117 protein-coding genes, 1 tRNA gene, 4 pseudogenes, 2 CRISPR repeat arrays and 3 riboswitches (1 of these 127 only partly in view) are annotated in these 112,926 nt (G+C 43.1%); of the genes and pseudogenes, 77 read left to right on the forward strand and 45 right to left on the reverse strand.

Going from position 1 to position 112,926, the window contains the following annotated elements:
* Window positions 1-153 precede the first annotated feature (153 nt).
* From HNQ82_RS10190 to HNQ82_RS10205, 4 genes are read left to right on the forward strand one after another with little or no spacing between them, the layout of a single operon-like run.
* Complete coding sequence (locus HNQ82_RS10190; RefSeq protein WP_183249336.1) at window positions 154-528, forward strand: UPF0738 family protein; 375 nt, start codon at window positions 154-156, stop codon at window positions 526-528.
* Between the two features lie 12 nt (window positions 529-540).
* Window positions 541-1,179, forward strand: coding sequence for a GTP diphosphokinase (gene yjbM, locus HNQ82_RS10195; RefSeq protein ID WP_183249338.1), 639 nt, complete (start codon window positions 541-543; stop codon window positions 1,177-1,179).
* Window positions 1,180-1,184: 5 nt separating this feature from the next.
* Window positions 1,185-1,976, forward strand: a complete 792-nt coding sequence (locus HNQ82_RS10200; protein ID WP_183249340.1) for an NAD kinase — start codon at window positions 1,185-1,187, stop codon at window positions 1,974-1,976.
* Between the two features lie 12 nt (window positions 1,977-1,988).
* On the forward strand, window positions 1,989-2,867 hold the full coding sequence (locus HNQ82_RS10205) for an RluA family pseudouridine synthase (protein WP_183249342.1): 879 nt from the start codon (window positions 1,989-1,991) through the stop codon (window positions 2,865-2,867).
* On the opposite strand, the gene prpE is transcribed toward HNQ82_RS10205, so the two are convergent.
* Window positions 2,864-3,598, reverse strand: coding sequence for a bis(5'-nucleosyl)-tetraphosphatase PrpE (gene prpE / locus HNQ82_RS10210; RefSeq protein WP_183249344.1), 735 nt, complete (start codon window positions 3,596-3,598; stop codon window positions 2,864-2,866). The genes HNQ82_RS10205 and prpE overlap by 4 nt on opposite strands.
* A gap of 42 nt (window positions 3,599-3,640) precedes the next feature.
* Window positions 3,641-4,804 (reverse strand): FtsW/RodA/SpoVE family cell cycle protein, encoded by a 1,164-nt coding sequence (locus HNQ82_RS10215; protein ID WP_183249346.1) that lies wholly within the window; start codon window positions 4,802-4,804, stop codon window positions 3,641-3,643.
* Between the two features lie 113 nt (window positions 4,805-4,917).
* On the opposite strand from HNQ82_RS10215, the gene mgtE reads away from it, so the two are divergent.
* The 4 genes from mgtE (at window position 4,918) to HNQ82_RS10235 (ending at window position 8,498) form a co-directional block, all read left to right on the forward strand.
* Window positions 4,918-6,240: a magnesium transporter gene (mgtE, locus tag HNQ82_RS10220; RefSeq protein WP_183249347.1), complete on the forward strand. Its 1,323-nt coding sequence runs from the start codon at window positions 4,918-4,920 to the stop codon at window positions 6,238-6,240.
* 91 nt (window positions 6,241-6,331) lie between these two features.
* On the forward strand, window positions 6,332-7,108 hold the full coding sequence (fabI, locus tag HNQ82_RS10225) for an enoyl-ACP reductase FabI (protein ID WP_032100729.1): 777 nt from the start codon (window positions 6,332-6,334) through the stop codon (window positions 7,106-7,108).
* A gap of 136 nt (window positions 7,109-7,244) precedes the next feature.
* Window positions 7,245-7,814 carry a DUF5626 family protein gene (locus tag HNQ82_RS10230; RefSeq protein WP_183249349.1) on the forward strand — a complete coding sequence of 190 codons (570 nt, stop codon included), beginning with the start codon at window positions 7,245-7,247 and terminating at the stop codon, window positions 7,812-7,814.
* Window positions 7,815-8,141: 327 nt separating this feature from the next.
* A complete protein-coding gene (locus tag HNQ82_RS10235) occupies window positions 8,142-8,498 on the forward strand; it encodes a CotO family spore coat protein (RefSeq protein WP_183249351.1) in 357 nt (118 codons plus the stop codon).
* Here HNQ82_RS10235 and HNQ82_RS10240 read toward each other — a convergent pair.
* The 4 genes from HNQ82_RS10240 to HNQ82_RS10255 are packed head-to-tail and all read right to left on the reverse strand — an operon-like array spanning window position 8,482 to window position 12,173.
* Window positions 8,482-9,618 carry a glycosyltransferase family 4 protein gene (locus HNQ82_RS10240; RefSeq protein WP_183249353.1) on the reverse strand — a complete coding sequence of 379 codons (1,137 nt, stop codon included), beginning with the start codon at window positions 9,616-9,618 and terminating at the stop codon, window positions 8,482-8,484. The two genes, HNQ82_RS10235 and HNQ82_RS10240, sit on opposite strands and share 17 nt — an antisense overlap.
* A 2-nt stretch (window positions 9,619-9,620) precedes the next feature.
* Window positions 9,621-10,562, reverse strand: a complete 942-nt coding sequence (locus tag HNQ82_RS10245) for an NAD-dependent epimerase/dehydratase family protein (protein ID WP_183249356.1) — start codon at window positions 10,560-10,562, stop codon at window positions 9,621-9,623.
* Window positions 10,559-11,878, reverse strand: coding sequence for a UDP-glucose dehydrogenase family protein (locus HNQ82_RS10250; RefSeq protein WP_343053487.1), 1,320 nt, complete (start codon window positions 11,876-11,878; stop codon window positions 10,559-10,561). The genes HNQ82_RS10245 and HNQ82_RS10250 overlap by 4 nt, the downstream gene beginning before the upstream one ends.
* Window positions 11,844-12,173 (reverse strand): hypothetical protein, encoded by a 330-nt coding sequence (locus HNQ82_RS10255; protein ID WP_032100724.1) that lies wholly within the window; start codon window positions 12,171-12,173, stop codon window positions 11,844-11,846. The genes HNQ82_RS10250 and HNQ82_RS10255 overlap by 35 nt, the downstream gene beginning before the upstream one ends.
* A 125-nt stretch (window positions 12,174-12,298) precedes the next feature.
* Between HNQ82_RS10255 and HNQ82_RS10260 the strand changes: the two genes are divergently transcribed.
* Entirely contained in the window at window positions 12,299-12,631 is a 333-nt protein-coding gene (locus HNQ82_RS10260; protein ID WP_055440572.1) for a DUF1360 domain-containing protein, read from the forward strand.
* Between the two features lie 21 nt (window positions 12,632-12,652).
* Here HNQ82_RS10260 and HNQ82_RS10265 read toward each other — a convergent pair whose 3' ends face one another.
* A complete protein-coding gene (locus tag HNQ82_RS10265; protein ID WP_032100722.1) occupies window positions 12,653-13,330 on the reverse strand; it encodes a hypothetical protein in 678 nt (225 codons plus the stop codon).
* A gap of 199 nt (window positions 13,331-13,529) precedes the next feature.
* On the opposite strand from HNQ82_RS10265, the gene HNQ82_RS10270 reads away from it, so the two are divergent.
* Window positions 13,530-13,790 (forward strand): hypothetical protein, encoded by a 261-nt coding sequence (locus HNQ82_RS10270; protein WP_032100721.1) that lies wholly within the window; start codon window positions 13,530-13,532, stop codon window positions 13,788-13,790.
* Between the two features lie 34 nt (window positions 13,791-13,824).
* On the opposite strand, the gene HNQ82_RS10275 is transcribed toward HNQ82_RS10270, so the two are convergent.
* Window positions 13,825-14,544 carry a BMQ_0737 family morphogenetic spore coat protein gene (locus HNQ82_RS10275; RefSeq protein ID WP_032100720.1) on the reverse strand — a complete coding sequence of 240 codons (720 nt, stop codon included), beginning with the start codon at window positions 14,542-14,544 and terminating at the stop codon, window positions 13,825-13,827.
* A gap of 155 nt (window positions 14,545-14,699) precedes the next feature.
* Between HNQ82_RS10275 and HNQ82_RS10280 the strand changes: the two genes are divergently transcribed.
* From HNQ82_RS10280 to HNQ82_RS10320, 10 genes are all read left to right on the forward strand, one after another.
* Window positions 14,700-14,966, forward strand: coding sequence for a hypothetical protein (locus tag HNQ82_RS10280; RefSeq protein ID WP_055440388.1), 267 nt, complete (start codon window positions 14,700-14,702; stop codon window positions 14,964-14,966).
* Between the two features lie 71 nt (window positions 14,967-15,037).
* A complete protein-coding gene (locus HNQ82_RS14695; protein ID WP_281380819.1) occupies window positions 15,038-15,160 on the forward strand; it encodes a hypothetical protein in 123 nt (40 codons plus the stop codon).
* Window positions 15,161-15,176: 16 nt separating this feature from the next.
* Window positions 15,177-15,368, forward strand: a complete 192-nt coding sequence (locus HNQ82_RS10285) for a phage holin family protein (RefSeq protein ID WP_085789384.1) — start codon at window positions 15,177-15,179, stop codon at window positions 15,366-15,368.
* An 84-nt stretch (window positions 15,369-15,452) separates the two neighbouring features.
* Entirely contained in the window at window positions 15,453-15,656 is a 204-nt protein-coding gene (locus tag HNQ82_RS10290; RefSeq protein WP_003395336.1) for a DUF1657 domain-containing protein, read from the forward strand.
* Between the two features lie 58 nt (window positions 15,657-15,714).
* Window positions 15,715-16,170: a YhcN/YlaJ family sporulation lipoprotein gene (locus tag HNQ82_RS10295; protein WP_183249360.1), complete on the forward strand. Its 456-nt coding sequence runs from the start codon at window positions 15,715-15,717 to the stop codon at window positions 16,168-16,170.
* Between the two features lie 12 nt (window positions 16,171-16,182).
* Window positions 16,183-16,665 (forward strand): stage V sporulation protein AC, encoded by a 483-nt coding sequence (gene spoVAC, locus HNQ82_RS10300; protein ID WP_183249363.1) that lies wholly within the window; start codon window positions 16,183-16,185, stop codon window positions 16,663-16,665.
* Window positions 16,662-17,678, forward strand: a complete 1,017-nt coding sequence (gene spoVAD / locus HNQ82_RS10305; protein ID WP_183249366.1) for a stage V sporulation protein AD — start codon at window positions 16,662-16,664, stop codon at window positions 17,676-17,678. The genes spoVAC and spoVAD overlap by 4 nt, the downstream gene beginning before the upstream one ends.
* Entirely contained in the window at window positions 17,675-18,031 is a 357-nt protein-coding gene (gene spoVAE / locus HNQ82_RS10310) for a stage V sporulation protein AE (protein WP_012575626.1), read from the forward strand. Before spoVAD ends, spoVAE begins: the two co-directional genes overlap by 4 nt.
* A 6-nt stretch (window positions 18,032-18,037) precedes the next feature.
* On the forward strand, window positions 18,038-18,244 hold the full coding sequence (locus tag HNQ82_RS10315; protein ID WP_183249368.1) for a DUF1657 domain-containing protein: 207 nt from the start codon (window positions 18,038-18,040) through the stop codon (window positions 18,242-18,244).
* 2 nt (window positions 18,245-18,246) lie between these two features.
* Window positions 18,247-19,104 carry a DUF421 domain-containing protein gene (locus tag HNQ82_RS10320; protein ID WP_183249370.1) on the forward strand — a complete coding sequence of 286 codons (858 nt, stop codon included), beginning with the start codon at window positions 18,247-18,249 and terminating at the stop codon, window positions 19,102-19,104.
* 130 nt (window positions 19,105-19,234) lie between these two features.
* Here the strand turns inward: HNQ82_RS10320 and HNQ82_RS10325 are convergent, their stop codons facing one another.
* Window positions 19,235-19,555, reverse strand: a complete 321-nt coding sequence (locus HNQ82_RS10325) for a thioredoxin family protein (protein ID WP_183249372.1) — start codon at window positions 19,553-19,555, stop codon at window positions 19,235-19,237.
* 88 nt (window positions 19,556-19,643) lie between these two features.
* Here HNQ82_RS10325 and HNQ82_RS10330 point away from each other — a divergent pair, with 88 nt between their 5' ends.
* The 3 genes from HNQ82_RS10330 (at window position 19,644) to spoVIF (ending at window position 20,414) form a co-directional block, all read left to right on the forward strand.
* Window positions 19,644-19,877 (forward strand): hypothetical protein, encoded by a 234-nt coding sequence (locus HNQ82_RS10330; protein WP_183249374.1) that lies wholly within the window; start codon window positions 19,644-19,646, stop codon window positions 19,875-19,877.
* A 66-nt stretch (window positions 19,878-19,943) separates the two neighbouring features.
* Complete coding sequence (locus HNQ82_RS10335; protein ID WP_009362140.1) at window positions 19,944-20,072, forward strand: YjcZ family sporulation protein; 129 nt, start codon at window positions 19,944-19,946, stop codon at window positions 20,070-20,072.
* A gap of 87 nt (window positions 20,073-20,159) precedes the next feature.
* On the forward strand, window positions 20,160-20,414 hold the full coding sequence (gene spoVIF / locus HNQ82_RS10340; RefSeq protein WP_032100708.1) for a sporulation-specific transcription regulator SpoVIF: 255 nt from the start codon (window positions 20,160-20,162) through the stop codon (window positions 20,412-20,414).
* 17 nt (window positions 20,415-20,431) lie between these two features.
* On the opposite strand, the gene HNQ82_RS10345 is transcribed toward spoVIF, so the two are convergent.
* Window positions 20,432-22,555 (reverse strand): ATP-dependent helicase, encoded by a 2,124-nt coding sequence (locus HNQ82_RS10345; protein ID WP_183249376.1) that lies wholly within the window; start codon window positions 22,553-22,555, stop codon window positions 20,432-20,434.
* 108 nt (window positions 22,556-22,663) lie between these two features.
* Here HNQ82_RS10345 and HNQ82_RS10350 point away from each other — a divergent pair, with 108 nt between their 5' ends.
* Complete coding sequence (locus HNQ82_RS10350) at window positions 22,664-22,801, forward strand: hypothetical protein (RefSeq protein WP_183249378.1); 138 nt, start codon at window positions 22,664-22,666, stop codon at window positions 22,799-22,801.
* On the opposite strand, the gene HNQ82_RS10355 is transcribed toward HNQ82_RS10350, so the two are convergent.
* The 4 genes from HNQ82_RS10355 to HNQ82_RS10370 all read right to left on the reverse strand — a co-directional run bounded on the left by HNQ82_RS10355 (window position 22,798) and on the right by HNQ82_RS10370 (window position 25,241).
* Window positions 22,798-23,475: a DUF421 domain-containing protein gene (locus HNQ82_RS10355; protein ID WP_183249380.1), complete on the reverse strand. Its 678-nt coding sequence runs from the start codon at window positions 23,473-23,475 to the stop codon at window positions 22,798-22,800. The two genes, HNQ82_RS10350 and HNQ82_RS10355, sit on opposite strands and share 4 nt — an antisense overlap.
* A gap of 66 nt (window positions 23,476-23,541) precedes the next feature.
* Complete coding sequence (locus HNQ82_RS10360; RefSeq protein WP_183249382.1) at window positions 23,542-23,973, reverse strand: GNAT family N-acetyltransferase; 432 nt, start codon at window positions 23,971-23,973, stop codon at window positions 23,542-23,544.
* A 4-nt stretch (window positions 23,974-23,977) separates the two neighbouring features.
* Complete coding sequence (locus tag HNQ82_RS10365; RefSeq protein ID WP_183249384.1) at window positions 23,978-24,490, reverse strand: YjcG family protein; 513 nt, start codon at window positions 24,488-24,490, stop codon at window positions 23,978-23,980.
* Window positions 24,491-24,548: 58 nt separating this feature from the next.
* Window positions 24,549-25,241, reverse strand: a complete 693-nt coding sequence (locus HNQ82_RS10370) for an alpha/beta hydrolase (RefSeq protein ID WP_183249387.1) — start codon at window positions 25,239-25,241, stop codon at window positions 24,549-24,551.
* 150 nt (window positions 25,242-25,391) lie between these two features.
* On the opposite strand from HNQ82_RS10370, the gene HNQ82_RS10375 reads away from it, so the two are divergent.
* Window positions 25,392-25,907 carry a phosphatidylglycerophosphatase A family protein gene (locus HNQ82_RS10375; RefSeq protein ID WP_032100702.1) on the forward strand — a complete coding sequence of 172 codons (516 nt, stop codon included), beginning with the start codon at window positions 25,392-25,394 and terminating at the stop codon, window positions 25,905-25,907.
* Window positions 25,908-25,933: 26 nt separating this feature from the next.
* Here the strand turns inward: HNQ82_RS10375 and HNQ82_RS10380 are convergent, their stop codons facing one another.
* The 3 genes from HNQ82_RS10380 to mscL form a co-directional block, all read right to left on the reverse strand.
* Complete coding sequence (locus tag HNQ82_RS10380; RefSeq protein WP_183249389.1) at window positions 25,934-26,455, reverse strand: toxin-antitoxin system TumE family protein; 522 nt, start codon at window positions 26,453-26,455, stop codon at window positions 25,934-25,936.
* Window positions 26,448-27,089 carry a helix-turn-helix domain-containing protein gene (locus HNQ82_RS10385; RefSeq protein WP_183249392.1) on the reverse strand — a complete coding sequence of 214 codons (642 nt, stop codon included), beginning with the start codon at window positions 27,087-27,089 and terminating at the stop codon, window positions 26,448-26,450. Before HNQ82_RS10385 ends, HNQ82_RS10380 begins: the two co-directional genes overlap by 8 nt.
* A gap of 158 nt (window positions 27,090-27,247) precedes the next feature.
* Window positions 27,248-27,643 carry a large conductance mechanosensitive channel protein MscL gene (mscL, locus tag HNQ82_RS10390; RefSeq protein ID WP_183249394.1) on the reverse strand — a complete coding sequence of 132 codons (396 nt, stop codon included), beginning with the start codon at window positions 27,641-27,643 and terminating at the stop codon, window positions 27,248-27,250.
* A 155-nt stretch (window positions 27,644-27,798) separates the two neighbouring features.
* On the opposite strand from mscL, the gene HNQ82_RS10395 reads away from it, so the two are divergent.
* The 4 genes and pseudogenes from HNQ82_RS10395 (at window position 27,799) to metC (ending at window position 31,113) form a co-directional block, all read left to right on the forward strand.
* Window positions 27,799-28,278 carry a cupin domain-containing protein gene (locus HNQ82_RS10395; protein WP_183249397.1) on the forward strand — a complete coding sequence of 160 codons (480 nt, stop codon included), beginning with the start codon at window positions 27,799-27,801 and terminating at the stop codon, window positions 28,276-28,278.
* Between the two features lie 24 nt (window positions 28,279-28,302).
* Window positions 28,303-28,566 (forward strand): annotated as a pseudogene (locus HNQ82_RS10400) (DUF4351 domain-containing protein); the annotation flags it as partial.
* 120 nt (window positions 28,567-28,686) lie between these two features.
* Window positions 28,687-28,794, forward strand: a riboswitch (SAM riboswitch).
* A gap of 72 nt (window positions 28,795-28,866) precedes the next feature.
* Window positions 28,867-29,970, forward strand: a complete 1,104-nt coding sequence (locus HNQ82_RS10405) for a methionine biosynthesis PLP-dependent protein (protein WP_183249399.1) — start codon at window positions 28,867-28,869, stop codon at window positions 29,968-29,970.
* Between the two features lie 3 nt (window positions 29,971-29,973).
* Window positions 29,974-31,113, forward strand: coding sequence for a cystathionine beta-lyase (metC, locus tag HNQ82_RS10410; RefSeq protein WP_183249401.1), 1,140 nt, complete (start codon window positions 29,974-29,976; stop codon window positions 31,111-31,113).
* Between the two features lie 19 nt (window positions 31,114-31,132).
* Here the strand turns inward: metC and HNQ82_RS10415 are convergent, their stop codons facing one another.
* Window positions 31,133-31,669, reverse strand: coding sequence for an HD domain-containing protein (locus HNQ82_RS10415; protein ID WP_055440368.1), 537 nt, complete (start codon window positions 31,667-31,669; stop codon window positions 31,133-31,135).
* 119 nt (window positions 31,670-31,788) lie between these two features.
* Between HNQ82_RS10415 and HNQ82_RS10420 the strand changes: the two genes are divergently transcribed.
* The 4 genes and pseudogenes from HNQ82_RS10420 (at window position 31,789) to HNQ82_RS10435 (ending at window position 35,082) form a co-directional block, all read left to right on the forward strand.
* Window positions 31,789-32,421 (forward strand): hypothetical protein, encoded by a 633-nt coding sequence (locus tag HNQ82_RS10420; protein WP_183249403.1) that lies wholly within the window; start codon window positions 31,789-31,791, stop codon window positions 32,419-32,421.
* A 102-nt stretch (window positions 32,422-32,523) separates the two neighbouring features.
* A tRNA-Val gene (locus HNQ82_RS10425) sits at window positions 32,524-32,596 on the forward strand.
* Window positions 32,597-32,729: 133 nt separating this feature from the next.
* Window positions 32,730-33,173: pseudogene (locus HNQ82_RS10430) on the forward strand (RpnC/YadD family protein); the annotation flags it as partial.
* 192 nt (window positions 33,174-33,365) lie between these two features.
* Window positions 33,366-33,859: a CRISPR direct-repeat array (repeat unit 30 nt; unit sequence GTTTGTATCGTACCTATAAGGAATTGAAAC).
* Between the two features lie 338 nt (window positions 33,860-34,197).
* A complete protein-coding gene (locus HNQ82_RS10435; RefSeq protein ID WP_183249405.1) occupies window positions 34,198-35,082 on the forward strand; it encodes a DMT family transporter in 885 nt (294 codons plus the stop codon).
* 30 nt (window positions 35,083-35,112) lie between these two features.
* Here the strand turns inward: HNQ82_RS10435 and HNQ82_RS10440 are convergent, their stop codons facing one another.
* Window positions 35,113-35,415, reverse strand: a complete 303-nt coding sequence (locus tag HNQ82_RS10440) for an AzlD domain-containing protein (RefSeq protein WP_183249407.1) — start codon at window positions 35,413-35,415, stop codon at window positions 35,113-35,115.
* Entirely contained in the window at window positions 35,405-36,094 is a 690-nt protein-coding gene (locus HNQ82_RS10445; protein ID WP_183249409.1) for an AzlC family ABC transporter permease, read from the reverse strand. Before HNQ82_RS10445 ends, HNQ82_RS10440 begins: the two co-directional genes overlap by 11 nt.
* 119 nt (window positions 36,095-36,213) lie before the next feature.
* Between HNQ82_RS10445 and HNQ82_RS10450 the strand changes: the two genes are divergently transcribed.
* The gene (locus HNQ82_RS10450) at window positions 36,214-36,387 is read left to right on the forward strand and encodes a hypothetical protein (protein ID WP_183249412.1); all 174 of its coding nucleotides are present in this window, start codon (window positions 36,214-36,216) and stop codon (window positions 36,385-36,387) included.
* Window positions 36,387-37,148 (forward strand): serine/threonine protein kinase, encoded by a 762-nt coding sequence (locus HNQ82_RS10455; RefSeq protein WP_183249415.1) that lies wholly within the window; start codon window positions 36,387-36,389, stop codon window positions 37,146-37,148. The genes HNQ82_RS10450 and HNQ82_RS10455 overlap by 1 nt, the downstream gene beginning before the upstream one ends.
* 14 nt (window positions 37,149-37,162) lie before the next feature.
* On the opposite strand, the gene HNQ82_RS10460 is transcribed toward HNQ82_RS10455, so the two are convergent.
* Window positions 37,163-37,495, reverse strand: coding sequence for a helix-turn-helix domain-containing protein (locus HNQ82_RS10460; RefSeq protein WP_183249417.1), 333 nt, complete (start codon window positions 37,493-37,495; stop codon window positions 37,163-37,165).
* 191 nt (window positions 37,496-37,686) lie between these two features.
* Here HNQ82_RS10460 and HNQ82_RS10465 point away from each other — a divergent pair, with 191 nt between their 5' ends.
* From HNQ82_RS10465 to HNQ82_RS10495, 7 genes are all read left to right on the forward strand, one after another.
* A complete protein-coding gene (locus HNQ82_RS10465; protein ID WP_183249560.1) occupies window positions 37,687-38,697 on the forward strand; it encodes an asparaginase in 1,011 nt (336 codons plus the stop codon).
* Window positions 38,698-40,110 carry an aspartate ammonia-lyase gene (aspA, locus tag HNQ82_RS10470; RefSeq protein WP_183249419.1) on the forward strand — a complete coding sequence of 471 codons (1,413 nt, stop codon included), beginning with the start codon at window positions 38,698-38,700 and terminating at the stop codon, window positions 40,108-40,110.
* Window positions 40,111-40,129: 19 nt separating this feature from the next.
* Window positions 40,130-41,545, forward strand: a complete 1,416-nt coding sequence (locus HNQ82_RS10475) for an NAD-dependent malic enzyme (RefSeq protein ID WP_183249421.1) — start codon at window positions 40,130-40,132, stop codon at window positions 41,543-41,545.
* Window positions 41,546-41,722: 177 nt separating this feature from the next.
* A complete protein-coding gene (locus tag HNQ82_RS10480) occupies window positions 41,723-43,426 on the forward strand; it encodes a two-component system sensor histidine kinase NtrB (RefSeq protein WP_183249423.1) in 1,704 nt (567 codons plus the stop codon).
* A gap of 101 nt (window positions 43,427-43,527) precedes the next feature.
* Complete coding sequence (locus HNQ82_RS10485) at window positions 43,528-44,379, forward strand: Rpn family recombination-promoting nuclease/putative transposase (RefSeq protein ID WP_183249425.1); 852 nt, start codon at window positions 43,528-43,530, stop codon at window positions 44,377-44,379.
* Window positions 44,380-44,774: 395 nt separating this feature from the next.
* Complete coding sequence (locus tag HNQ82_RS10490; protein WP_183249427.1) at window positions 44,775-45,857, forward strand: N-acetyltransferase DgcN family protein; 1,083 nt, start codon at window positions 44,775-44,777, stop codon at window positions 45,855-45,857.
* Window positions 45,854-46,954 (forward strand): alanine/ornithine racemase family PLP-dependent enzyme, encoded by a 1,101-nt coding sequence (locus tag HNQ82_RS10495; protein ID WP_183249428.1) that lies wholly within the window; start codon window positions 45,854-45,856, stop codon window positions 46,952-46,954. Before HNQ82_RS10490 ends, HNQ82_RS10495 begins: the two co-directional genes overlap by 4 nt.
* A 278-nt stretch (window positions 46,955-47,232) precedes the next feature.
* Here HNQ82_RS10495 and HNQ82_RS10500 read toward each other — a convergent pair whose 3' ends face one another.
* Entirely contained in the window at window positions 47,233-47,595 is a 363-nt protein-coding gene (locus HNQ82_RS10500) for a hypothetical protein (RefSeq protein WP_183249430.1), read from the reverse strand.
* 192 nt (window positions 47,596-47,787) lie between these two features.
* Window positions 47,788-47,982: a hypothetical protein gene (locus HNQ82_RS14460; RefSeq protein WP_221261125.1), complete on the reverse strand. Its 195-nt coding sequence runs from the start codon at window positions 47,980-47,982 to the stop codon at window positions 47,788-47,790.
* 403 nt (window positions 47,983-48,385) lie between these two features.
* Between HNQ82_RS14460 and HNQ82_RS10505 the strand changes: the two genes are divergently transcribed.
* The 4 genes from HNQ82_RS10505 (at window position 48,386) to HNQ82_RS10520 (ending at window position 51,134) form a co-directional block, all read left to right on the forward strand.
* Window positions 48,386-48,763 carry a hypothetical protein gene (locus HNQ82_RS10505; RefSeq protein ID WP_183249432.1) on the forward strand — a complete coding sequence of 126 codons (378 nt, stop codon included), beginning with the start codon at window positions 48,386-48,388 and terminating at the stop codon, window positions 48,761-48,763.
* 68 nt (window positions 48,764-48,831) lie between these two features.
* Window positions 48,832-49,665: a hypothetical protein gene (locus HNQ82_RS10510; RefSeq protein ID WP_183249434.1), complete on the forward strand. Its 834-nt coding sequence runs from the start codon at window positions 48,832-48,834 to the stop codon at window positions 49,663-49,665.
* Between the two features lie 199 nt (window positions 49,666-49,864).
* Window positions 49,865-50,794 carry a biotin/lipoyl-containing protein gene (locus HNQ82_RS14785; protein ID WP_183249436.1) on the forward strand — a complete coding sequence of 310 codons (930 nt, stop codon included), beginning with the start codon at window positions 49,865-49,867 and terminating at the stop codon, window positions 50,792-50,794.
* Window positions 50,781-51,134 carry a hypothetical protein gene (locus tag HNQ82_RS10520; RefSeq protein WP_183249437.1) on the forward strand — a complete coding sequence of 118 codons (354 nt, stop codon included), beginning with the start codon at window positions 50,781-50,783 and terminating at the stop codon, window positions 51,132-51,134. The genes HNQ82_RS14785 and HNQ82_RS10520 overlap by 14 nt, the downstream gene beginning before the upstream one ends.
* A 62-nt stretch (window positions 51,135-51,196) precedes the next feature.
* Here HNQ82_RS10520 and HNQ82_RS10525 read toward each other — a convergent pair whose 3' ends face one another.
* The 4 genes from HNQ82_RS10525 to HNQ82_RS10540 form a co-directional block, all read right to left on the reverse strand.
* Window positions 51,197-51,610 (reverse strand): hypothetical protein, encoded by a 414-nt coding sequence (locus HNQ82_RS10525; protein ID WP_183249440.1) that lies wholly within the window; start codon window positions 51,608-51,610, stop codon window positions 51,197-51,199.
* A gap of 14 nt (window positions 51,611-51,624) precedes the next feature.
* Entirely contained in the window at window positions 51,625-53,409 is a 1,785-nt protein-coding gene (locus HNQ82_RS10530; protein ID WP_183249442.1) for a dynamin family protein, read from the reverse strand.
* Window positions 53,406-55,334 carry a dynamin family protein gene (locus HNQ82_RS10535; protein WP_183249443.1) on the reverse strand — a complete coding sequence of 643 codons (1,929 nt, stop codon included), beginning with the start codon at window positions 55,332-55,334 and terminating at the stop codon, window positions 53,406-53,408. The genes HNQ82_RS10530 and HNQ82_RS10535 overlap by 4 nt, the downstream gene beginning before the upstream one ends.
* 79 nt (window positions 55,335-55,413) lie before the next feature.
* Window positions 55,414-58,338 (reverse strand): dynamin family protein, encoded by a 2,925-nt coding sequence (locus tag HNQ82_RS10540; RefSeq protein WP_183249445.1) that lies wholly within the window; start codon window positions 58,336-58,338, stop codon window positions 55,414-55,416.
* Between the two features lie 371 nt (window positions 58,339-58,709).
* Between HNQ82_RS10540 and HNQ82_RS10545 the strand changes: the two are divergent.
* A pseudogene (locus HNQ82_RS10545) lies at window positions 58,710-59,252 on the forward strand (RpnC/YadD family protein); the annotation flags it as partial.
* Window positions 59,253-59,444: 192 nt separating this feature from the next.
* Window positions 59,445-60,489: a CRISPR direct-repeat array (repeat unit 30 nt; unit sequence GTTTGTATCGTACCTATGAGGAATTGAAAC).
* Between the two features lie 111 nt (window positions 60,490-60,600).
* Here the strand turns inward: HNQ82_RS10545 and HNQ82_RS10550 are convergent.
* Window positions 60,601-61,236 carry an FMN-dependent NADH-azoreductase gene (locus tag HNQ82_RS10550; protein WP_183249447.1) on the reverse strand — a complete coding sequence of 212 codons (636 nt, stop codon included), beginning with the start codon at window positions 61,234-61,236 and terminating at the stop codon, window positions 60,601-60,603.
* Between the two features lie 169 nt (window positions 61,237-61,405).
* Here HNQ82_RS10550 and HNQ82_RS10555 point away from each other — a divergent pair, with 169 nt between their 5' ends.
* The 5 genes from HNQ82_RS10555 (at window position 61,406) to HNQ82_RS10575 (ending at window position 66,874) form a co-directional block, all read left to right on the forward strand.
* The gene (locus HNQ82_RS10555) at window positions 61,406-61,975 is read left to right on the forward strand and encodes a class I SAM-dependent methyltransferase (RefSeq protein ID WP_183249449.1); all 570 of its coding nucleotides are present in this window, start codon (window positions 61,406-61,408) and stop codon (window positions 61,973-61,975) included.
* Between the two features lie 382 nt (window positions 61,976-62,357).
* Entirely contained in the window at window positions 62,358-63,419 is a 1,062-nt protein-coding gene (locus HNQ82_RS10560) for a glycosyltransferase (protein WP_183249451.1), read from the forward strand.
* Window positions 63,416-64,156, forward strand: coding sequence for a HipA family kinase (locus tag HNQ82_RS10565; RefSeq protein ID WP_183249453.1), 741 nt, complete (start codon window positions 63,416-63,418; stop codon window positions 64,154-64,156). Before HNQ82_RS10560 ends, HNQ82_RS10565 begins: the two co-directional genes overlap by 4 nt.
* A gap of 64 nt (window positions 64,157-64,220) precedes the next feature.
* A complete protein-coding gene (locus HNQ82_RS10570; protein ID WP_246348998.1) occupies window positions 64,221-65,876 on the forward strand; it encodes a DUF6044 family protein in 1,656 nt (551 codons plus the stop codon).
* Window positions 65,873-66,874 (forward strand): glycosyltransferase family 2 protein, encoded by a 1,002-nt coding sequence (locus HNQ82_RS10575; RefSeq protein WP_032100658.1) that lies wholly within the window; start codon window positions 65,873-65,875, stop codon window positions 66,872-66,874. The genes HNQ82_RS10570 and HNQ82_RS10575 overlap by 4 nt, the downstream gene beginning before the upstream one ends.
* Window positions 66,875-66,883: 9 nt before the next feature.
* Here HNQ82_RS10575 and HNQ82_RS10580 read toward each other — a convergent pair whose 3' ends face one another.
* Window positions 66,884-68,050 carry an MFS transporter gene (locus HNQ82_RS10580; RefSeq protein WP_183249457.1) on the reverse strand — a complete coding sequence of 389 codons (1,167 nt, stop codon included), beginning with the start codon at window positions 68,048-68,050 and terminating at the stop codon, window positions 66,884-66,886.
* A gap of 135 nt (window positions 68,051-68,185) precedes the next feature.
* Here HNQ82_RS10580 and HNQ82_RS10585 point away from each other — a divergent pair, with 135 nt between their 5' ends.
* The 5 genes and pseudogenes from HNQ82_RS10585 (at window position 68,186) to HNQ82_RS10605 (ending at window position 73,448) form a co-directional block, all read left to right on the forward strand.
* Window positions 68,186-69,442 carry a sensor histidine kinase gene (locus tag HNQ82_RS10585; RefSeq protein WP_183249459.1) on the forward strand — a complete coding sequence of 419 codons (1,257 nt, stop codon included), beginning with the start codon at window positions 68,186-68,188 and terminating at the stop codon, window positions 69,440-69,442.
* 92 nt (window positions 69,443-69,534) lie between these two features.
* Window positions 69,535-70,947, forward strand: a complete 1,413-nt coding sequence (gene bcaP / locus HNQ82_RS10590) for a branched-chain amino acid transporter BcaP (protein WP_183249462.1) — start codon at window positions 69,535-69,537, stop codon at window positions 70,945-70,947.
* A gap of 84 nt (window positions 70,948-71,031) precedes the next feature.
* A pseudogene (locus tag HNQ82_RS10595) lies at window positions 71,032-71,981 on the forward strand (TerC family protein).
* A gap of 57 nt (window positions 71,982-72,038) precedes the next feature.
* On the forward strand, window positions 72,039-72,542 hold the full coding sequence (locus HNQ82_RS10600; RefSeq protein WP_055440342.1) for a ferritin: 504 nt from the start codon (window positions 72,039-72,041) through the stop codon (window positions 72,540-72,542).
* Between the two features lie 87 nt (window positions 72,543-72,629).
* The gene (locus tag HNQ82_RS10605) at window positions 72,630-73,448 is read left to right on the forward strand and encodes a DnaD domain-containing protein (RefSeq protein WP_246349000.1); all 819 of its coding nucleotides are present in this window, start codon (window positions 72,630-72,632) and stop codon (window positions 73,446-73,448) included.
* Between the two features lie 11 nt (window positions 73,449-73,459).
* On the opposite strand, the gene HNQ82_RS10610 is transcribed toward HNQ82_RS10605, so the two are convergent.
* The 4 genes from HNQ82_RS10610 to HNQ82_RS10625 all read right to left on the reverse strand — a co-directional run bounded on the left by HNQ82_RS10610 (window position 73,460) and on the right by HNQ82_RS10625 (window position 79,256).
* The gene (locus HNQ82_RS10610) at window positions 73,460-74,806 is read right to left on the reverse strand and encodes a (Fe-S)-binding protein (protein ID WP_183249468.1); all 1,347 of its coding nucleotides are present in this window, start codon (window positions 74,804-74,806) and stop codon (window positions 73,460-73,462) included.
* Window positions 74,803-76,215: a glycolate oxidase subunit GlcD gene (gene glcD / locus HNQ82_RS10615; protein ID WP_183249471.1), complete on the reverse strand. Its 1,413-nt coding sequence runs from the start codon at window positions 76,213-76,215 to the stop codon at window positions 74,803-74,805. Before glcD ends, HNQ82_RS10610 begins: the two co-directional genes overlap by 4 nt.
* Before the next feature lie 95 nt (window positions 76,216-76,310).
* The gene (locus HNQ82_RS10620; RefSeq protein ID WP_183249473.1) at window positions 76,311-77,414 is read right to left on the reverse strand and encodes a CdaR family transcriptional regulator; all 1,104 of its coding nucleotides are present in this window, start codon (window positions 77,412-77,414) and stop codon (window positions 76,311-76,313) included.
* Between the two features lie 75 nt (window positions 77,415-77,489).
* Window positions 77,490-79,256 carry a methyl-accepting chemotaxis protein gene (locus HNQ82_RS10625; RefSeq protein ID WP_183249475.1) on the reverse strand — a complete coding sequence of 589 codons (1,767 nt, stop codon included), beginning with the start codon at window positions 79,254-79,256 and terminating at the stop codon, window positions 77,490-77,492.
* A 173-nt stretch (window positions 79,257-79,429) separates the two neighbouring features.
* On the opposite strand from HNQ82_RS10625, the gene HNQ82_RS10630 reads away from it, so the two are divergent.
* The 6 genes from HNQ82_RS10630 to HNQ82_RS10655 all read left to right on the forward strand — a co-directional run bounded on the left by HNQ82_RS10630 (window position 79,430) and on the right by HNQ82_RS10655 (window position 86,688).
* Window positions 79,430-80,446 (forward strand): substrate-binding domain-containing protein, encoded by a 1,017-nt coding sequence (locus tag HNQ82_RS10630; RefSeq protein ID WP_183249476.1) that lies wholly within the window; start codon window positions 79,430-79,432, stop codon window positions 80,444-80,446.
* 70 nt (window positions 80,447-80,516) lie between these two features.
* The gene (locus tag HNQ82_RS10635) at window positions 80,517-82,859 is read left to right on the forward strand and encodes a glycoside hydrolase family 65 protein (RefSeq protein ID WP_183249478.1); all 2,343 of its coding nucleotides are present in this window, start codon (window positions 80,517-80,519) and stop codon (window positions 82,857-82,859) included.
* Window positions 82,856-83,545 (forward strand): beta-phosphoglucomutase, encoded by a 690-nt coding sequence (gene pgmB, locus HNQ82_RS10640; protein WP_183249480.1) that lies wholly within the window; start codon window positions 82,856-82,858, stop codon window positions 83,543-83,545. Before HNQ82_RS10635 ends, pgmB begins: the two co-directional genes overlap by 4 nt.
* A 52-nt stretch (window positions 83,546-83,597) precedes the next feature.
* On the forward strand, window positions 83,598-84,866 hold the full coding sequence (locus HNQ82_RS10645; RefSeq protein WP_183249482.1) for an ABC transporter substrate-binding protein: 1,269 nt from the start codon (window positions 83,598-83,600) through the stop codon (window positions 84,864-84,866).
* 103 nt (window positions 84,867-84,969) lie between these two features.
* A complete protein-coding gene (locus tag HNQ82_RS10650; protein ID WP_183249485.1) occupies window positions 84,970-85,860 on the forward strand; it encodes a carbohydrate ABC transporter permease in 891 nt (296 codons plus the stop codon).
* A 12-nt stretch (window positions 85,861-85,872) separates the two neighbouring features.
* Entirely contained in the window at window positions 85,873-86,688 is an 816-nt protein-coding gene (locus HNQ82_RS10655; protein ID WP_032100648.1) for a carbohydrate ABC transporter permease, read from the forward strand.
* A 175-nt stretch (window positions 86,689-86,863) separates the two neighbouring features.
* Here the strand turns inward: HNQ82_RS10655 and HNQ82_RS10660 are convergent, their stop codons facing one another.
* Window positions 86,864-87,199: a DUF3905 domain-containing protein gene (locus HNQ82_RS10660; RefSeq protein WP_183249487.1), complete on the reverse strand. Its 336-nt coding sequence runs from the start codon at window positions 87,197-87,199 to the stop codon at window positions 86,864-86,866.
* 83 nt (window positions 87,200-87,282) lie between these two features.
* Between HNQ82_RS10660 and HNQ82_RS10665 the strand changes: the two genes are divergently transcribed.
* From HNQ82_RS10665 to HNQ82_RS10675, 3 genes are read left to right on the forward strand one after another with little or no spacing between them, the layout of a single operon-like run.
* On the forward strand, window positions 87,283-87,429 hold the full coding sequence (locus HNQ82_RS10665) for a hypothetical protein (protein WP_167338085.1): 147 nt from the start codon (window positions 87,283-87,285) through the stop codon (window positions 87,427-87,429).
* Complete coding sequence (locus HNQ82_RS10670) at window positions 87,426-87,581, forward strand: hypothetical protein (RefSeq protein ID WP_032100646.1); 156 nt, start codon at window positions 87,426-87,428, stop codon at window positions 87,579-87,581. The genes HNQ82_RS10665 and HNQ82_RS10670 overlap by 4 nt, the downstream gene beginning before the upstream one ends.
* On the forward strand, window positions 87,578-87,721 hold the full coding sequence (locus HNQ82_RS10675) for a hypothetical protein (RefSeq protein ID WP_183249489.1): 144 nt from the start codon (window positions 87,578-87,580) through the stop codon (window positions 87,719-87,721). The genes HNQ82_RS10670 and HNQ82_RS10675 overlap by 4 nt, the downstream gene beginning before the upstream one ends.
* A 105-nt stretch (window positions 87,722-87,826) precedes the next feature.
* On the opposite strand, the gene HNQ82_RS10680 is transcribed toward HNQ82_RS10675, so the two are convergent.
* The 3 genes from HNQ82_RS10680 to HNQ82_RS10690 all read right to left on the reverse strand — a co-directional run bounded on the left by HNQ82_RS10680 (window position 87,827) and on the right by HNQ82_RS10690 (window position 92,160).
* Window positions 87,827-88,369 carry a LabA-like NYN domain-containing protein gene (locus HNQ82_RS10680; RefSeq protein ID WP_009362505.1) on the reverse strand — a complete coding sequence of 181 codons (543 nt, stop codon included), beginning with the start codon at window positions 88,367-88,369 and terminating at the stop codon, window positions 87,827-87,829.
* Window positions 88,370-88,560: 191 nt separating this feature from the next.
* The gene (locus tag HNQ82_RS10685; protein WP_183249491.1) at window positions 88,561-90,291 is read right to left on the reverse strand and encodes a DUF4080 domain-containing protein; all 1,731 of its coding nucleotides are present in this window, start codon (window positions 90,289-90,291) and stop codon (window positions 88,561-88,563) included.
* Between the two features lie 93 nt (window positions 90,292-90,384).
* Complete coding sequence (locus HNQ82_RS10690; RefSeq protein ID WP_055440330.1) at window positions 90,385-92,160, reverse strand: L-lactate permease; 1,776 nt, start codon at window positions 92,158-92,160, stop codon at window positions 90,385-90,387.
* A 167-nt stretch (window positions 92,161-92,327) separates the two neighbouring features.
* Between HNQ82_RS10690 and HNQ82_RS10695 the strand changes: the two genes are divergently transcribed.
* The 6 genes from HNQ82_RS10695 to HNQ82_RS10720 all read left to right on the forward strand — a co-directional run bounded on the left by HNQ82_RS10695 (window position 92,328) and on the right by HNQ82_RS10720 (window position 100,330).
* A complete protein-coding gene (locus HNQ82_RS10695; RefSeq protein ID WP_055440329.1) occupies window positions 92,328-93,074 on the forward strand; it encodes a FadR/GntR family transcriptional regulator in 747 nt (248 codons plus the stop codon).
* A 106-nt stretch (window positions 93,075-93,180) separates the two neighbouring features.
* Window positions 93,181-93,897: a (Fe-S)-binding protein gene (locus tag HNQ82_RS10700; RefSeq protein WP_183249493.1), complete on the forward strand. Its 717-nt coding sequence runs from the start codon at window positions 93,181-93,183 to the stop codon at window positions 93,895-93,897.
* Between the two features lie 12 nt (window positions 93,898-93,909).
* Entirely contained in the window at window positions 93,910-95,328 is a 1,419-nt protein-coding gene (locus tag HNQ82_RS10705) for a LutB/LldF family L-lactate oxidation iron-sulfur protein (RefSeq protein ID WP_183249495.1), read from the forward strand.
* Window positions 95,328-96,005: a LutC/YkgG family protein gene (locus HNQ82_RS10710; RefSeq protein WP_183249497.1), complete on the forward strand. Its 678-nt coding sequence runs from the start codon at window positions 95,328-95,330 to the stop codon at window positions 96,003-96,005. Before HNQ82_RS10705 ends, HNQ82_RS10710 begins: the two co-directional genes overlap by 1 nt.
* A gap of 366 nt (window positions 96,006-96,371) precedes the next feature.
* Window positions 96,372-98,540 (forward strand): PAS domain-containing sensor histidine kinase, encoded by a 2,169-nt coding sequence (locus tag HNQ82_RS10715; RefSeq protein ID WP_183249562.1) that lies wholly within the window; start codon window positions 96,372-96,374, stop codon window positions 98,538-98,540.
* 53 nt (window positions 98,541-98,593) lie between these two features.
* Window positions 98,594-100,330 (forward strand): methyl-accepting chemotaxis protein, encoded by a 1,737-nt coding sequence (locus HNQ82_RS10720; RefSeq protein ID WP_183249499.1) that lies wholly within the window; start codon window positions 98,594-98,596, stop codon window positions 100,328-100,330.
* Window positions 100,331-100,336: 6 nt separating this feature from the next.
* On the opposite strand, the gene HNQ82_RS10725 is transcribed toward HNQ82_RS10720, so the two are convergent.
* From HNQ82_RS10725 to HNQ82_RS10750, 6 genes are all read right to left on the reverse strand, one after another.
* The gene (locus tag HNQ82_RS10725; RefSeq protein WP_183249501.1) at window positions 100,337-101,296 is read right to left on the reverse strand and encodes an ABC transporter permease; all 960 of its coding nucleotides are present in this window, start codon (window positions 101,294-101,296) and stop codon (window positions 100,337-100,339) included.
* Window positions 101,293-102,786, reverse strand: a complete 1,494-nt coding sequence (locus HNQ82_RS10730; protein ID WP_183249504.1) for a sugar ABC transporter ATP-binding protein — start codon at window positions 102,784-102,786, stop codon at window positions 101,293-101,295. The genes HNQ82_RS10725 and HNQ82_RS10730 overlap by 4 nt, the downstream gene beginning before the upstream one ends.
* Window positions 102,783-103,901 (reverse strand): sugar ABC transporter substrate-binding protein, encoded by a 1,119-nt coding sequence (locus tag HNQ82_RS10735; RefSeq protein ID WP_183249506.1) that lies wholly within the window; start codon window positions 103,899-103,901, stop codon window positions 102,783-102,785. Before HNQ82_RS10735 ends, HNQ82_RS10730 begins: the two co-directional genes overlap by 4 nt.
* A complete protein-coding gene (gene mtnA / locus HNQ82_RS10740; RefSeq protein ID WP_183249508.1) occupies window positions 103,898-104,932 on the reverse strand; it encodes an S-methyl-5-thioribose-1-phosphate isomerase in 1,035 nt (344 codons plus the stop codon). The genes HNQ82_RS10735 and mtnA overlap by 4 nt, the downstream gene beginning before the upstream one ends.
* Window positions 104,933-104,942: 10 nt before the next feature.
* On the reverse strand, window positions 104,943-106,112 hold the full coding sequence (gene mtnK, locus HNQ82_RS10745) for an S-methyl-5-thioribose kinase (protein WP_183249510.1): 1,170 nt from the start codon (window positions 106,110-106,112) through the stop codon (window positions 104,943-104,945).
* A gap of 69 nt (window positions 106,113-106,181) precedes the next feature.
* Window positions 106,182-106,281, reverse strand: a riboswitch (SAM riboswitch).
* An 87-nt stretch (window positions 106,282-106,368) separates the two neighbouring features.
* Window positions 106,369-107,163: a carbon-nitrogen family hydrolase gene (locus HNQ82_RS10750; protein WP_183249513.1), complete on the reverse strand. Its 795-nt coding sequence runs from the start codon at window positions 107,161-107,163 to the stop codon at window positions 106,369-106,371.
* Window positions 107,164-107,263: 100 nt separating this feature from the next.
* Here HNQ82_RS10750 and HNQ82_RS10755 point away from each other — a divergent pair, with 100 nt between their 5' ends.
* The 5 genes from HNQ82_RS10755 to HNQ82_RS10775 all read left to right on the forward strand — a co-directional run bounded on the left by HNQ82_RS10755 (window position 107,264) and on the right by HNQ82_RS10775 (window position 111,726).
* A complete protein-coding gene (locus HNQ82_RS10755) occupies window positions 107,264-108,436 on the forward strand; it encodes a pyridoxal phosphate-dependent aminotransferase (protein WP_183249515.1) in 1,173 nt (390 codons plus the stop codon).
* Window positions 108,437-108,525: 89 nt separating this feature from the next.
* A riboswitch (SAM riboswitch) is annotated at window positions 108,526-108,635 on the forward strand.
* Between the two features lie 59 nt (window positions 108,636-108,694).
* The gene (mtnW, locus tag HNQ82_RS10760) at window positions 108,695-109,918 is read left to right on the forward strand and encodes a 2,3-diketo-5-methylthiopentyl-1-phosphate enolase (RefSeq protein ID WP_183249517.1); all 1,224 of its coding nucleotides are present in this window, start codon (window positions 108,695-108,697) and stop codon (window positions 109,916-109,918) included.
* Window positions 109,915-110,571 carry a 2-hydroxy-3-keto-5-methylthiopentenyl-1-phosphate phosphatase gene (locus tag HNQ82_RS10765; RefSeq protein ID WP_183249519.1) on the forward strand — a complete coding sequence of 219 codons (657 nt, stop codon included), beginning with the start codon at window positions 109,915-109,917 and terminating at the stop codon, window positions 110,569-110,571. The genes mtnW and HNQ82_RS10765 overlap by 4 nt, the downstream gene beginning before the upstream one ends.
* Complete coding sequence (locus HNQ82_RS10770; protein ID WP_183249521.1) at window positions 110,568-111,176, forward strand: methylthioribulose 1-phosphate dehydratase; 609 nt, start codon at window positions 110,568-110,570, stop codon at window positions 111,174-111,176. Before HNQ82_RS10765 ends, HNQ82_RS10770 begins: the two co-directional genes overlap by 4 nt.
* A 13-nt stretch (window positions 111,177-111,189) precedes the next feature.
* Window positions 111,190-111,726: a 1,2-dihydroxy-3-keto-5-methylthiopentene dioxygenase gene (locus HNQ82_RS10775; RefSeq protein WP_183249523.1), complete on the forward strand. Its 537-nt coding sequence runs from the start codon at window positions 111,190-111,192 to the stop codon at window positions 111,724-111,726.
* Between the two features lie 8 nt (window positions 111,727-111,734).
* Here HNQ82_RS10775 and HNQ82_RS10780 read toward each other — a convergent pair whose 3' ends face one another.
* A complete protein-coding gene (locus HNQ82_RS10780) occupies window positions 111,735-112,586 on the reverse strand; it encodes a DMT family transporter (RefSeq protein ID WP_183249526.1) in 852 nt (283 codons plus the stop codon).
* Between the two features lie 12 nt (window positions 112,587-112,598).
* Window positions 112,599-112,926: the 3' end of a ZIP family metal transporter gene (locus tag HNQ82_RS10785; RefSeq protein WP_183249527.1), read on the reverse strand. The gene runs 407 nt beyond the window's last position; only the last 328 of its 735 coding nucleotides appear in the window; its start codon lies off the right edge, out of view — the gene reads right to left on this strand; its stop codon occupies window positions 112,599-112,601.

Below are 112,926 nucleotides of genomic sequence, written 5' to 3' on the forward strand. Positions count from 1 at the left end.
AAAAGCGCTTACATGAAACAAGTCCATAAAACCATATATAACCAATAAAATCGGTCGAGAAAAAAATCTCCCACAAAGTCTTGACTCAAACAAAAAGTGCAACTAGTGAACAACGATAGGCGAAATGTGGTAAAATAAAGGCGGACATCATAGATGGACGGAGGACAGAAAATGAAAATATATGTGCATACAGCAGAAAAAAAAGAACATGGATGGTACTTCACATGTGAGGCGTCGCTTCAAGGTTTACAGCCAAAACGACATATGCTTGTTGATTCTGATGCGTGTGCGTTTGTATACATATTAGAAGCGAGTGATGCGTTCGTTTATGTCGTCATGCCTAAAGACGTATGGGGGGCGATGAAAGAAGCGCTTCGTACAAACGAGCCGATGTTTCTTGTCGGAAGTGATGCAACGATCGAGCTAGAAGGCATTCATGAAGAAGTGACGTACTTAATTGAAAATATTGAAGGAAATGCAAATTACGGTGAAGAAATGGAACAGGCGGTAACGGCATTTTTTGCATAAGTAGGTGGTTGAATGGAGAGACATTGGGAGTTTTTTTTAGCACCGTACAAACAAGCGGTTGAAGAGTTGAAAGTAAAGCTCAAGGGGATGCGTGCTCAATTTGAAATGCAAGGCATTCATTCACCGATTGAATTTGTGACAGGAAGAGTGAAGCCGATTGCGAGCATTTTAGATAAGGCACAAAAGAAAAATATTCCGCTCGATCAACTCGAACAACAAATGCAAGATATTGCAGGGTTGCGTATGATGTGTCAATTTGTCGACGACATTCAAACGGTTGTCGAACTGTTGCGCAAGCGAAACGATTTTACAATTGTCGAAGAACGAGATTATATTACGCAAAAAAAAGAGAGCGGTTATCGTTCGTATCATGTCGTCATTCGTTACCCGGTACAAATGATTTATGGCGAAAAAAACATTTTAGTCGAAATTCAAATTCGAACGCTAGCGATGAACTTTTGGGCGACGATTGAACATTCGCTAAACTATAAGTATAGCGGCAAGTTTCCTGAAGATATTCGACAGCGATTGCAACGGGCAGCGGAAGCCGCATATTTATTGGATGAAGAAATGTCGAAAATTCGTTTTGAAATTCAAGAGGCACAAGCGGCGTTTTCGCGTAAGCAAGAGGTAAAAGATAACGAGGGGTGAGGCGCGTGAAATTTGCGGTCATATCAAAAGGGGATACGATATCAAACGAATGTATGTATAAAATTCGTACATATTTAATCGATTTTTCCTTAACGTATGATGAAGATGAACCGGATATTGTCATTTCGGTCGGAGGGGATGGGACGTTATTGTATGCGTTTCATCGTTATCGAAGTCGGTTGGAGCAAACAGCGTTTGTCGGAGTACATACGGGGCATTTAGGTTTTTATGCGGATTGGGTGCCTGATGAAATTGAAAAGCTCGTCATCGCCATTGCGAAAACGCCGTATCAAGTCGTCGAATACCCGCTCCTTGAGGTAACGATTCGATATGTGAGTGGCGGGCGCGAGGCAAAATATTTAGCGCTCAATGAATGTACAGTAAAAAGCGTGGGCGGCACGCTTGTCATGGATGTTGAAATTCGCGGAGAATTGTTTGAAACGTTTCGCGGGGATGGGTTATGCATTTCGACGCCATCGGGAAGCACAGCATACAATAAAGCGCTTGGCGGCGCGATTTTACATCCGTCGCTGGAAGCGATTCAAGTGGCGGAAATGGCGTCCATTAACAACCGCATTTTCCGAACGATCGGCTCACCGCTTATTTTGCCAGCGCATCATACGTGTATGTTAAAGCCGGTCAATGACGTCGATTTTCAAATTACGATTGACCATTTATCGCTATTGCATAAAGATGTGAAGTCGATTCAATGCCGCGTCGCCGATGAAAAAATTCGCTTTGCCCGTTTTCGTCCGTTCCCGTTTTGGAAGCGTGTACGCGAATCATTCATTCAATAGAAAGGGATTTGTATGTTTCAACTTCGTTGGATCGTTACACAACAACAAGACGGCATGCTCGTTCGTGAATTTTTGAAACAACAACATATTTCAAAAACAGCGCTCACCGATATTAAATTTCAAGGGGGAAGAATAGAAGTGAACGATATGCCTGTAACGGTTCGTTACGTGCTAAAAGCAGGCGATGAAGTGCGCGTTTCGTTTCCTCCTGAACAAAAAAGTGTACATATGGTCGCTCAGCCGATTCCGCTTTCGATTGTGTACGAGGACGATTATGTTATCGTCGTCGATAAGCCGCCGCATATGGCAACGATTCCGTCGCGTGAACATCCGCAAGGGACGCTTGCGAATGCGCTATTGTATCATTATGAACGACAACATTTGCAAGCGACGGTGCATGTCGTCACAAGGCTTGACCGCGACACATCTGGGCTTGTGCTTGTCGCAAAACATCGCCATGTGCATCATATATTAAGCGAACAACAAAAACAAGGTCGGGTAAAGCGTCGATACGAAGCGCTTTGTCATGGATATGTGACCCCGCTTGTCGGGACGATTGATGCGCCGATTGGGCGAAAAGGAGAAAGCATTATTGAGCGGGAAGTGCGACCAGACGGTCAGCGCGCCGTGACACACTACGCCGTATTACAATATAAAAACGAGATGTCGCACGTGTCGATTCAATTAGAAACGGGGCGCACGCATCAAATTCGCGTCCATTTTTCTTATCTCGGTCATCCGCTCGTTGGCGATGATTTGTATGGCGGTTTTCGGGAGCAAATCGACCGCCAAGCGTTGCATAGTTGTGAGCTGACGTTTTTTCATCCGTTTTTCGAAAAAACGATGACGTTTCATGCGCCGCTCCCTCATGACATGGCCCGTTTGCTTTAGGCAAACGGGCGAAATTTTTCTGCGACATATGGCATCGTTGATGGAACAGAAACGGTCTCCATTTCTGGATAGCGAAGCGCCGTTAATTGTCCGCCGAATACGCAGCCGGTGTCGATGTTGACCGTGTTGTTTAGCCAGCGCGGTTCTTTAACGGGCGTATGCCCATATACGATGAGCGCATCTCCTCGGTAATGTTTTGCCCAATCGCGACGAACGGGGGAGCCGTCTGGATGTTTTTCTCCTGTAATATCGCCGTATAAGACGAACGTTTTTACTTTTTGATTCGATTTGCCAATATAGTCTTCCCGAATGCCCGCATGAGCGATGACGAGTTTGCGATCGTCTAATACGGCGTAAAGTGGTGCGTTTTCGTATAAGTTCATAAACTGTGTGCGAATGCGTGCTTTCGTTTTGTCATCAGCTCGTTCCCATTCAGCAACTGTCGTTTCAAGCCCATGTGTCACTTGCACATTTCGTCCAAGAAAAAAACGATACAATTTGTCGCAATGATTGCCCGGGACGTACACCGCCCCGTGCTGTTTAACGAGTGAAACGACTGTATCGATGACTCGTAACGACTGCGGACCGCGATCAGCTAAATCGCCGACGAAGGCGAGCTTTCGCCCATTCGGATGAATCGGCACATCGTTTTCCCAGACGTAGCCAAGCTTTTTTGTTAATAACATGAATTCATGAAAACAACCGTGAATATCGCCAATCATATCGTACATTTTTTGCTCCTTTCTACAAAAATAGCCGCATACAAGCGGCTATCATTGTTCTGCAGAAAACATAAATTTTTGTGTGCGCGAACGGACGTTTAAGACAAGCCCGATCGCAAGCATATATGTGGCAAGCGAGCTTCCGCCGTAGCTGACGAACGGAAGCGGAAGACCGGTAATCGGTAGTAACCCGATCGTCATGCCGACGTTTTGGAACACTTGGAACGTAATCATGCCGATAACACCTGCGCATAAATAACTGCCGAACGGATCGTGGCATTCTAATGCAATTTGAATCATGCGGTAAATTAATAAGAAAAAGAGCGACACGACGACGCTTGCGCCAATAAAGCCGAATTGCTCCCCGATAATGCTAAAAATGAAGTCGGTATGCGATTCTGGTAAATATACGTCTAAATTTTTATATCCTTTTCCATATAACTCTCCTGAGCCGATTGCAAGCAACGATTTCACAAGCTGAAATCCTTGTTCGCTCGCATATTCATATGGATTTAGCCAGCCGTAAAAGCGGTTTAGCTGGTATTGCTTAATTTTTAACACATCTGGAAAATATAAAAACGCTACGATAAACGCTGTCGCTCCGAGTACAGCGAGACCGACGATGGCGGCGATAATGCGCAAACGAATGCCGGACACGAGAATGAGCGAACCAGCAATCGCCATAAACACCATCGACATCCCCATGTCTGGTTGACGCGCAAGTAAAAAAAGTGGCGGCACGAGCGATAATACGATTTTACCAAGCAATTTTAAATCGTCTTGTAACGTCGGATCATGGTACTTCTCGCGATGGTTGACGATCATACGGCTAATGACGATAATCATAAAAATTTTCATCAGCTCGGACGGCTGAAAGTTTCCGCCCGGCAGGCTGTACCAACTCGTTGCCCCTTTAATCGTTACTGTACCCGGGACGTTTAATTCTAATCCAAGTAAAAGAATGATTCCGAAGCCATATAAATACCAAGCGATTTTAAATAGTCGATCGTAATCGAAAAGCATCGTTACAGCAATGACGACGGCACCAATGACGTACCACATGAGCTGCTTTTGCGCAAAGTTAATATGTTGCAGTTTAGCAGGAAGCGTCTCGCGCGCACTTTCGATGGCGATGGCGCTCACGACTGCGATTAAAAATAAAATAAACAATAAATGATAATCTATTTTCGTTTGAGCCGTTTTTTCGTTTTCCATTGTTGTTCCCCCTGCATTTCATCGTGCATTATCATTTTACATTGTCGGTTGCAAGTTGGCAAAGATTCGCGCATAATAAAAAAAGCGATTTTTGTCGAGAGGAGGGAAACATCATGTTACAAGCTTTATATGATGAAAAGATGGAGGAGTTTCGCCGACAGTTTTTAAAATTGCATCCGTATGATCGGGCGAAGTTTTACGTCGAACAAAGCCCAGAAGTAAGAAAGCGGATGTATGAATATTTATCACCAGCGGAAATGGCGGAAATTTTTGACCATCTCGACATTGAAGAAGATGAATATAAAATTTATTTGTCGGAAATGGATCCGCTATTTGTCGCGCAAATGCTCGCGCACATGTATGCGGATAATGCCGCGGACGTATTAAATGAGCTCGATAAAAAAGAAGTGGCGAATTATTTAACAATTATGGATGATGAAGCGGCGAAAGATATTCAAGGGTTGCTTCATTATAAAGAATATACGGCCGGAAGCATTATGACAACGGAATATATCGCCATTCATGCCAACCAAACGGTGCGTTCGGCGATGCAAATTTTAAAAAAAGAAGCGGCGCAAGCGGAGACGATTTATTATTTGTACGTCGTGAATGAACAGCGTCAGCTCGTCGGCGTATTGTCGCTTCGTGAACTATTGACATCGGATGATGATGAAATGATTGTCGACATTATGAACGACCGTGTCGTGTCCGTATTTGTTGATGAAGATCAAGAAGATGTGGCCCGCAAAATGCAAAATTACAACTTTTTAGCCCTCCCTGTCGTCGATGCGAACAATCATTTACTCGGTATTATTACCGTTGATGACATCGTTGACGTTATTTCGGAAGAAGCGACAGATGACTATTCGAAGCTTGCGGGGGTTCCTGATGTCGACATTCAGCACAATCCGTTGGAAGCGGCGAAAAAACGGTTGCCATGGCTTATTATTTTATTGTTTTTAGGCATGATGACCGCGAATTTAATTAGCCGCTTTGAAGATACACTACAAAAAGTAGCGATTTTAGCCGTGTTTATTCCGCTCATTGCCGGCATGTCAGGAAATACAGGTACGCAGTCGTTAGCGGTCGCTGTACGCCGTCTTGCGATGGGCGATTTAGAAAAAGAAGGAAAGTGGAGTATGATTGCGCGCGAGGCGTTGACAGGATTGCTTATTGGGCTATCGTGTGGCGTCGTCATTACGATTGTCGTGTATGTATGGAAACAACAGTTTTTCTTAGGTGTGCTCGTCGGATTAGCGTTATTTGCAACGTTGACGGTTGCGACAGTTGCGGGGGCGCTCATTCCGCTTTTTATGCATAAACTGCGCATCGACCCTGCTGTTGCCTCTGGCCCGTTTATTACGACGATTAACGACTTAATTAGCATTCTCATTTATTTCGGTTTAGCGACGATGTTTATGGACTATTTATTATAAATTCCCTATTTGAAAGTAGGGAATTTTTTGTTATAATCATATTAATACTAGGTTCTAATAACAAATCATAAAATTAAGGGGATGAACGAATATGCAATTATCATTACAAGGGAAAACGTACGTCGTGATGGGTGTGGCGAATAAACGAAGCATCGCTTGGGGCATTGCACGCGCGCTTCATGCGGCAGGGGCGCGGTTAATTTTTACATATGCAGGTGAGCGTTTTGAAAATGAGGTAAAAAAATTAGTTGCGACGTTAGAAGATGACAGAGCGCTTGTGTTACCTTGCGATGTGACGAAAGATGACGAAATTGAGGCATGCTTTGCGCAAATCAAAGAGCAAGTTGGCGTCATTCACGGTCTTGCCCATTGTATCGCATTTGCGAATAAAGAACATTTAGAAGGCGAGTACATGAACGTCGATCGCGAAGGATTTTTACTTGCGCACAATATTAGCGCGTATTCGTTAACAGCTGTGGCGAAAGCGGCGAAAGAGTTAATGACAGAAGGTGGAAGCATCGTCACATTAACGTATTTAGGCGGCGAGCGCGTCGTGCAAAACTATAACGTCATGGGTGTGGCGAAAGCGTCGTTAGAAGCGAGCGTGAAATATTTAGCGAACGACTTAGGAAAATACGGCATTCGCGTCAACGCCATTTCCGCCGGTCCAATTCGCACGTTATCTGCGAAAGGCGTGGGCGACTTTAATTCGATTTTAAAAGAAATTGAAGAGCGCGCACCACTGCGTCGCACAACGACGCAAGAAGAAGTAGGCGATACGGCACTATTTTTATTTAGCGACTTATCGCGCGGTGTCACAGGCGAAATTATTCACGTCGACTCTGGCTACCACATTTTAGCGCGATAATTTAAAAGCTGTTTGGCATTTGCCAAACAGCTTTTAATTTTTTTACAATTATATGAAATTTATAGAATTATACACTGTTATTTATTATAATACGATTAGTATTTATTAGAAATGGAGGAGAAGGCAGGAATGTTAATTGAGAAAAATTTGGATTCTCACAGTATTACTCACTAACATTTTTGTATTTGGATTTTATGAATCTTTCTCACATGCTTCAGAACTGCCTGTCCAAAAAAACGCAACAGAAGATGCTAAAGAAATTACAGTTCAGTTTGATTTGAAGGATCAAGAAAAACACGAAATCATAGTTGTCGATGAATCTGGAAAAGAAATGACTATTACTATTGAACCGATTATGTTATCCGAAAGAGAGGATTATGGAAGAATAAATCGACCGTCATATCAGCATCTTTTTCCGTACGGGAAATCAACTTATCAAGTAAAAGCAGCGACTCCATATATGGGAATTAGTTATTTTATTGATGTAAATGTTCCTAACAATATTGAAGAATCTAGAATTATTAAAGCGTATTCTTATGATTACTGGATTATCGGTGGAACTCTCAATAATATTTCTTTAAGCTATACAGAAAAAACAGCTAAGTTTTCTGCTGATGTATCATGGTTGGGTGGACTTGGTGGTGCAAATGTTTATGTCAAGGCAACTTTGTCTGGGAACTTGCTTACTATAAGCACAAGAATGTGAAATTTACTACTTAAAACGAATAGATTGAGGATGATTTCTAATGGGTTACTTTTCTCTTGTAGTTATTATCATTATTGTATTTTCATTATTTTTTATTTTGAAATGTTTGTACCATCTAAAGAAAAATAGCGATATACGCATTAAACAAAATGAACAGATTATTCACTTATTAACAGAACAGAGGAAGAAAGATTAATCACAGCTCGTTGTGCTTCTGTAGCGACAACTTGAATGGTTAATTTCATTTTTTCGACTGGCGGAATCAAGCTTTTAGCATGCCCGTTTCTTTTTGCGCATATAGTAGTCGTAAAAAGGAGGGGTGTGGGAATGAAAAAACGTGTGGAAAATGCACCGTTGTTGTATATCGTTCAGCCAAATTTAGGTCCGAAAACGTGTTATATGCAACAAACGTTTCGGACGAAAAGAGAAAAGCCGTCGTATCCGCCACCGTCATTTGCGAATTTTCGCGAGATGGATACGAGCGAGCGCATTGAATTTTTAGCGACGTTGCCAAACGAGCTTCGGCCAGTGACGTGTGAGTTGAAAACGAAAAACAAGACGTATGAAGGCGTTATTCAAACATACGATAAGAAAAAAGTCGTCCTTACGTTAAGTGAGGAAGAAAAAACAATCACGATACCGATCGAACATATCGTATCGGTATCGCTTATTGGCAAATCGTAATATATAAACGTTCAAGCTGCTCGGCTGTGTTTGCGAAGGAAAACGTCGTTTCTGCCCGTTTTCGTCCTTCGTAAGCAAGGGCGAGCGCTTTTTCTTTGTTGTGCAACAGTTCGTTTATGGCGCGGGCGAACGCTTTTGGCGACGCATAGTCGTCAATGACGAGCCCGTTTTTGTGATGTTCGATCACTTCGCTATTTCCGCCGCGGTTTGTCGTAATGATCGGTATGCCTGCGGCCATTGCTTCATAATGCACGCGGGCGAGCGGCTCGTGCCATTGCGAACTGCAAACGAACACATCGCCGATTGTGAATACGTGTGGAATATGTTCAGACGGAATATAGTTCGTAAATTGAATGCGGTCTTTGTAAGGTTTGGCGAGCCGATGAAGAAAGCGAACGTATTCGTTCGGGCGGTTGTCGCTAAACCATTTCCCGCCGACGATGATGAGTTTTGCTTTTGGATGGTGGATTAATACGTGATTCATGCTTTCAATGAGTACATGTACCCCTTTTGTTTCACTTAATCGTCCGATAAATAAAATGACGTCATCGTCTTCGGCAATAAAGCGTTGTCGCATAGTGGTGCGCATTTGTTTTCCTTCGTCTGTCCATGGCGGCGTGTAGCGCGTCACATCAACGCCGGAGTAGACGACTTGAATTTTATCGTCTGGCACATCGTATCGTTTTGTGACGGTGCGTTTCATATACGCGCTGACGGTTGTGATGAGATCCACTTCCGCAATGACTCGTTCGGCAACGTCACGTTTCATTTTCATCGGTGAAAACATATCGTTATGCAAACTTGTGACAAAGCGGCTGTTTGGTGCCGCTTGTTTGTAAAATAACACGTTTGCGGGACGGTTAAACACGTGAATGACGTCAAACGTGCGCTTTTTTAGTTCGTTTACGATATGTTGTTCGTACTGTTCTTTTGGTACACGTACGTATTCGATGCCATCACGTATTTCGTATATCGGAAGCGAAGGGTCGGTAATGGAAAAAATGGTGAGCGAACGTTTTTCGGCAAAAAACGGGGCGATGCCATCAATCAAGAGTTGAATGGCGCCCCCTTTCACTGCAGGCGACGGCAATTTTTCTGTACAAATGAAGGCGATGCGCATAACTACCTCCCGTAAAGCGAGCGAATATATTCGACTTCGCGGCGTAATCCTTCTTGCAATGATACGTTTGGAGCGTACGAAAGGATGCGTTCCGCTTTCGAAATGTCTGCCCACGTATGTTTCGGTTCACCGATCGCTTGATTCATATATTGTTTGTTTGCTCGTTTACCGATCATTTCTTCAAGGGTGGCGATGACGTCGTTAATAGATGCGCGCTCTTTTCCGCCAATATTGAACGTTTCGCCAATCGCTTTGTCGTTGCCAAGCACAGCGAGCGTGCCATCAACGCAATCGGAAATGTACGTAAAGTCACGCGTTTGTGTGCCGTCGCCAAAAATGGTGATCGGCTCATCAAACAGCATTTGGCGAATAAAGCGGTGAAACGCCATATCAGGTCGCTGGCGTGGACCGTACACGGTAAAGTAACGCAAAATCGTTATCGGTACGCCAAACTCCGAGCCGTATACGTGGCATAAATGTTCACTAGCAAGCTTCGTTATGCCGTACGGTGAAAGCGGAGTCGGGGTCGTCTGTTCATGCACGCGTCCATGTTTTTCGCCATAAACGGATGACGTTGACGTATAAATGAACTGTTTTGGGCGGTGTTGTTTACACGCTTCAAGCAATCGTTGTGTCGCTAATATGTTATGTGTCGTATATAAATCAAATGATGTTCCCCAGCTCGTGCGCACGCCCGGCATGCCAGCCAAATGATAAATGACGTCGACTCGTTTGACGATGTTGTCAAGCGGCAGCGACAAAAGATCGCCTTCGATCCATGTGAAACGGTCATGTTTTTTTAACGTGTCTATCGTTTTTTCTTTCCATTTTTTTGGCGTAGGCCCGATGAAACAATCGATGCCGATGACATGATGGTGCTGTAACAATGCCTCGCATACGTGCGAGCCGATAAAGCCAGCCGCTCCGGTAACAAGTATATTCATCCGCGTCCCACCCCGACATAGTTTAATCCTGCTTGTATGACATCGTCCCGTTGCAAGCAATTTCGCCCGTCGATCACGACGTTTCCGTTCATCGTTTGTTTTACTTCTTCCCAGTTTAACTGTTTATACGCATCCCAATCGGTCGCAACAATGAGCGCATCCGCTTTTTGAAGCGCTTCATGTATTGTTTTCGCTTGCTTTACATTGACGTCGTTTGGAACAACAGCTTTCGGATCATGGGCGATGACATCGGCACCGAGGGCGTGCAATTTTTTTATAAACGACAAAGCAGGCGATTCACGAATATCGTCTGTGTTCGGTTTAAAGGCGATGCCAAGGACGGCAATCCGTTTGCCAGCAAGTGCTCCTAACGTTCGTTTCATTTTTTGAATGTACCAATGGATTTGCGTATCGTTAATCGTTTTCGTCGCTTCTAACATATACGGGCGCACCATTTGTTCATATGCCATTTGTATGAGCGCTGTCACATCTTTCGGAAAACAAGAGCCACCGTACCCAATACCCGCTTGTAAAAAATGTCGCCCGATGCGTTCGTCAAGCCCGATGCCTTTGGCGACATCGACAACGTCGACGCCGTACGCTTCACAAAGACGTGCCATTTCGTTAATAAAGGAAATTTTCGTTGCTAGAAAGGCGTTGGCAGCATATTTAATCATTTCCGCGCCGTTTAAACTAGTAACGACATATGGCGCATGAATGCCAGCATATAATGTTTGCATAACGGAAAGGGAACGATCATCATCGTCACGTAAGCCGATGACGATACGGTCGGGATGTAACGAATCGTAAATGGCAGAGCCTTCGCGTAAAAATTCAGGGTTCGAGACGATGCGCACATGTTTTCCTTCATTTTTTAAGCGTTTATATATGCGTTCGTTCGTTCCGATCGGGACGGTACTTTTCATGACAAGTGTTTGATGATCGCCTATATATGGAATAAGCGTATCCATGGCGCGATGGACGTACGAGACGTCTGGTTTTCCTTTTAAATCTGGCGGTGTGCCGACGCAAATAAAAATGACGTCTGCTTCTTGTATATGTTGTTCGTTGTGATGAAAAAAAAGCCGACTTTTATAGTCGGTTAACAACTCAGCTAAACCCGGCTCGTAAATCGGAACATTCCCGCGCTGTAAGGCGGCAATTTTTTGTTCATTTTCATCGATGCAATGAACGGTATGCCCAAGTTTAGCAAGAACAGCTGCTGTTGTTAATCCGACATAACCGGCACCAATTATACAAACGTTCATAAGTTCACTTCCTTTATTCGTCTTCGTCTTCTGTTTTTTTCGTTCCAACTGTTGTTGTTTGTTCAGTTGCCGCAACGAGCGCTTCGGTTGGAAACTCCACTGCGACGATGTCACGGCAGTTGATGATCATTGATTTTCCGCCGTGTTCATAAAATGGGTCGACGATGATGGTTAATGTTTTCGATGTTGTGTCTAGTTGAACGAATTGAGCGTTATAGTATGTTTCTTTGTTCGTATGCACGTGCAACTCTGTTCCTTCACTTAATGTCGTAAACGTAGCGCATATATGTTGTACGTGACGTTGGCGAGCTAAAAAATCTTTGCTGAAAAAAATGTTATACACAGTTTCACATCCTTTTTTGTGAAATGACTCATTGCATTATATGTGAAACAATAAAAAACGGAATAGGCGAACGTACTGCATGTTTTTTACATAAGCAACATAAAGTGAAGCGAGGAGGCGAGAGAATGGATGCTTTTCACTTTTTTCTTTTATGTATCGCTTCATTTCGTTTGACGCGCTTACTCGTATATGACCGCATTACATCGTTTTTGCGTGCGCCGTTTCATGATGAGTTCGAGCAAGATGGAGAGACGTATATTGTCGTGAAAGGAACGGGGCTAAAAAAGTGGATCGGGGAGTTGTTAAGCTGTCATTGGTGCACAGGCATATGGTGTGCAACAGCACTGTATGTCGGAGCGATATATATGAAGCCGATCGTCATGCCGATTGTTTCCGTGTTAGCCATTGCAGGATGTGCGGCGTTTATTGAAGTTATGATTCAAAAATGGAGCCAATAAAAAAAGCGGGCGAATGCCTGCTTATTTATTCATAACGATATGATTCACAGATGATACCCCTTGTTTCAGTTGGCGGAAATAAACGAACCCTTCGACGACAACCGTTTGTATGACGCGCAATTCAAATGACGGAAAGCGCAGTTGTTCATTTGGTAAAAGCGTCGTTTCATCGATCGGTTTTAGCCAATATTCCCCGTCTTTTATTTTTTGACGCCAATCTTCGACTGCAAACGTCCAGCCATCTTCCTCTTGCAGTTGGCGAAATGAAAATTTTCCGCTGAATTGAGCGTGATCGGCAGGGCGGAGACGAAGGCAAATGATCGGGTCATGGAGCGGCGTATTGCCGATATTTTCAATGACGAAATCGCCAATAATCGTCACATGTTCTTCTTTTTCTTCTGGGATCATGACCGCATATGCAAAATAGGCGTTGGCGCGCACGATGTCTTCTTTTTTTATTTCTTTTTTTCGTTTTTTTTCTTCCTCAAGCGCCACCTCGTAAAAAAGAAGTTGTTGTTTCAGATGCTCAATCGTTCGTTCGTATTCGTCCATTCGTTCAAGCTGTTTTTGTACGTATTCGTTGCGCAGTTGCTCGCGTTTCAGTTCTGTTTCCATCAGTTGTAATAGTTGTTTATATTTTGCCACTTCCGAGCGATAATGAATAATTTTTTGTTGCAGTTGAATATGTTGGTTGTTCATCTCCTCCCCCCTATAAGCATTCTGGACATCCTTGCCAACCATTTGGAGTCATATGACTTGGTGGAACGATAAACATCGAACAAATGAAAAATACGACCCATATTTTTTTCGTCATTTCATGTCATCCCCTCCTTTTGTTGTTTCAATATTCATTTTATTTTATCATATGTCATATATACCAAAATAAAGGTGTGATTGAATGAGAACATCGTTTTCTATTTTGACTACAATCGTATTTTTATTTTTTGTTCCATATGCAGCAAGTGAAAAAACAGGCGTGCCATATATGGAATGGACGTTTCTCGTCGGTGTGATGGCCACAAGTTTTCTTTTTTATATACATGGAAGTGGATATATGTGGAATAGGTCTTCAGAAGAAGTGAAAAATACGTGCTATCGTTCTTATTCCTTTTGGATGGCTTGCACATATACGGTAATCAGCTACATGTTGAACATATAAAAGAAGCAGGCTGTATGTGAGCCTGCTTCATTCATTAATGTGCTGGGAATACTTCTGGGCATTGTGGTGGGAATTTGTCTGTTGGGCAAAGTGTTGCTTCTAAAATTTCTTCGCGCGGTTGGCAGTAGCGTGCTTCGACTTCAAGTTTCACGTCTGCTTCCATTTGCACTTCTAAGCATAATGTAATGGATACATCAAGCTGTGAGAAGTTGTCAGTGCAAATTAAACTTGCGTCACATTCGAAAAACGAAATGTGGCAATCGAGCATTGTGCCTTCTGGTGCGCATAAGATAAATGTTTGTGCCGTGGCAAATGGGATTGGAGAAGATTCGCAAACAACGTGACCGTTCGCATTGACAACTTGCACGACAACGTGACCTTTCACAAGCACTTTCACTTTTTGTAATGTCACTGTATCGCCTGATGGAAGTGTGACGTGAACAGGTTGGCGTCCATTTGGTTGTAAAATTTCTTGGCAAATGAGTGCATTGTTGTCAACTGTTTGGTCGATGCGGTTTCCTTCATCGTCTGTTAAGAAGCAGCGAATCGAGAAATCGCCAGCACTTAAGCCGTTTGATGCGAAAAAGTCGCAAACCGATTGCCCGTGGCGTGGACATTTGCTTTCAGGAAAAATATTTTCCAAATCCCCATTTGAAAAACTACGCAACGGCACATCGACTTGACGAGTAACCCAGTCATACACTTTGCGTGTTTTAATACACACTTTTTCTTTACGCTCTTTATGATGCGTCATGCCTCGTTCCTCCTATTTCAGTTTTTCCCGTCGCATGTATCGGGACTACTGTATAGTATGAGAAAGGTAGGTAAGTGTGCAGGGATATGTGCGGAATTTTTTTGTCATAAATGAGCGCCATGTTGAATTGTTATGTAGTAGAAAGGGGTGGGCATATGCAAAATGAGCTAGACGTGTTGCGGGCGGAAAATGTGTTGTTAAAAGAATTAGCAGCGTTAAGTGAGCAACGTTATCAAGAAATTAAACGGTTAAAAAAAGAAAACGAAGAGCTAAAAAAGCAGCTCGAACAAATAACAAAACAAGTATTTGCACAAGGAACAGATTCATGGTTTATGCACAATATTAAGCGACAACAAACGTTGAAGCATAGCGGACAATTGCCGATGGCGACTCCATTTTCATTTGCGGAAAAAAAGAAATAGGGAAAACGCATAGTCGCTTGCTCCATTTTTTTCATATGCTATTGTATCTTACACATGTGGAGGGGTTGCAAATGGAAAAGAAAAAACCGATTGTCCTCGGTGGATCGCAAACAGCGAAAGTATATACGTCCTCACCAGCACCTGTGAAAAAAACAGGTGGTTGCGGATGTGGGAAAAAGATGAAAAAACAATAGCATAGGGGAGAGAAACATGGAGCGCTTTAAAAATTATGGGTTATGGCTCGCGATCGGTTCATTTATTCCACTTTTGCTTCAAACGTTTGGGGTCGATTTAGATTTAGGAAAATATGAGCAATTATGGAATGCGTTTTTAAGTATTTTAGTGATGGCTGGGATTTTGAATAACCCATCGCTCGGTAAAGGATATCGCGATAAATGTTAGCTCCTTTCAGGGGCTATTTTTTTTTGTATAACTTTTTCGCATAGGTGCATGCTATGGTGTGAAAAAACAAAGGAGGTTGTCATTATGACTGTCGCCAGTTCTGTGAAACAAACGTTAGCGGGATTAAAATCGGCGCAAGCAAGCTTTGAAACGTTTGCGTTGCAAACAGAAAATGAAAAAGCGAAGCAATTGTATCAACAAGCAGCACAACAAACGCAAGCTATCGTTGATTTATTATCGCCACGCCTGCAAGAAATTGAACAAGAAGAGCCACAATATAAACAATAAGTGAATCGGGTGTCCCATGCGGACGCCCTTTCGTTACATGAATAGAAAGGTGAACGCCATGAAAAAATGGTTTGTACTCATTTCCGTTTTTTTACTCATGAGTTGTGCGCATGAACAAAAAGAACAACAACAATCGCTTCAACAAGAAAACATCACAAACGTCAGCCATGATGGAAGCGCGAAACGAAGCGACCAACAACATGCCGAAAAAGCAGTACAGATGTTAAAGGCACGCGAAGATGTGAAAGATGCGGTTGCCGTTCAAGCAAACGGTCGATTGTTAGTTGCGTATCAAGTGAAACATTTGCATCGCTTTCGCATGAAACAAATTGAAAAAGAGGTAGGCAAAGCGCTGAATGAACAATTTCGCGAAAAAGTGATCGCATCGCACGATTTAAAAATTTTTTGGAAAACGAAAGCGTTAAAACAAAAAATCGAAACGAAAAACATAAGTGAACAAGCGATCGAAAAAGAAGTGACGGTCATTCAAAAATTAAGTGAAGAACAAACGTAGTGAGGTGAGAGGATGGCAAACGAAAAACGAAAAAATTTAACACCCGTTCAACAAGAGTATCATCAGTTTGAACAAGCGCGGGAAACGAAGCGCCCGGTGTTGAAAAACTGTGTGCGTGCCTTTTTTGTTGGTGGATTCATTTGCGCGATTGGTCAAGCCATTTCCTATTTTTATATGTACTTTTTCGACTTTACGGAAAAAACAGTCGGCAATCCAACGGTGGCTACCATGGTGTTTCTTGCAATGTTGTTAACTGGTTTTGGTGTGTACGACCGATTGGCACAATTTGCTGGGGCAGGGAGCGCGGTGCCTGTCACCGGGTTTGGCAACGCCGTCATTTCGGCTGCGATTGAACACCGAACGGAAGGGTTTGTGCTTGGCGTTGGTGGAAATATGTTTAAACTAGCAGGTTCGGTTATTTTATTCGGTACGTTTTCTGCCTTTGTCGTGGCGCTCATTAAAACGATTGCGATCAAATGGGGTGGACTCGGATGATGAAAGGACATCGTACGTGGGTATTTGAAAACCGTCCAGTCATCGTCGCCACTGCGACAGTCGGCGGACCGTTTGAGGCGAACGGAAACATTGCTGATGATTTTGACTTATTGCATGAAGACCTTTGGCTCGGGGAAGATTCGTACGAAAAAGCGCATAAAGTGCTATTTGAAGAAGCGTTTTTTCAGGCGATGAAAAAAGCGCGCATTGAAAAAGAACACGTGCAATTTATTATTGCTGGCGATTTAATTAATCAAATGACGCCGTCAAGTTTTGCGGCGCGCACGCTTAGCACTCCGTATCTCGGCGTATTTGGCGCTTGTTCGACGTCGATGGAAGCACTTGCGTTAAGTGCATTTATCGTCAACTATGGTGGGGCGAAGTACATATTAACAGGTGCTGCGAGCCATAACGCTGCGGTTGAAAAGCAGTTTCGCTACCCGACCGAATACGGAGGGCAAAAGCCGCCAACCGCGCAATGGACGGTGACCGGAGCAGGCGTGGCGCTCGTCGGGAGTGAAGGGGACGGCCCGCGCATTACAGCTGCAACGATCGGTCGCGTCGTTGATATGGGGTTGACCGATCCGTTTAATATGGGCGGAGCGATGGCGCCAGCGGCAGTCGATACGATTGAAGCCCATTTACGCGATATGCAAATGGATGCGTCGTATTACGATGTAATTGTGACAGGCGATTTAGGAAAAATCGGACGCACCGTCTCGCTTGATTTACTACGAAAAAACGGGATGGAGCTAGAAGAGGAGAGGTATCAAGATTGCGGATTAATTATTTACCGCGAGGGGCAGCCGGTGTTGTCGGGAGGAAGCGGGGCAGGATGTTCGGCGACCGTTGTATACGGACATTTGTTGAATCGGATGAAGCGTGGGGAAATCAAACGCATGCTCGTCGTCGCGACAGGGGCGCTTTTATCGCCGCTGACGTTTCAACAAGGCGAAACGATTCCGTGCATCGCGCATGCGGTAGCGATTGAGTATGGAGGCGATCATTTATGATGGCGATGTTTTTTTGGGCGTTTGTCGTTGGAGGGCTTATTTGTGTCATCGGACAAGTGATGTTTGATGTATTTAAACTTACACCTGCGCATACGTTAAGCGCGCTCGTCGTTGCTGGTGCGATTTTAGACGGGTTTGGGTTGTACGAACCGCTTATCGATTTTGCCGGTGCTGGTGCAACGATTCCGATTACAAGTTTCGGCAACGCACTCGTGCATGGGGCGATGCAAGAAGCAGAAAAACACGGCATCGTCGGGGTGTTAACGGGCATGTTTGAAGTGACAAGCGCCGGCATTTCGGCAGCAATTGTGTTCGGTTTTATCGGAGCATTATTATTCAAACCGAAAGGATAGAGGAACATGACGATCGGTTCACAAGTAAAACAAAGTTTAGCGAACATGAAAGCGATTCATGCGACGTTACAGCAATTAGCGCTTACTTCGACAAACGATGAGGCGCAACGTGCGTTTCATGAAGCGATGCTTGAAACGGAACAAATGATTGCGGCGCTCAAAGGGCGCATTTCGACGCTTGAGCGCGAAGAGCCGCAATATAAGGGGATGTAGGTATGCCAGCATGGTTAGAAGTTGCGATTCGCTCGATTTGTATTTTAATTGGACTGTTTGTTATTACAAAATTATTAGGGAAAAAACAGTTGTCGAAGCTATCATTTTTTGAATATATCGTCGGCATTACGATCGGGGATATTGCCGGCTCGATGTCGATGGATTTAGATATTCGGTTAACGGAAGGGATAACGAGCATTTTAATTTGGTCGCTTTTCCCTGTCGCCATTTCAATCATTTCGTTGCGAAGTAAAAAATTTCGCGATTTCGTTGAAGGCAATTCCACCGTTTTTATTAAAAACGGAAAAATTTTAGAAGACAATTTGAAAAAAGAAAAATATACTATAGATGAATTGCTTGAACAGTTGCGGAAAAAAGATGTCTTTCGCGTCGCGGATGTCGAATTTGCGACGCTCGAAGCAAACGGCGACTTAAGCATTTTATTAAAACGTGCCAAACAGCCGCTGACGATTGGGGACATTCAACCTTACGTCCCTGAAGAAAAAGAACCGCAAACGGTCATTATGGACGGCGAAATTTTAGACGAACCGCTTGCCACAGCCCGTTTAAACCGCGGCTGGTTAAAACAGCAACTCGATCAAATGGGCGTTGCTGTCGAAAACGTCTTTTTAGCGCAAGTCGATTCGTACGGCCAACTGACCGTCGATTTATACGACGATCGCATTCAAGTACCAGAGCCGCAACAAAAGCAACTATTGCTCGCATCGATGAAAAAAGCAGAAGCGGACTTCGAACTATTCGCCTTGCAAACAAATGACAAAGAGGCAAAACAAATGTACGAACAACAAGCGAAACAAATGCAGCAACTTATTCAAAACTTACAGCCATTTCTTCTGTGAAAGATGAATACAACAACATGAAACATAAAAAGACGATCCCAGACTGTTATTCACGGTTGTTTGTTATATTAGACGGTGTGAAGCGTACAGGAAAAGTCGAGATGCCATAAAAAGAGGCTGACATCCTTTGTCAGCCTTTTATCGTTTGCAGAAACTCCTCCACTTGTTCGCGTGTTTTGGCGTTGGCGCTATGTAAGTGGGCGATTTTTTCACCGTTTTGGAACACAAGCAAACTCGGAATGCCCATGACGTTGTATGTTTCTGCGATGTCTGGCACGTCATCGCGATTGATGTCATACCATGTAAATTGTGGATAAGCGGCGATCACTTCGCCGATAAATTGATCCATGCGCACGCAATCGGGACACCATGTTGTAAAAAATTTCACGACAACGGGTGTGCTTGCTGCGATCGCTTGTTCAAATTGTTGTGCGTCTTGTAGTCGTTTCATGTTGACACGTCCTTTCTTTTTATTTCGCCTTTTATTTTAGCACATATTGACGTTTGTTACGTATGAAAAAGCAAAGGGGGGGGAGATGATGAATCGGTTGGAAAAAGAACTGCAATCGTATACGCGCAACAAACACGCAAAGCACGATGCGCTCATGAACGCGTTTGACACGTGGGGAAAAGAAGTAGAAGCGACGTTAAAAAATCTCGAAAACATAAACGGTAAGCTATTTCAACAATTTGAAGCAAACATGAGCGATGCTGAAGCGTTTTTTGCGAAAAAAGAAAAGCAGTTCGCGCGGATGTTTCAGCATTTTTTATAAGTGCCCATACCAAATTCATTTCGATGCATATGATGTAAGCGACAACGTTCAAGGAGGTGGAGTCTCATGGGCTTCGGATATTGCGGATATGGTTACGGTGGCTACGGCTACGGCGGCGGATACGGTTCAACATTCGTGTTGATCGTCGTATTGTTCATCTTATTAATTATCGTTGGTGCAGCGTTCGTTCACTAAGAAGAGGCGTTCCAAAGGGCATACCTTTGGAACGTTTTTTTTTGTTTTTCATATGCTGAAAAAGAAAAGCGAAGGAGGCGGAGAAAGATGGATCAACATTTTTTTAAAAACATCGAAAAGAAAACGGGCGTCAATATGCAAGATATTTTTGCTCTTGCGAATTCTTTACAACATGCGAACTTTAAAGACGAAAAAACGGTGCGTGGCATCGTTAAACGCGTCGCTCAAATTGCGAATCGCAACGTGCCGAAAGAGTTAGAAGATAAAATTGTGCAGTCGATCGTCAATAACGGAAAACAAATTGATTTCAATACGATTGCGAATATGATGAATAAAAAATAATGAAAAAGCGAAAAGTCTTAGACGAGGCTTTTCGCTTTTGTTTCAAGGAGAGGGAGCAAGCGCGAGGCGTTTGCTTTTTTTAATCGGCGCATGGACGGAACGGAAATAAAAAGCCGTTCTTTTGCGCGAGTGATTGCGACGTAAAGAAGGCGGCGTTCCTCTTCAAGCGGGTCGACATCACCGTTTCGGTACGCCTCAAGCGCATAGTCGTGCGGCAATAGTCCGTCGACTGCCCCAATAATATAGACGATCGGAAACTCTAACCCTTTGGAACGGTGAATGGTCATGAGTTGAATGCCGTCATCGCACGTTGTGTTGGCGTACGCTTTGACGCGCTCAACGTGAGAAAGAAACGCCTGGATCGTTTTGAATTTTCGGGCAACGACTTTGACATCGCGCACATCATCGGATCCTTTTTCCATCGCATTTCCTTCGTTGCCGCGCTTTTTTAAAAAGTCACCAAAGCCCATGTCTTTTTCAATGAAGTCAATGGCGTCGATTGGTTTCATGTTTTTCACTTTCGCAAAAAGCGGAACGATCGTGCGTAATTTTTGTTGTTGAAACGGTTGAATGCCGTCGAGTTTAGCGAGCGCTTCAACGAGCGAACAATCTTGTAAAATCGAGATCGCTTTTAAGTCGTTTATGACCGTCTGCTTCAAAAACAATACGGCTGCGACATCCGCAAGTGCTTGTTCATCGTTTGGATCGATCGCAAGTTGAAAAAAGCTTAATATATAGCGTACGATGCGCCGGTTGTAAAACGAGTCGCCGTCTGTTGTGACAGGAAAGCGAAGTTGCGAAAGCCGTTCAAACATCGCGCGCGCGGATGCGTTCGTTCGGCATAAAATGGCGATATCGCTCGGTTTGACGCCTTGTTTCAATCGCTCTTCAATGTCGCAGGCAATCATCGTTGCTTCTTCTTCTTCATCGTACGGAAAGAAAAACGTCGGACAATGCATGCTGTCGGTTTGAGCGTTCATTTGTTTTGGAATGCGCGTGCGACTTTTCGAAATGATGCGGTTGGCGAGCGAGACGATCGGATGCGATGAGCGATAATTTTCCGTCAGCTTGACGATTTTCGTATTCGGAAAATCTTTTTGAAATTGGTCAATGAATGATGGATCGGAGCCGCGAAACGCATAAATGGCTTGGTCGTCATCGCCAACGGCGCAAATGTGATGCGTATGGGATGCAAGCAGTTTCATCGTTTCGTATTGTACATGATTAATGTCTTGAAATTCGTCGATAAGAAAATAGTGAAACCGTTCGTGATATTGTCGTAATCGTTTTTCATCCGTCCGCAACATGTCATAGCACGCATATAACATATCATCAAAATCAAATACATCGAGTTGCCGTTTTCGCTCTTCATATTGCACATACAATTGCACAACACGCTCGTCCCATTCATTTTCGATCACGATGTCATGAAGGGGGGTGAGCGTATTTTTCCAATATGAAATGCGTTGCATCGCTTCATCGTACGGAAAATCGCGTTCATCAATGCCGATGTCGCGCCCGATTTCTTTCATCATCTTCTCTTTTTGCCAGTCGCGAATGAGCCGCTCATGACGCCAACGGAACGGATCGGCATGTTGTAACATGCGATAAAATAAGCTATGAAACGTGCCGATTGTCGGTAGTCCCGCAAGGTTGTACGACTGAAGTCTTTCGGCTAACTCTTTCGCCGCTTTTGTCGTAAAGGTGACGATCATGATGTTTGTCGCTTTAATATGATGAGTGGTGATCATGGCTGCGGCGCGCGCCGTTAACGTGCGCGTTTTCCCGCTTCCAGCACCTGCTAGAACGAGAAGCGGTCCATCGACGTGGCGCACCGCTTCGTATTGGTCGGCATCGAGCGAAACGTCGCATACGATCGTTTGTTTTTTTTCTTTCGTTTGAAATGGCTCAGTTGGTCGGATCGAGATGATGTGCGCTTGTTTTCGTTCTTCTTTTATGCAAGGGTGAGAAACATGATAAAAGTGCGGGGCATGTTCAATCGCTAAATGAAAGCGAACGATTCCACCGCACATCGGGCACGTCCATTTATTCCGTAAACTTTGTTCGTAAACGAGCTCATATTTTTCTCGTGGTAACGTATGAATGTCAAATAATTTGCCGTTATATCGTGCTTTGTTCATCGGTCAAACTCCTTTGTTTCACGTCAACGTCTATGTTAACAGATCATACAATAAGAGAAAAGGAGTTTTTCATTGGCGAGCGAATATATAAACAAAGGAGGCGAGCATATGCACATTCCACCGATTCGGCCAAACCCGCTTCACGTTCCGCGTATAACGAGCTCACAACGAGCAACAAACGAGAAAAAACAACAAACGCCACAAAAGAAAAAACGACCTCAAGATCGTTCGTTGAAAAAACGTTAATATGCTTGTACATGCATTCCTTTTCCATCTTGCCATTCAGCGTATAAAATGTCTGTATAGTTTTCAAAGCCAGCGTGGCGAATATGTTTTTTTAACCATTGTTCGTCCCAACCGTTTTCGCGTAAATTGTCCCAAACGACTTCCCCATCGATAATGACCGTCACAGGCAATACGGCTTCAGATGCAGAAAAGTTGTGATCTTGGCGCGTCGGTTGTTCGTATGGGGATTTTTTCATGACGCTCACCGTTCCGTCTGTTTCTAAAATGGCATATTCGACTTCGCGAACGGAAAAGACGTTGCGAGCGCGGAGTAAATGTTGTAGTTGGTTTAAATCGAGCTTCGTTTGTTTTAACGCTTCATATAAAATTTTCCCTTTTGAAATGACGATGACCGGTTTTCCTTCCAACAATTCGCGCAGTTCTTTTTTCTTTTGCGTAATCATTTCTGTTGCGTAAATTAACAGTCCCCAAAGTGCAATCGCAAATAACACTTTAGACAGCCCAACGTCGGCATCATATAGCCCATTGCCGACAAGCTCTCCGAGAACGAGGGCAGAAATAAAATCAAACGGTGTAATTTGCGTAATTTGTGTTCGGCCGAGTATTTTCGCCATAATAAATAAAGCGATATAACCGATAACTAATTCGATCGCAATTTGTCCGAATTCGCTCATAACGATATCCTTTCCTTTGTCGCTTATTTTGTTAGTATGCCAAGCGAAAAAGAAAACATGCGACCGTTATGATCGCATGTCGATTGTTTTGATCATCGTCACATGTGGAATGCCTGCGTCAAGAAAGACGTCGGATACCGTTTCATAGCCGAGCTGTTTGTAAAACGGTTCAGCATGTGTTTGAGCGTTTAGTTTTACTTTTGAGACGTGCTGTTTGGCGTATTGTTCAATCGCTTCCATGATGCGCTTGCCGATGCCACGTCCGCGATAAGCTGGAAGGACGCAAATGCGTTCGACTTTACCGATGCCGTCGATCGTTCGGAAGCGCCCTGCCGCAATCGGTTTGTCGTTATCGTATATGACGAAATGAACGGACTGTTGTTCGAATACGTCAATTTCTTCTTCTTCTGATACGCCTTGTTCGTCAATAAAGACAGCGCGACGGACGGAAAGGGCATCGTGCCAAAGCGCTTCATCTTGCCCGAATTTTACGTCCATATGATTATTCCTTTCCGAGATGAAATGTTTCATATGCGGACCATGATCCGTTTTCAAGCTGATATAACAGATGGAAGCGATCGACTTGTTCTTCAAAATGGACAGATTGCATCTTGAACCGTCCGAATACGTCCGAATATTCGTCGTTTGACAAATCACGTGCGATCGTAATGTGCGGTACGAACGCATAGTCTGTTTGTTCGACGAACGGTGGACGATGTAATTTTTCATGTAGTGTCACGAGTGGCTCTGTTTTTTCTACTTTTAAATAAATGACGTTGTTGACTGGATAAAACGAGCTAAATTTCGTGACACGCAACAAAAACGGTTCCGTTTCGCGCGCGACGTTGCGCAGTTGTTGGACGAGTTCCTCCAGCTTGTCTTCTTCCACATCAAACGCATATTTTAACGTGATGTGCGGTGGGATTAAAGCGTAATGAGAGTCATACCGTTTGCGATACGCATTTGCAAAATCTTGAATTTTTTTTGATGGAAAAATCGCGATACCACACTTCATGCGATTTCCTCCTTTCACATTATATCTATATATTATAACAAATTTTCGGAAAATAAGGTTACATTTCAATAACTTTTTTTAGTCCAATTGGTAAATCTGGCTGCCAGTATGTCCATGAATGATCGCCGTCAAACTCGTGATAATGATAGCGAACTTGTTTTGCTTGAAGGACGTGAGATAGCGCGCGATTTGGTTCAATAAAGTTACGGACAGCTCCGTCTGTCGTTTTCACTTCTGTCTCATGTATGCCGATGGAATGATACAGCGCAAGCAAATGCCAATCCGTAAATGATTGGACATGCGCCATGACATCGTCGTTAACGTATGGCGACTGCATGACGACTTTTCCGAACGTATGCGGATATGTCATCGCGGTAAGTAGCGAAACGGTTCCGGCGAGCGAATCGCCGACGAGTATGCGGCTTGAGCCTATGTGATATGTCGAAAACTTTTCGTCGACAAGCGGCACAAGCTCGTTTGCTAGAAAGCGCATGTACGCCTCTCGTTTTTTTCCGTTCGGGTGGTATTTTTCATAGCGATCGAATACATCGCGATACGGCACGCCGATGACGACAGCGCGCACGCCAAGCTCGTCGATGACGCGTCCGATTTTTCCAAACATAAAATAATCTTGTCCGTCTTGTGCAATGATGACGAGATGTTTATAAAGCGGTGTGACAGGTTTTGAACAATACACACGCAACGATAGTTCCTCGTCTAAATGTTGGCTGTGAAGTTTTAACTCTTGCATGTTCTCCCATCCTTATATATGTCTTTTTCGAGGCGAAGGACTGTCGGTCTGATACCCTCCGCTTTCGACGTTGTTCTTTCTTATCGTACCACATTTCTGCATTTTTTGTCGTTGCGTGATATAATGAGAGAACGAGAGGGGGAATAGCACATGAAGCGTATATCAAGCAAAGAAGTATATGAAAGAACGTTGCAGCTATTGACGGAACGTGGTGTGACGATTCCAGCGATCGCTGAGATTGTATATGAAATGCAAAGTCCGTACAATCCAGACTTAACGATGGCAGAATGTATAGAAAGTGTCGAAAAAGTGCTTCAAAAGCGCGAAGTGCAACATGCGATTTTAGTTGGCATTGAACTAGATAAACTAGCAGAGCAAAACATGCTTTCCGAACCGCTTCAAACGATTGTTGAAACAGACGAAGGACTGTTTGGCGTTGATGAAACGTTAGCGTTAGGGGCAGTGCTCGGATATGGAAGCATTGCGGTGACAACGTTCGGTCATCTCGATAAAAATAAAGTCGGAATTATTAAACAGCTCGATACAAAGCGGGGCAAAGGTGTGCATACGTTTTTAGACGATTTAGTCGCAAGCGTTGCCGCAAGCGCCTCCGGTCGTCTTGCCCATAACTTGCGCGACGAGGAAGAAGCTGCGTTGAATGCGTAAAAAGGAGACCGTAAATCCGTATGGGTTTACGGCTTTTTTGTTGTATAGTTTTGAAAAGAAGGAAGGGCTTTGTCGAATAACAAAATAAATTCAATAATACTTCGTAATGTTTGGTGTTCAAAGTTTGCTAGTCGATACATGTTATGTAACGTCTCGGATGCAGGAAGATGAATATGGTATGGCTCAGTCGTCGTTTGATACCGCTCATCTGCATTGTGAGGCTCCGAATGCCATTTTAAAATGGTTTTCCCATCTGAAGTGACCCAATCGTAGTAATAGTAGTCGATCCAACCGTCAGAAGTTTTGTATTCGATAACGTATAATTTCGTGTCATTGCGAAAGATGATCGTTTTTCGAGCGCAATTTTTGGTGGAAGGGCGCCCGTCAGCGCCGCCTTCTCGGATTTCTAAAATGATGTCGGCAAAGTCTCGCTCGAGAAAAGAAAAAACGTTGGCTGGTTGGCGTGGATTAGGGTATGATCGCTTTGTTTTCCCTTTTCCTCGCCTTTGTTTGTTCGCAATAGAGGTTCTTTTCCGTTCTTTACTCATCAAACAAACCGACCTTTTTTAAGGCATATGTCCACTCTGAAGCATCTCGTTGTTCTTCAGGCGTTAAAACATCTTTTTTAGCCAACGTTTCAAAGTAAGTGCCGTTATATTTTTTATTGAAAAATTGAATGGTTTCTAGCAGTTCATTTTCTACTTGTGGAAGATGTTGTTTTTGTTCTTTTTCATAAAGGTAGGCAATTTCTTTAATCGTCATAACTTCGTTCGATGAGGTAATATAGAGTGCTGTTTCAGGTATTTTGGCATGCGCGTTTTTCCCCGCCTTATGCGCGCCTTTAATTTTTCCTTCTTTAATCCAATTGTTCACAGTGGCGACGGTGACCCCCATAAACTTCGCTACTTCGCTCGTTTTATATACTTTTGTTAAATGATGATTTTCCCCTACATCGATGACTAATTCACAAAGCTGTTCAAAACAAGAAGCAAGTTCGTCTACGTTTTGCGGTTGATGAAGGCGTGACATAAGCTGTTCAGTTTTGTGAGGTTCCACTCGTTCTAAGACGTTTGTTAAATACTTCAAAAAAGAAGCAAGTTCCTCTACTTTTTCGTCCTGTAGTTGTGCTTTCATTCGTTCTACCCAACATTTTGCTTTTTCGCGATCCATAACGGTTGTCACATGAACCACCTCCTTGTCTTTATTGTAGAAGGATGGGATAAAAAGTTCAAATGAAATGAAAATAAAGTTAAAATAAAATTAAAATGATGATATATATTATATCCTAATAAATGGTTTGTGAACATAAAAAACCCTCCACTTTTTCAAGGAGTGAAGGGTTACAACATGTCTTTTTGTTGTTTCAATAGATCGCGAATTTCTATCAGCAATTGTTCTTCTTTCGTGAGCGTTTGTGCGGTTTCTTTTGCTTCTTCTTGTTTTTTGACGCGTTCGTATAAGTTGTTCAAAAGTTTGACGAATAAAAAAATGGAAAAGGCGATGATGAAAAAATCTACGACAGTTTGAATAAACGCGCCATATTTTACTTCGGCTTCGCCAACTTTCCATGATAAATTGCTAAAGTTAATGCCCCCTAAAAGCAAACCGATAAGCGGCATAATGATGTCGTTGACGAGAGAAGAGACAATTTTCCCGAACGCTCCGCCGATAATGACCCCGACAGCCAAATCGATGACGTTGCCACGTACCGCAAATTTTTTAAACTCGTGCCACATAACAAACCTCCGTATGCGATGTTTATGTTTTAGTATAACAAAGTCTCCCGATAAGCAAAAGTCAATCGGTTGACGGATCGTTCTGTTTACACATAGGCGCATTTTTTATGGTTCATGCATAACATAGCGATGACGATAAAGAAAGAGGTGGGAACATGTATTATTACTATCCGACTTATGTGTATGTGCCGATGTATCCGTATCCGATGTATCCGCTTCCGCGAGAAAACACGAAAGATTACGGACCGAACCCGTTTGTTGTCCAAATGGAAGACGCGACGAAACGAAACGACATGTTTCGTACGACGTTATGGACAGGACCGCATTTACAAGTGACGTTAATGAGCCTTCGTGTCGGGGAAGATATTGGTATAGAAATTCATCGCGGTGTCGATCAATTTTTACGTATTGAACAAGGCGAAGGCATCGTACGGATGGGGAAGAGGAAAAATGAATGGACGTTTGAACGACGAGTCAGCGATGGCTTTGCCATTTTTGTGCCTGCCGGAACGTGGCATAATGTAATCAACACCGGAAATATTCCGCTCAAGCTATATTCTATTTATGCGCCGCCACAACATCCTGCTGGAACCGTCCATCCAACAAAAGCCGATGCGCTTGCGGCTGAACGATGAAAGACTTGGGGGAAGCCCTCAAGTCTTTTAGATGAAGAAGAACGAAAACTGCGAAGCGAGGTGAATGAAATGGAGACAAAGGAAAAAGAACAAGTGTTGGAACTCATGATTTCGTATGAACAAAAGGCGTTAGAAAAGGGAAGAGAAGAAGGAGTGAAGTAAGGAATAAAACAAGGCATGAAGCATCTTATACAAACGATGGCGCGAAAAGGAATGAGCGTCAAAGATATTGCGAACGTCACAGACCTTACGGAAGAAAAAGTGCGTGAGTTGTTAGAAAAGGAATGAGTCTCCCTCGATGTACAGCAAAAAAAGCGCTTGTCATTTTCAGACGATAAAAAACAGTTGCAATTTTTCGGAAAATACGATACATTAATTAAAAATCAGAAAATTCAATATCGTTTTACGTTCTTATCAAGAGAAGGGGAGGGACTGGCCCGATGAACCTTCAGCAACCAGCCGAAAACGGTCAGGTGCTAAATCCAGCGAATTGGTGTTCAATTCGGAAGATAAGAAGAAGTCGTTGTCTATGGACAAAAAGCCTTCTTCTTAGAAGGCTTTTTATTTTTTCGGAAAGGGAGAGAGGGCATGAGTCATATCGAAACGGTATTAGCGCAAATCGGCAATCGAAGCGAAACGACGACAGGAACGGTCAACCCGCCTGTGTATTTTTCAACAGCATATCGTCATGAAGGGATCGGACAATCGACAGGGTACGATTACATTCGCACAGGAAACCCGACGAGACGTATTGTCGAAGAAGCGATCGCCGAGCTAGAAGAAGGGGATCAAGGCTTCGCATGTAGCTCGGGGATGGCTGCCATTCAAACGATATTTGCGTTGTTTGAAAGCGGCGATCATTTTCTCGTTTCCGCGGATTTATATGGTGGAACGTATCGACTATTTGAAAAAGGGTGGAAGAAATACGGGCTGTCGTTTACATACGTCGATTTTCGCGATCTCGATGCGGTGAAGGCACATGTGACGGACAAAACGAAAGGGATTTTTTTAGAGACGCCGACAAATCCGCTCATGCAAGAAGCGGACATTGAAGCGGTGGCAGCGTTTGCGAAACAACATCATCTCCTTCTCATTGTCGATAATACATTTTACACACCTATGTTACAAAAGCCATTAACAAAAGGAGCAGACATCGTCATTCATAGCGCGACGAAATATTTAGGCGGGCATAACGATGTGCTTGCTGGGCTCATTGTCGCAAAAGGAAAAGCGTTGTGCGAGCAATTGGCGATGTATCATAACGCGATCGGTGCGGTGTTGTCGCCGTTTGATTCATGGTTGTTAATTCGCGGCATGAAAACGCTCGCGCTTCGCATGCGCCAACATGAACAAAACGCAAAAGCGATTTATGAATTTTTAGCGCAACATGAAGACGTGACCGATGTGCTTTATCCGGGAAAAGGAGGCATGTTGTCGTTTCGCGTGGGCGACGAACGGTGGGTGAATACCTTTTTACGAAGCTTAAAGCTTATTACGTTTGCGGAAAGTTTAGGCGGTGTCGAAAGTTTTATTACGTATCCAGCGACGCAAACGCATATGGATATTCCAGAGGACGTTCGTATCGCCAACGGGGTATGTAATCGACTGTTGCGTTTTTCGGTCGGTATCGAACATGTTGACGATTTAATTGCTGATTTAACACAAGCGTTTCAACGCATGAAAGAGGTGTAGAGGATGGATGTGCAAACGCAACTCGTTCATAATAAATGGCAAATTGATGCGCAAACGGGCGCGGTGAGCGTCCCGATTCATCATGCGTCAACGTTTCATCAGTTTGATTTTGATACGTTCGGAAAGTACGATTATAGCCGTTCGGGCAATCCGACGCGCGAGGCGTTAGAAGAAACGATTGCAGAACTAGAGGGGGGCGTCAGTGGCTTTGCGTTCGCCTCCGGCATGGCGGCGATTTCTACGGCATTTTTATTGTTGTCGAAAGGTGATCATGTGCTCGTTACTGATGACGTATATGGCGGAACGTATCGCATCATCACCGATGTATTAAGCCGATTTGGCATTGAACATACGTTTGTCGATATGACCGATTTAGATGCAGTAGCGCGCCACATTCGTCCGAATACGAAAGTCATTTATATGGAAACGCCATCGAACCCGCTATTGAAAATTACAGATATTCGTGGGGTTGTGAAGCTCGCCAAAGCACATGGCTGTTTGACGTTTTTAGATAATACGTTTGCGACGCCTATTTTGCAGCGGCCGCTTGATCTCGGTGTCGACGTCGTTTTGCATAGCGCAACGAAATTTTTAGCGGGGCATAGCGATGTTGTGGCCGGGTTAGCGGTCGTGAAAGACGAGCGTCTTGCGAAAGAGTTGCGGAAACTGCAGTATTCGTTTGGTGCGGTGCTTGGTGTGCAAGATGCGTGGCTCGTGTTGCGCGGATTAAAAACGCTTCACGTTCGGTTAGAACATTCGTCTCGTTCAGCCATACAACTCGCGCAGTTTTTACATCGTCATCCGAAAGTGGCACACGTGTATTATCCGGGGCTTTCGCATCATGACGGGCACGTCATTCATCGTGAACAAGCGCGAGGGTTTGGTGCGGTGTTGTCGTTTGAATTGGAAGATGAACAAGCGGTGCGGACGTTTGTCAAACATGCGCACGTTCCGGTATTTGCGGTCAGTTTAGGAGCAGTTGAGTCGATTTTATCGTATCCGGCAAAAATGTCGCACGCAGCGATGCCGAAAGCGGAGCGCCACCGTCGCGGTATTACGGACGGCTTGTTGCGCATGAGTGTTGGACTTGAAGCCATTGATGATTTAATTGCCGACTTTGAACAGGCGTTATCATATGTATAGGCTAGGTCAGTACCTAGCCTTAGCTAATTTGGTCGAGGGCATGTCGTTGTAGTTGTTGCTCGACCATGCGATCGAGTTGTTGGATTTTTTTTAAGGCCAGTTCATCATCGATTTGGCGATAATGATGTTTGCCACCCGGTTCTTCATCTGCCTCATCAGCAAGTTTGACGATCGTCTGGAGCGGTTTTCGTTTTAATTCTCCTTCTGGAAGATACGAGTCGGTATGAAGCAAAATGGCGAGGGCGATTTCTTTAGCATGTTGAGGATGTTCTCCGAGTCGAATAAGCAGTTTATGCGCTCGCTCTGCCCCTTTGATCGCATGAATATCGTTTTGTTTGTATGTTTCATAGTCCCATGTTCCGTTTGAATACCATTCGTAATGACCGATATCGTGAAGCAATGCCGCTTTTGTCGCCAAGTCGACGTTGACACCGTACTGTAAGGCAAGGCGATACGCATGATATGCGGTCGCAATGGCGTGCGCGACGCCTGAGCGTTTTAAATATTTTTGGGTGATGGGGTGAAGGAAGATGTCAGTTAATGTGACACGTCTCATAGCTCACCATCCCTTTCGAATGTTTTTCTAATTATCATATCATGTATACTTCTAACATGGCAATACATATTTTTCTGTTTTTCCTTCATACTAAGTGAAAAAAGGTTTGGAGGACGCATATGTTTTTATCATTATTATTATCAATGATGACAGCGTTTTCGTTCAATGGGCATGCTTGCACGAAAAAATTGGATGAAGCAAACGTGCAATTGTGTGGAAAAGAAGATGGAGATTGGGTGCGCCATTTTATGTTGCACGTCGGCAAAGAGACGTATGCGTTTCCAGAATGGGAACACGTGAACGACCCAAAAGCCATTCCGCAATTATATTCCATTGACGTGACGGACGATGGAAAAGAAGATGTCGTTGTTTTTCTCGTGAAAGCGCGCGGAAACGGCACGTATAAAAACGAAGTGCACGTATTCACCCATAGCCAAAGCGGCATGGAAGAAGTCATCGTCGAAGATCCGCGCACCATTGTATTAAAAAGTGTGAAAATGAAAGAGACAGACGAAGGAACAGAGCTTGTCATCGATCATGTTCACGCCCTCATTCCGTACAATCGTCAAGGCGAAAGAGGAATAAAAGTGACATTCGATCGCTTTGTAAAGTATGCGATCGACAAACAAAAGCTGAAGGCCGTTTTATTGCTAGAAAGAAAAAAAGGCGAATACATCGGCAGCTTAATCGTCACATATGAATATAAAGACGGCCTTTTTCAAGGTACTCACATTGACTTTATCCGCCATTAGCCATTGCGTATGCGATGGCTAAAAATTTTTTAAAAAAAGTATTTGACAATGTGGATGAAGGTGATTATAATAAAAAATGTGTTCGATAGGACAACGACATACGATTCCGTAGCTCAGCTGGGAGAGCGCCACCTTGACAGGGTGGAGGTCGCTGGTTCGAGCCCAGTCGGAATCATCGCAAACCCCGAGTTCTTTTAGAGAGCTCGGGGTTTTTCGTTGTATTCAGCATCTTCTCCCGACTGGCGCAAATGTTTTCGTATGCAGGAAACAGTTGATTCAGACGTTTTTTGAGGAGTTTATCGTTCTCTTTTTCCCGACGATACAACCCGATCGCCGCTGCACTGCTTAGTAAAATGGGTTATACTGAAAGTGAACGGGTAGAATGGAAAAAGCAATTTTTACGCATGCTTGTGCGGATGGAATTAGACGAAGCGAAACAACGGTTGTTGTTTGGCTTTTTTGAAACATATGTAAAACGATCAGATGAAGAAGAACGAAGACTGCGAAGCGAGGTGAATGAAATGGAGACGAAAGAAAAAGAACAAGTGTTGGAACTCATGATTTCGTATGAACAAAAGGCGTTGGAAAAAGGAAGGGAAGAAGGAATGAAACAAGGGATCAAACAAGGGATGATACAAGGTATGAAGCATCTCGTACAGACGATGAAAAGAAAAGGAATGAGCGTCAAAGATATCGCGAACGTCACAGACCTTGAGGAAGAAGAAATACAGAAGTTGTTAGAGAAGGAATAAGTAATTTGTGTATTATTTCACAACTGTCGTCGACCTCCAATCTTGCAAAAACCCCGGGGGATCGACGACAGTTTGCTTTTTGCAAGTTTTTTAGACGTATCAACGCATGGAGACTATTGACTGAATTTTCGGATGTATGTATAATGTTGTTATATAGCTTTTCCACACATTGATTTATCAACACTTTTTGGGGTTTGTATCGTACCTATAAGGAATTGAAACTTCATGCAGAGATTATGAAGGCGATCGGCAATGTCAAGTTTGTATCGTACCTATAAGGAATTGAAACCGGGCAATTTCGTTTGATACCACTTGTACGCATAGAGTTTGTATCGTACCTATAAGGAATTGAAACACTCTTCAGAGTGACTGCTTTTAAAGTTTTGTTTAAGTTTGTATCGTACCTATAAGGAATTGAAACATTGAAATTCAATCATATGAACTCGCTCTTATTTCTTGTTTGTATCGTACCTATAAGGAATTGAAACTGGTACAAGGGGTATAAACCGAATGAGGAAATGAAGTTTGTATCGTACCTATAAGGAATTGAAACGTTGCTCATCTGTCGCCAAGTGCCATCTCATCGCACAGTTTGTATCGTACCTATAAGGAATTGAAACTCGTCTGCAAGTTCCAAAAGCAAAATGCGTAATTCCGTTTGTATCGTACCTATAAGGAATTGAAACTCATCTCGGAAATTGTGTTCCGCGATGACGAGCAAGTTTGTATCGTACCGATGAGTGATATTCGGCGCTGGGTATGTCGGTTTTTAGATGTTCAAGAGGAGAAAATGAAGAAAAAGTTCACGAAAGATGTGAGCTTTTTCTTTTTTATTCTTCATGGTAGTTGGAAAATGTATAGAAAAATCAAACATATTTGATACAATAAAAAAATAACGATCGTATAGGAGGGAAGATGATGTACATCTATTTATTTGAAAACGATCAGCCCGTCGTTTGTTTCTAAGACGGAGCAGGGGTTCGTTCCGTCTTGTAGAGAATGAGAAAAAGACGGGGGAAAGAAGATGAGACAAACATTTTTCGGTTCGTTGTATTTATCGCTTGCGGCGAGCATTTGGGGTGGCATGTATGTTGTGAGTAAATATGTGCTCGATTATGTTCCGCCATTGACGCTTGTATGGCTTCGTTATGCGATTGCTTTTTTTGTGTTATGGGCAATTTTACGAGTGCAACGCATTCCGGCGCCAAAAGAAAAAGAAGATTGGAAGCATATCATATCCATTGGAATCGTTGGGTATGTCGTTTCCATTTCGTTGCAGTTTCTCGGCACGAAATGGTCGGATGCGCATACGGCTTCGCTTATTACTTCGGCAACGCCTGCGTTTATCGTTATTTTTGCTCGTTGGATGTTAAATGAAGCGATGACGTTACGAAAACTAAGTGCGCTTTTGCTTGCGACGGCAGGAGTTGTCGTTGTCGTTGGATTTGGTCGGGAAGAGACGACGTCCTTTTTCGGAAATGTATTACTTGTCGGAGCGGCAGTCACGTGGGCGCTTTTATCGGTGCTCGTTAAAATCGCATCGGCTCGCTTGTCCGTGTTAGTCATTACGACTTATGCGATTTTTGTTGCTTTCATTGGCACAACGCCATGGATGGTATGGGAATGGTGGCAAGCGACGGCTATCACATATTCGTTTCCTGTTTTGCTTGGGATCATTTATCTTGGTGTGGTGTCAACCGCAGGGGCGTTTTTTCTTTGGAATAAAGGGATGGAAATGATGGATGCTAGCGTCGGTTCGCTCTTTTTCTTTTTTCAGCCGCTCGTTGGCTCGCTGTTCGGCTGGCTGTTTTTACATGAGCAATTACATGTTTCATTTTGGATTGGTGGAGCATTCATTATCGTTGGAGTTATTGTTGCGGTGTTTGAGAGGAAGCCATCGGATGTATAACAATGAGCCCTTGTGCATGCGCAAGGGCTTTTACAACATTGTATACACCGTTAAAACAAGCACACATACGAAAACGACGATCATGACGTTAGCGCCGAGCCATGAAGCCAGTACGGCACTTACAAAGCCGAGGATGCCAAACCACGGATCATCTTGGATAAGAAAAATGCCTGGAATGATTAAAGCGCCGAGCGTGGCGTATGGGACGTTGCGCAATACACCGCGCCAAAAAGGCGGTAAGTTGATACGGTGAAAAACAGTCAACGGCAGCATGCGCGGAATGTATGTGACGATGCCCATGCCGAGAATGATAAACATGATGTCACTGCGCATACGTTGTCCCCTCTCTTCTTTCCATCGCCCATTGAACGAATATCGCTGACAAAATCGTTGCGATAACGATCGCCCATCCTTTTGGAACGTGAAGCCATAATAAAAGTGTACAGTTGATGAGCCCGGCACTCACAGCCAGCCAAAGCGCTTTTCGTTCGGTTTTGATGGCAGGAACTAACAGCCCGACAAACATCGCATAAAGGGCAACAGATAAACTTAGTTGTACGTTTTCTGGCAAATACGCGCCGACGATATGTCCGATGGCAGAGTTGACGACCCAGCTGCTGTAGGAAATGAAAATAAGTCCGAACATATACGAAGCACAAACCGATCCTTCTTTCATCGCAGCGACAGAAAACGTTTCGTCTGTTATGCCGAATGCGTATAACGCTTTTTTCCAAAGTGCATCGTGTTCCGCCTTTTCATTCAAGGATGCCGACATTAAAAAATGGCGAATGTTTAAAATAAATGTCGTGAAAATGATTTCAAATGCGCCTGTGCCAAGAGAAAGTAAATTGAGCGAAATGTATTGCGCCGCCCCCGCAAATACGATCATGCTCATGAGCGTCGTTTCGATGATGGAAAGACCTGTGGATTTTGCTAACAAACCGAACGTAAGCGCAACAGGTGCGTATCCAATCGCAATCGCGATTCCTGCTTTAACACCATGACGAAACATGTGTATCCCCCCTTCTTTTGTATTTTCATAAAATTTTTTCTATTTCGCAAGTGAAAAGATGAAACTTCTTGTATTTTCTATCGTATAGTAAGTCAATGGACATGAAAGGAATGATTCCCATGCTTAAAAAGTTACTAGACCTTCTTTTGAATAAAAACATGCATAAGCGTCGTTACAGCAGCAGCGATCGTTATACGTACCGTCCGCATCGCCATCCATCACAGTACGGCTATAAGCATTATAAGAAAAAACATCATAGCCGTAGCGTATTCTCAAGCTTTTTTAGCAGCTAATGATTCATTTGTTTCAAAAGCCGTATCGGGAAGGCACAGTCGTGAATGGACGGTATGTGATTGAGATGCAGCTTGGAGAAGGAAGTTACGGTGTGGCGTATGTAGCGCGCGATGAACAGACGACCGAACGTGTCGTGTTAAAGCAAATGAAACGCACGAAACGAAAAAAGCGGCGTGCATCGTTTGAACGAGAAGCGCTCATTTTAAAGCAGCTCGATCATCCGCAAATTCCGAAATTGTACGATTCGTTTGAAACAAACAACGTTCCGCATCTTGTTATGGAATATATAGAAGGGGATACGATCGAGACGCTCATTTTTGATAAAAAACAAACGTACGGGGAAAAAGAAGCGTTTTCGTTGCTTTCGGATGTGTTGCCTGTCATTCAATACATTCACGCAAAGCAAATCGTTCATCGCGATTTGCGCATTCCGAATATCGTCTTTCGCGATGGGATTGTATATGTGCTTGATTTTGGGCTTGCGCGTTTTTTACATGAACAAGATGAATCGTTTTTGACGGTCGAACAACGACTTAGACGAACGATTGATGTGAAAAGCGACATATACGCTCTCGGCCATTTTTTATTGTTTTTATTGTATTCTTCCTATGAACCGATGGAGGAAGAAGAAAAAAGCTGGGAAGACGAATTGTTGCTCACTGAGGACGCGCGTGGCGTGTTGCGGCGTATGTTGCAACTTGATGTGCCGTATGCATCCGTTGAACAGCTAGCGCGCGATGTCGCATATGTCGTTCAGTAGGCGTTTTATGACGCCTATTTTTTATGTTTCTCAAGTTCACGTTTGGTACGAATGAATGCAATCAGTTGAATGATTTCGTCTTCCGTTACTGGTTCGCCGTCTATTGTCATATGAAACGTGAGATGAGTTAGCTCAATGGTTGGTTGTTCTTTATCTGTTACCCCAAGCAAATAATCCGTTGTTGTGCCAAACAAGACGGCGAGTTCTTTCACTGCTTCGAGTGACGGCTGGCGGTAGCCCGATTCATAGCCGGCGTACGTACTTTTCGCAATATTGAGCTGATCGGCAATATATTGCAACGACCATTGCTTCTTTTTTCTCAGCTCCGACAATCGCTTTGAAATCATCGTGTTTCTCTCCTTTATCGTTCTTCTCACGTTGTTCGCGAAACGAATAAAAGTGCTTGTTATTTTCTTTTTTTCTGCATATAATTGAAATAAAGGTACGCGAATCGCGAACAATTTTATTTATAGTTTACACTACATGACACAAAGAATACAATAGATGACTTAAAATCGCCATATTTGAGGTGACGATGATGAAAAATATTTTGTTGCTTGCGACCGGCGGCACGATTGCTTCAGTGCCGAGCGAAGAAGGATTGACGCCGAAGCTGACGGCAGAAGAATTGACGAGCTATATTACGATTGAAAATCAGCCGTACCGGTTACATAGTCAAATTTTAATGAACATCGACAGCACGAATATGCAACCGGAACATTGGTGCGATATCGCAAAGGCGATTTATGCACATTATGACAGCTATGACGGATTTGTCGTCACACACGGAACGGATACGATGGCTTATACGGCAGCTGCGTTGTCATATATGATTCAAAACAGCAAGAAACCGATTGTATTGACCGGTTCACAAGTGCCGATTGGTTTTCCGAAGACGGATGCGAAAAAAAATATACGCGATGCGCTTCGTTTTGCGTGTGAAGACGTCGGCGGCGTGTTCGTCGTCTTCGATGGGCGCGTCATTTTAGGAACGCGAGCGGTCAAAATGCGGACGAAAAGCTATGATGCGTTTGAAAGCATTAACCATCCGTACGTTGCTTACATTCATCGGGAAACGATCGATTACCAATATGAACTCCAACAACCGAATGGGCATGTGCAGTTTGATTCTTCGCTTTGCCCGGATGTGTTTTTATTGAAGCTTCATCCAGGGACAAAGCCAGAAATATTCGATTACATTCGCCATTTATATCGTGGCGTCATTATTGAAAGTTTCGGTAGCGGCGGCGTGCCGTTTCAGGGACGCAATTTATTGCCGAAAATAAAGGAACTGATCGACGATGGCATGGCGGTCGTCATTACGACGCAATGTTTAGAAGAAGGAGAAGATTTAACATTATATGAAGTCGGACGAAAAGTCGCGCAAAATACAGTCATTTTATCAGGAGATATGAATACGGAAGCGATCGTACCGAAGCTCATGTGGGCGTTAGGAAAAACGACGAACGTCCTTGAAGTGAAAAAAATGATGGAAACGCCAATCGCCAATGACATGACAGAAAAACATGAAGAAGGTTGGGATGCGTAAATGATGCAAACGAAAGCAGTACGACTTGAACGAGATTTGCTTGGCGAAAAAGAAATTCCATACGATGCGTATTACGGCATTCAAACGATGCGTGCGGCGGAAAATTTTCCGATTACCGGCTACCGTTTGCATCGGGAGCTTATTCAAGCGATGGCGGTCGTAAAAAAAGCAGCAGCGCTTGCGAATATGGAAACAGGACAGCTCGATATGCGCATCGGTGAAGCGATTGTGAAAGCGGCGGAAGAAATTATCGCGGGACAATGGCACGATCAATTTATCGTCGATCCGATTCAAGGTGGCGCAGGCACGTCGATTAATATGAATACGAACGAAGTGATCGCGAATCGCGCACTTGAATGGCTAGGAGAGCGGAAAGGGAATTATCATATCATTAGTCCGAATACGCATGTAAACATGTCGCAATCGACAAACGATGCGTTTCCGACAGCGATTCATATCGCCGTATTAAATATGGTGAACAAATTGCTTGAGACGATGGAACATATGCACGATGTGTTTGCCGAAAAAGCGAAACAGTTTGATCATGTCATTAAAATGGGGCGGACGCATTTACAAGATGCTGTTCCGATTCGTCTCGGTCAAGAATTTGAAGCATATCGCCGCGTTGTAAAACGCGATATCGAACGCATTGCCAAATCGCGCCAACATTTATATGAAGTGAATATCGGCGCAACGGCGGTAGGCACGGGATTAAATGCCGATCCGATATATATTGAGCGCGTCATTTTTCATCTCGTTCAGTTGACGAACTTGCCGCTTGTACGGGCGGAACATCTTGTTGATGCGACGCAAAATACCGATGCATATACGGAAGTGTCGGCCGCTTTAAAAATATGCATGATCAATATGTCAAAAATCGCAAACGACCTTCGTCTCATGGCTTCTGGTCCGCGCGCAGGGCTTGGGGAAATTAAATTGCCTGCTCGTCAACCCGGCTCGTCCATTATGCCGGGAAAAGTAAATCCGGTCATGGCGGAAGTCGTCAATCAAGTGGCGTTTCAAGTGATTGGCAACGACCAAACGATTTGTTTAGCCTCAGAAGCAGGACAGCTTGAGTTAAATGTGATGGAGCCTGTGCTCGTATTTAATTTGCTTCAGTCGCTTCATATGATGGACAACGTGTTTCGCGTGTTTACAGATTATTGTTTAGCCGGCATTGAGGCGAATGAAGAACGAATGAAGCAACATGTTGAAAACAGCATCGGCGTCATCACAGCCGTCAATCCGTACATCGGCTACGAAGCGGCATCGCGCGTCGCAAAAGAAGCGCTTCGTACGGGAAAATCGGTGCGTGAATTATGCATCGAGTATGATTTGTTGAATGAAAAGCAATTACATGATATTTTAGACCCGTATGCCATGACAAGTCCGGGCATTGCTGGTAAACATTGATGAAAAGGAAGGTTACAACATGTCAAGCGGAGCAAACATGCACATTACGATTCGACTACAATTTGCCAAACATGTCGTCTCTTTTAGCGACATTGCTACAGCGATTGGACAAGCAGGAGGAGATATTGTCGGCATCGACGTCATTTCTTCAAGCAAAACACATACGGTGCGCGACATTACGGTGAGCGTCCTTGACTCGAAACATGCGGACGTTGTCGTCGATACGTTGCGAAAAACAACAGGTGTGAAAGTCATTCACGTATCTGACCGCACGTTTTTAATGCATATCGGTGGAAAAATTGAAGTGAAATCAAAAGTTCCGATTAAAACGCGTGACGATTTAGCGCGCGTGTATACGCCGGGAGTGGCGCGCGTATGTACAGCGATTGCGGAAGATCCAACGAAGGCGTATTCGTTAACGATTAAACGAAATACAGTGGCGGTTATTTCAGACGGAACAGCTGTATTAGGACTTGGCGATATTGGACCGTATGCGGCGATGCCTGTCATGGAAGGAAAGGCAATGTTGTTTAAACAACTCGCTGGCGTCGATGCGTTTCCGATTTGTTTAGATACGAAGGATACAGATGAAATTGTACAAATCGTCAAAGCGATTGCCCCAGCGTTTGGTGGTATTAACTTAGAAGACATTGCTGCGCCGCGTTGTTTTGAAATTGAAGAGCGATTGAAACAAGAGCTCGACATTCCTGTTTTCCACGACGACCAGCACGGCACAGCTGTCGTTTTACTCGCGGGGCTATTAAATGCATTAAAAATTGTAGATAAAAAGATTGAAGAGATTAAAGTTGTATTAACAGGCATCGGCGCAGCAGGCATTGCTTGCACGAAAATGTTGCTTGCGGCTGGCGTAAAAAACATTATCGGCGTCGATCGCCAAGGGGCGATTCATCGCGGGGTGCAATACGACAATCCGTATTGGAATGAATATGCGCAACTGACAAACCCAGAAAATATAAGCGGTTCGCTTTCGGATGTCATCGTCGGCGCGGACGTATTTATCGGCGTATCTGCTCCAGGCATTTTAAAAGTAGAAGATGTAAAAAACATGGCGAAAGATCCAATCGTTTTTGCGATGGCAAACCCGGTTCCAGAAATTGATCCAGAGCTTGCGGAACCGTACGTTCGTGTCATGGCGACAGGACGTTCAGACTATCCGAACCAAATTAATAACGTTCTTTGTTTCCCAGGCATTTTCCGCGGAGCGTTGGACTGCCGCGCCATCGAAATTAACGAAGAAATGAAACTCGCTGCCGCCCAAGCGATCGCCTCTGTCGTCACCGACGAAGAATTAAGCGAAACGTACATCATCCCAAGCGTCTTTAACAACAAAGTCGCTGAACGCGTGCGCGAAGCCGTCATGAAAGCCGCATACAAAACAGGCGTCGCCCGTAAAGACGATATGATGTTTCGATAAAAACATGGCGCAATGACGCCATGTTTTTTGTTAACCTTTTCCGCCCATGTCACTCCTTTCTTATTTACCTCCTCAGCCTTCATCGGTTATTTTTTTAAATAGAGCCTCGTTGCTTCTTGATTGTGTTTAGAATAGAATGAGAGAGTTAGAACATGACATGATAGGTGAATATATTTTATGAAACGATTATATGCACTGTATGCAACGTTCGTCGCTGTAATTGGGTGTGCCTTATTTTTGTATATATGGCCGTTTGAACATATAGTACAACAATGGGGATTGTTGCTTTTACTTTCTGGTTCGACGATTTTGTTAAGTATTTACATTGTCCATCTTCCCCCGAAAGGGAATGCCTTTTCACTAGACTCAACAATTTATTTAGCTACCATCTTCGTATATGGATTAGAAACATCATTAATGGTGTTGTTATTAAGTATGATTCCAACATATCTTTTTCACGAAAAGAAGATGGCTTGGTGGAAACATGTATGTAATTTTGCGATGTATACATGCATGATTGTTGGGGCTTATTATTCTTTTGTCATGCTTGGAGGAGAAAGTGGTTCTTTTTCGATTCACTTTCTCGATGCGTACTTATTTTCTTTAATTGTTTATTCCACCATAAACATGTTATTAATCATAGGGTTTTTTTCACTTTCCTCTTCTTCTAGCGTTAGACATATTTTGATGGAGATGTTAAATGAGTGGCTTTTTACTTATGGTGTTACACTACTAACGTCCTTAGTGTTAGTCAGTCTTCTTTTATTAAATGAATATTTTGGGATTTTACTGTTTACAGCTATTGGTTTGTTATTATCTTTAGCTTTTAGACAATATGGACGTTTATATGAAAAAGCGGCGAATGACAAAACGTATATTGAACAGTTGCTGAATTCGTTGCCAATCGGAATTGTGACAATTGATGAATCGACATCGAATAATTTTATTAACGATTCCGCTGCGATGTTGCTCGATTTAGATAAAAAAGAAATGAAACAAATGATCGAGCAGGAAAGGGAAAGTGAAAAAAACGCTCTATTTTGGAATCTTTTCATTCACCGTGATCCATTTCAGCAAGTAAAGGTACCGTATGAAAAAGATGAGAAGAAAAAAATATTTTTAGCGTCTCAATCGAATTTGCTTAATTTATATGGTGAGAAGGTGGGGCGTACTATTTTCTTTTTAGACATCACCGAAATGGAAGAGCTAACGAAGCGAATACATCAATCGGAAAAATTGGCGTTAGTTGGGGAGATGGCGGCGAAAGCGGCGCATGAAATTCGCAATCCGCTTACGGTCATTCATGGCTTTTTAGCGTTTATGGATGAAAATTTAGCGGAAAACGAGCGCGAACAATATCACATTCCACTTTTATTAAAAGAAATTGACCGCATTAACGCGATTGTCGAAGATATGCTTCTCATTGCAAAGCCGAGCGCACCGATGTTAAAAGAGACGTACATGGAAACGATCGTTCAAGATCTTCTTTCTTTGCTGCAGCACACATGTGAAACAAAAAAAATCGCTGTTCACGTTCGTCTGGATCGGGTTCCGTTATGGATCGATCCGAAACAAATGATGCAAGTGTTATACAATCTACTGCACAACAGCATCGAAGCTATTGAAGAAAACGGCACGATTTGCATGTATTCCGATGTGAATGAGACGTACAATATGTATATTTACGACTCCGGCCGCGGAATTCCCAAAGAGATGCAAAAGACGATTTTTGAACCGTTTATGACGACGAAATCATCGGGCACAGGCTTAGGATTAACGATTGTGAAGCGAATTATCGAAAACCATGGCGGAACGATTGCGCTTCATGATAGTTCGGAGAAAGGAACGACGTTTGTTATCAGCTTGCCGATTGGGCGATAAAAAAGCCAGCGTGCTAGACGTTGGCTTTTTTATATAGCTATGCAGGGAAATGGCTGATGTTGTCGAATAAAAACGTCAAAAAAAGTATGCGAGGTGAATGTATGTCCATTGATCACGATCGTCTGTTTAAAGAGTTAATTCAAACGTTTTTTGAGGAGTTTATCGTTCTCTTTTTCCCAACGATGCATGAGCATATCGACTTTCAACACGTATCGTTTTTGTCGGAGGAGCTGTTTACCGATGTAACGGCAGGGGAGAAGTATCGCGTTGATTTGTTGGTCGAAACGAAATTGAAAGGGGAGGATAGCCTAATTATTGTCCATATCGAAAACCAAAGCTACGTCCAACCATCGTTTCCTGAACGAATGTTTATTTATTTTAGCCGTTTGTTTGAAAAACACCGTAAACATATCGTACCGATTGCCGTCTTTAGCTACGATACGATCCGCGATGAACCATCGACATTTACCCTCCAATTTCCGTTTGGTCATGTGCTTGATTTTCATTTTTTCACTGTGGAACTTCGTAAACAAAACTCGCGAAACTACATTCGTCAAGACAACCCGATCGCCGCTACACTACTAAGTAAAATGGGGTATACTGAAAGTGAACGGGTAGAGTTGAAAAAACAATTTTTACGCATGCTTGTCCGAATGGAATTAGACGAAGCGAAACAACGGTTGTTGTTTGGCTTTTTTGAAACATATGTAAAACTATCAGATGAAGAAGAACGAAGACTGCGAAGCGAGGTGAATGAAATGGAGACGAAAGAAAAAGAACAAGTGTTGGAACTTATTATTTCGTATGAACAAAAGGCGTTGGAAAAAGGAAGGGAAGAAGGGATGAAACGTCTTGTACAAACGATGGCGAGAAAAGGAATGAGTGCAAAAGACATTGCGAACGTCACAGACCTTGCGGAAGAAGAAGTGAAACAGCTATTGGAAAAAGAATAAGTTGTTTGCTCATTATCGTCGATCTCCCGTTTTATGAACACTCCGGGAGATTGACGACAATTATCAAGGAAATGAACCGAATTTTCGGATGTGTGATGATGGTGTATAGCTTTTCCGCGTGTTGATGCATTGGCACTTTTTATGGTTGTATTGTGCAAAGGATGGAATGTATCGTTCGCTCGGACTTATTCGATTTGTATCATGCCTATGAGGAATAAACACGTCAGCGTGCTAGACGTTGGCTTTTTTCGTATAGGTTTGATAGGTACTATTTTACTTTTTCTTCAAAATTCGTTATAATAAAAAGTAGAGGACATCTTTCTTTCCGATTGTGGTAAAGTGAGATGTTTTTTTCATGGAGACATTGATTTCACAAAGAAATGGAGGGATTTCTGATGAAGAAATACGCCATTGTGTATTGTGAACATCAATTTGGTTCCATGGATGGAAAAACAGCAAATGGACTTGTGCGCGATTCGGGGTTGTATGAGATCGTTGCGGTCATTGATTCGACAAAAGCTGGTCAAGATGCCGGCGAGGTGCTTGATCAAAAGAAAAACGGCATTCCGATTTGTAAAAGTCTTCAAGATGCAATGACCTCCGCAAAAGAAAAACCAAACTACTTCATCTTAGGAATTGCTCCAGCGAACGCTTTTCTCAAAAAAGAAGAACGCCAAGTGATTATCGAAGCGATGGAAGCAGGCATGCACATCATTAATCCACTTCAAGAGTTTTTAACAGAAGATGAAGAAATGATGACGATGGCGAAACGCTACGGGGTAACGATTCGCGACGTTCGCAAACCGCGTCCGAAAAAAGAATGGACGTTGTTTACGGGACGCATTTTGCAAGTGAAAGCGCCAATTGTGGCGGTGCTTGGGACAGATGGCGCATGCGGGAAACGAACGACGGCGATGATCGTCGCAAAAGAAATGCAAAAGCGCGGTTATAAAACGGCATTCGTTGCGACAGGACAAACAGGGTTAATTCAAGGTGCGTCGTACGGCTTTGCGATGGACGCGTTTCCGCTTCAATATATGATCGGCGAACTTGAGCGGGAAATCGTGCGCGCATATGAAACAGAGCGACCGGACATTATTATCGTAGAAGGACAAGGAGCGCTTAGTCACCCAGCTTACGTGAGCTCGGCTGGCATTTTAAAAGGGGCGCGGCCGCAAGCCGTTATTTTACAACATCCGCCGAAGCGAAAAGTGCTTGGTGACTTCCCGTTTGTTGAGATGCCGACAGTGGAAAGCGAAATTGCGTTAATTGAACATTTCGGAAAGACGAAAGTCGTTGCGATTACGTTAAATCATGAAGGGATGACAGATGAAGAACTAAAACAAACAATTGACGAATACGAACGAAAATTCCATATGCCTGTGACCGATGTATTAAAATATGGAGCGGATAAAGTTGTTGATCGTCTCATCAATTATTTCCCGTCTTTACGAAAACATGAGGTGGCAGTATCATGACGCCGAGAGTTGAAATTGACTTGTGGAAAATTCGTCATAATGCTGCAACGTTAAACAAATGGTGCGAAGAAAAAGGGATTCAAATGACAGCTGTCGTCAAAGGGGTGGGCGGAGATGTACACATTGCGCGCGCCCTCGTCGATAGCGGCATTACAAGTTTAGCAGATACGAAAGTGGAGAGAATCGCAAAATTAAAATCAGCGCATATTCCAGCCACATATATGCTTATTCGCACGCCTGCGCTAAGCGAAGTGAGCCAAGTCGTTCAACACGTCGATGTCAGCGTCCAATCGGAAATCGACGTCGTGCGTGCCATCTCTGCGGAAGCGGTGAAGCAAAACAAAACGCATGCGATCATCGTCATGGTTGAAATGGGCGACTTGCGCGAAGGCGTCATGCCGACAGATGTGCCGGCATTTATTGAACAAATTTTGCCGTTGCCAAACATTCAAGTCGTCGGCATTGGAGCGAATTTTGCCTGCTTCGGTGGCATCATCCCGACCGATCAAAAAATGCGTGAACTTTCATCGCTCGCCAAATATATTCAAAAAGAATATTCATTATTGTTACGATACGTATCCGGTGGAAACTCCGCAAACTATTATTGGCTAAACCAAACGACAGACGTCGGATGTATTAACCATTTGCGATTAGGCGAAGCCATTTTTTTAGGACGCGAGACGATTCGTGGCGCTGCGATCCCTAACTTATATCAAGATGCGTTTTGTTTAGTAGCCGAAGTCATTGAAGTGAAAACGAAACCGTCTGTTCCATACGGTGTGCAAAGCCGCAACGCATTTGGCGAAACGCCGACGTTTCAAGAACGGGGCATGATGAAACGCGCCATTGTCGGCATCGGTCGCCAAGATGTACACGTCAACGGACTAACACCGCTTGCCCCCGTTGACATCATCGGATCAAGCAGCGACCATATTATTGTTGATGCGACACGCACCGACATTCAAGTCGGTGATCACCTTCGTTTTGCGGTGGACTACGGTGCAATGATTTCGCTTATGACGTCTCCATACGTTCAAAAAACGTATGTACAAACGGATGAAAAAAACAGCCGTTTCCCGACAAAAACATCGGCGTAAGCAAGCCAGCGCATGAGGCGCTGGTTTTTACATAGCCTTTGCGCACGACGTTTCCGCGTCCGAATGCCTCCTTTGGGTGGCAACACTTCTCATGAAAACAAATAACAAAACAGCGCCGGATTTAAGTTTGTAAGACAAACTCGAAGACGCTGCCTAAAGCGACAATCGATACCCGTGTGCTCGATGTCAGAACTGTTGGCGATTTGAGACAAAGCGAAACGAATAAGTTGATGACATCTTAGAACGAAACGAAAGTGGAAACAGGACATGTTTACCTTTCAACTATCCCAGTCAAACATACAAGTTGTGCAAATATCATTTCTCACGACTCCGCCACATATTTGGCATGTGTATGAATATGATGGAATTGAATCGAAATCAAATTGTTCTATTGAAACAGGTTTTTTAAATTCCTTAAACGGATCTTTCTTATGTTGAACTTGATTTGAATTGGACATATCGTTTGTTATGTCATCTATAGATAAAATGAAATAACCTTTAAATTTTTCCCCGACCTTTATGTCCTCGTTTACAATCTTCCATGCTTTGTGGTTAGGTTGAACGTCCAAATACCATCGATATATTTTTTGATCAGGTCCTTTGCACAAAACAACATATTTTTTAAAAGGTTGTATTAACATGTTTGCTCCCCCTCCCATTTGTTTCAACACATAGTGTGAAAAATCCCTTTGGTGAAATATATGTTTACCTATCTTCAATATCGACAGCGGACAACATCAATATCGTCATGATTGTTCCACTTCTTTTTGGTATTTCTTTCATTTTACTATAAATTTTGATAAAGAGAATACATGAAATTCGGGATAATTGTTCTAAAGAAATTGTTCTTCATCTTCACGAATGTAAAAGCAGGCGGTTTCATGCGAAAAGATTGGATAGTTGGGGATAGCAATCATAATGGTAGAGGAAAGGATGTCGTATCGTTTTCCTTTTGATAGCGAAGGGAAAAACAACCGCATTGCCGTATTTTGTTTCTTTGGTGAGCTCGGTGTTTTCAAAATCAACATCGACGATGCGATCGTCCTCTTTTCAGTGTAAAAGTACGTTTAAAACATCATCGTAATTGATTTTCTGTTTAGATGATCGAACAGCCGTTTAAACATAAAAATCCATTTTTAAATCAAGAGATGGCGTACACTCCATTCTTTCGAGGTAAATACAATTTCGTTACAATAGAGAAATATGGGGGGGCTCAGGTCTAAGATTACATTTTTTTAGATGTAGAAAAATATTTTATCGACAAACGACGATACACTTCAAGAAATAACATAAAAAACATCCATGAGCAAGTTTTGCTCGCCACCTAGCATGGAAATAACCGCCCATGGATTGGTTATTTTCACAGAAAAAAGAGGGATTGGGTAAAAAATGTGAAATTTAATAATCAACAACACGTATGGAGGGATGCTGATGGATAGAATATCGTTTGCTGAACAAATGTGGGAAGAACTATTGTCTATGCTTTATGAAGGAAAAGTTGTGTCAACATTTAAAGGAAAAGCTACTTTTACAGTTGTGTCATTTTCTGATAATGGAATCGAAGTACGGATCGCATCAAAAACAAATGAGAAAAAATCTTTAAGTAGAAAAGTTATGATGAATGCCATTTATAAGTTGATCGATCATATCGATGGTGTGCGTCAAAAAATGGTCGATCCCGAATCACGTTTAAAGCTTGGTTTACTTTCCCTTCTTCCATCAACTGAAAAAGTAAGAAAAGTAGAAGCAAAAAGAAGTGTGCTATATTTGATCCTGACATCAGAGACACGAAAAAAATTGACAGAATAGAGGGATATTTGTCATTATAAGAGATATGTTGAAAAAACTAGTTTGTTGAAGAAATGGAGGGGAATTGCTTGGGTTTTTTTCGGGGGTTAGGAAGATTCGCTGGCAAGGCAACGGGTACGGTAATCGGTGGAGCTGTAAATGTTGTTGGTGAGTTAACGGGAAGTGAGTGGGTAAAAGAAGTTGGAAATGGTGTGAAAAAAGCTTCAGAGTTTACTGGCGACACATTCGGACAAGTATTAGATGGAGTATGGGACACAGCCGCAGGTATTGCAAATAAAGATGAGAAAAAGATTGAAAAGGGACTTGAACATATTGGTGAATCGGTTTCACGTACAGTAAAAGGGGTATATTATACTGCTAAACATACATATGAAAATGGAAAAGAAGTTTATGAGGGAATACGTGATAATGATGAGAACAAATTGAAAAATGGTTTAGCTGAAATTGCAAAAACAGCTGCGGTGGGAATGTTGGCGGTTGGAGTTGTTGATATCATAGATGGTGCTGATTATGCCGGTTCGATAGAAGGGGATATTAAATCTATGGATATGGACGATGATACATTGCATCAAACAGTTAATCATGTCGGGACGGCAGAAAATAATGTGGGGAATTTAGGTAAAATAGATTTTGTTGGTAAAGAAGATTGGATAGAAAGCAATGGTGATTGGATGAGTAAAGAGGATGAAAACGAGACTTACTTAGAAGAAGTAGAGGAGGAAAGTACTGGAATACATCATATTCGTCCCCATTGGGTTGACGGATATTGGAGAGAAGGTCAATGGATTGAAGGGTATTGGCGTGATGGAGATGGAAATACAGGCGTGAACTTAACTGAAGAACAAGGCGGAGGCTATATAAGAACGAATCCAGACGGGAATCCAGGGAACAATTTAACATAGGCTGATGTTAGTCTAGATTATAGACACGAAGAATAGAGGAATGTATAGCAAACCTATCAAATCCATAGGGAGTGTCTATAATGATGAGGCTAGCTAGTTCAGACGTTCCTGACATGTTGCGCCAACATATTAGATGGTCAGCCTAGATCAAGCCGAAAAGGCCATTCGTGAATTGGCCCAGTTTTAAGGAGGGGTGACGATGGCGATAGAGGAAGTTACGATGCCACAGTTTGGCGGAAGTGTAACGGAAGGAACGATTAGGCAATGGATCGTATCTGTCGGTGACCGCATCAATAAATACGATCCACTTGTTGAAGTAATAATGTCAGATGAATGTTTTAATGGGACCATTATATCTTTATATGATGGTGTTATTAAAGAAATTATTGCAAAAGAAGGAGAAACATTACCTATTGGTGCTGTCATTTGTACGATTGAAGTCGAAGGAGAAGGACAAGTAGAGGAAAAGCAAACGAACGTGAAACAGGAATTATTGTCAACGAAGGAACAAATAAATAGCCAGTCGCTGAAAAATCACATAGGTGAGGGTGAATGTTATTCTACTCCAGCTCTTGAGCCAGACAAAGAACAGGAGGAGAATATTTTGAGTGAAGAGGATATATCTTTATCCTTTGTTTTAAAAGTATTATTGGGAAACAAACGATTTATTGATAAAGTGTTATCTTATCAGGTCGAGGAAAACGAGCTTAAAGAAGAAGTGAAAAGATGGAAAGAAGACATTCATCGGTTGCGCTTAATACTGTACGAACAAGATAAACATATGTATGAGTTAAAATTGAAGTTTTGCATGCTAAAATCATATCAACTTATCGAAAAATCACGGCAAAGGGCTAAACTCAGAGGTACTATCATATTTCAACATGCATTTAAAACATATATAGAGTTGCTTGTTCAAAAAACTAAATTTAACTATAATTTTCTTGTAAATGAAAAAATTTTCTTTAATATCTTTCGAAAAATGATTAATGGTATGAATATTTCAATAGAAGAAAGAGTATTTTTAAAAGAATATATAATGTTAAAACATAAAGATGAAATTGAATCTTTGGTTGAGATTAATATCGATCGGTTAGTTGAAAGTGTGGGGACGTTAGATGTTGATAATTAGAGGGACATTATTGTATCTCTTGCACTTTCTCATGTATCTTGTTGTTAATGTAATTGTTATGGCTATTATTTTCTTAGTTGTGAAGTTTATCGTTACATTTGTGTTTTCTGATAACACATTTATAGAGGGAATTGCTTTTATACTAATGATATTTATCGGCGGGCTTTTGTTTCTTTCTTCATGTATTTTGGCTTATGAGGATTTTAAAGAAAACTTCATATCTGTTGTTTGGAATCATGCGTATGAAGAATTTCAAGGCTTTGATGAAATGTTAAAACTTACACTTAAAAACATGTGGAAGTCGGATCGTATTGTTCATAGTGATAGCGAAGGGGTATAATTTTTAGGGATTTTTAATAATTTAATAAAATAGGAAAACCAGGGAAGCCCCCTGGTTTTTGCTTATAGATTGCTTTTTAGATTATTTAGTGTTGTGTGATCAGGATTTGAACGCAAGTATCCGCCACCTTGTTCCGTCATACGATTAATACTTGTATCACCATCACCATCACGCCAATAACCTTGTACAACTGTTCCATCTTTACGCACATAGCTGTCTACATAATGTGGTTTGACAAAATGAAGGTTATCGACATTTAGGTGAAAAGGTTTAAATTTGAATTTATAAACGTATTTTAACGGATCATGATGATCAAATATGTGATTAAAATGGTCAAATGATGAAAAAGTATTTAAATCGATGGATGGTGTTACGTGTCCGTCTGGAAGAGGGAATTGAAAATCTCTTCCGTAGTCTTGATCAAATAAATCAGAGACGTTAGATTGATCAAAGTCTTTGAAAAAAGAATCACTCATTATGATATCCTCCTTTACTTTTGTAACAAATGGTATGGATAATCTTGTATTTCTTGTTTTAGCTGTTCAAGAGCATCTTGTTGTGCAAGTGCAGAAGAAGTTGCTTCTTGTTTGTTTGTAATTTGTTCTTGTATGATTTTTTCAGTATATTGGAGTAGACGATAAAACTCTTCTAATGTAAAATCTTTGATGTCTTTAATCGCTTGACTTATAAACCCACTCATATGTTGATCAAAATCATCAAATAAGCTAGTGATGCTTTGATCAATATGGAAAAGGAGCTCCGGTTTAATCTGCTCGAGTTGTTTATCAGCTATTTTGCGATATATCAATGGGAAACCAGCTGCCCCAATAATTGGGACAACAAAGGACGCTCCCATTAATAGTGCGATTGTACTAGCTCCACCAACGAGAAGCCCAGCTTTGACAGAAGCGTTTTCTGTATGGACAGCCGTTAATGATAGGTTAGCCTCATAGTTAATTTTTTTTAAGAGTGGTACATTAATCTGTACAGTTTGTTTAAATGCTTCCGTTAGACCTTTAGAAAGCTCCATTTCCAACTTATGAAGCAAAGTGTATATATAGTCGCTATATTGATCGATCCAGTTGGTAAAATGAGAATGAAGGACGGAAGGTAAATGGGATTCCACAAATGTTTTTATGTCGGAACCGTGAAAATAGGTAATCTTATGTTTTATGTCTGCTTTTACTTTTTCCTCAAATGCTGCAACTGATTTTTTCACTAAATACTGAATTTCCTCTTCACGTTCATACAAATATTGTTTAATTTGCATCTCCCAATTCTCTCTTTGTCCAAACCAAGACTCAATCTTCTGTACCTCGTTTTTTAATACATCTAAAGATTGCTGAGCAGCTTGTTGGATGAGATCAATTTCTGCGCATATTAAATCAAGAATGTGTTTTAATCGGTTAGTGAAATGAGATAGCTTCTCTTCACTTCGTGAACCGTGTTCAATCGTTCTTTTTATTTGTTGCTCAAGATCAATCATTCCCGAATAATGTAATAATTCTTCGTTTCCATATAGTTTTCCTTCCAATGCTTCTTGAGCTGAAATTGGAAAAACAAGTGGATTTTCTTGTCCAGTAATGTTTTCAATTCTTCTCTTGATTAGATCAACAACGTCTTCAATCTCTTCTTCATCGATTCGATCCATGAAGTTGGCAACATAAAGAATTCGATCTTTTACATGCTTTAGAGCATTCTTTTCTAAAAATTCCTGCTCAGATTTTTTTAATGGAGCTGTCATATCGAGCATAAAGATTATAACATCAGCTCTTGGAATAAATCGATGAGTAATCTCAGAACGGTGTTGATTTAGGTCATTTAATCCGGGAGTGTCAACTAAGACCACTCGTTTTTCTAGAAAGGGAGAAGGAAGAAAGATTTTTAAGTATTTAATTTCATTATCACCATCGCCATGATAGGAAGCAGTATAATTTTGTAATACATCATGTGATAAATGTTTAATCTCTACTTCCCCGTCCCGCTTAACTACATGTATTTCCGGTGTGTTACTAAAAAAAGCAGCATGAATGAGCGCTGTAGTAGGGGTGACATCGACAGGCATAACATTTTCCGATAATAATGTGTTCACAAAAGTGGATTTGCCATGTTTAAACTCCCCGACTACGACAATTGTGTAATAATCTTGACGTATATCGTCTATAAGGTCACTCAACGCTTCTAATTGTTGACTTGACGGCATTTCTTTTTTTATTTTTTCTAAAAGAGAAGAGGCGTGTTGCAGTAGCTCAGCTTTTTTTTGTTCATAATTCATACATACTCCTCCGTCTTTTGAGAGTCCTCTAATTCATTATAAAGGGATTGTAACGAGTTTTTAATCATGTTTAATTTCGTTTCCCATCTTTCTATTTTTTCTAACCGAGTTTGTATTTCTGTCTCTTCCATTTTTGTGCTATCTATCATTTGTCTTATTTGGGATTGGAATCTAGAAATTTGGTCCTGTAAAACTTGTTTATATTTGTTTTCTACTTCTGTTAATAAGTATTGTAACTCCTCCTCTAGTGCTTTAATTTTTTCAATTTTTTTCTGTTCAAATTGGAATGTCAAATCGCGACGCATTCTTTGTTTTTCGTCTTCTCCAGATAGCCAATTAAATAGTGCCCCTATACCACCAATAATAATACCTGCAATAACTGCACTCACCCCGAGTACGAGTTTCACAGCAAGATTGTAATTTCGAGAATGTCCTATTATATCTAAAACCTCCTTCACTAAATCGAAGCCTGTATCATATGTGAAGATATCTATTTCTCTCATAGTGTCATTGTTTTCTTCTTTTTTCCATAATTGTTCTACCTCCAGATTAATTTGTCCCAATTGTTTATTTACTTCCTCACTAGATCTTTCCATACTCTTTTGGACTGCTTGTTTGATTTGCTCGAATTTTTGAAGATGTATTTCGCGTTCTTGTACACCTAAAAAGTCTTCTACTTTTCTTCCTAACTCACTAGCAGATAAATAACTATGGTCATCGAATAATTGTAATGCATCCGTATAAATAGTTTGTAATGCTTTTTCATACCATTGTTTGATTTCATATTTCTCTTTTTTGAGATAAAAAGAAAGATTTTTTTGGGCTCTTTGGCTTATCTGTTTTAAATGTTCAACTTGTTTCATAATAGAATCGATTTTAGTATGTAAGTCTTCTTTTTTTGTCTTGAGTACGCTGCGTTCAAAGGAAAGTTGTTTATTTATAACTTCATTGATGCTTTTGATAGATCGTTGAATAGGTTTTTTTAGCTTTACTGCCCCGCGTTCATATTCAAGGAAATGAGCGAGGGATGTTTCAAATTCGATAAAACCTGTATGTTCGTAGTCCCAAACAGCGATTGGTCCTCTTCGAGTTGTCAGTACTTCTCCATTGGCTTTCCTTTTCGCGTTTAGTGCTTCTTTTGCTGCGACCATGAAAATTTTCGGTTCTTTTAAAATCGGTTTTAAATTTGTTGTAGCGTAGTCCATAACTTTTTTCATGTCTTCTTCTGTCTTTAATAAATCTTTGAAATTAATGACGATAAATATTTTATGAATGTCATTTTCTAAAAGTCTGTTCTTTAAAAAACTTAGTTCTGATTCAGAAAGTATTTTGGTAGCAGATAATAAAAGAATAGCTGCATCTGACTTCGGAATAATATTATTTGTAATTTGTTCCCTCATTGGATCTAAGTCGTTCGTTCCAGGGGTGTCGATAATTTCTATTCCATTTTTGCATACTTCAATGGGATAGCCAATTTTGGCATAACTAATATTTCGTAGAAAGTCTAACTGTTTTTTGTATTCAGATTCTGACCGTGGATCACCTATAATCGGATCTTTTGGAGCGACGATTTGTGAAAATTCATGCTCTGTTATAGATAATGTTGGTTTGGTTTTATCGTGAAAATATATATGAATACAAGGTTCAACGCTATAAGAGATAATATTCAAAATAGCCGTTGTCGGTTTAACGGATGAAGGTAGCAACTTCTTCCCGAGAAGGGCATTGATAAAAGTAGATTTTCCACGTGAAAATTCACCGACAACAACGATCTGAAATTTGTCGTTCTTTACTTCTATTTTTAGTTCTTCGATTTTCTTTTTCTCGCTACTCTTCATATCTTCTAAAGTAAAAAGATATTCGTCTAATAACAAAAGAACTTGATTTTTCTTTTCTTTAAAAAAATTTAATGTGAGATGATTCATAGTTGCACTCCTTTTCGATTGTGACAGGGGACGTAAAAAGATGACAGCCCCCTTGTCTTGTTTATTATATTTTGAAACTTTATAGTGGTGTTTCTTCTAAAATGTTTAAGAAGATCATATCCTTTATTAATATGTTCCCTTCCGAAGTAATTACGACACGGTATTGACTTTCAACTCTTTTACGCTCTGCTGTTCCATCCCGATAATAGTAACTGTCTTCATAATACACATTGACGAGATAATGCTGTTCATCTTCTGGTGTAATCGATGTCACTTGAAACAAATGATTTTCCATCATCATTTGTTTTTCTAAAACAAAGTCTAAAAACTGTTTTATCTTTTCGTACTCACTACCCTCTGGTGCATAATATGGTGCAACAACGGAGAAGCCCCCTCCGTTAAATGCTTCAGTAAATGATGTATAAAAATCACTCATAAAAGCTTCCAATTGATCATCAGATACGTATTCAATGGTCTCAGTTTCTCTCGGTGTTATTCCTATCAAATTATAGGAAAAGCGAGAAATCAAAGGTGATCCATTATCTGGTAGTAAAGATATTGTATACGTGCCCTTGATCTGTTTTATTTCTTCTGCTGTTTCAAATATTTCAAGAGTTGTCACTTCAATTTGATCATCGGAGAGGAGTTGATAATCGGTAACAGTTAGCTTGTTATAGTATTCTCCTTTATGAGCTTTATAATATTCTTCGAAATCGTTCCATCCAGCTTCTGAGAACCATTCATTCCATCGAAAAAGTGTTGGATTATTTATGTTTGTACTCAGCTTCTCGTATAATCTCGTCATATAGTCTTCAATAGTTGATTGTCCCCAGTCGTATGCGTTTTGTATGTGTTCATTCTCTACAAATTCTTCCTCCTCTATGACATCTTCCTCTATGACATCTTCCTCTATGACATCTTCCTCTATGACATCTTCCTCATTCATATCTACTGTTTCTTCATCCATTTGAGCGAAAGTTTGTAATTTATTCAAGACAATGTCCATTGTATTCAGCAGCGGTTTTCTTATAGATTCTTTTGAAAGTGCCATGAGAAACACACAAATTAATACAGCCATGGTGAAATGAATGTGTAAAGTTGTTACTCGAGCCATCTCTTTAGTTGTTGGATAGTCGATTGTGTTCGGGATTTGGTCGTATAAATTATCTGTCCAAAGGTTTAAAGTTATTTGTTTTTCGATACGTTCAGTATTGAGTGAGAATAAGTTTGAATTTTTCCAACTAATAAAATCACCATAGCCATATATAAAAGGCTCAAATGCTGTATCAGCATATATTGTTTGAATGTTGTTAAATAAGTACCGGCAATGATGATAAGATTGTACATTTGTTTGTTGTTCTTGTGCACTTATATCTGTGAAGAAAGGTGAAAGTGCTTTAGTAAACGAATGTATCCATTGAATATCTTCGTGAACTTTTTTACATTCTTTTTTGAGAAACGGTTTGTATGTTTTGTACATTTTGTTTTTTTCTGTGTGCCAGTTGCGTTTCAAAGAAGAGATTTGTTTTTTTAGAAAAATGATTCTATAGTTAATATCTTCTAATATAAAATTTTGAAGTGTTTTGATATGGGATATGATATCCTGACGTTCTAAATTAATGTTAGCACATTCTATACGCAAATCTTTGATTGCTGAGTTAAAACGAATTTGCTGATCGTTAAACGCTTTAAGTTTCCTTTTTCTAAAAAATTTATATGTTTTTTCTATATCATTCAATATTCTCTTTAAATTTTGCTCCTCTATTTTTGTTTTTTCAACTCGGTGCATAAATTCATTATATTTTTCTATATAAGTTTGATAAAGTGAAGACAATATGATTTTCCAATGTTCAATTGTTGAAGATAAATCTGTTTGATTACTAAACATCCATTTAGAATGGAACTTCTCTATGCTTTTTGTGTAAGATTTGATCCATTCATCAATTTCATTTAATTCGTTGAGTTCTTCTGGAATGAGTTCGTTCCATTGTATAATCTGTTGTTGTATTGCCATGACTTCGTCTTCGATTTGTTGTTTTAATTGTAACATTGCAGGATAATCTTTTTTCACAAATGAGGGTATTAATTGTGATAACTCTGTTGATAAATACATTGCCTTACGTTTGATAAATAGCTCGTCTATTTGTTGAAGAACGTCTTTTAATCGGATAAATGTTCGTTCCTCTTTTAAAGCCAATGATTGTGATTGAATTTTGTTTAACAAAGAGTCAACTTTTTCCCAATTACTCCACTCGTACTTCACGCGGTCTTGAAATATTTTTGCTTCTAAAGCTTCTTTTGCAGAAATGCCGATAAGGTGGTCAACAATTCCTTGTAAACGACGTTTGTTGAACTCCAGAACTTCTTCCAGAGGCTCCTGTTCTTCATCGTGTAAGTCGATTCGATTCACAAGTGTTGCACAAGGGATTTTGTATTGTTGTAGTTTCTTTATCATCTCGACTTCTGATGCTGTTGCTGTATGTAAATAGTCGAATAGCCAAATAACAAAATCTGCTTTTTTAATAAATGTTTCCGTTGCTTCCGTATGATGCGAGTAGTTAGAATTTAGACCGGGAGTATCAACAATTGTAATTTTTTTTAACAAAGAATTTGGAAGTTTAAGTTCGATGAATGAAAGCTTTTTCCTAAGATTTTCTCCTTCTTTTATTTCCGTTGTTAACTGTTTCAATTTTTCTTCTGAATAGTTCTCTTTTTGCCCATTTGTAAAATGTGCAATTAGTTCTTTCTTTTCTCCGTATACTAACTTTGTAACTACTGCTGTGGCAGGGATGACATCTGAAGCTAAAACTTCTTCCCCAAGTAATGCATTAATAAAAGTTGATTTCCCGGCTTTAAATTCTCCGGCAACTGCAACTATGCATGGGTATTTCAATGTTTCCTGAATATCTATTAATTCATTAACAAATGATTGTTGTTCAGGGTGTTTTTTCGACAAAGCTATCCATGTATTTAACATTTGGTCTAAGTACTCTAGCTTACTCATTATGTTCACCTTTAGAAGAAAATGTTTGTATGCTGTTGTTTCTAGTTTGAATTTGATCAAACGATCCATTTAAATAAACATCGAGCATCGATAGAAGCTTCTTGTGATTAGTAGCAAAAAAACTATTTGAGAGAAGCTTTTATGATAAAATTCCTGTATTTACAATTATCTTATATTTTCCTTCAAACATCAATATTGAGATAGAGTGGATAGTGTACTGTTTGTCTGGAAAATATACGTGCATCTCGTTTTAGGTCTATCTCATTTATAGTTTGACTTATAACTATATTTTCCATGATGAAAAGTTGTGGTTCTTAAATAAAGCCTCAAGACGATCTCATTCGACAATTTACGATTGAGAAAAACGCGGCTTGTTTGAAAAATACCGTAAACACATCGTACCGATTGCCGTCTTTAGCTACGATACGATCCGCGACGAACCATCGACATTTATCCTCCAATTTCCGTTTGGTCATGTGCTTAATTTTCACTTTTTCACTGTGGAACTTCGTAAACAAAACTGGCGCAACTACATTCGCCAAGACAACCCGATCGCCGCTGCACTGCTTAGTAAAATGGGTTATACTGAAAGTGAACGGGTAGAACTGAAAAAGCAATTTTTACGCATGCTTGTCCGAATGGAATTAGACGAAGCGAAACAACGGTTGTTGTTTGGCTTTTTTGAAACATATGTAAAACTATCAGATGAAGAAGAACGAAGACTGCGAAGCGAGGTGAATGAAATGGAGACGAAAGAAAAAGAACAAGTGTTGGAACTCATGATTTCGTATGAACGACAAGGCATGAAGCATCTTATACAAACGATGGCGAAAAAAGGGATGAGTGTAGAAGATATTGCACGCATGACAGACCTTGCGAAAGAAGAAGTACGGGAGCTGTTAGAAAAGGAATAAGTAATTTGTGTATTATTTCACAACTGTCGTCGACCTCCAATCTTGCAAAAACTCCGGGGGATCGACGACAAGTTGCTTTTTGCAAGTTTTTTAGACGGATCAAGGCATAAAGATTATTGACTGAATTTTCGGATGTATGTATAATGATGTTGTATACCTTTTCCATACATTGATTTATCAATACTTTTTGGGGTTTGTATCGTACCTATGAGGAATTGAAACACGTGGAACAATGGGACAAAGGCATGGGAGCGTGCTGAGTTTGTATCGTACCTATGAGGAATTGAAACACGACGAAAGATGGTTTCGTCTTCGTCTGCTGGATTGTGTTTGTATCGTACCTATGAGGAATTGAAACAATATTTTCCACATTCTCAGTATGTGTATCCTACTAAGTTTGTATCGTACCTATGAGGAATTGAAACCGATGTTATACCTGTTCTTTTGAGTGCTTCAGAAGCTGTGTTTGTATCGTACCTATGAGGAATTGAAACAAATTTCCAGTTTTCAGCTTCTTGAACGCGGGTTGTATGGTTTGTATCGTACCTATGAGGAATTGAAACGTCGATGTAAACATGCCATTGCGGAAACAATTCAACGTTTGTATCGTACCTATGAGGAATTGAAACAAACAATGCCCTAATTCACGGTCTGTCATGTCTGTATAGTTTGTATCGTACCTATGAGGAATTGAAACCTCGTGAAAATCGTTGATATATCAACAGTTGGACACCGTGGTTTGTATCGTACCTATGAGGAATTGAAACATCACCAACATTTGATTTCTCTTTTTCATGCTAATGTTTGTATCGTACCTATGAGGAATTGAAACTCGATGTGCCGAAAAGAGAACTAGGTGCGGAGGTAGTGTTTGTATCGTACCTATGAGGAATTGAAACGATTCATGAGAGCCACCTCCTGCAACTAGTGTTTTTAGTTTGTATCGTACCTATGAGGAATTGAAACTAAAAACTTAATAACTAATCTGTTTTTAACCAGACACTGTTTGTATCGTACCTATGAGGAATTGAAACCTACTTGCGTATATCGTGTAATGCGGTCCAGCCGATTTGAGTTTGTATCGTACCTATGAGGAATTGAAACGATTCATGAGAGCCACCTCCTGCAACTAGTGTTTTTAGTTTGTATCGTACCTATGAGGAATTGAAACCGGATCTGCCCAGACATCGTATTCGTGCCAACGCCCATTTGTATCGTACCTATGAGGAATTGAAACGGGTCGCTCCAGACCTCATACTCATGCCAACGTCCATAGTTTGTATCTACCTATAAGGAATAAAAAAAAGTCAGCGTGTTCGGCGCTGACTTTTTTATCGTATGAAAACAACTAAAACCGTTTTGCGATTTCTTTGGCGCGTTCGATGGCTTGTTGTTTAATGGCTTCTGCTTCGTTTGGGAAAGCGTTCATGCCTTCAACGGCAATCGTTTCGACATCTGTGATGCCGATGAAAGAGAGGACAGCGCGTAAATAACGGTCGCCAAATTCGAGTTCTTTTGCTGGGCCTTCGGAGTAAATGCCGCCGCGTGCTTGAATGTGAATTGCTTTTTTCCCTTGTAATAACCCGACAGAGCCTTCTTCTGTATATTTGAACGTTTTTCCTGCAAGACAAAGGGTGTCCATGTATGCTTTCAGTTTTGGTGGGAAGCTAAAGTTCCACATCGGTGTGACGAATACATATTTGTCAGCTTCTATAAATTGCTCGCACAACTCGTTTATGCGTGCAATTTTTGTTTGTTCGTCTTTGCTTAGTTGATCAAATGCTTGTCCTTGTTGCAGTTTGCCCCAGCCGCTAAATACATCGGCATCAATGTACGGAATGTCCATATCATATACGTGCAATTCAACGATTTCATCTTCTGGATGATGTTGTTTGTAGGCGTTTAAAAACGCGCGGCCGACGGATAAACTAAATGATTGTTCTTCTTGTTTTGGATTGGCTGTAATGTAAAGTACTTTTGCCATTGTTTTTCCTCCTCGCATAGCTAGTTCAAAAATTACGAAACAACTGTAACTATAATATAGTATATTACTTACTTTTGTAAAGTTAAAAACTTTTTTAAATAGATGACAGACAATGAAAAAAAGAGTAAAATACGCATATAGGTATAAAAAAGAAAAGGATGGATGAGAAATGGCAGGACATCGGTTTCATCATTCGAAAGCGGAAAAGTTGTTGAATCCAAAAAGACGGGAGTTGATTGCGCCAGAAAAAGTGATCTCCATATTGCATATAAGCGAACATGATGTCGTGGCGGATTTAGGAGCAGGAAATGGCTATTTTACTGTGCCGATCGCCAAAGCGGCAAAAATGGTATATGCGGTTGATGTGCAACAAGAAATGCTCGATTTACTGAAGCAACATGCGGAACGAGAAAAAGTAGAAAATATGGCATACATTGTTGGCGATGTGACAGCAACAACGCTTCCTCCACAATCGGTTGATAAAGGATTGATGGCGTTTGTTCTTCATGAAATTGATGATCGCGAGGCGGCGTTTGCAGAAATCGCTCGCATCATAAAGCCAGACGGTACGTTTATATTGATCGAATGGGAAGCGGTTGAAAGTGAAATGGGTCCACCGATTCATGAGCGCATTCCATCTCATCAACTGCTTAATGAAATGAAAGCAACGTTTGCGCACGTTGAGCTCGTTCATTTCCATCCAAGCGTATATGGAATTGTCGTGAAACATGGTCAATAATGGCCATGTTTATTTTTACGAGAGGTGAATGAGATGCGTGTGTATATAAAAACGACAAACTAGGGAACGCATCCCTAGTTTTTCTCATACATATCCTCGTTTTATTTCACCATTTGTTCGCGCAATGTGCTGCGTACTTACGCTGTTTTTTCAGCTAATTGAGGGACATCGAGTGCTTGTAAAATGGCTTGCATAGTCGCTGTTACCGTTTGATTATCGGTTACTCAACATCGTCAGTCACATTCTTATAAGCTTTTTTTGTAGAAATACCCATCCTCTTCCCCATATGAGCAATAAGGGAAGACCGATGAAACGGTCATCAACTTTTCTCCATACTTCACATAAAGTAATAAAAGAGCACACGAGGAAGGGGGGAGGAGCGGTGAACATTTTAGTCATTTGGCGGTTGTTGACTGTAGGCGGTGTGAATGCCGGATGGCGTAATCGAGCGATATATTTTAAACAACATGGCATTCAGACAGACTTTTTATATACGAAAGATCTCGGTGGCATGCATATGATGGAAGATGTCGCAAATGTTTATATCGTGAAAAAGAAAAAAGACATATATGACATATTACGAAAATCATATGACGCGATCATCGTTGTCGATACAAATCAAGCGTATGATTGGTTAAGCGATGTCGGGTATAATGGACCAATTATTGTGGAAGCGCGCACGCCGGAATTGTTAAAGTTGAAACGAAACTTGCAAGGAGTGGAAAAGATTACTCCGCGTCAATTTATCGTTCCGTCTGTTTATCAAAAACGTCTTCTCTCGATATTGAGCGATGAACGCGCACCGATTACGGTCATTTATAACGGTTTAGATGCATCTTTTTTTCGCCCGTTTCCATGCGATGATGTACCGAACAAAAAAATTATTGCATACGTCGGACGGTTAGATGGACGGAAAAATTGGCGCGCATTTTTACGTATCGCCTCGCTATTGAAAAAAGAGCGCGATGATATCGAATGTTGGGTCATTGGTGGACAACATAGTGTAGATAAAGAAACGTTTGAAGCAGAATGGAAGGAAAAGCAACTGACGTCATTTGTAAAATGGTTTCCAGTTGTTCCGTATCAACACATGCCTGAGATGTATGCGAAAATTCGGCAATCGGGTGGATGTTTATTAGCGACAACGAAAGTCGAATCGTTTGGCAATACATTTATTGAGGCGATGGCGTGCGGTGTGCCTGTCGTTGCGCCACGTGTATCGGCGATGCCAGAAATTATCGTCCATGGAAAAACAGGATATTTATTTCGCGAGCACCATACGCGTGGGGCGGTTCGCGCGATTGTTGAAATTATTGACGACAACCAACAATATACGTATATGAGTGAGGCAGGACGGGCGCATGTGCTCAACCGATTTACAATTGAACGTTGCGCTGAAACGTATGTCGATTTATTACATCATATTGTGAGGGATCAAATATGAAGTATGAACGAACGTTTGCGGCTCATAAACATAATTCTCATCTCGTCACATTTGATGATGGGAAGCGATATGTCGTCAAATGTTACGATACAACAAAACCGAAAGCGCTCATGAACGAATGGCTCGCTTATCAAATCGCAAAATATATGCACCTTCCTGTTCCACATGCTCGTCTCGTTTCTTTACCACCTACGCTTTTACCTATTCCAGACAAAACGACAGTCATCAAAACGAAAACGCAATTTGCGAGCGCGTATATTGAAGGGAAAAACGCTCATGAAATCGCGATACAAAACATGAAAAATACTTCACAATTGGCAAGTGTCATCGTTTTTGATTATTGGTTGTACAATCGCGATCGGACGCGAAAAAATGTCATTATTGAACAAAACGGAGCGGATCAAACGTTATGGATTATCGACCATGCGGATATATGTGGCTCATTTGCGTGGACTGTTGAACAGCTGAAACAATTGCCGCAAACGCTCATAGACAGCAAAATGCATCGCATAATGGCGTCGTTTACAACTATACAACAATTTGAACAGGCGATTGCGGTCATTCAAACGATGCCGACACTTTTAATTGAAGAAATGATGAAACATATGCCTGAAGACTGGCCAATGACGGAAGAAGAAAAAAAGCAGCTCGTTCATACGCTCGTCTATCGGCGCGATCATCTCGTTCCGCGTCTCATACGTAAATTTTGTAAACAACTTTGGCCTGAGCTTGTATAGCTTAGGTTTTTTTATGCATATTTTTCATCTATTGTTAAAAAATAATAGCGAATGGAGGGGCGTTATGAAACTGTTCGCATTTGGCATAATCATCGTTTGTTTGCATGCGTTGCCGTATTTTCTTCTTGGAGAAGACGCGCATATGCGTGTGCACGATAATTTGGATTCAAATATCGCTTGGTATCGTGTGCTCGCACGAAGCGGCGAGCTATTTGGCTCCATTGATGCGACCATTCCACAAGTCATGAATGGACTGCCGCGCAACGCATACGGAACAGAGTTTAGCGGCATCGTGTGGCTTCATGCGCTTTTTCCGTCCGTTTATGCATACGGACTCAGTCAATTATTGACGCGCATATTTGCATTTATCGGCATGTATTTGTTGTTGAAAACGCACGTATTAAAGGAAAAAGAGGCGGAGTGGATTCGCGTTGGAGTGGCGCTTGCGTTTGCGCTGACGCCGTTTTGGCCGTCAGGGATGCTTAGCACGCTCGGCATGCCCCTTGCGTTATGGGCGTTACTGAACATTCGTGCGGGTGATCGTGCGTGGAAAAACTATGTCGTGCTGACGCTTCTTCCCCTCTATTCTAGCTTTGTGCTCGGCTTTTTCTTTTTTTTAAGCGCGATGTTTTTCTTTTGGCTCATGGATGCGTGGCGTCGCCGTCCGAACGTGCCCCTATTGTTGGCACTCGTGTATATGACCGCACTTTATTTGGCAGTGGAATATCGGCTCGTTCATTCGTTTTTATTTGCGACAGAACCGACGAGTCGCGACGAATATTTCCATGCACGTTTGTCGTTCTGGCGGTCGCTTCGTTTAACATTTAAAAACTACATCTTCGGTCATACGCATGTGATGACGATTCATACGCTCATTATTTTACCTGTGACGTGTATTGCGCTATATATCGTATGGAAACGGAAATGGTGGCGGCGCGAAACGTTATTTTGGCAACTTCATGTCTTGAATGTTGTGCTATCGCTTTGGTATGCGTTTTGGTTTTATAAAGGATGGCTTCCTGCGACAGAGGCGTTTCCGTTTTTAGACCGATTTAATTTTGCGCGCTATCATTTTTTGCGCCCGATGGTCATTTACGTCTTGTTTGCTTTGTCGCTTCGTATCATTTGGCGCGCATGGGATCGGCGCATCGTTTCATTTGCGCTCGCGGCTCAACTCGTTGTGGCAATGTTATTTCACGAACAAATCGTATATCGCAATCAACCGACGTTTCGGGCGTTTTATGCGGAAAAGCAATTTGACGATGTGAAACAATATATCGGAAAGCCTGTACATACGTATCGCGTCGTCAGCATTGGCATTCATCCAGCGATTGCGCAATATAACGGCTTTTACACGTTAGATACGTACAACAATTTTTATCCGCTTTCGTACAAACATCAATTTCGCCAAATTATTGCGAGCGAGCTAAACAAAAATAAAAAGTTAAAGGAATATTTCGATGAATGGGGTGGACGTTGTTACATTTTTGTCGCTGAGCTTGGGAAAAAGTATATGTTTACGAAACAATCGAACAAACGCATTCGCCATTTACAGCTTCATACAGACGTATTGTACGACATGGGAGGACGCTACATATTTTCCGCCTTGCCCATTGACAATGCGAAACAAAATCAATTAAAGCTGTTGCGCACGTTTCAACATGATGAATCGGCATGGACGATTTATTTATACGAAGTCGAAAGGGGGAAAACGACATGACCGTTTTAGCGATCGTTGTACCTTGTTATAATGAGGAAGACATGCTGCCTGAAACGATCGAACAGTTGCTTTTACTTAGACGGCAACTTGTTGAAGAGGGGCTCATTTCAGCAGAAAGTAAAATTGTATTTGTCGATGATGGAAGCCGCGATCGGACGTGGTCGATCATTTATAAAGCATGTTTACGTTATGAGGAAGTGAAAGGAGTGAAACTAGCAGGAAACGCAGGACATCAACATGCGCTGTTAGCGGGCATGTTTGCCGCCAAACAAATGGCAGACTGTATTGTGACGATGGATGCCGATTTGCAAGATGATATATATGTCGTTCGTGAGTTTGTGCGTAAATTTCAAGAAGGATACGACATCGTCTATGGCGTAAGGAGAAAGCGCGATGTCGATTCGTATGTGAAACGGCGGACGGCGGAAATGTTTTATCGTATGATGAATCGTATCGGTGTGCAGCTGATTTATAATCATGCCGATTATCGTCTCATGAGCCGACGGGCAGTTGAAGCGTTAGCGCAGTTTCGTGAAGTCAATATGTTTTTGCGCGGGGTAGTGCCGCTCCTCGGTTTTCCGTCGACGACGGTATATTATGACCGAAAAGAGCGAAAAGCGGGCGTGACAAAATATCCGTTCATGAAAATGATTCGTTTTGCGTTTGACGGGTTAACATCGTTTAGTATGGTGCCGATTCGCTTCGTTTCCGTTCTCGGCTTTTGTTCGTTTTTTGTGAGCATATTGTTTGCGATGTATGTGTTATTTTTAAAAATGACTGGTCATACACAAACAGGCTGGACGTCGCTAATGATGTCGATTTGGCTTGTCGGAGGATTGCAGCTCATTGCGATCGGGTTAGTTGGGGAGTATGTCGGGAAAGTGTATAAAGAAACGAAACAACGGCCGCGCTATATCGTCGATGTGGATTTGTTAAATTGGCCAATAATTGCGCGACAGGCAGAACAAGAACAAGTCAGTGAAGAAGGCATAAGTTAAGGCTCCGAATTAAGCGGAGCCTTTTTGCATCGTTGTTCGCTGAAACGATTGGAAGAGAGCGAATGAAACGAATGTCAGTATAATCCCTGTCATATACGGCAAGCTTGGTTTAACTGTAAACAGCCAGCCTGCAATCGCTGGTCCACCGATGCGTCCGAGCGAATCGAACGACGATAACATACCTGTGGCGCTTCCTTGTCCATCGGTCGTATGTTTCGTTAATAAGGCGGATACACACGGGCGAATGACGCCGTTACCGATGCCGAAAATCGTTAAATAAAGTGCCGCCGTCCAAAAGTTATGGATGAATAAAATGAGCGAAAAGCCGAGTGCTGAAAGAAATAGTCCAGCGCGAATGACCGTTCCTTCCCCGAACGATTGAATGAGCTTTCCGAGCAGTCCTCCTTGAACGATGGCACCAGCAAGCCCCATGATCATAAAAATGTAGCCGAGTTCGGTCGAAGACAACCCTGCACGTTTCGCGGCAAAATAAGCAAACGTCGCTTCAAGCCCGGCAAGTGAAAACGTGACAATCAATTGTAATACGTATAGGCGTGCGAGCGGGCTTTGCAAGGCAGACATAAGCGATGGACGTGTCGTTTGCGTATTTGCTCGCTTTTCTTTCGGCAGCGACTCATGCAAGAAAAAGAAAACGAACACGGTAGTTATGAGCGCTAAACTGCCTGCGATCCAAAACGGAACGGTTAAGCTGTGTTTCGAAAACACACCGCCGATCGCTGGACCGAAAATAAATCCAAGTCCGACAGCAGCCCCAATGATGCCCATTCCTTTGCCGCGATTTTCTTCTGTCGTCACATCAGCAACGTATGCCATCGCTGTTGGCATCGTGGCGGCAGATAAAAAGCCTCCGATGATGCGAGCGGCAAACAACATCCAAAGTTTTGTCGCCAAGGCAAATAAGAAAAACGAAAGCGCTAAACCGAAAATACCGATCAGTAACATCGGTTTTCGTCCATATCGATCAGAAAGTTTGCCCCACATGGGCGCAAATAAAAATTGCATGAAAGAATATACGGCCATTAACCAGCCGAGTTGCGTCGGGGTGGCGCCAATTTTTTCTGCATAAAACGGAAGAACAGGAATAATAATGCCGAACCCCATCATCACTAAAAACATCACAACAAATAAAAGCGGCAAATAACGCCGATTGTTCATATGACCATCTCCACTATGTAGTTTGCATTTTTATCATAATGGAAATGTGATCATTTTTCAAAGATGTCGATGCGTTGACAACTGAAAAAGTTTTCGTAAAACTAAAAATGGATAAACGATGTGGGAGAGTGGAGAATGACATATATAAACCAACACATATTAAATAATTTGTTTTACATATTGGTCAGCATTTTTTTCTTTTCTTTTTTGTATGAATATGTTCAGTTTTTTAAACAAAAAAAAGTGTATCAACGCCTATTGCTTGTCGTCTGTTTAAGTGTGCCAATGATTTTATGTATGACATATCCGATTTACATCGCACCTGATTGCGTACACGACTTACGGCAAGTTCCGTTTCTCATTGGCACGTTTTATGGCGGATGGACGGTTAGTTTGCCGCTTTTGTTTGTTTTACTAATCGCTCGCTTTATGATGTATGGCTACCAGTTTATTACTGTTGCAGTATATGTGATGATGTGTATATGCGGTAGCTTGTTTTCACCGTTGTTTCAACGGCTGACAAGAAAACAGAGGCTTGTTGCTTCGGCGGTAATGACGTTTATTCTTGCGATTGCGGCAACGATATTGGCGATTGCCATTTCCGATTTTCAAGTGACAGAGTCGTACATCGTCGATTTTATTGTCGTTCCTCCCATTGCGGTATTATTTGTTGTGTTTATTATAGAAACGTTACGGGAGGCGTTGCTCATCCGTTCGGAAGCGATCAAGCTGGAGAAAATGGAAGTCGTCAGCCAACTTGCTGCAAGCATTTCCCATGAAATTCGCAATCCCCTTACTGTTGTGAAAGGTTTTATGCAGCTCATGAAAGCGAAAGACATATCGGAAGAAGCAAAAGAGCAATATATGAATATCGCTCTTGAAGAATTAAACCGCGCCTGCGCCATTATTGACGATTATTTAACGTTCGCCAAGCCGTTTCCAGAAAAAATAGAACCGCTTCATGTGCAGCAAGAATTAGAAAAAGTCATCCATATGTTGCGTCCGTTAGCGAACATGCATGGAGTACAAATTGTCGCAACCCTTACGCCAGCGACCGTAATTGGTAACGCTCAATATTTTCGCCAATGTTTTTTAAATATAATAAAAAATGGAATTGAAGCGATGGAAAACGGTGGAGCATTGTATGTTGATGTACATGTCGATGAAAAAGCTGCAACGATCGTTGTGCGCGATGAAGGAGAAGGGATGACGAAAGAGCAACTTGCTCGTTTCGGAGAACCGTATTTCAGCACGAAAGAAAAAGGGACAGGTCTTGGAGCGATGGTGTCCATTCGTATCATTGAAATGATGAACGGCACGTGGAATATAAAAAGCGAAAAAGGGCGCGGAACGACAATAACGGTAAGTTTTCCATTGTTATTAGAAAAATAAAAATATTGCGAAATAGTGAAAAACTATTGTCTTTAACGATTTTGGGCGTTAAAGTATAAAATAAACATCATAAGTAAGGGGAGTTTACAACGATGAGTTTGTTCAGGAGAAAGTCGATTGAAGCGCTTATGAGCGAATCAGGAAAAGGGGCAGCGCTCAAAAAAGAGTTAGGCGCATTTGATTTAACGATGCTTGGCATCGGAGCGATTATCGGGACAGGGATTTTCGTTTTAACAGGCGTAGCGGCTGCTGAACATGCGGGGCCAGCACTTGTCCTTTCGTTTATTTTATCAGGATTGGCGTGCGTGTTTGCGGCGCTTTGTTATGCGGAATTTGCTTCAAGCGTGCCCGTATCGGGAAGTGCGTATACGTACAGCTATGCGACATTTGGGGAATTAATTGCTTGGATGCTCGGATGGGATTTAATTTTAGAATATGGGGTGGCAGCTTCGGCAGTTGCGGCTGGATGGTCTGGTTATTTTCAAGGATTGCTTGCAGGATTTGGCATTGAGCTACCAAAGGCATTAACAAGCGCATACGATCCAGCGAACGGCACATTTATTGACGTACCAGCGATCGTTATTGTGTTGCTCATTACGTTTTTATTGACGCAAGGCGTGAGAAAATCCGCTCGTTTTAACGCAATCATGGTCGTCATTAAAGTGGCTGTGATTTTATTATTTATTGCGGTTGGCGTATGGTATGTGAAGCCAGAAAACTGGACGCCGTTTATGCCGTTTGGGTTTTCAGGTGTTGCCGCAGGAGCTGCGACAGTGTTTTTCGCTTATTTAGGGTTTGATGCGGTATCGACAGCGGCAGAAGAAGTGCGCAATCCGCAACGGAATATGCCGATCGGTATTATCGCATCGCTTGCGATTTGTACGTTGTTATACATTGCGGTGTCGCTCATTTTAACAGGCATTGTGCCGTATGACCAATTAGGCGTAAAAAATCCAGTTGCTTTTGCGTTAAATTATATTCAGCAAGATTGGGTGGCAGGATTTATTTCACTCGGTGCGATTACAGGGATTACGACGGTGCTTCTCGTGATGCTTTATGCGCAAACGCGCCTCTTTTACGCAATTAGCCGCGACGGCTTGCTTCCTTCGCTTTTTGCGAAAGTGAGCGAGCGAAAACAAGTACCGCTTGTCAACTCATGGGTGACAGGGATTGCGGTTTCTATTTTTGCCGGGGTTATTCCGTTAAATAAATTAGCTCACTTAACAAATATCGGCACGTTGTTTGCGTTTACGACTGTTGCGATTGGGATTTTAATTTTACGTAAAACAGAACCGAATTTAAAACGGAGCTTTATGGTGCCGTTTGTACCAACCATTCCTTTGCTAGCTGTGGCGTTTTGTGTGTATTTAGCGCTACAACTTCCGGTGACAACATGGTTAAGCTTCGGCGGCTGGTTGGCGATTGGTCTTGTCATTTACTTCTTGTACGGTCGCAAACATAGCAAATTAAATGAGGCAAACATTGCGCAAAAACAAGTGAGCTAGAGGATTGACAAGATGATGTAATATTTTTATAATAAAGTTACAATAACATCGTTTTCCTTCACAAAGGGGAGTAGCGTTCAGGCGATGCCTGAAAACAAAGTCGTCAATTCATGGACCTCGTCCATCGGCTTTGTTGGCACAACATTGTGTCTAGCGAGACCTTTGCCGTTCGGCAAAGGTCTTTTTTGCGTTTTTATGATTTTTGCCGACGGGCGAGGGAAAACTACATATTACAGGAGGGATTATCGATGGATGTATCATTGTTATTAGAGTATGGTTGGGTGCTTCTCGTTTTAATCGGTTTAGAGGGGATTCTCGCTGCCGATAACGCCGTTGTCATGGCAGTCATGGTGAAGCATTTACCAGAAAAGCAACAAAAGCGGGCGCTTTTTTACGGGCTTGCTGGGGCGTTTATTCTTCGCTTTGCGGCGCTATTCGTCATTTCGTATTTAGTTAATATTTGGCAAATCCAAGCGCTCGGTGCATTGTATTTAATGTTTATTGCTGCGCATCATTTTATGACGAAAAATCGAGACGGTTCACATAAAGAAGGGAAAAAACAATCTGGTTTTTGGATGACGGTATTGAAAGTTGAGCTTGCTGATTTGGCGTTTGCGATTGACTCGATTTTAGCGGCTGTTGCTTTAGCCATGACGTTGCCAAACACGAACTTGCCAGCGATCGGTGGCATGGACGGCGGGAAGTTTTTAGTTATTTTTGCTGGTGGTCTGATTGGTGTTATCATTATGCGTTTTGCAGCAAATGCGTTCGTTAAAATATTACAAAAACGTCCGAGTCTTGAATCGGCTGCGTTTTTAATCGTCGGTTGGGTCGGTGTGAAATTGGCCGTATATACGCTAGCGCACCCAAGTTTAGCGATCGTCTCTGAACATTTTGCGCATTCGGGGCTCTGGAAAGCGACATTTTGGATCGTGCTTTTAGCGATTGCCGCAGGCGGTTGGTTTTTCTCCGGAAAAGAAACGCAACAACAAAAAGAAGCGGTCGAGACGCTGAAAAAAGCACAAAACGAGTAAAAGGAGGCACGTTCCTCCTTTTTTTGTTATAATGAGAGGAGGAGGAGATGATGATTGATGTTAAGTGAAAAATTGTTAAATGGACTAAATGAACAAATGAATTTTGAATTTTATTCGGCGCATGCGTATATGGCGATGGCCGCGTATTGCTCGGCGGAAGGCTTGGATGGCTTTGCGAATTTCTTTTTAGTCCAAGCGGAAGAAGAGCGGTTCCATGCGATGAAGTTTTACAACTTTATTAACGCGCTTGGTGAGCGAGCGGTGATGACCGGTTTCCCGTCGCCAAATAACGAATTTACGTCCGTTCGCGATTGCTTTGAAAAAGCGCTCGCCCATGAAAAAGAAGTAACGCGCCGCATTTATAAACTATCTGACTTAGCGTTAGACGAGCGCGAGCATGCGACGATGAACTTTTTAAAATGGTTTATTGACGAACAAGTCGAAGAAGAATCGTTGTTCGATACGCTCATTCAAAAACTAAAACGCATCGAAGGCGACAGCAACTCGCTGTTCATGCTTGACAACGAACTGGCACAACGCACATTTACACCAGAACCGTAAAGGGAATGCATCGGCATTCTCTTTTTTCTTTTCCCTCCTAACCAAATCCCGCGCATGAAGCGATAGATGAATGTAGGAGGGATGGAGATGAAATGGTTAGTTCGTGATGAGCCATTATTTGTTTTACCGACCGTGGCTGTAAAGCTTGGGTTGAATGAAAGTATTTTTTTACAACAGCTTCATTACTGGCTCGGGAAAAGTACGCATACGTATGATGGATATACATGGGTATATAATACGTACGAAGGATGGCGAAAACAATTTCCGTTTTGGTCGGAAAGCACGATTCGGCGCACGATCGTCCGACTGGAGAAAAAGCGGATTGTCGTTTCGCGCTATCGATCAAAGCTTGATAAAACAAAATGGTATCGCATTGACTACGATGTGCTAACGAACGTCATGAATGGCGAAGAAGAGCGCCAAAATGATGACACGAACGCGCAACATAAACAAACGACGATGCAACATGACGTGTCGCACATGTCAACGTGCCAAGACGCACATCGCAATATGAACAGACAAACAAATATAACAACAGATGATACGTTACAACATATTATCTATTTTTATGAACAAAACGGATTTGGGACGATAAATAGTTATGTCGAAGAAAAAATGGCGGTATGGGTCAATGAAACGTCAGAGGAATGGGTGCTAGAAGCGTTAGCGACTGCATTAAAAAACGGGGTGAAAACGTGGACATATGCGGAAGGTATTTTACGCAACTGGAAGAAAAACGAATATATGCGTTTCAAACATAAGGGAAAACGAGCGGTGCGAACGGAGATGATTCCAGAATGGCTACATATCGACTATGCACAATATGAACGAAAAACGTATAGCGAAGCAGAGCTCGAACAAAAGCGGCGTGAGTTAGAAGAACGATTAAAAAAGAAAAGGGCATGAATCGTCATACCCTATCCGATTTGTTTGAGCGGTTCGTCCATTTGTGTTGTCGCTTCAACGGCTTCTAAAAGCAACTCAACGAGATGAACGGCGCGCACGTTTGTGAGCCCTTCCCGTTCAATGCCGAGTTTCATTTGCAGTAAGCAACCCGGATTAGCGGTTACAATCGTCGTCGCTTTCGTTTGTTTTGCTTGTTCCATTTTGTAATCGAGCACTTGCATCGACATGTCCGGCTCGATGATGTTATAAATGCCTGCAGACCCACAACATCGGTCGGCATCTTTCATTTCGCGAAATTCGACACCTGCAATCGATTGAAGAAGAAGGCGGGGCTCTTTCGCTGTTTTCATGACGTTGCGCAAATGGCACGAGTCTTGATACGTCACAATTTGGTTTGGTGCGTGCCAATCTTTATGATGAAAGCCGAGCTCGACTAAAATGACTGATACGTCTTTTATTTTAGCGACAAACGCTTTTGCGCGCTCCGCCCAAACGGGATCGTCTTTTAACAAATGGTCATATTCGATTAAAAACGCGCCGCAGCCGCCAGCGTTTGTGATAATGTAATCGACATCAAGTGTTTCAAACGCTTCAATATTGCGTTTTGCTAAAGTTTTTGCGTCCGCTTTTTCACCGCTATGCCCATGAAGCGCCCCGCAACACGTTTGCGTTTCAGGAATGACAATGTCGCAGCCGACAAGCTGTAGCAGTTTCATCGTCGCATCGTTTATGTCCATAAACATCGTATCCATTAAACAACCGCGAAAAAAGGCAACGCGTCGCTTGCGAGGAATGAGTGACTCAACATGCGTCGGACGTTCGTTCATTTGTTTCCACGTTGGCACGTTCGGTAATACGTTTTCCATCGTCGCTAAATGGCTTGGCAATAGGCGCAACAAGCCGAGTTTACGAACGAGCGTCTGCAAGCCTGAACGTTGATAAAAGCCGATCAGTGCCGTCACCATGCGCATCCGCTTTGGATGTGGAAAAAGCTGTTTAAATACGATATGGCGAATGAAACGGACGATGGGCGAGTACGTTTTATGTTGTGCGATAATGTCGCGCGCTTCTTCAAGCAAATGACCGTAGCGCACGCCAGAAGGGCAAACCGATTCACAGGCGCGGCAGCCAAGACATAGTTGAAGGGAACGTTCGACATCTTCATCCGGTTCAATCAGTCCGTCGACGACCGCTTTCATTAACGCAATGCGCCCGCGTGGCGAATGCGACTCTTGAAAGCCGGATTCAATGTACGTCGGACATGTCGGCAAACAAAAGCCGCAACGCATACAATTTAATAGCTCGTCTTCATTCATGCGCGCTTGAAATTGTTGTTGGATATGCGGTTTGTTTGTCATCGTGTAATCACCACCCGTTTGCGCGTACTTTTCGCGAACACTTTCCCCGGATTCATAATGTTGTTCGGGTCAAGCGCTTGTTTAATCGCCTTCATCGCCGCAATGCCTTCTTTGCCAAGCTTCCATTCTAAATACGGCGCTTTCATGACGCCGACGCCATGTTCGCCTGTAATCGTACCACCAAGTTCAATGGCTTTCGCGAATATGTCTTCAAACGCTTGCTCGACGCGATGTAGTTCGTCTTTGTCGCGCACATCCGTCGGACATGTCGGATGAAGGTTGCCATCTCCTGCATGACCGAACGTACAAATGTTGACGTTATATGTTTTCGCGATGTCGTTAATCGCTTTTACCATATTCGCAATTTGTGAACGTGGGACGGTCGCGTCTTCTAAAATCGTCGTCGGTTTTAAACGGGCGAGCGCTGATAACGCCGAGCGTCTTGCGGTGCGCAAGTTGTTTGCTTCTTCTTCCGTTTGCGCCACTTGGACAGAAATGGCGTTTTCCTCTCGGCAAATGCGCGCCATCGCTTCCATATCGCGTTCGACGACTTCTTTTGGTCCATCTTGTTCGATCAGTAAAACGGCTTTGACGTCTGTCGGTAAGCCGATGTTGACGAACGATTCAACGACTTGTAGCGTCGGTTGGTCTAAAAATTCAAGCGTCGTCGGGATGATTTTATTGGCGATAATCGCCGAAACGGAACGTGCTGCTGCTTCTAAATCTTCGTATAGCGCAAGCATCGTTTTTTTCGTCTCGGGCATCGGAATGAGCTTTAACGTCGCTTCTGTAATAATGCCGAGCGTACCTTCCGAGCCGACAAAAAGGCGCGTTAAGTCGTAACCGGCGACGTCTTTTGCGAGCTTTCCGCCCGTGCGAATGACGTCACCATTGGCGAGCACGACTTCAAGCCCCATGACGTAATCGCGTGTCACCCCATATTTTAAGCCGCGCAAACCGCCGGAGTTTTCATTAATGTTGCCACCGATCGTTGAAATTTTCATCGAGCTTGGATCAGGCGGGTAAAACAGCCCTTTTGCTTCAACAGCGTGAATAAGGTCAAGCGTAATGACGCCCGGCTGAACGGTTACCGTTAAGTTTTCTTCATCAATTTCTAAAATGCGATTCATATGTTTAAACAACATCACGATGCCGCCTTCCGTTGGGCACGTGCCGGCGCAAAGGTTCGTGCCTGAGCCGCGCGGGATGATCGGAATGCGATGTTCGTTACAAATTTTTACGATTTCACTCACTTCTTTCGTATGGCGCGGCGCGATGACCGCATCAGGAAGCGATTGAAAGTTTGGGGTAGCGTCATATGAGTAAACGAGCCGTCCGGCTTTCGAATCGTCATAGTTTTCGGCACCGACAATGTCAATGAGCTGTCGTTTTACTTGTTCGGTGATCATATCATCGACCTTCTTTCTCCCGTTTTTACTATAAGCATAAAAAAAAGCGGGGGAGCCCGCTATGGATAAATATATAAAAATGAAGCGCTTACTCATTATTTTTTTGTTGTTTCATCTAAAAAACGAATGGCTAAATATAAGGTGATGATATGTTCAAGGTTGCGCACGTGTAAATTTGTATATTGCTCTATTTTTTTCAGCCGATAATGAAGCGTATTAATATGAATATGAAGCGCTTCAGCGGTTTGTTTGAGCGATAAGTTGTTGGCGAAAAACGTGCGCAACGTATGAAGCAGTTCTTGTTCATGCATGAACGGTTCAATCGTTCGTTTCACGAGCTCTCGTTTTGTTGCGAGTGAAATGTCTTCTAAACACATCTCTAATCGTAAATCTTCATCAAAGACGATCTTTTTTGTTTGTTTCGCAATATGAAGAGCGCGTTCCGCTTGTTTATACGAATGATGCACGTGTTTACTATCTACCATTTTTCCGCATCCGATATAAAGCGTTACAGCGTATTTTTCGATGAGCGCTCGTTGCACCGTTTTTATTTTTGCGGTCGTTCGTTCTTTATCTTCATCCGTTTGTAAAATAAGTAAGCGGTCGTTTCCCCAACGGACGATGATGTCACGTTGTTCGTTCCACATGTTTTGTACGTATTTCCACATATCAACAGAAAGCGATGGTTCGTTTTCATGAAATGAAGCGATAATTACGCGGCGCTTCATCGTCAAATCGATATGAAACAGTTGAGCGCGTTCGTAAAATGATGGCGACCAGTCGCGCGCTTGCAGCCATTCAAAAACGAACGTTTCAAGCGCGCGTGCTTCGAGTTGAAGCTGCTCTGTATAATAGTTTTCTTGAATGAGAAGTTCAGTCATTTTTTTTAACAGTTCTCCGTATGGCGACACTTTTTTCGGATCGCCTGTAATGCCGATGACGCCGATGACGTCACCGCGAAAAAAGATCGGCAAGTTAATGCCAGCTTTCACGCCTCGCAATATGTTTTCATCTTGCTTTGTAATGATGCGTTTTTTCTTTTCTTGACAGACGAGAAACGCCCCTTCATGAAATTGACCGAGTCGCGTTGTATCGGTGCTTGCCATAATGATGCCGTTCGTATCGACGATAATAATGTCTTCATCAATGAGGCGGCGGACGTCAGATACAATTTTTTTCGCAAGGTGAGGGGAAAGCATGTATTCACTCCCTTTCGCAACTAAACTAAAAAAGCAACCGTCCTTTTTGCTTGCAAAGAAGGACGGTTATCCGAGTTACATATGAAAACGTGCGACCGCTTGGCGAAGTTGTTCGGCGGTGCTTGCGAGCTCTTGGGAAGAAGCGAGCAATTCTTGCATCGTTGCGTTTTGTTCTTCCGTCGTTGCGGCCACTTGTTCAATATTTCTTGCTGATTGTGATGAAATGTCAATAATTTGATCAGCAAATGCGGTCATCGTTTTTACTTTTTCATCTACAGCACGAATCGTATCATGTACTGTATTACTTTCTGATTGGACGCGTGCCATATGGGTAGAAATCGAACGGAAAATGTTTCCGACTTGTTCGACGAGCGAATGACCAAATTGGAACGATTCGCTACTTTCGTTCATCACATGTACGGCATGTTCGGTTTGTGTTTGCGACTGCTCAGCCAGTTTGCGAATGTTTCCTGCCGCATGTGCGGTTTGTTCAGCTAGTTTTCGCACTTCTTCAGCGACGACCCCAAATCCTTTGCCATGTTCGCCTGCTCGTGCGGCTTCAATTGCGGCATTTAACGCAAGCAAATTCGTTTGATCGGAAATGTTCGTAATAAAGCCGACAATTTGATGAATTTCTTTTGACTTATCGTTGAGTGATTCAATGACGATAGCCAGACGTTCAATTTGTTCACGAATGAGCTTCATTTGCGCAACCGTTTGCTCTACTAGTTCCGTACCTTCATGGACGCGCTTCGTTGTTTCGTTTGTTCGTTTGGCTGTTTCAGATACTTTTTCCATGACAGTCGTTAACGCATCAGATACGTCATGCACTGCTTCGTTCGTTTGTTTCGATACATTCACTTGCTCATCTGCGCCGGAAGCGACTTCGAGAATAGCTTGCGTAATTTGTTCGTTCGCCTCCGTCGTTGCTTCGGCGTTCAGTCGCAACGTTTGCGACATGTCGTTGACGTGTGTTGCAGCCGCTTGAATTTGGGCGATCGATTGTTCAAGCCCGTCCGCTAATTCATTCATCGCTTTCGCAATTTGTCCGACTTCATCGGTTTCTGTATCCGTTAACCGTTGGACGCGTAAGTTGCCGCGTGCGAGCTCATGGCAAACGTCGACGACTTGCTTCAATCGTTTGCTTATTTTTCGGCTGACAACGATTAAGGAGATGACGGATAAAACGATCGCAACAATGACGGTCGCAATCATCATGAAAATATTTTTCGCAATGGTGTCGTTCATTTTCGTCGTTAATGTCGATCGATCATCTACGACGATTTTTCTTAATAGATCAAGCTTTTCGATGCTCATATCGCGAATCGTTGCCGCTTTATTTTGAAAACTAATCACTTGGAAAATGTCGATTTGTTCGCCGCGATCACGATACATGAGCACGATCGGTTGAATGGTTTTATAAAGCAGTTCGTTCAGTTGATTTTCAATCGAAATGGTTGAATTGTAAATCGTTTTTGCTTCTTCTGTGTTCATATGTGGCTCAAGCTGTTTCATTTTCTTATTAAATTGATCGGTTAAGTCGTTGTATTGCCAAAGCGTCTCTGGACGCGGATTTGTCATATAGTCAGTAATGACGATATATTTTTGCTTAAACAGTGCGCTAACGTCGGTAATTAAAATGGCATGGTCGCTTTTTTGTTCGACTTGTTTGACGACGTTTGTTAAGTTATTGACGAGTAAAAAGACAAAAATGAAAACGCTGACAAACAAAAGCGTAGCAAAGCTGAAAACGATCCCATATTTTTTCCCGATCGTCATCGTTTGTTTCGATTGCGCCGTTTTCGTTTTTTTCTGAAAACGATTTGTCCAACGTCCGTTCATCGTGAAGCCTCCTTTGCTTTTTTCTCATTATAGCACGACCGATCGCAAAGAAGGGAGAGGATTTTTGGACAAAATGCCACGAATTTTGTCACAAATTTTTTGTTGCAATCGGTTTCAAGTTCGTTTACAATTCAAATCAACAAGGAATCCGAAACGTTTTGGAGGAAATGAAAGTGACAACGATTAAAGATATTGCGAAAGCAGCTGGCGTATCGGTCACGACCGTTTCGCGCGCGTTAAACGGTTATTCGGACGTCAGTGAAAAGACGCGCAAAAAAATTATGGATATCGCGAAGCAATTAAATTACAGTCCAAATACGCTGGCGCGAAGCCTTGTCATGAATAAATCGAAAACGATTGGGCTACTCGTTTCAGGCATGACGCGTTCGGCGTTAAAAGATAACTTTACGTTTGAAGTGATGACAGGCGTCAACGATTATATTGCGAAAACAGACTATGACGTCATTTTGTTTAATACAAATTCGACGAAACAACGAGAAAAAACATATTCGCAATTATGTCGCGAACGGCGCGTCGACGGCGTCATTTTACAAGGCATTAAAACGGATGATCCGTATTTAACAGAAGTCGTTGAAAGCGACATTCCGTGCGTATTAATCGACATTCCGATTCAGTCGGATCGCGTCGGCTATGTGACGACCGATAACGTGTACGGGGCAAAAAAAGCGGTGCAACATTTGCTTGAACTTGGTCATCGTAACATTGCGATGATGAACGGACACGATTACGCATTTGTGAGTAAACAGCGTCTGCAAGGGTTTTGTGAGGCGATGCAAGAAGCGAACGTGCCGATTCGAAAAGAATGGATTGTAAACGGCGATTTTTCCGAGGAGATGGCGGAAGCGCGAGCGTATGAGCTGTTTACGAAACATGAAAACATTACCGCGATGTTTTGCGCGAGCGATTTAATGGCGCTTGGCGTGATGAAGGCGCTCAAACAGCTTGGCTTGCGCGTACCTGAAGATGTGTCGGTCGTTGGATATGATGACATTTTGCTTGCTTCATACGTCTCCCCAGCGCTAACAACGATTGCGCAAAATAAATTTCAAATGGGCTATGAAGCAGCGAGCATGCTCATTGATATGCTCGAAGGAAATGAAGCGAAAGTCGTGACGTTGCGGACGCAACTTGTCGTGCGCGAGTCAACGGCAGAAGTGAAAAAAGGGTAGCCCTTTTTTCATACACAAAATCCGAAACGTTTTGGAAAAACTACATTCACACGAGGAAAGGAAGTTTACGATGCTGCAATACAACTTAGGAACAGGCGAATATAAAAATTGGATCGTGTCAGAAGTGCAATTTAACCCATATGCACTCGGAAAGTGTGAAGCGATTATGGCGCTCGGCAACGGGTATATGGGGCTTCGTTCGGCAACGGAAGAGTCGTACGTCGGGCAAGTGCGCAACTTGTTTGTCGCCGGGACGTTTAACCAGTTTGATGAATATGAAGTGACGGAATTGCCGAATGCGCCAGATGTCGTTGAGCTAGACATTTGGTTAAACGGCGAAAAGTTTTCGCTAGAAAAAGGGAAAATCATACATTATCGTCGCGATTTAAACATAAAAGATGCGGAATTAGTGCGCCACGTCATTTGGGAAAATGCGCGCGGCGAGCAGTTTGAATTCATGTTTCGCCGGTTTGTATCGCTAAAAAACTTGCATCTCATCGGCATGAAAGTCGAGATCAAACCGTTGAATTGCGAGGCGAACATTCAAATCACATCAGGTATTAACGGACAAATGACAAATAGCGGAGCGCAACATTTCCACGAAGGCGAAAAGCGCATTTTTGATAAAACATATTTGCAGCTCATTCAAACGACAACGGAATCGAAAATTGATTTTGTTGTGAACGCGACGCATCGTTATATGATTGACGGAAAAGAAATAGAAAAAGAGCCACGCATGGCGATCGATCGTCGCAAAGTGTTTATTCAAGTCGCGTTCGATGTGAAACAAGGAGAGACGCTCACATTTGAAAAGCTCGCTAACGTGTATACAAGCCGCGATAAACAGTACGATCATGACGCATACAGCCTTGATGTCATGCGGCAAGATGCGTTAAACGACTTAAAAGAAGAAGCGAAAAAAGGGTATGATGCGCTCTTTTTCGAAAACGTTTCGGAATGGAAAAAGCGTTGGGAGCAAATGAACATTACGATCGAAAGTGAAAACGAATTTGATCAATTGGCGATTCGTTTTGCTCACTATCATTTAATCATTATGACGCCAGCGCATGACGCCCGCTTTGGCGTTGCGGCGAAAGGATTAACAGGCGAAGGATATAAAGGTCATTCGTTTTGGGATACAGAAATTTTCATTTTGCCGTTTTTCACGTACACGTTCCCACATATTGCCCGCAGCTTGCTTGAATATCGATACAACACGATTGAAGGAGCGCGCCGAAAAGCGAAAGCGAACGGCTATGAAGGAGCGATGTATCCGTGGGAGTCAGCGTTTACAGGCGATGAAGTGACACCTGTATGGGGCGCAGTCGATATTGTAACAGGAAAAGCGACGAAAATTTGGTCGGGCTTTATTGAGCAACATATTACGAGCGACATCGCCTTTGCGGTATGGCAATATTACAAAATTACGGGCGATGACGACTTTATGGAACGTTATGGCTATGAAATGTTGTTCGATACGGCAACGTTTTGGGCGAGCCGCCTAGAGTGGAACGAAGAAAAACGACAATACCATATTAACGACGTCATCGGCCCAGATGAATATAAAGAGCACGTCAACAATAACGCCTTTACGAACTATATGGCGCATTGGAACATCGAAACAGCGATTCGCTATTATGAAAGATTAAAAGAAACAAATCCCGCGCTCCTTGACGCATTACACGAAAAAATTGGCGTGCATGAATCATATAAAAAATGGAAAGAAAAAGTCGATCTTATTTACTTGCCACAGCCGCGCGAAGAAGATCTCGTCATCCCACAAGATGACACGTATTTAACAAAACAAATGATCGACTTAACGAAATATAAAAAGCAAACGCGCGTCGGCACGATTTTTGAAGATTACAACCTCGAACAAGTGAACAACATTCAAGTATCGAAACAAGCGGACATTATGGTGTTGTTTTACTTATTAGAAAATAAGTTTTCGCAAGAAGTGAAACGAGCGAACTGGAACTACTATGAGCCAAAAACGTTGCATGATTCCTCGCTCAGCTTATCGACGCATTGTATTTTAGCGAGCGATATGGACGATCGCGAGTTAGCGTATGCATTGTTTGAACAAGCAGCACGCATCGACTTAGGTCCGAATATGAAATCGTCGGATCACGGCATGCACACCGCGTCCATCGGTGGCGTCTGGCAATCGGTCGTGTGCGGATTTGGTGGCGTGCGCATGCTTGACGGGAAACTGCGCATTCATCCGAAGCTTCCAAAACAATGGACGAAACTATCGTTCCCGATCTATTGGCGCGGCGATCGTTTAGAAGTGACGGTGACGCATGAACAGCTTGTTGTGAAAAAAGTGACGAACGTTCACGATGCCGTGACGTTTGACGTGTTCGGCACAGCATATGAAGTAAAAGATGAAATCACAATTCCACTTGCATGAAAGGGTTTGACATGATGAACAAACAATTGAAAGCAGTCATTTTCGATTTAGACGGTGTCATTACCGATACGGCAGAGTATCATTTTATCGCATGGAAACAGCTTGCAGAGGAATTAGGTATCACGTTCGATCGCGCATTTAACGAGCAGTTAAAAGGAGTAAGCCGCATGGAGTCGCTTGAGCGCATTTTAGCGCTCGGCAGCCAAGCGGATCGCTATACGATGGCGGAAAAAGAGGCGCTTGCGCATAAAAAAAATGAGCATTATAAACAGCTCATTGCGCGCATGACGCCAGACGATTTGCTTCCCGGCATTCTCGATTTATTGCGCGAGTTGAAACGCCAAAACATAAAAATCGGTTTAGCCTCCGCAAGTAAAAACGCCTTTACGGTTATCGAGCGGCTACAAATTGGCGCGTATTTCGATACGATCGTCGATGCCGCAAAAGTAAAAAACAGCAAGCCGCACCCAGAAATTTTTCTGACTGCCGCCGAGCAGTTAGGCGTGCATCCGTCTACGTGCATTGGCGTAGAAGATGCGCAAGCGGGCGTGGCAGCCATCAAAGCAGCAAACATGTTCGCGATTGGCGTTGGCGACAAAGAAGCGTTAAAAGAGGCGGACTATATCGTCGAAACGACCGCCGATTTAACGTACGATGCGATTGTACGTGCATTTTATCGGGAATAAGGGAGCTCGTCTCCCTTCCATATAACATTCAATAAGAAAGGGGTCTTATATGATGAACAAGAAAACATGGTTTGCCGTCGGTATGTCGACAATGCTTTTTGGAAGCGTTTTAGCCGGATGTGGTGGTGAAGAGAAAACAGCGAAAAACGAAAACAAAGGTGAAACGAAAGAAGAACAAGTAGAAGTGACGCTTGCCGGTTGGGGCGGCAACCCGATGGAGCAAAAATTGTTGAAACAAACGTTAGATGAATTTGAGAAAAAATATCCGAACATTAAAGTAAAACATGAAGTCATTTCCGATCAATATATGGACGTCATTAAAACGCGCTTAATTGGCGGCGAAGGTCCAGACGTATTTTATTTAGATGCGTTTGAAGCGCCAGCGATGATTGAAACAGGCGTGTTAGAACCGTTAGATGACTATGTGACAGACGATTTTGACATCGATGATTTTGAAAAGCCGCTTCTTGATGCGTTCAAAGGTCCAGACGGCAAAATATACGGCTTCCCGAAAGACTATTCGACGTTAGCGCTTTTCTATAACAAAAAAATGTTTGCAGAAGCAGGGCTTGACGTACCAAAAACGTGGGATGAATTACGTGAAGCGGCGAAAACATTAACAAAAGGAACAGAAGTGTACGGGTTTGGTGTCGCGCCAGAATTAGCGCGCTTATACTACATTGCGGAATCAAAAGGCGGCAAAGTCGTGACAGACAATAAAGCAAGCTTTGCCGATCCGAAAGTTGTTGAAGCGCTGCAACCGATTGTCGATATGCGCTTAAAAGATAAATCAGCAGCGCAGCCGAGCGAAGTTGGTGCCGGCTGGGGCGGTGAAATGTTCGGTCAACAAAAAGCAGCGATGGTTATTGAAGGAAACTGGGCGATTCCATTCCTCCAAGAAACGTTCCCAAATACGGAGTTCGGCACCGCAGAAGTGCCAACGATTGACGGCAAAAAAGGAACGATGGCTTATACAGTAGCGTACGTCATGAACAAAGATTCACAAAAGAAAGAAGCAGCATGGAAACTCATTTCATTCTTAACAGGAAAAGAAGGAATGAAAATTTGGACAAGTAAAGGGTTTGCGTTGCCAACACGGAAATCGGTTGCGTCAGAATTAGGATACGACAAAGATGAATTGCGCGCCGCGCTTGTTGCAGGGGCACCGTATGCGACTGTATGGCAAAACGGCACGAACTTGCCAATTATTATGAACAACTTTAACAACCAATTTGTCAGCGCCTTTTTAGGTGAGCAACCGCTTGATGAAGCGCTTAAAAAAGCGCAAGACATTGCGAACAAAGAAATTGAAGCGAAGTAACGGCCGAGGGGATGTTCCCCTCGCTGTTCCCTTCTTTCAAGTGAAGTGTTACACAATCTTCACTTGAAAGAGGCGAATAGCACGACGTAAAGGAGATGAACATATGTTTAGTCGTAAGCGATGGAAAGAAGCAGGAACAGCATATACGTTATTGTCACCAACGTTATTTGTCCTTCTTTTATTTGTCATCGGTCCGATTTTATTTGCGATTTATTTATCGTTTCATAAAGTGCAGTTGTTAGGAACAGCAAGTTTTCAGTTTGTCGGGTTTGATAACTTTACACGTATACTCGACGATACACGAGCAAAAATTGCGCTTTGGAATACGGTCAAATATGTGGTGATCGTCGTGCCGACACAAACGATGTTAGCGCTCGTTTTAGCCGCAACGCTGAATGCGGGCTTGAAAGGGGAGAAGTTTTTCCGCATCGTCTACTTTTTGCCGACATTAACGTCATCGGCTGTATTGACGCTTATTTTTATGTGGATGTACAACCAAAACGGGCTTGTCAACCACGTGCTCGAGTTTCTCGGCTTGCCGACGTACAACTGGCTTGGAGATCCGTCTGTTGCGTTAAACGCCATTATGATCATGAACATTTGGTCAACGGCACCGTTTTTTATGGTCATTTATTTAGCGGCACTGCAAGACATTCCGGATTCGTTATACGAAGCGGCAGAGCTAGACGGGGCGAACGCTTGGCATAAGTTTTGGTATGTTACGGTGCCATACTTAAAACCTGTCACATCGTTTGTCGTCATTATGGGCTTAATCGGTACGTTCCAATTGTTTGACCAGTCATACATTTTCTCTGGCGGTTCAGGTGGTCCAAACAATGCAACGTTAACGGTCGTTCTACTTATTTATCAATATGCGTTTAAATCGCTCGGAACGATGGGCTATGCGGCAGCGCTGGCGTTTGCGTTAGCGATCGTCATTTTACTTGCGACGTGGCTGCAGCGGAAATTTTCAAAAGAAGAATCGCTTTATTAAGGAGGGAAGAACATGCGATTGGGCAAAGCCTTATTATATACGATTCTCGTATTGTATGCGATCGTGACGATGATTCCGTTTTTATGGGCACTTTCGTCATCGTTTAAAACGCTTGAAGAAATTGTTAGTGGTTCGATCAGTTTTATTCCGAAAGACTTTACGCTTGATAATTATAAACAAATTTTTGTCGAACAAGAGCTATTTCCGCGTTGGTTTATGAACAGCGTCATCATTGCGGTAGCGGTGACGATTTTGAATTTAATGTTTAACTCGATGGCTGGTTATGCGCTTGCTCGTCTTCATTTCCGAGGAAAACAAACGATTTTTATGATCATTTTGGCGGTGTTAATGATTCCAGCCCAAGTGACGATGATTCCGAACTATTTAATTTTAAAACAGCTCGGTTGGTTGAACTCTTATCAAGGAATGATTGTCCCAGCCATGATTAACGCGACATTTATTTTTATGATGCGTCAGTTTTTCATTAACTTCCCGAAAGAGTTAGAAGAAGCGGCAGCGTTAGACGGATTAAGCCGCATCGGCACGTTTTTCCGCATCGTGTTGCCACTCGCTCGTCCAGCGCTCGCGGCGCAAGCCATTTTCGTTTTTATGGGTTCGTGGAACGACTTTATGCGTCCGCTTATCATTTTGTCGGACCCGAATTTGTTTACGCTTCCACTCGGGTTAAATAGCTTTAAAGGGCAATACATTAGCTATTGGAACTACATTATGGCAGCGTCGATGGTATTTACGCTTCCTGTGTTAGTGATTTATGCATTTTTCAACCGTTACTTTATTAAAGGCATTTCATTTACAGGGGGAAAATGATCCCCCTCTTTTTATTTCTTCTAGCTCACGATATTCGCTTATAAACAAAAGGATATATCCTGTCACAATAATTCCGACACCGATGACCCTCATGAGTTGTATCCATTCTCGATCCATATATGACACCCCATTATGCATTGCTTCTTCAATGTATGATAGGAGTGGGGCGAATGTGTCAATCCGTTCCGTATCCGACATCTTTATCAGGATGCATAAATGGAGCATTGCCGCTTCGTTTTTTTTCAAGCAGTTCGCGGTTTTCTGCCGTATTCCAGCCGATGTCGTTTGTCGGGTGCACCCATTCATCACCGGCCATCACGCTCGGATCGGTTTCGTCGCTCCACTCGTTGAGCGGGGAGTTTGGCGAATTGTATTGGCTGTCGCCGATAATGACCCCGTGTTGATTGACAAATGGCGGCTGCATGCGAATGCCTGTTCCTTTAAACGAAGGGGCATGGATTTGATGCGGTTGCGTTTCATCGAAAATTGGCGATTCCATTTCTTTTTCCATTGTCTTCACCTCGTTATTAATGTGGCTAAATGGCGTATAAAATATGTCGCTTTGCATGACATTACTCATGAGGGGGGATTCACATGCGTTTTCCAATTGCGCAGTTGCATGAACGCGACATCGCCCAAGTGCAACAATTTGAACGACAACTTCGCCAACAAACAGGCGAAAACATCATACTCATCGCATACAAAAAAGAACAAACAGACGAACGAGGTGAACGATCATGAAGCGAAAAGTAACACGTGATGCGGCAAAAACGAACAACCAAACACCGACAGAAAGCATGCCGAAAGACGAATTTGAAGCGCAATATGCTGGTGGAGAAGATATGAGCCGCGGCGCCAATCGCAATTCGAAAAAAGGACGGCAAGGGAAATGAAAAACAAACAAGCAGGCAAAACCATCCCGATTCCAAGCGACATACTAAAGGAAGAATTCGGGCAAGAACAAGGCGATGTCAATGCGCATAAAGTGATGGAGCTAATCGAAGAGGCGAAAAAGGAAAAGAAAAATGAGTAAAGTATATTTATGAAATAATTGCATAGTATAAAGTGGAGGCTACATAGGTTCGGACTATGTAGCTATAGAGAAAGGGCTGCTTACGTATACACGAAAGCAGCCCGATTATCGTTGTACATGTTCAAAGTCTTCTTTCTTTAGAAAAAAGTGGTCATCACATAAATCTTTTAAATATCCAGCTTTTTGTTGATCAACGAGACAGGCTACGACATTTTTCCCTAGTTGTTGTACGACCCGAATAGCAGGTTCATAATCCGTATCTGCGCTTAACAAAATGGCTTCGTCGTAGGCGTGATGATAAGCTAAAGACACTAAATCAACGGCTATATTTACATCTGTGCCTTTTTCAATATAAATGTCTTTTCCGCTCCCATCTTGACCGACATATTTAAGATAGCCAGCTTTTGCAATGCAGTAAGGGACATGCTTGTTTAATGTATCAATAAACTTTTTTGTTGCGGCTGCCTTCGATTTATCGTGACTACTCATAGCCGTATAGTAATATAACCTTTGTAGATGACCGTTTCTTATGTCAGCTATATAATGAGCTAATTTTCCATAGTCAATCCGCTGATAATTTCCGCTGAAAAGATTCGTAACAGCGCTTTCGAAATTATTTCCATCAATAAAAACCATGATTCTTTTCACATCCTTCTCCCCCCTAATACGACTAAAAGCGCTAGCTCCTCATGCTAGCGCTTTTTACATCATCTCTAAGCTATCGAATTTCGAACATTCGACAGCTATCTTCTCTAGCAAGGAACATCTCCGGATGATGTCCTTCTCGCAACTTAAATCTTCCTTATAGTTGAAATTATAAAACTTCAATAAACGCTTTGTCAATTCGTGTCCACTTCCAAAAAATACGTCTCCGCTTTCATCGTCGTTTGGTTGAAGTACACGATCATTGCCATGTCGCATCGGCGGATGTGTTTCGTTTGTAAATAATGCGGCAAGTCGAACGGGATCATTTCGACGACGGTATGTTTAAATAGCTCTTTTTCCGTTAATGAAAGAAGATGCGGTTGTTTTGACAATTGTTCGTATACATGCGCGCGTACATGTTTGTCCGTTTTTTCGTCCCACCACGGTTTGCGTGGTTTTTGTTTTTGATTGCGCAAATAGTCGTATTTCATGAGCGCCTCAACGATCGGTAAGTCGTCTGTGTTGATCGTTTGTAAAAACGAATAGAGGCGGCGGAATAAATCTTCAAGCTGATGGCCGATGCGCGCCCAACCTTGTTCATCCCAATATGTGCCGAACGATTGGAAAAAGTCAAACGGTGTGTCAAACAGATGGGTGACGATATATTCGATCGTCTCATCCATGCGATGATCGTTCCAATATTTTTCAAGCACATCTTCGACTTGTTTTAAGCGAATGATGTCATCAAACGACAAGACGTTATTTCGTAAAATTTCATACGGTGCGCGGTCCATAAAGACGTAACCGTACTCGTTCGCCTTATGGCGCAAGCCTGTGCCGCGCAACATTTTTAAAAAGCCGAGCTGCAATTCCTCGGGGCGAAGCGCAAATACGTCGTTAAACGTTTTACGAAACGATGTGTAATCTTCTTCCGGAAGTCCGGCAATTAAATCGAGATGTTGCGCGATTTTTCCGCCTTGTTTCACCATCGTGACGGTGCGAGTGAGCTTTTCAAAATTTTGTTTGCGCATGACGAGCTTGTTCACTTCATCGTTTGTCGACTGGACGCCGATTTCAAAGCGAAATAGTCCCGCTGGTGCCTGTTCGTTTAAAAACTGAATGACTTCTGGGCGCATAATGTCGGCAGTAATTTCAAATTGAAAGACGACGCCGGGGACGTGCTCGTCAATTAAAAATTGAAACATATCCATCGCATAGCTGCGGCTAATATTAAATGTGCGATCGACAAATTTAATGACTTTTGCCCCGTGTTTCATTAAATAACGTAAATCTTCCTTTATCTTTTCCCGATCAAAGTAACGGACGCCGACTTCAATGGACGATAAACAAAATTGACAGCTAAACGGACAGCCGCGACTCGTTTCGACGTACGTGATGCGTTTCGATAAATGCGGTATATCTTCTGGAAAGCGAAACGGCGACGGCATGTTCGCTAAGTTCATTTTATTTCGTTGCGGGTTGATGACCGCTTTTCCGTTTTGATGACATGCGATTCCAGCAATATTGGCGACATCTTCACCGCGCTTAAGCGCCGTGAGAAGCTGTTTAAACGTTTCTTCGCCTTCGCCGATAACGATGTAATCAAATTCCGGCACACGCTCAAGCCAATAAGCGACGTCGTACGACACTTCCGGCCCACCGACGACGATCGTGACAGTCGGATGCACTTTTTTCAGCAATTGCACGACTTCAATCGTCTGTTCGATGTTCCAAATGTAACAGCTAAACCCGATGACGTCAGGCTTGCGACGGTATAAATCGGTGACGATATTTAACACCGGGTCTTTAATCGTATATTCGACGAGTTCGACATTAAATTCCGGTTGGGCGTACGCTTTTAAATAGCGAATCGCTAAATTCGTATGAATGTATTTCGCATTTAACGTTGTACAAATAATATGCACGGCAAACGACCCTTTCATATATAGGTTGCGACGAATTATTATACCATATAGGAAGGGAAGGAAAAAAGGTGCCCGGCAAGGCACCTTTGTGTATTACGCAGATATTTGGTTTTCTGCTCGTTTCGTTTTCCCTCGGTTTGATGCCATAAACAAAATGAATGCGACAACGACAACGGCATAAAGGATAAACCATATGTTGAAGCCACCGACGATCAAGCCCATGCCGAGCATGCCTGCAGCTAAAATGTAATACGTCATCGGAATGAGCGCTTTGCGAATTAAGCTTCCTTCTTGACCGATGAGCCCGACTGTGGCGGAAGCAGCGACGACGTTATGAACGCAAATCATATTTCCAGCTGCACCGCCAACCGCTTGTAGGGCGACGACAACAGCAGCACCTGAAGCCGATAAGCCGATGCTTTCCGCTGTACCGAATTGGAAAAGCGAGAACATCATATTGCTGAATGTGTTGCTTCCCGCGATAAACGCTCCGAGCGCACCGATGAGCGGCGCAACGACCGGCCATGAAGAACCAGCGATATGTGATACACCTTCGGCTAAAACGAGCGGCATGCTCGCAAGCTCATCTGTTTTCGTATTAATGAAAATGTTGATCATCGGTACGGCGAAAATGAGTGCCGAACCTGCACTTAATGCCGTTTTAAACGAATCGCTAAACGCTTTTTTGTAGCTTTTCGCATCCATGCGATGTAACACGTACGTGACGAGCGAAACGATGACGAAAATCGTACCCGGCAAATAAAGTGGCGTTGATTTAATTGCAATGCCAGAGTTGAATACGTTGTCGATGAAAATCGTAACGCTTTCTCCTGTTAAAAACGCTTTTACTTCAGCGACGGTGCGCGTAATGACAAGCAAAATCGCAACTAACACGTACGGAAACCAAGCGTTCAAAAGCGAAATGCGCTTTTTTCCTTGCCCGATGTTCGTTTGTTCGTTGTTTAACCGACCGATCCACTCTTGTTCCCATGCGTGACGATGTTCAAAATCAAACGTATCTTTCGGCATAAATAGTCCGGCTTTTGCGGCTGGGACGACGATCATAAGACCAATGAGTGAACCGAGCAATGAAGGAAACTCCGGTCCAAGCACGTTGGCGATGATTGCATACGGAACGGTAAACGCAAAGCCGGCAAGCATCGCAAACTTCCATACGCGCAATCCTTCACGGAACGAACGATTTTTGCCGAAAAAGCGCGTGAGCATACCGACCATAATAAGCGGAATAAACGTTCCGACTAAGGCGTGAATGATGCCGACGTTGGCGGCAATTTGTAATAAGTAATCGGTAAATTCCATATTTCCAATTGCTTTCATGACCGATTCTTGATTCGCAAGCCCTGTATTGACCCCGACGAGAATAGGTGTTCCGATTGCTCCGAACGACACAGGCGTGCTTTGAATAATTAGTGCAACTAATACAGCAGCCATCGCAGGAAAGCCGATTGCCACAAGAAGCGGGGCAGCGATTGCCGCTGGCGTACCGAATCCTGCCGCACCTTCAATAAACGAACCGAACAACCAGGCGATAATGATCGCTTGAATGCGGCGGTCTGGCGAAATGTGAATAAATCCTTGGCGAATCGTTTCGATCGCACCGCTTTCTTTGACCGTATTTAAAAGCAATACGGCTCCGAATACGATAAACATAATTTCAATGGCTGTCTTTATACCGTTTACGCTGGCGGCGGCGACGACATTCATTTTCGTCCCCCAAACGAATAGGGCGATTGCCGCAGTGACAACGAGTGCGACGGGCATGGCACGACTCGCTGGCCACTTCAATACAACAAGAAATAAGAAAACTGTTAAAATTGGCAATAGTGCGATAAATGATAACATATTCATCCCCCTTTGTTTCATTGTGATGATGTCATTCCTTATCCCCTCATCATAAGGTCATACAATCATCTGATGAGTATATCATAATGTAAGCGCAACCATTTTTCAATATGAATATTTAAAAATTTTTCACAGTTATTTTGTAGAAAAATATGATATGATATTCTATTTGTATGGGGGAGCAAACAAGAGATGATGGGGTGGACAAAGTGTATAAACAAATTAAACCGAAAAAGATATATGAAGAAGTAGCGGAAGCAATTTTACATATGATTCAAACGGGACAGTTAAAGCCGGGAGATAAACTCGATTCCGTACAACAGCTGGCGGAAAATTTCCAAGTTGGGCGCGCAGCTATTCGTGAAGCGTTGACAGCGCTTCGAGCGATGGGGCTGATCGAAATGAAGCAAGGGGAAGGGACGTACGTGCGCGAGTTTGACCCAGCGATGTTGTCGTTCCCGATTTCCGCAGCGGTGCTTATGAATAAAGAAGATGTCGCTCATTTACTTGAAGTGCGCAAACTGCTTGAAGTCGGTGCTGCAGGGGTGGCAGCTAGAAAGCGAACGGAAGAAGATTTGCGTGCGATGCAAAGCGCTCTGACACAAATGCGTGAAGCGATTGGCGATGAAGAGCTTGGAGAAAAAGCCGACTTTTTATTCCATATGGCGATTGCGGCGGCAACGAAAAATCCGTTGTTAGTCAGCTTAATGAACAACGTATCCGGTATGATGATGGAAACGATGCGAGAAACGCGCCGCATTTGGCTGTTTGCCAAACAAGCGACGACCGAACAACTCCTTGAAGATCATATCGCCATTTTTGAAGCGATTCGCGACCAACACATTGAACTAGCCCAAGAACGAATGAAAGAACATTTAGGACATGTTGAAAAAGTGCTTGCTAGCTACATATCTTCATAATGGAGGTTCTTCCTCCGTGTTTAATCATCAGATGACCGGTTGACTAATTTGGCAATGAGATGTAAAGTGAAAAAAAGAAAACGTTTTCTTAGAGAGGGGATCGGGAATGAACGTCACATTATTTGTTACATGTTTAGTGGATTTGTTTCACGTCAATGTTGGCAAAGCGACAGTAGAGTTGTTAGAACGGCTCGGCTGTACTATTCATTTTCCAGAGGCGCAAACGTGCTGTGGACAGCCAGCTTACAATAGCGGTTATGTAAAAGAAGCGAAAGAAGCGATGAAACATATGATTCGTACGTTTGAGCATGCCGAATATATCGTTACGCCATCCGGTTCATGTGCAACGATGTTTAAAGAATATCCGCACATTTTTAAAGGCGACAGTGAATGGGAAGAACGAGCACAACACGTCGCTAATAAAACGTATGAACTGACGCAATTTATCGTTGATGTGTTAAAGATAGAAGACGTTGGGGCGCGCTTAGAAGGAAAAGCGACGTATCATACATCATGCCATATGACGCGCTTACTTGGCGTCAAAGACGCACCACTTACGTTATTGCAACACGTCAAAGGGCTTGAAGTCGTTCCGTTGCCGAACGCGCACAATTGCTGTGGATTTGGTGGGACGTTTTCCGTAAAAATGGGACCAATTTCAGAACAGATGGTCGATGAAAAAATTCAATGTATCGAACAAGTCGAAGCCGATTATTTAATCGGTGCTGATTGCGGCTGTTTAATGAACATCGGCGGGCGCATCGAGCGAAAAGGAAAACCGATTCGTGTCATGCACATTGCCGAAGTACTTAATAGTAGATAGGGGGGGAATTATATGGCAATGAAAATTAACATGGGAGAATTTCACGAGCGAGTGGAAAAAGGGATTCATAATACGTTTATGCGCGGAGCGGTGGCAGGGGCGCAAGAGCGGCTGCGCACGCGGCGACTCGAGGCAGCCGAAGAACTCGGCAATTGGGAAGAGTGGCGCGCGCTTGGGGAAGAAATTCGCCAACATACACTTGAAAACTTAGACTATTATTTAATGCAACTGAGCGAAAACGTAAAAAAGCGCGGGGGGCACGTCTTTTTTGCGCAAACAGCGGAAGAAGCGAACGACTACATTTGTCGCGTCGTTGCAAGCAAACAAGCGAAAAAAATTGTGAAATCAAAATCGATGGTGACGGAAGAAATTCATATGAACGCCGCGCTCGAGAAGCTCGGCTGTGAAGTCATTGAAACGGACCTTGGCGAATACATTTTGCAAGTCGATGACCACGATCCACCATCGCACATCGTCGCGCCTGCGCTTCATAAAAATAAAGAACAAATTCGCGACGTATTTCAAGAGAAGCTGGCGTATACAAAAACGGAAAAGCCAGAGGAGCTTGCGCTTCATGCGCGCCATATGCTTCGCCACGAATATATGACGGCAGACGTCGGCATTACCGGCTGCAATTTCGCCATTGCCGAATCGGGTTCCATCACGCTTGTCACAAACGAAGGAAACGCCGATTTAGTCACCGCATTGCCGAAAACGCAAATTACGGTCATGGGAATGGAGCGCATCGTACCGACGTTTGAAGAAATGGAAGTGCTCGTTAGTTTACTAACAAGAAGCGCGGTCGGACAAAAATTGACGAGCTACATCACTGTGCTTACCGGTCCGCGCGATAAAGGAGAAGTGGATGGACCAGAAGAATTTCATCTCGTTATTGTCGACAACGGACGTTCCGACATATTAGGAACGGAATTTCAGCCGGTGTTGCAATGTATTCGTTGCGCCGCTTGCGTCAACGTTTGTCCGGTATATCGCCATATTGGCGGTCATTCGTACGGTTCTATTTATTCAGGTCCGATCGGGGCGGTGTTGTCGCCGCTTCTTGGCGGATATGACGATTATAAAGAATTGCCGTACGCATCAACGTTATGCGCCGCTTGTACGGAAGCATGTCCGGTAAAAATTCCGCTTCATGAACTGTTGCTAAAACATCGCCAAACGATTGTCGAACGGGAAGGAAAAGCGCCGATTTCGGAAAAATTGGCGATGAAAGCGTTCGGATTAGGTGCGGCGTCGTCGCTGTTGTATAAACTCGGTTCGAAAGTCGCACCGACTGCCGTCCATCCGTTTACAGTAAACGACCGCATTTCCAAAGGTCCAGGACCGTTAAAAGCGTGGACGGACATTCGTGAATTTCCAGCGCCAGAAAAAGAACGGTTCCGCGACTGGCTAAAACAAAGGGGGAACGAATGATGGAAGCTTTTTTACAGCGAATTGCCTCCCGTCTCGGACGCGACGTGCGCACGTCCGTTGAGCGTCCACAGTGGAAACATGCACCGCAACAAACCGTGTTTCAAGGATATAGCGAAGACGAACTGCTTGATGTGTTGAAAAATCAGTGTACTCGCATTCATACGACGCTCGTTGAAACAAACAGCGCCGAGCTTTATGACACGGTCGAACACGTCATTCATGCGCATGGCGGAGGCCCGATTATCATCGCTAACGATGAGCGCTACGAACAGTTTGGACTATCTTCTTTTTTAAAGCGAGAAGATGTGTACGTATGGGACGCTACACGTGGACGAGACAACATTGAAGCAGCAGAGCGAGCAAACATCGGCATCACATGGAGTGATATCACGTTAGCGGAATCAGGGACAGTTGTGTTATTAAACAATCAAAATCAAGGGAGAACGATTAGCTTTTTGCCAACAACGTACGTGGCGCTTATTCCGAAAAGTACAATCGTCCCACGTATGACGCAAGCGGCGCGCCTCATTCGCGAAAAGATGGCGCGTGGCGAGCGCGTGCCGTCGTGCATTAACTTTATTACTGGACCGAGCAATTCCGCCGACATTGAAATGAATTTAGTTGTCGGTGTGCACGGACCAGTGAAAGCAACATATATCGTTATTACCGATCGTTGAGCAGCAAATGAGCTGCTCTTTTTTAAAAGATAAGAAAGTATGGAATTCCATATTTAGAATGGTGTCTAGCTCCAAGCGCCATCGGCTCGAGTCGCTTCACCCCTTCTTTCGGCGGCGACACATTGAGATACTTCAGTGATATTACCCACGCAGAAACAAGCGACCGCTTGGTTTGAGCTCTCCTCGGTGGGGTTTATGCGCTCTTCGCCGATAGGCGGGCGCTTTGCGCTTTTCTTAATCCCGATAAGATTAGTAAAATTTTCTGAATTTTAAGAAGGAATAAAAAAACATCGGGCGAATATACATCATAACCATATATATAGAGAGGGAGTTTGTGGGGAGGGAACGCGTTTGAGTTTGAAAGGTATGATGGAAGATTCGCGATTTGTTCAGCTTTCGAAACAAGAAAAGGAAGCGATCGATGAGCGAATAAGTCAGTACGATTTCATTTTACAACAAGTGACGGATGCAATTGTATTAGTAAAAGATGACGGGACGTTCGTGGATGTGAACGAGGCGGCGTGCCGTTTATTTCGCACGTCGCGTGAACAGCTGTTGCAAAAAAATTTTCATGAATACGTATATCTCGTCCCAGAACATATTTTTCATTTTCAAAAACAAATGTTGCATAAATTTGGCACATACGATGATGAAATGGTCATTCGCTTGGCAGATGGCGAAATGAAGCATGTGCAACTATTTATGCGTCGTCATAAAGAGCAACCGTTTGATTTATATATGATCCGCGATATTACCTCAAAAAAAGCGCTTGAGCGTGAACGAACGATTAATGAAACGTTATTTAAAGATTTGTTTAATCGTGCTGGCGATAGCATTGTCATTTTCGATGGACAAGGGCGCTTTATTGATGCGAATCCTTCCTTTTGCGCAAGCGTCAACATTACAAAAGAAGAACTATTCAAATTATCAATCCAAACATTTATTCCAATGGAATATCACGATTTATTCGACCAACTGTTAGTGACGTTAAAACGAAACGGGACCGTATCGAGCGAACTGCCGTTTATTTTAGGAGACGGCATGCAAAAGTTGTTTGAACTAACGTTAACAACGAACGTACATAGCGGCTTTTTTATGGCCATTATGCGCAACGTGACCGAAAAACGAAATATGGAAATGAACTTGCAACGGAGTGAAGAGCGGTTTCGCGCCATTTTTGAACAAGCCCATGAAGCGATTTTAATTTGTGACGATTTCGGAAATATTTTGCGCGCCAATCCTGCCGCAAGCCGAACGTTTGAATTGCCGCTTCACGATCTCGTTCATGCGAATTTAATGCAGTTTATTGATTTAAAACAAGATAAAGTACGCCACGTATTACGGCAATTTTTCCGCGATGGAGAAATTCGTGACGAATTAACATTTCATATGCCGAACGGCGAAAAAAAACAGCTTGAATTTACGTCGAAAAAAGGGGTCATTAACGGCTATCATTTAACGATTTTTCGCAATGTGAGCGAACGTCGGAAAATGGAAAAACAGTTGCGCGAACAAGAACAAAAGTTTCGCAACGTCTTTAATCATGCGATGGATGGCATTGTGCTAATTGACGACAAACAGCGCATTTTTGATGCTAATCCGGTGGCGTGCCGCATTTTCGCTCTTTCAAAAGAACAGCTCGTTACAAAATGTATGCATGCTTTTATCGGAAGCAACGAATTAAACAAATTTCAAAAATGGGTAAACAATGGGGAGGAAGAAGAAGAGTTTACGATTACAGACGGCGAAGGAAAGAAAAAAATTGTTGAACTGTCGTTTAAACCGAACATTATTGAACATGTCGGGCTGATGATGGTACGCGATATCACGGAGAAAAAAGAAATGGAAGAGCAATTACGTAAGTCTGATACGTTAAGCGTCGTCGGTCAACTGGCGGCAGGCATCGCCCATGAAATTCGCAATCCGATGACGGCGTTAAAAGGATTTATCCAACTTTTACAAGGAAGCATAGGCAACGGTTGCGAGCAATATAATATGTACTTTCACGTCATTATGTCGGAATTAAAGCGCATTGAGTCCATTATTACCGAATTTCTCGTATTGGCAAAGCCGCAAGCTGTTCATTATGAACGGGGCGACGTGGCAAAAATTATGCAAGAAACCGTCGATTTACTAAGCGTGCAAGCGACGATGCATAACATTCAAATTGAAGCAACGTACGAGCAAGTGCCGCGTATATATTGCGAGCCGAAACAATTAAAACAAGTGTTTATTAACATATTAAAAAACGCGATTGAAGTGATGCCAAACGGCGGAACGATTACCGTCTCCGTTGAGCATGTCGGAGATGATATACGCATCGCCATTCGCGATGAAGGAAGCGGCATTCCGAAAGATAAAATTAAAAAATTAGGCGAGCCGTTTTATACGACGAAAGAGCGCGGAACGGGGCTTGGCTTAATGGTCAGCTATAAAATTATTGAAGAACATCGTGGGCGCATTGATGTGGAAAGCGAAGTTGGTGTGGGTACAACGTTTTATATTACCTTACCAATAAATAATGACATGCTGTAAAGCAATGTAGTACAATAGACTTATATGTCAAGACAGCTAAAGAGGTGAATAGCATGTTATTTAAGCGCCTTCGTCCGTCGTTAAACGAATTGCTTGAACAAGGGACAGACTATTCGTTTCACGGACGATTTGTTGACACGTTATCGTACAACCATTTTACAACCGAAGATTTCGCAAAGTTAAAACAAATTGATGAACTTATCGCTCCACATAAACAAGAAATGGTTCGTCTCTTTCATGAAGGGCTAAAACAAGTGCAGCCAGAAGCGGCGAGAACGATTACGGAAGCCCGCATCGAAGCATATTTAAACGCCTTTTTTACGATGGAGCGAAACCGCGCGTACGTCGATGAGTCGCTTCGCTTTTTCCATTTGTTGCGTAAAGAAAAAGTGAACGTCGGGAAACTCATCGTTGCGTTTAACCAATTCAATTTCTTCGTTTTAACGACGTTGTTAGCGAAGGTAGCGCTTGCGCCGAAACGTTGTTTAACGCTTATGGAAACGTTGCAACGAGCAATTAACATCGAACAGCAACTGCTTGTCGAAGTGTACACAGAAACGATGATGGAACAAATTGCAAGCGGAACGGCGACGCTGATGGAACAAAACGCAGAAATTATGTTTATTAAAGATTTGCTGCAAGCGCTTGATCAACAAAATAGCGACGTTCAAATGGTCACCGCTGCAACAGAAGAAATGACGACGGCGGTGTCGGAAGTAGCTCATGCGGCGACAGTGATCGCTGAAAAAACGACCACATCCGTTGAACGAGCAGAAAAAGGACAACAAATGATGACAGAAGCGTTCGGAGAAATTATTGAAACGTCGGAACAATTCACAAATATGGTTGACCGTTTTGAACATTTACAACAACATTTAAGCGCGATTGAAAAAGTCATGCAGCTCGTTAACGGCATTGCAGATCAAACGAATTTGTTAGCGCTAAATGCATCGATTGAAGCTGCACGTGCTGGGGAATACGGAAAAGGGTTTTCGGTCGTCGCAGAAGAAATTCGCAAACTCGCTGATCATACCGTACAATCGCTCGGGGAAGTGCAACGAAACATCGGAGAATTGCGCACCATTTCCTCTGAAGTATCATCAGCCATTTATTCAACGTCAACAACGATTCGTCAAGCCGTTCATCAAGCGCAAGAAGCGATGCCGCTTTTACAAGAAATTGTATCGGCTATGGGAGAAATTCAAGACAGTACAAATACGAACGCTGCTGTGGCTGAAGAGCAAGCTGCTGCTGTCGATGAAATCGCGACGCGTATGTCATCCATTGCTTCACTGACGGAATACGTGCGCGAACTTGGTGAAAAAACAGGAAGCACAGTGCATGCGTTAAGTAAAGCGATTGACCGTTTCCGTTTAAATATGGTGAATGAAAACAGCGTGAAACTATCTGCGAAAGCGCTATTGCATTTAGCAAAAACAGACCATTTATTATGGAAATGGCGTATTTACAATATGATCGTCGGCTATGAAACGGTGCGACCTGAAGATGTCGCTTCCCACCACCAATGCCGATTAGGCAAATGGTATTTTGATGAACAAACGAAAAAACAACTGCAAGGCACGCCAGCATATGACAAGTTAGACGCTCCACATGAACGCGTGCATATCGCAGCGAAAAAAGCAGCCGAAGCGTACGGCAAAGGCGATATAAAGGGTGCCGAAGCGCAATTAATCGAATTAGAACAAGCATCTGTAGAAGTCATTCGTCTGCTTGATGAACTCATCGAAAAAGTAGAAAAAGAACGGACGTTTGAAACCCACCTCGCATAAGGTGGGTTATTTTTTAACCATATGGGACAACGCAAGTGCGAAAATTAATAGTGCGCCTTTTACAATATCTTGCGCGTAATACGGAACGTTCATCATCGTCAGCCCGTTTAACAAGACGCCAATAAAAATCGAGCCAAGTAACGTACCGATCACATTCGGTTTGCCGATGCCAAATACAGAAAAGCCGATAAACGCAGCAGCTACACCGTCCATTAATAGTGATGCGCCCGCCGACACTTGCCCCGTACCGATGCGTGAAGCGAGCACAATGCCACCTAAAGCCGCAAACATCCCGCTAATGACATACGCATACGTGCGGTAGCGGTTGACAGGAATGCCGGTGAGATGGGCTGCTTCACGATTTTCTCCTGTCATATAAAATAAACGCCCCGTTTTTGTATACGTTAAAAAAAGATGAGCGCCAATGACGAGCAAAAGCATAAGTAACACAGAAAACGGAATGCCAAACAGCTCGCCTTGTCCGATAAATAAAAACGATGGAATAAATTTTCCTGGCGCTACACCACCTTCTGGAAGTGGCATGTCGTTATAAATGGAAAATCCTTTCGTGTATGTGAGCTGTACGCCGTTAATGATGTACATCACCGCTAACGTCGCCAATAAATCAGGTAAACGAAGACGGATAATGAGAAACGCATTAAGTATTCCAACGAGCGCACCGAGTATAAGTGGGACGATAAGCGCAACAAGCAGCTCTTGGCGATGTAAAACGAGCGCGGAGGCGCTTGCGATGGTTGCCAAACTAACTGTTGAGCCGACGGATAAATCGAATCCATCGACAATTAACGAAAACGTAATGCCGATCGCAACGAGCGTGACGATCGAAATGGAACGCAAAATGTCGCTAAAGTTGGCATACGTAAAAAATGAATCGAGCGTGAGACTAAAAAAAGCGATGACGATAACGATGGCGAGTATCGTTCCGTATTTGTATAAAAACTTCAATTCGTTCCACCCCCAGTCATGTCATAGACGAGCTGTTCATATGTCGCTTCGAGTGCGTCCACTTTTTTTACGAACTGACCGTCGACCATAACGTAAATCGTATCGGCGATATGAAGCAATTCTTGACATTCGCTCGTGAAATAAATGATCGCTTTTCCTTTTTCAGCAAGCGCGCGAATGATCGAAAATACTTCTTCCTTCGCATGTACGTCAATGCCTTTTGTCGGCTCATCAAAAAGAAAGACGTCGCTATTTGTTTGTAACCATTTCCCGATCACCACTTTTTGTTGATTGCCGCCGCTTAAATGTTTCACAAGCGCCGTCGGCGAAGATGGGCGAATATGTAACGATGAAATGAGGCTTGTGGCGATCGTGCGCTCCCGTCGTTTGTCAATCCATTGCCATGGGGCAATATTTGACAATAGACGGACGGTCAAATTTTTTTCGACCGTTTCGTTCATAAAAAGCCCTTGTTTTCGCCGTTCTTCTGGAATGAAACAAACGCCCGCTTCAATCGCATCTTTTGGCGAGGTCCATGTTTGTTTTTCCCCACGCACGATGCGTTCGCCTGTCGTTTCGACATGAGCGATGATGCTTTCGGCCAACTCTGTTTTTCCTGCTCCGACAATGCCAGCGATGCCGACAATTTCACCGCGCCGAACCGCAAGATCGACCGTTGTTTTCGTTTTTGGAATGTACAATTGCTTGACTTCAAATATCGTTTCTTTGCTTATGTTGCGTGTCCGTTCGTTGCGCACCTCCGTTTGCCGTCCGACCATATGGCGAACGATGTCTTCTGTCGCTAGCGACACATCGCCTTCGTATACGACTTCGCCATCCCGCAAAATCGTCATTCGATCGCATATGCGTTTTACTTCGTGCAATTTATGCGAAATGTAAATAAACGCCACCCCTTGCGCTTTTAGCTGTTCGATCATCGCAAACAATCGTTTCGTTTCTTCTTCGCTTAACGAGGCGGTTGGCTCATCTAAAATAATGTAGCGAGCAGAAGAAGAAAGGACGCGTGCTAGCAAAATGAGTTGTTTTTCATGAAGCGTGCATGTTTGTACAGAGACATCAGGCGACAAATGTGTTAAGCCGACGCGCTCAAGCAGTTGTAAAACAGCAACCCGATGTTTCGTTTTAGAAAACGATATTTGTTTTTGCGCGACAATTTGTTCAGCGAGAATATTTTCATATACGGACAAAGCAGGGAATAACGCCGCATCCACTTCTTGTACGACATGTCCGATGCCTGCTCGTTTTGCATCTTTCGGAGAAGAAAATGTATGCACCTTTCCGTCTATTTCAATCGTTCCGCTCACCGGCTGCAAGACGCCAGCTAAAATGTTCATTAACGTGCTTTTTCCAGCTCCATTCATACCTAAAAGGGCGTGAACTTCGCCCGGTTGGACATGGAAGTTCACGCCGTTTAATACGGTCACATCGCCAAATGTATGGACGATTTGTTTCATGCGCAAACCGCTCATTGCTTTTTCACCTTTTCTTCAAGTGTCTTCATCCATGGGGAGATGGCAACGTTCGATTGTCCCCAGCTTGGCATGTAGTTGTTTAGCTCGTTCATCGTAATTGGTGTGCTCGGCAAGTCTGAACGTTTCACTAAGTGTGGTTCAAGTGAATAAATGCTTGGCGTTTGTTCTCCGGCGATTTTTTGATACGCAAAGCGCACTTGAACGCGACCGACTTCTGCTGGGTCGGTTGCCGTTGTTGCGACCCATGGGCTATTTGGTTGTTGAATGAGTTGTAAATCTTCGTCGCTTAAGTCGATGCCGTACACTTTAATTTCTGTTCGACCGGCTTGTTGAATGGCGCGCGTTGCTCCTTTGGCGAACTCATCCCATGTCGCAAAAACCGCGTCGATGTCGCCTTTGTTCGGATATTTTTTCAAAATGGCTTCCATTTGTGTTTGTGTATCTAAAGCGGTGTTGGCGCTTGCGGTGCCGAATTTCGCTACTTCTTTAATGTTCGGATACCGTTTTTGAAACGCTTCGTAAATGACATGGCGGCGTTCCATTGGCGTAAAGCCGCCGACCCAAATCGTGACAATTTCTCCTTCGCCGTTTAAATCTTCCGCTAACGTTTTTAACGTTTTCCATGCTAAGCTGTAATCGTCTTGGTCAATGACGGTGACTCCTGGAATGTTTAAATCGTTATCAAACGCAACGACGTGAATGCCTTTGGCAAGCGCTTTTTCAACAGGTGCTTTTAATGCATCTGCGCGCCCGTGGTCTAATAAAATCGCATCGACGTTTTGGTTGATCGCTGTTTCGACGTACGATGCCATTTTCGTTAAATCGTTGTCAGCGTTATAAATTTGCACGTCGCCGCCAAATTTCGCGACTTGTTCTTTTACACCAGCGATATATTGCGATGAAAATGTACCGATCGACATTTGCATAATGGCAGCAATTTTAATCGGTTTGTTTAATGCTGCAGGAATGTCCGCTTTTGCATCCGTTGTTTCGTTCGTTTGTTTCGCTTCTTCTTTCGGTTGTTCCGCTCGTTTTGAGACGGCGTCTTGTTCGTTTGTGCAACCGACTAAAAGCGCGAATAAAAGCACAATGATTGCCCATATGTTTTTCATGCCAAAACCTCCTCAAATAATGTCGGCAGTTTCGTTTCGTAGTCGCCGAAGATAATCCCTTTTTCCGTAATGATGCCGGTAATGAGTTCGTGCGGTGTGACATCAAATGCGGGATTGTAGACGTTCACATCTGGCGCGATGCGCACGCCGCCGATATGTGTGACTTCTTCTTTCGCTCGCTCTTCAATCGGAATGTCGTCGCCTGTTTTCGTCTGTAAGTCGATCGTCGATAGTGGGGCGGCGACGTAAAATGGAATGTTGAACGCTTTCGCTAAAATGGCTAAGCCGAACGTGCCGATTTTGTTTGCGGTATCGCCGTTAGCGGCAATGCGATCTGCCCCGACGATGACTGCGGAAATGTGCTTCGCTTTCATCGTTTGTGCCGCCATGTTATCTGTAATGAGCGTTACATCGACACCAGCTTCGGAAAGCTCCCATGCGGTTAGCCTTGCTCCTTGCAACACCGGGCGTGTTTCGCAAGCGTACGCATGAAGCGTGATCCCTTTTTCTTTCGCTAAATGAAACGGGGCAAGCGCGGTGCCGTAACGGGCTGTGGCAATCGCTCCTGCATTACAAATCGTCATGATACGGTCGCCGTCTTGAAACAAGGAAAGGGCATGTTCACCGATGCGACGACAGACGTCTTCATCTTCGATTTGAATGCAAATCGCTTCATGAATGAGCGTCGTTTTCGCTTCGTTGACGGATGTGGCGTTCGCAACGCTTTTTACGAGCCGGTCAAGCGCCCAAAATAAATTAACGGCGGTCGGGCGCGAGCTTGCTAAATAGTCGCGGTCGTGTTTTAGTTGGGCATGAAATGTCGCTAAATCATCAGTCTCATATGATTGGGCCGCAAGTGCTAAACCGTAGGCGGCAGTCATGCCGATTGCTGGCGCCCCGCGCACTTTTAACGTAACGATCGCATCCCATACGTCTTTTATGTTTTTTAATTCTAAATATTCAGTCTTATGAGGCAGCGCTTGTTGGTTTAAAATCGTAATATGTGTATCATGCCATTGTACCGATTTCATTTTGTTCCTCCTAGCTGTTGACATGCACCGTTTGTTGTACAAGATGTTTCAAGTCTTTTATCGTCAATGTGTTTCGCTGCACGATGAGCTCACGACCGAGACGAAGAGCGTGGCGTTTTGCGTGAAGTCTGCGCTCAAGCGGCAATTCATCAAGGTCCGCCACATGTGCCAACCCGATCGTCCGGCGAATGACTTCACAACCGGCAAAGCCGATCGCCTCAACGAGCGCATCGCCTATGATGTCATCGAGCACGCCACATGTGCGCGCATACGGTTCGTTGCTTTCGCGCCAAAGTTCAGCAAACGTGCGGGTAAAGACGTCCCATGTGTTTTCAATATGAGCAAAAAGCGGTTCGCGGTCACGTTCATGACGAGAGAGGGCGTTTAACAATAAATTGGCAAAAAATTGCCCTAAATCGAAGCCGATCGGACCGTAAAACGCAAACTCCGGGTCGATCACTTTCGTTTCCTCATCGCTTGCGAAAATGCTTCCCGTATGTAAATCGCCATGAAGCAACACATCCGCTTTCGTTAAAAAAAGCCGTTTTAATTTCGCTGTTTCGCGCTGAAGCACATCATCTTGCCAAAGCTGTTCGACATCGGCGCGAAGCTCTGCTTCAAAGTTGTTCGTGTCGTGGTCAAAAAACGGATCAGTAAAGACGAGATCTTCCGTAATTTTACATAGTTCGGGATTTGTAAATTGTTGTACGAGCTTCTTTTTTTGTTGTTGATTCATACCAAAGTCCGACGTGTAAAACGCTGTTTTGGCGACAAATTCGCCGATATGTTCCGATAAACGCGGAAACGTTTTTCCTTCGATGAGCCCACGGCGTGCAATGTGTAAATGCGACAAATCTTCCATCACTGTAATAGCTAATGTCTCATCGGAATAGTACACTTTCGGAACATAGTGAGGAACGTAGCTCGCGAACGTGCGCAACGCTTGGCTTTCGATCGTTGCCCGTTTTAATGTAAGCGGCCAGCTTTCGCCAACGACTTTCGCATACGGCAACGCTTGTTTAATGATGATGCTGTCGTTTGTTCGCTCGTTGACGATGCGAAAGACGAGATTTAAGTTCCCGTCACCAATTTCTTCGCTAGAAAGAAGCGCATCTTCTCCAAATAGCCCTAAACGAACAGCAAGGGCAATCGCTTTTTGTTCTGTCAATGGTTCGTACATATACATGCCTCCTCTCAAAATAAAAAACCTCTTTCGCTGAACGAAAGAGGTTTGAAGTTTGCTTCGCACCTCTTATCTCTCAGCCTACTGCTGCAAGAATTAGCACCGTGCGTCATCGCCGGTTGCCGGGCTTCATCGGGCTCGTCCCTCCACCTGCTCTTGATAAGAGTGTTTATCGTTATTTAAATGTTTTGAACAGTGAAAAAGTTTCGTGAATTCGCTTGATTCGAATCATACATCGCTTTATGCTTGTTTGTCAATCTTTTTTTTCAAAAATTTTATACACATCTGGGCGACGATCGGAAAAAATCGGGATGCGCGCACGCACGTCTTGCACGTCGTTTATGTCGATATTCGCCACAATGACCGTCTCTTGTTCGCCTCCTTCAGCAAGCACGTTTCCCCACGGATCGATAATCATCGAATGTCCAGCAAATACGTTGTTCGGGTCTTTTCCTGCGCGGTTGCAAGCGACAACGTAACATTGATTTTCGATCGCCCGCGCCGTTAATAGCGTACGCCAATGATGAAGGCGAGAAAGCGGCCATTCGGCGACGACAAACAATACTTCTGCACCATGTAGCGCATGCGCGCGAATCCATTCTGGAAAACGAATGTCGTAACAAATGACGCCGGCACACGTCGTTTCATCGAGCGAAAATAGCCCCATCGTTTCTCCAGCTTGCAAATACAAATGCTCATTCATCAATTGGAACAAATGAAGTTTACTATATTCGCAAACGACATCGCCGTTGCGCTGGACGACATACATCGTATTTGTCATTCGTTCGTTCGTTTTTTTCGCGACCGATCCGCCGACGATATGCACATCGTACGTGCGCGCAACGGATGCGAGAAACGCTTTTGTCTCTTCCCCGTTTTCATCGGCAATATGAGCAAGCCTCGTTAAATCATAGCCCGTCGTCCATAGTTCAGGCAAAACGACGACGTCAACGTCACGAGCGATTTGTTCGATGTAGCGCAAGGCGGTTTGTTTATTTTTTTCGGGTGTTCCAAACGCAATGTCCATTTGTATGCAAGCGATGTTCATATCATTCACCTCAACAAAAAATTTTCTTTACATTTTGATTTTTACGATATATGATACTTGACTAGAATTTCAACCTTTTTGTGAAGTAGGTGTGAAAAAAATGAACATATTTCCACAATCGAACGTGTTACAACAACTGCCGAAGCAATTTTTTGCGTCGCTTGTGCAAAACGTACAGGCGGTCATCGCTGAAGGGCACGATGTCATTAATCTCGGACAAGGAAATCCCGACCAACCGACGCCCGCGCATATTGTGCGCGCGATGCAACAGGCGGTGGCAAAGCCGATGTATCATAAATATTCGCCGTTTCGCGGCTATTCGTTTGTAAAAGAGGCGGTCGCGACGTTTTACGAGCGCGAATACGGGGTGACGATTGACCCAGAAAAAGAAGTCGCCATTTTATTTGGCGGAAAAGCTGGGCTTGTCGAAATGCCGCTTTGTTTATTAAATCCAGGTGATGTCGTCCTCGTTCCCGATCCCGGTTATCCGGACTATTGGTCGGGAGTCGTGCTTGCGCGGGCGCGCATGGAAATGATGCCGCTGCGGGCGGAAAACAGCTTTTTGCCAAACTACGATGAGCTACCGAAAGACGTCGTTCGCGAGGCAAAATTGATGTTTTTAAACTATCCGAACAATCCGACAGGCGCGACAGCAACGGAATCGTTTTTTCAAGAAACGGTTTCATTTGCGGAAAAACATCATATCGCTGTCGTGCACGATTTCGCATACGGAGCGATTGGCTTTGATGGGAAAAAGCCGGTCAGCTTTTTACAAGTCGAAGGGGCAAAAGACGTCGGCATTGAAATTTATACGTTTTCGAAAACGTACAATATGGCAGGGTGGCGCATCGGCTTTGCGGTCGGCAACGAAAGCATGATTGAAGCGATCAACGTGCTCCAAGACCATTTGTACGTCAGCATGTTCGGTGCGATTCAAGAAGCGGCAGCAGTTGCGCTACTCGAGTCGCAACAGTGCGTCGCCGAGCTTGTCGCCACGTATGAAGCAAGGCGAAATACGTTTATTCACGCCTTACGTGACATCGGTTGGGACGTCCAAGCGCCAGCAGGTTCGTTTTTCGCTTGGCTTCCGGTGCCGAACGGCTATACGTCTGAGACGTTTGCCGACCTGTTGCTTAAAAAAGCGCACGTGGCGGTCGCTCCGGGGATCGGGTTTGGTGAACATGGGGAAGGCTATGTGCGCACAGGGCTACTGACGAGCGAAGACAGGCTAAAAGAAGCGGCTTGGCGCATCGGACAACTGCAACTTTTTTAAAAAATGATTGACAAATGCCACATGTGCTGTCATAATTCGAAGTAAATTTATGAAAAACGAACTGTTCAAAAAATTAAATACATTACAAATTCTTATCAAGAGTAGGCGGAGGGACGAGCCCGATGAAGCCCGGCAACCGACTTAAACAGCTGTTTAAGCACGGTGCTGATTCTCGCAGCAATACGCTGAGAGATAAGAAGAGACGAACAATTAGCCTCTTCTTATGAAGAGGTTTTTTATTTGTAAAGGGGTGGACATATGATTACCGCAACATATTTGATTCATGACGACAAAGATTTAGCGAAAAAAGCAGAAGGTATCGCGCTTGGACTGACCATCGGGTCGTGGACTGATTTACCGCAACTGGAACAAGAACAGTTAAAAAAACATAAAGGCATCGTTCAGTCGATTGAAGAGCTAGAGGAAGACGAGCGTGTCAATACGTTTTTTGGAAAAAGACTAAAACGCGCGCTCGTGCGCATTTCGTATCCGAGCGTCAATTTTAGCGCTGATTTTCCTGCCATTTTGACAACGACGTTTGGCAAATTGTCGTTGGACGGAACGATTAAACTGATTGACTTAACGTTTTCCGACGAACTGAAGCGCGCATTCCCTGGTCCGCGCTTTGGCATTGACGGCATTCGCGAAAAACTTGGCGTCTTTCACCGTCCGCTTGTCATGAGCATTTTTAAAGCGGTCATCGGGCGCGATTTACGATACGTCACTGAACAATTGAAGCTACAAGCGCTCGGCGGCGTTGATCTTGTGAAAGACGATGAAATTTTATTTGACAACGACTTGACGCCGTTTGACAAGCGCATCGTGGCAGGAAAACAAGCGCTTCAAGACGTGTACGAACAAACAGGGCATCGGACGTTATATGCGGTGAACTTAACCGGAAAAACGTTTCAGTTAAAAGAAAAAGCGAAGAAAGCAGCGGAGCTTGGCGCGGACGTGTTATTGTTTAACGTGTTTACATATGGACTTGATGTGTTGCAAGCGCTTCGTGAAGATGATGACATTCGTTTGCCGATTATGGCGCATCCGTCATTTAGCGGAGCGATCGCCTCATCGCGCGTATATGGCGTAAGCTACGCTTTGCTTCTTGGAAAACTGTTGCGCATGGCAGGGGCGGACTTTTCGCTCTTTCCATCACCGTACGGAAGCGTCGCCCTTGAAAAAGAACAGACGCTTGCGATCGCTCATGAATTAACGAAAGAAGAACCGTTTTTGCGCGCGTTTCCTGTCCCATCTGCCGGCATTCATCCGGGGCTTGTGCCGCTTCTTGTGCGCGACTTTGGCATCGACTCCATCATTAACGCAGGCGGTGGCGTGCACGGGCATCCGAGCGGGGCGGTCGGCGGCGGGCAAGCGTTTCGCGCTGCTGTCGAAGCGGTGCTTGCTGGGCGTTCGCTTCATGAGGTAGCGAAAGAACACGAAGCATTAAAACAAGCGCTTGACTTATGGGGAAGTGCATCATGAAGCCGATCATTTTTTGCGATTTTGATGGAACGATTACGTTAAACGACAACATTATTGCTTTAATGAAACAGTTTGCTCCGCCGGAGTGGGAAGCGATCAAAGATGATATATTAGCCCAAACATGTTCCGTACAACAAGGGGTCGGGCGCATGTTTTCGCTGTTGCCGACGACGCTGAAAGAAGACATCGTGCAATTTTTGCTTGACACCGCACGCATTCGCGACGGATTTTCCGATTTTGTCGCGTTTACGAACGAACGACAAATCCCGCTTTATATTGTGAGCGGCGGCATTGACTTTTTCGTGTATCCACTTCTTCACGGACTCGTTGAAAAAGAGCGCATTTTTTGTAACAGCGCCGATTTTAGCGGGGAAACGATCCGCATTACGTGGCCGTATGCGTGCGATGAACATTGTCAAAACGACTGCGGCTGCTGCAAGCCGTCGCTTCTTCGCAAACTTGCACCAAAAGGGGCAAAAACGATCGTCATTGGCGACTCCATTACCGACTTGGCAGCGGCCAAACTAGCCGATCACGTCATGGCGCGCGACTTTTTACTTGAAAAATGCCGTGAGCTCCACTTGCCGCATACGCCGTTTACGACGTTTTATGATGTCATTGACGTGTTAAAAGAAAGCGAGGTGATCGCGTGAGACAACAAAAATGGGCAGAGCTTGCCGAGGTGAAACGAGAGCTGGCGGCGCGCGACTGGTTTATGGGGACGAGTGGCAACTTGTCGATAAAAGTGAGCGATGAGCCGCTTACGTTTCTTGTCACTGCGAGCGGAAAAGATAAACGAAAAGAGACGGCGGAAGATTTTTTACTTGTCGGTGCCGACGGACAGCCAGCGGAGGCGACGCACTTGAAACCGTCCGCAGAAACGTTATTACATGTCGAAATTTACAATAAAACGAACGCCGGTTGTGTGCTTCATGTCCACACCGTCGACAATAACATTATTTCCGAATGGTACGGCGACGAAGGGGAGGTCATTTTTACAAATCAAGAAATGATTAAAGCGTTCGGATTATGGGAAGAAGATGCGGCGTTTCGCATTCCGATTATTCCGAATTTCGCCCATATTCCGACGTTAGCCAAAGCGTTTGCCGACCATGTTCATGAAGATCGAGGAGCAGTGCTTATTCGCAACCACGGCGTGACCGTATGGGGAAAAGATGCGTTTGAAGCGAAAAAGTTTTTAGAAGCTTGCGAGTTTTTATGTCAGTACTATGTAAAATTACTACTTTTAAAACGATAAGGGGGAGTATGGTATGGCAGTGATTAAAGTGCGCAACACAGGTGAAGTGATTGAAGGAAAGGAAAACGTGGCAGCGTTTTTAAATAAGCAAGGAGTGTTATATGAACATTGGGATGCAAGGAAACTTCCAGCGCATTTGCAAAATAAATTCGTATTAACAGACGAAGAAAAAGCGGACATTTTAGCAGCGTTTCAATCCGAAATTGAAGATTTAGCAAAACGAAGAGGCTATCAAGCGTGGGATGTTGTTGCCCTCTGCGAACAAACGCCAAATTTAGAAGAGTTATTGAAAAAATTTGAACAGGTGCATACGCATACGGAAGACGAAGTACGGGCGATTGTTGCTGGTCATGGCATTTTCGTTATTAAAGGTGATGAACAAACAGGCTACTTTGACGTTGAACTTGAAGCGGGCGATGTCATTTCTGTTCCAGAAGGAAACCCACATTTCTTTACATTAATGGACGACCGCCAAGTTGTTGCCGTTCGGTTGTTTATTGATCCGTCTGGTTGGGTAGCACATCCATACGAGGAAAAAGAAGGGGCGTAACACCCCTTCTATTTTTTTGTGAACAAAATGACGCCTGCAATCGTAATGAATGAACCGATCCATTGCGGTGCGGTGAACATTTCGCCAAGTAATATGTACGCAAACAGCGCAGTAAAAAGCGGATTGAAATTTAAAAACATCCCCGCGGTCGTGGCACCGACTTGTTTCACGCCGACATTCCAAAGAAACATCGCAAGCACCGTCGCCCCGACGCTCGTATATAAAAGCGCCAATACAAACGAGAAGTTGACATCATGGATTGAAAAAGAAGAAAGAAACGGCAACAATCCGATGACGCCAAAGACGCCGGACCAAAACGTTGCCGCAAGCGGGGAATACGACTTCATAACCGCTTTTGCACAAGCGGAATAGACGCCCCAAATGATGACTGCGGCAACCATCCATATATCCCCGACGTTGATGTCCGATAGACGATGAAGTTGTCCATGCGTCATCACGATCAGCACGCCGATCAGGGAGAGAACCATGGCCAGCCATTGTCGAATCGTAAGTTTATCGCGGTAAACGGCGTATGCCACAAGCGCAATCGCGATCGGATTTAATGTCGAAATTAACCCGACATGATCAGCAGATGTATGTTCAAGCGCTTGAAACATAAAAACGTTAAATAAGACGACGCCTGAAAGCCCCATCGCAATAAGCGGTACGATACTTTGTTTTTGTAAACGAACGGATCGTTCTTTTTTCAACACGATTGGAAATAAAAAAAGGACGGCGATCGTCCAACGAATAAACGTTAACGAAAGCGGAGAGGCGTGTGCAACAAGCAGTTTGCTTGCGACAAAGTTGCCTCCCCATAAGGCGCTTGTCAATAAAAGAAGCATATAATATTTCGACATGTTCATCATCCTTTAAAACGTTTCAATTAAAAACACCATGACTAACAGCCCGATAATGAAGGCATACGTTGACGATTTTTCATTTCCATCCCCATGGCTTTCAGGGATTAACTCTTTATAAATAATAAATAGCATCGCCCCAGCAGCAAACGCTAATCCGTACGGAACGAGCGACTGAACGACCGCCGTTAAATAAAAGCCGATGATGGAGGCGACAAGTTCAATGAGCCCCGTCCCTGTTGCCATGAAAAACGCTTTTCCTTTTGATATATGTTGGTTAAATAAAAAAAGCGCAACGAGCAACCCTTCAGGTGCGTTTTGAAAGCCGATCGCTAGCGCA

Source organism: Anoxybacillus tengchongensis, assembly GCF_014201585.1.
Classification (GTDB): domain Bacteria; phylum Bacillota; class Bacilli; order Bacillales; family Anoxybacillaceae; genus Anoxybacillus; species Anoxybacillus tengchongensis.

What these genes read in the sequence shown, in the direction of transcription:
- HNQ82_RS10190 (WP_183249336.1), top strand. Translation starts at nt 154, where the DNA reads ATGGACGGAGGACAGAAAATGAAAATATATGTGCATACAGCAGAAAAA.
- yjbM (WP_183249338.1), top strand. Translation starts at nt 541, where the DNA reads ATGGAGAGACATTGGGAGTTTTTTTTAGCACCGTACAAACAAGCGGTT.
- HNQ82_RS10205 (WP_183249342.1), top strand. Translation starts at nt 1,989, where the DNA reads ATGTTTCAACTTCGTTGGATCGTTACACAACAACAAGACGGCATGCTC.
- prpE (WP_183249344.1), bottom strand. Translation starts at nt 3,598, where the DNA reads ATGTACGATATGATTGGCGATATTCACGGTTGTTTTCATGAATTCATG.
- HNQ82_RS10215 (WP_183249346.1), bottom strand. Translation starts at nt 4,804, where the DNA reads ATGGAAAACGAAAAAACGGCTCAAACGAAAATAGATTATCATTTATTG.
- mgtE (WP_183249347.1), top strand. Translation starts at nt 4,918, where the DNA reads ATGTTACAAGCTTTATATGATGAAAAGATGGAGGAGTTTCGCCGACAG.
- fabI (WP_032100729.1), top strand. Translation starts at nt 6,332, where the DNA reads ATGCAATTATCATTACAAGGGAAAACGTACGTCGTGATGGGTGTGGCG.
- HNQ82_RS10235 (WP_183249351.1), top strand. Translation starts at nt 8,142, where the DNA reads ATGAAAAAACGTGTGGAAAATGCACCGTTGTTGTATATCGTTCAGCCA.
- HNQ82_RS10240 (WP_183249353.1), bottom strand. Translation starts at nt 9,618, where the DNA reads ATGCGCATCGCCTTCATTTGTACAGAAAAATTGCCGTCGCCTGCAGTG.
- HNQ82_RS10245 (WP_183249356.1), bottom strand. Translation starts at nt 10,562, where the DNA reads ATGAATATACTTGTTACCGGAGCGGCTGGCTTTATCGGCTCGCACGTA.
- HNQ82_RS10260 (WP_055440572.1), top strand. Translation starts at nt 12,299, where the DNA reads ATGGATGCTTTTCACTTTTTTCTTTTATGTATCGCTTCATTTCGTTTG.
- HNQ82_RS10265 (WP_032100722.1), bottom strand. Translation starts at nt 13,330, where the DNA reads ATGAACAACCAACATATTCAACTGCAACAAAAAATTATTCATTATCGC.
- HNQ82_RS10270 (WP_032100721.1), top strand. Translation starts at nt 13,530, where the DNA reads ATGAGAACATCGTTTTCTATTTTGACTACAATCGTATTTTTATTTTTT.
- HNQ82_RS10275 (WP_032100720.1), bottom strand. Translation starts at nt 14,544, where the DNA reads ATGACGCATCATAAAGAGCGTAAAGAAAAAGTGTGTATTAAAACACGC.
- HNQ82_RS10280 (WP_055440388.1), top strand. Translation starts at nt 14,700, where the DNA reads ATGCAAAATGAGCTAGACGTGTTGCGGGCGGAAAATGTGTTGTTAAAA.
- HNQ82_RS14695 (WP_281380819.1), top strand. Translation starts at nt 15,038, where the DNA reads ATGGAAAAGAAAAAACCGATTGTCCTCGGTGGATCGCAAACAGCGAAA.
- HNQ82_RS10285 (WP_085789384.1), top strand. Translation starts at nt 15,177, where the DNA reads ATGGAGCGCTTTAAAAATTATGGGTTATGGCTCGCGATCGGTTCATTT.
- HNQ82_RS10290 (WP_003395336.1), top strand. Translation starts at nt 15,453, where the DNA reads ATGACTGTCGCCAGTTCTGTGAAACAAACGTTAGCGGGATTAAAATCG.
- HNQ82_RS10295 (WP_183249360.1), top strand. Translation starts at nt 15,715, where the DNA reads ATGAAAAAATGGTTTGTACTCATTTCCGTTTTTTTACTCATGAGTTGT.
- spoVAC (WP_183249363.1), top strand. Translation starts at nt 16,183, where the DNA reads ATGGCAAACGAAAAACGAAAAAATTTAACACCCGTTCAACAAGAGTAT.
- spoVAD (WP_183249366.1), top strand. Translation starts at nt 16,662, where the DNA reads ATGATGAAAGGACATCGTACGTGGGTATTTGAAAACCGTCCAGTCATC.
- spoVAE (WP_012575626.1), top strand. Translation starts at nt 17,675, where the DNA reads ATGATGGCGATGTTTTTTTGGGCGTTTGTCGTTGGAGGGCTTATTTGT.
- HNQ82_RS10315 (WP_183249368.1), top strand. Translation starts at nt 18,038, where the DNA reads ATGACGATCGGTTCACAAGTAAAACAAAGTTTAGCGAACATGAAAGCG.
- HNQ82_RS10320 (WP_183249370.1), top strand. Translation starts at nt 18,247, where the DNA reads ATGCCAGCATGGTTAGAAGTTGCGATTCGCTCGATTTGTATTTTAATT.
- HNQ82_RS10325 (WP_183249372.1), bottom strand. Translation starts at nt 19,555, where the DNA reads ATGAAACGACTACAAGACGCACAACAATTTGAACAAGCGATCGCAGCA.
- HNQ82_RS10330 (WP_183249374.1), top strand. Translation starts at nt 19,644, where the DNA reads ATGAATCGGTTGGAAAAAGAACTGCAATCGTATACGCGCAACAAACAC.
- HNQ82_RS10335 (WP_009362140.1), top strand. Translation starts at nt 19,944, where the DNA reads ATGGGCTTCGGATATTGCGGATATGGTTACGGTGGCTACGGCTACGGC.
- spoVIF (WP_032100708.1), top strand. Translation starts at nt 20,160, where the DNA reads ATGGATCAACATTTTTTTAAAAACATCGAAAAGAAAACGGGCGTCAAT.
- HNQ82_RS10345 (WP_183249376.1), bottom strand. Translation starts at nt 22,555, where the DNA reads ATGAACAAAGCACGATATAACGGCAAATTATTTGACATTCATACGTTA.
- HNQ82_RS10350 (WP_183249378.1), top strand. Translation starts at nt 22,664, where the DNA reads ATGCACATTCCACCGATTCGGCCAAACCCGCTTCACGTTCCGCGTATA.
- HNQ82_RS10355 (WP_183249380.1), bottom strand. Translation starts at nt 23,475, where the DNA reads ATGAGCGAATTCGGACAAATTGCGATCGAATTAGTTATCGGTTATATC.
- HNQ82_RS10360 (WP_183249382.1), bottom strand. Translation starts at nt 23,973, where the DNA reads ATGGACGTAAAATTCGGGCAAGATGAAGCGCTTTGGCACGATGCCCTT.
- HNQ82_RS10365 (WP_183249384.1), bottom strand. Translation starts at nt 24,490, where the DNA reads ATGAAGTGTGGTATCGCGATTTTTCCATCAAAAAAAATTCAAGATTTT.
- HNQ82_RS10370 (WP_183249387.1), bottom strand. Translation starts at nt 25,241, where the DNA reads ATGCAAGAGTTAAAACTTCACAGCCAACATTTAGACGAGGAACTATCG.
- HNQ82_RS10375 (WP_032100702.1), top strand. Translation starts at nt 25,392, where the DNA reads ATGAAGCGTATATCAAGCAAAGAAGTATATGAAAGAACGTTGCAGCTA.
- HNQ82_RS10380 (WP_183249389.1), bottom strand. Translation starts at nt 26,455, where the DNA reads ATGAGTAAAGAACGGAAAAGAACCTCTATTGCGAACAAACAAAGGCGA.
- mscL (WP_183249394.1), bottom strand. Translation starts at nt 27,643, where the DNA reads ATGTGGCACGAGTTTAAAAAATTTGCGGTACGTGGCAACGTCATCGAT.
- HNQ82_RS10395 (WP_183249397.1), top strand. Translation starts at nt 27,799, where the DNA reads ATGTATTATTACTATCCGACTTATGTGTATGTGCCGATGTATCCGTAT.
- HNQ82_RS10405 (WP_183249399.1), top strand. Translation starts at nt 28,867, where the DNA reads ATGAGTCATATCGAAACGGTATTAGCGCAAATCGGCAATCGAAGCGAA.
- metC (WP_183249401.1), top strand. Translation starts at nt 29,974, where the DNA reads ATGGATGTGCAAACGCAACTCGTTCATAATAAATGGCAAATTGATGCG.
- HNQ82_RS10415 (WP_055440368.1), bottom strand. Translation starts at nt 31,669, where the DNA reads ATGAGACGTGTCACATTAACTGACATCTTCCTTCACCCCATCACCCAA.
- HNQ82_RS10420 (WP_183249403.1), top strand. Translation starts at nt 31,789, where the DNA reads ATGTTTTTATCATTATTATTATCAATGATGACAGCGTTTTCGTTCAAT.
- HNQ82_RS10435 (WP_183249405.1), top strand. Translation starts at nt 34,198, where the DNA reads ATGAGACAAACATTTTTCGGTTCGTTGTATTTATCGCTTGCGGCGAGC.
- HNQ82_RS10440 (WP_183249407.1), bottom strand. Translation starts at nt 35,415, where the DNA reads ATGCGCAGTGACATCATGTTTATCATTCTCGGCATGGGCATCGTCACA.
- HNQ82_RS10445 (WP_183249409.1), bottom strand. Translation starts at nt 36,094, where the DNA reads ATGTTTCGTCATGGTGTTAAAGCAGGAATCGCGATTGCGATTGGATAC.
- HNQ82_RS10450 (WP_183249412.1), top strand. Translation starts at nt 36,214, where the DNA reads ATGCTTAAAAAGTTACTAGACCTTCTTTTGAATAAAAACATGCATAAG.
- HNQ82_RS10455 (WP_183249415.1), top strand. Translation starts at nt 36,387, where the DNA reads ATGATTCATTTGTTTCAAAAGCCGTATCGGGAAGGCACAGTCGTGAAT.
- HNQ82_RS10460 (WP_183249417.1), bottom strand. Translation starts at nt 37,495, where the DNA reads ATGATTTCAAAGCGATTGTCGGAGCTGAGAAAAAAGAAGCAATGGTCG.
- HNQ82_RS10465 (WP_183249560.1), top strand. Translation starts at nt 37,687, where the DNA reads ATGAAAAATATTTTGTTGCTTGCGACCGGCGGCACGATTGCTTCAGTG.
- aspA (WP_183249419.1), top strand. Translation starts at nt 38,698, where the DNA reads ATGATGCAAACGAAAGCAGTACGACTTGAACGAGATTTGCTTGGCGAA.
- HNQ82_RS10475 (WP_183249421.1), top strand. Translation starts at nt 40,130, where the DNA reads ATGTCAAGCGGAGCAAACATGCACATTACGATTCGACTACAATTTGCC.
- HNQ82_RS10480 (WP_183249423.1), top strand. Translation starts at nt 41,723, where the DNA reads ATGAAACGATTATATGCACTGTATGCAACGTTCGTCGCTGTAATTGGG.
- HNQ82_RS10485 (WP_183249425.1), top strand. Translation starts at nt 43,528, where the DNA reads ATGTCCATTGATCACGATCGTCTGTTTAAAGAGTTAATTCAAACGTTT.
- HNQ82_RS10490 (WP_183249427.1), top strand. Translation starts at nt 44,775, where the DNA reads ATGAAGAAATACGCCATTGTGTATTGTGAACATCAATTTGGTTCCATG.
- HNQ82_RS10495 (WP_183249428.1), top strand. Translation starts at nt 45,854, where the DNA reads ATGACGCCGAGAGTTGAAATTGACTTGTGGAAAATTCGTCATAATGCT.
- HNQ82_RS10500 (WP_183249430.1), bottom strand. Translation starts at nt 47,595, where the DNA reads ATGTTAATACAACCTTTTAAAAAATATGTTGTTTTGTGCAAAGGACCT.
- HNQ82_RS14460 (WP_221261125.1), bottom strand. Translation starts at nt 47,982, where the DNA reads ATGTTGATTTTGAAAACACCGAGCTCACCAAAGAAACAAAATACGGCA.
- HNQ82_RS10505 (WP_183249432.1), top strand. Translation starts at nt 48,386, where the DNA reads ATGGATAGAATATCGTTTGCTGAACAAATGTGGGAAGAACTATTGTCT.
- HNQ82_RS14785 (WP_183249436.1), top strand. Translation starts at nt 49,865, where the DNA reads ATGGCGATAGAGGAAGTTACGATGCCACAGTTTGGCGGAAGTGTAACG.
- HNQ82_RS10520 (WP_183249437.1), top strand. Translation starts at nt 50,781, where the DNA reads ATGTTGATAATTAGAGGGACATTATTGTATCTCTTGCACTTTCTCATG.
- HNQ82_RS10525 (WP_183249440.1), bottom strand. Translation starts at nt 51,610, where the DNA reads ATGAGTGATTCTTTTTTCAAAGACTTTGATCAATCTAACGTCTCTGAT.
- HNQ82_RS10530 (WP_183249442.1), bottom strand. Translation starts at nt 53,409, where the DNA reads ATGAATTATGAACAAAAAAAAGCTGAGCTACTGCAACACGCCTCTTCT.
- HNQ82_RS10535 (WP_183249443.1), bottom strand. Translation starts at nt 55,334, where the DNA reads ATGAATCATCTCACATTAAATTTTTTTAAAGAAAAGAAAAATCAAGTT.
- HNQ82_RS10540 (WP_183249445.1), bottom strand. Translation starts at nt 58,338, where the DNA reads ATGAGTAAGCTAGAGTACTTAGACCAAATGTTAAATACATGGATAGCT.
- HNQ82_RS10550 (WP_183249447.1), bottom strand. Translation starts at nt 61,236, where the DNA reads ATGGCAAAAGTACTTTACATTACAGCCAATCCAAAACAAGAAGAACAA.
- HNQ82_RS10555 (WP_183249449.1), top strand. Translation starts at nt 61,406, where the DNA reads ATGGCAGGACATCGGTTTCATCATTCGAAAGCGGAAAAGTTGTTGAAT.
- HNQ82_RS10565 (WP_183249453.1), top strand. Translation starts at nt 63,416, where the DNA reads ATGAAGTATGAACGAACGTTTGCGGCTCATAAACATAATTCTCATCTC.
- HNQ82_RS10570 (WP_246348998.1), top strand. Translation starts at nt 64,221, where the DNA reads ATGAAACTGTTCGCATTTGGCATAATCATCGTTTGTTTGCATGCGTTG.
- HNQ82_RS10575 (WP_032100658.1), top strand. Translation starts at nt 65,873, where the DNA reads ATGACCGTTTTAGCGATCGTTGTACCTTGTTATAATGAGGAAGACATG.
- HNQ82_RS10580 (WP_183249457.1), bottom strand. Translation starts at nt 68,050, where the DNA reads ATGAACAATCGGCGTTATTTGCCGCTTTTATTTGTTGTGATGTTTTTA.
- HNQ82_RS10585 (WP_183249459.1), top strand. Translation starts at nt 68,186, where the DNA reads ATGACATATATAAACCAACACATATTAAATAATTTGTTTTACATATTG.
- bcaP (WP_183249462.1), top strand. Translation starts at nt 69,535, where the DNA reads ATGAGTTTGTTCAGGAGAAAGTCGATTGAAGCGCTTATGAGCGAATCA.
- HNQ82_RS10600 (WP_055440342.1), top strand. Translation starts at nt 72,039, where the DNA reads ATGTTAAGTGAAAAATTGTTAAATGGACTAAATGAACAAATGAATTTT.
- HNQ82_RS10605 (WP_246349000.1), top strand. Translation starts at nt 72,630, where the DNA reads ATGAAATGGTTAGTTCGTGATGAGCCATTATTTGTTTTACCGACCGTG.
- HNQ82_RS10610 (WP_183249468.1), bottom strand. Translation starts at nt 74,806, where the DNA reads ATGACAAACAAACCGCATATCCAACAACAATTTCAAGCGCGCATGAAT.
- glcD (WP_183249471.1), bottom strand. Translation starts at nt 76,215, where the DNA reads ATGATCACCGAACAAGTAAAACGACAGCTCATTGACATTGTCGGTGCC.
- HNQ82_RS10620 (WP_183249473.1), bottom strand. Translation starts at nt 77,414, where the DNA reads ATGCTTTCCCCTCACCTTGCGAAAAAAATTGTATCTGACGTCCGCCGC.
- HNQ82_RS10625 (WP_183249475.1), bottom strand. Translation starts at nt 79,256, where the DNA reads ATGAACGGACGTTGGACAAATCGTTTTCAGAAAAAAACGAAAACGGCG.
- HNQ82_RS10635 (WP_183249478.1), top strand. Translation starts at nt 80,517, where the DNA reads ATGCTGCAATACAACTTAGGAACAGGCGAATATAAAAATTGGATCGTG.
- pgmB (WP_183249480.1), top strand. Translation starts at nt 82,856, where the DNA reads ATGAAAGGGTTTGACATGATGAACAAACAATTGAAAGCAGTCATTTTC.
- HNQ82_RS10645 (WP_183249482.1), top strand. Translation starts at nt 83,598, where the DNA reads ATGAACAAGAAAACATGGTTTGCCGTCGGTATGTCGACAATGCTTTTT.
- HNQ82_RS10650 (WP_183249485.1), top strand. Translation starts at nt 84,970, where the DNA reads ATGTTTAGTCGTAAGCGATGGAAAGAAGCAGGAACAGCATATACGTTA.
- HNQ82_RS10655 (WP_032100648.1), top strand. Translation starts at nt 85,873, where the DNA reads ATGCGATTGGGCAAAGCCTTATTATATACGATTCTCGTATTGTATGCG.
- HNQ82_RS10660 (WP_183249487.1), bottom strand. Translation starts at nt 87,199, where the DNA reads ATGGAAAAAGAAATGGAATCGCCAATTTTCGATGAAACGCAACCGCAT.
- HNQ82_RS10665 (WP_167338085.1), top strand. Translation starts at nt 87,283, where the DNA reads ATGCGTTTTCCAATTGCGCAGTTGCATGAACGCGACATCGCCCAAGTG.
- HNQ82_RS10670 (WP_032100646.1), top strand. Translation starts at nt 87,426, where the DNA reads ATGAAGCGAAAAGTAACACGTGATGCGGCAAAAACGAACAACCAAACA.
- HNQ82_RS10675 (WP_183249489.1), top strand. Translation starts at nt 87,578, where the DNA reads ATGAAAAACAAACAAGCAGGCAAAACCATCCCGATTCCAAGCGACATA.
- HNQ82_RS10690 (WP_055440330.1), bottom strand. Translation starts at nt 92,160, where the DNA reads ATGAATATGTTATCATTTATCGCACTATTGCCAATTTTAACAGTTTTC.
- HNQ82_RS10695 (WP_055440329.1), top strand. Translation starts at nt 92,328, where the DNA reads ATGGGGGAGCAAACAAGAGATGATGGGGTGGACAAAGTGTATAAACAA.
- HNQ82_RS10700 (WP_183249493.1), top strand. Translation starts at nt 93,181, where the DNA reads ATGAACGTCACATTATTTGTTACATGTTTAGTGGATTTGTTTCACGTC.
- HNQ82_RS10705 (WP_183249495.1), top strand. Translation starts at nt 93,910, where the DNA reads ATGGCAATGAAAATTAACATGGGAGAATTTCACGAGCGAGTGGAAAAA.
- HNQ82_RS10710 (WP_183249497.1), top strand. Translation starts at nt 95,328, where the DNA reads ATGGAAGCTTTTTTACAGCGAATTGCCTCCCGTCTCGGACGCGACGTG.
- HNQ82_RS10715 (WP_183249562.1), top strand. Translation starts at nt 96,372, where the DNA reads ATGATGGAAGATTCGCGATTTGTTCAGCTTTCGAAACAAGAAAAGGAA.
- HNQ82_RS10720 (WP_183249499.1), top strand. Translation starts at nt 98,594, where the DNA reads ATGTTATTTAAGCGCCTTCGTCCGTCGTTAAACGAATTGCTTGAACAA.
- HNQ82_RS10730 (WP_183249504.1), bottom strand. Translation starts at nt 102,786, where the DNA reads ATGAGCGGTTTGCGCATGAAACAAATCGTCCATACATTTGGCGATGTG.
- HNQ82_RS10735 (WP_183249506.1), bottom strand. Translation starts at nt 103,901, where the DNA reads ATGAAAAACATATGGGCAATCATTGTGCTTTTATTCGCGCTTTTAGTC.
- mtnA (WP_183249508.1), bottom strand. Translation starts at nt 104,932, where the DNA reads ATGAAATCGGTACAATGGCATGATACACATATTACGATTTTAAACCAA.
- mtnK (WP_183249510.1), bottom strand. Translation starts at nt 106,112, where the DNA reads ATGTACGAACCATTGACAGAACAAAAAGCGATTGCCCTTGCTGTTCGT.
- HNQ82_RS10750 (WP_183249513.1), bottom strand. Translation starts at nt 107,163, where the DNA reads ATGAACATCGCTTGCATACAAATGGACATTGCGTTTGGAACACCCGAA.
- HNQ82_RS10755 (WP_183249515.1), top strand. Translation starts at nt 107,264, where the DNA reads ATGAACATATTTCCACAATCGAACGTGTTACAACAACTGCCGAAGCAA.
- mtnW (WP_183249517.1), top strand. Translation starts at nt 108,695, where the DNA reads ATGATTACCGCAACATATTTGATTCATGACGACAAAGATTTAGCGAAA.
- HNQ82_RS10765 (WP_183249519.1), top strand. Translation starts at nt 109,915, where the DNA reads ATGAAGCCGATCATTTTTTGCGATTTTGATGGAACGATTACGTTAAAC.
- HNQ82_RS10775 (WP_183249523.1), top strand. Translation starts at nt 111,190, where the DNA reads ATGGCAGTGATTAAAGTGCGCAACACAGGTGAAGTGATTGAAGGAAAG.
- HNQ82_RS10780 (WP_183249526.1), bottom strand. Translation starts at nt 112,586, where the DNA reads ATGTCGAAATATTATATGCTTCTTTTATTGACAAGCGCCTTATGGGGA.